The 112579-nt window shown below is 70.9% G+C and carries 100 protein-coding genes and 8 pseudogenes (2 of these 108 only partly in view); 68 read left to right on the top strand and 40 right to left on the bottom strand.

What is annotated here, in order from left to right; all coding sequences use genetic code 11:
• The 3 genes from ACIQ7Q_RS21260 to ACIQ7Q_RS21250 all read left to right on the top strand — a co-directional run.
• Positions 1-14, top strand: partial view of a hemerythrin domain-containing protein gene (locus ACIQ7Q_RS21260; RefSeq protein WP_403864139.1) — the 3' end only. 490 nt of this gene lie to the left of the window's left edge; only the last 14 of its 504 coding nucleotides appear in the window; its start codon lies off the left edge, out of view; the stop codon is at positions 12-14.
• An 85-nt stretch (positions 15-99) separates the two neighbouring features.
• Positions 100-720, top strand: a complete 621-nt coding sequence (locus ACIQ7Q_RS21255; RefSeq protein WP_403864136.1) for an L-threonylcarbamoyladenylate synthase — start codon at positions 100-102, stop codon at positions 718-720.
• Between the two features lie 212 nt (positions 721-932).
• Entirely contained in the window at positions 933-2576 is a 1644-nt protein-coding gene (locus ACIQ7Q_RS21250) for a GMC oxidoreductase (protein WP_403864132.1), read from the top strand.
• Positions 2577-2617: 41 nt separating this feature from the next.
• Here the strand turns inward: ACIQ7Q_RS21250 and ACIQ7Q_RS21245 are convergent, their stop codons facing one another.
• Entirely contained in the window at positions 2618-3097 is a 480-nt protein-coding gene (locus tag ACIQ7Q_RS21245; protein WP_403864129.1) for a carboxymuconolactone decarboxylase family protein, read from the bottom strand.
• Positions 3094-4173 (bottom strand): dihydrodipicolinate reductase, encoded by a 1080-nt coding sequence (locus ACIQ7Q_RS21240; RefSeq protein WP_403864126.1) that lies wholly within the window; start codon positions 4171-4173, stop codon positions 3094-3096. Before ACIQ7Q_RS21240 ends, ACIQ7Q_RS21245 begins: the two co-directional genes overlap by 4 nt.
• A 125-nt stretch (positions 4174-4298) precedes the next feature.
• On the opposite strand from ACIQ7Q_RS21240, the pseudogene ACIQ7Q_RS21235 reads away from it, so the two are divergent.
• Both ACIQ7Q_RS21235 and ACIQ7Q_RS21230 read left to right on the top strand, forming a co-directional pair.
• A pseudogene (locus ACIQ7Q_RS21235) lies at positions 4299-4593 on the top strand (3-oxoacyl-ACP reductase); the annotation flags it as partial.
• A gap of 175 nt (positions 4594-4768) precedes the next feature.
• Positions 4769-6343, top strand: a complete 1575-nt coding sequence (locus ACIQ7Q_RS21230; protein WP_403864123.1) for an alkaline phosphatase D family protein — start codon at positions 4769-4771, stop codon at positions 6341-6343.
• Between the two features lie 124 nt (positions 6344-6467).
• On the opposite strand, the gene ACIQ7Q_RS21225 is transcribed toward ACIQ7Q_RS21230, so the two are convergent.
• From ACIQ7Q_RS21225 to ACIQ7Q_RS21215, 3 genes are all read right to left on the bottom strand, one after another.
• Positions 6468-7028: a hemerythrin domain-containing protein gene (locus ACIQ7Q_RS21225; protein WP_403864120.1), complete on the bottom strand. Its 561-nt coding sequence runs from the start codon at positions 7026-7028 to the stop codon at positions 6468-6470.
• A gap of 184 nt (positions 7029-7212) precedes the next feature.
• Positions 7213-7725: a hypothetical protein gene (locus ACIQ7Q_RS21220; protein WP_403864117.1), complete on the bottom strand. Its 513-nt coding sequence runs from the start codon at positions 7723-7725 to the stop codon at positions 7213-7215.
• 505 nt (positions 7726-8230) lie between these two features.
• Positions 8231-9136 (bottom strand): carbohydrate kinase, encoded by a 906-nt coding sequence (locus ACIQ7Q_RS21215; RefSeq protein WP_403864114.1) that lies wholly within the window; start codon positions 9134-9136, stop codon positions 8231-8233.
• Positions 9137-9324: 188 nt separating this feature from the next.
• Here ACIQ7Q_RS21215 and ACIQ7Q_RS21210 point away from each other — a divergent pair.
• Positions 9325-9474: pseudogene (locus ACIQ7Q_RS21210) on the top strand (GH32 C-terminal domain-containing protein); the annotation flags it as partial.
• Between the two features lie 289 nt (positions 9475-9763).
• A complete protein-coding gene (locus ACIQ7Q_RS21205) occupies positions 9764-11041 on the top strand; it encodes an amidohydrolase (protein WP_403864111.1) in 1278 nt (425 codons plus the stop codon).
• Positions 11042-11164: 123 nt separating this feature from the next.
• Here the strand turns inward: ACIQ7Q_RS21205 and ACIQ7Q_RS21200 are convergent, their stop codons facing one another.
• A complete protein-coding gene (locus ACIQ7Q_RS21200) occupies positions 11165-12328 on the bottom strand; it encodes an NADH:flavin oxidoreductase (protein ID WP_403864108.1) in 1164 nt (387 codons plus the stop codon).
• Between the two features lie 444 nt (positions 12329-12772).
• On the opposite strand from ACIQ7Q_RS21200, the gene ACIQ7Q_RS21195 reads away from it, so the two are divergent.
• The 3 genes and pseudogenes from ACIQ7Q_RS21195 to ACIQ7Q_RS21185 all read left to right on the top strand — a co-directional run.
• Positions 12773-13156 (top strand): hypothetical protein, encoded by a 384-nt coding sequence (locus ACIQ7Q_RS21195; RefSeq protein ID WP_403864105.1) that lies wholly within the window; start codon positions 12773-12775, stop codon positions 13154-13156.
• 7 nt (positions 13157-13163) lie between these two features.
• Positions 13164-17507, top strand: a complete 4344-nt coding sequence (locus tag ACIQ7Q_RS21190; RefSeq protein WP_403864102.1) for a caspase family protein — start codon at positions 13164-13166, stop codon at positions 17505-17507.
• Between the two features lie 181 nt (positions 17508-17688).
• Positions 17689-17995: pseudogene (locus tag ACIQ7Q_RS21185) on the top strand (transposase); the annotation flags it as partial.
• A gap of 164 nt (positions 17996-18159) precedes the next feature.
• Here the strand turns inward: ACIQ7Q_RS21185 and ACIQ7Q_RS21180 are convergent.
• Positions 18160-18444, bottom strand: coding sequence for a hypothetical protein (locus ACIQ7Q_RS21180; RefSeq protein WP_403864099.1), 285 nt, complete (start codon positions 18442-18444; stop codon positions 18160-18162).
• Between the two features lie 214 nt (positions 18445-18658).
• Between ACIQ7Q_RS21180 and ACIQ7Q_RS21175 the strand changes: the two are divergent.
• A pseudogene (locus tag ACIQ7Q_RS21175) lies at positions 18659-18763 on the top strand (DUF3043 domain-containing protein); the annotation flags it as partial.
• A 102-nt stretch (positions 18764-18865) separates the two neighbouring features.
• Here ACIQ7Q_RS21175 and ACIQ7Q_RS21170 read toward each other — a convergent pair.
• Positions 18866-20596 (bottom strand): ABC transporter ATP-binding protein, encoded by a 1731-nt coding sequence (locus tag ACIQ7Q_RS21170; RefSeq protein ID WP_403864096.1) that lies wholly within the window; start codon positions 20594-20596, stop codon positions 18866-18868.
• 137 nt (positions 20597-20733) lie between these two features.
• Complete coding sequence (locus ACIQ7Q_RS21165) at positions 20734-21099, bottom strand: hypothetical protein (RefSeq protein ID WP_403864831.1); 366 nt, start codon at positions 21097-21099, stop codon at positions 20734-20736.
• 326 nt (positions 21100-21425) lie between these two features.
• Here ACIQ7Q_RS21165 and ACIQ7Q_RS21160 point away from each other — a divergent pair, with 326 nt between their 5' ends.
• Complete coding sequence (locus ACIQ7Q_RS21160; RefSeq protein ID WP_403864093.1) at positions 21426-22865, top strand: Gfo/Idh/MocA family protein; 1440 nt, start codon at positions 21426-21428, stop codon at positions 22863-22865.
• A 31-nt stretch (positions 22866-22896) separates the two neighbouring features.
• Positions 22897-23892 carry an NEW3 domain-containing protein gene (locus ACIQ7Q_RS21155; protein ID WP_403864090.1) on the top strand — a complete coding sequence of 332 codons (996 nt, stop codon included), beginning with the start codon at positions 22897-22899 and terminating at the stop codon, positions 23890-23892.
• 107 nt (positions 23893-23999) lie between these two features.
• Here ACIQ7Q_RS21155 and ACIQ7Q_RS21150 read toward each other — a convergent pair whose 3' ends face one another.
• Complete coding sequence (locus tag ACIQ7Q_RS21150; RefSeq protein ID WP_403864087.1) at positions 24000-24797, bottom strand: DeoR/GlpR family DNA-binding transcription regulator; 798 nt, start codon at positions 24795-24797, stop codon at positions 24000-24002.
• A 421-nt stretch (positions 24798-25218) separates the two neighbouring features.
• Between ACIQ7Q_RS21150 and ACIQ7Q_RS21145 the strand changes: the two genes are divergently transcribed.
• The 3 genes from ACIQ7Q_RS21145 to ACIQ7Q_RS21135 all read left to right on the top strand — a co-directional run bounded on the left by ACIQ7Q_RS21145 (position 25219) and on the right by ACIQ7Q_RS21135 (position 27234).
• Positions 25219-26169 carry an SIS domain-containing protein gene (locus ACIQ7Q_RS21145; protein WP_403864084.1) on the top strand — a complete coding sequence of 317 codons (951 nt, stop codon included), beginning with the start codon at positions 25219-25221 and terminating at the stop codon, positions 26167-26169.
• Entirely contained in the window at positions 26162-26314 is a 153-nt protein-coding gene (locus ACIQ7Q_RS21140) for a hypothetical protein (protein ID WP_403864081.1), read from the top strand. The genes ACIQ7Q_RS21145 and ACIQ7Q_RS21140 overlap by 8 nt, the downstream gene beginning before the upstream one ends.
• A gap of 89 nt (positions 26315-26403) precedes the next feature.
• The gene (locus ACIQ7Q_RS21135; RefSeq protein ID WP_403864078.1) at positions 26404-27234 is read left to right on the top strand and encodes a ketose-bisphosphate aldolase; all 831 of its coding nucleotides are present in this window, start codon (positions 26404-26406) and stop codon (positions 27232-27234) included.
• A 41-nt stretch (positions 27235-27275) separates the two neighbouring features.
• Here ACIQ7Q_RS21135 and ACIQ7Q_RS21130 read toward each other — a convergent pair whose 3' ends face one another.
• The gene (locus ACIQ7Q_RS21130; protein ID WP_403864798.1) at positions 27276-29684 is read right to left on the bottom strand and encodes a polysaccharide lyase 8 family protein; all 2409 of its coding nucleotides are present in this window, start codon (positions 29682-29684) and stop codon (positions 27276-27278) included.
• A gap of 320 nt (positions 29685-30004) precedes the next feature.
• On the opposite strand from ACIQ7Q_RS21130, the gene ACIQ7Q_RS21125 reads away from it, so the two are divergent.
• From ACIQ7Q_RS21125 to ACIQ7Q_RS21115, 3 genes are all read left to right on the top strand, one after another.
• Positions 30005-31228 carry an MFS transporter gene (locus ACIQ7Q_RS21125; protein ID WP_403864075.1) on the top strand — a complete coding sequence of 408 codons (1224 nt, stop codon included), beginning with the start codon at positions 30005-30007 and terminating at the stop codon, positions 31226-31228.
• A gap of 269 nt (positions 31229-31497) precedes the next feature.
• Positions 31498-32025, top strand: coding sequence for a hypothetical protein (locus tag ACIQ7Q_RS21120; protein WP_403864072.1), 528 nt, complete (start codon positions 31498-31500; stop codon positions 32023-32025).
• A 264-nt stretch (positions 32026-32289) separates the two neighbouring features.
• Positions 32290-33384 carry a glutamate--cysteine ligase gene (locus ACIQ7Q_RS21115; protein WP_403864796.1) on the top strand — a complete coding sequence of 365 codons (1095 nt, stop codon included), beginning with the start codon at positions 32290-32292 and terminating at the stop codon, positions 33382-33384.
• A gap of 236 nt (positions 33385-33620) precedes the next feature.
• Here the strand turns inward: ACIQ7Q_RS21115 and ACIQ7Q_RS21110 are convergent, their stop codons facing one another.
• Complete coding sequence (locus tag ACIQ7Q_RS21110; RefSeq protein ID WP_403864069.1) at positions 33621-34460, bottom strand: class I SAM-dependent methyltransferase; 840 nt, start codon at positions 34458-34460, stop codon at positions 33621-33623.
• A 113-nt stretch (positions 34461-34573) separates the two neighbouring features.
• On the bottom strand, positions 34574-35494 hold the full coding sequence (locus ACIQ7Q_RS21105) for an NADP-dependent oxidoreductase (protein ID WP_403864066.1): 921 nt from the start codon (positions 35492-35494) through the stop codon (positions 34574-34576).
• Between the two features lie 141 nt (positions 35495-35635).
• Between ACIQ7Q_RS21105 and ACIQ7Q_RS21100 the strand changes: the two genes are divergently transcribed.
• Entirely contained in the window at positions 35636-35890 is a 255-nt protein-coding gene (locus ACIQ7Q_RS21100) for a hypothetical protein (protein WP_403864063.1), read from the top strand.
• Positions 35891-35954: 64 nt separating this feature from the next.
• Here ACIQ7Q_RS21100 and ACIQ7Q_RS21095 read toward each other — a convergent pair whose 3' ends face one another.
• Positions 35955-36500 (bottom strand): tellurite resistance TerB family protein, encoded by a 546-nt coding sequence (locus ACIQ7Q_RS21095; protein ID WP_403864793.1) that lies wholly within the window; start codon positions 36498-36500, stop codon positions 35955-35957.
• Between the two features lie 706 nt (positions 36501-37206).
• On the opposite strand from ACIQ7Q_RS21095, the gene ACIQ7Q_RS21090 reads away from it, so the two are divergent.
• Both ACIQ7Q_RS21090 and ACIQ7Q_RS21085 read left to right on the top strand, forming a co-directional pair.
• Positions 37207-37464, top strand: coding sequence for a hypothetical protein (locus ACIQ7Q_RS21090; protein ID WP_403864060.1), 258 nt, complete (start codon positions 37207-37209; stop codon positions 37462-37464).
• Positions 37465-37643: 179 nt separating this feature from the next.
• Positions 37644-38438, top strand: a complete 795-nt coding sequence (locus ACIQ7Q_RS21085; protein ID WP_403864790.1) for an SDR family NAD(P)-dependent oxidoreductase — start codon at positions 37644-37646, stop codon at positions 38436-38438.
• A gap of 6 nt (positions 38439-38444) precedes the next feature.
• On the opposite strand, the gene ACIQ7Q_RS21080 is transcribed toward ACIQ7Q_RS21085, so the two are convergent.
• Together ACIQ7Q_RS21080 and ACIQ7Q_RS21075 are read right to left on the bottom strand one after the other, a co-directional pair.
• Complete coding sequence (locus ACIQ7Q_RS21080; RefSeq protein WP_403864057.1) at positions 38445-38744, bottom strand: hypothetical protein; 300 nt, start codon at positions 38742-38744, stop codon at positions 38445-38447.
• A 161-nt stretch (positions 38745-38905) separates the two neighbouring features.
• Positions 38906-39859 carry an aldo/keto reductase family oxidoreductase gene (locus tag ACIQ7Q_RS21075; protein WP_403864054.1) on the bottom strand — a complete coding sequence of 318 codons (954 nt, stop codon included), beginning with the start codon at positions 39857-39859 and terminating at the stop codon, positions 38906-38908.
• A gap of 155 nt (positions 39860-40014) precedes the next feature.
• Between ACIQ7Q_RS21075 and ACIQ7Q_RS21070 the strand changes: the two genes are divergently transcribed.
• The 4 genes from ACIQ7Q_RS21070 (at position 40015) to ACIQ7Q_RS21055 (ending at position 42822) form a co-directional block, all read left to right on the top strand.
• Positions 40015-40269 carry a DUF6296 family protein gene (locus tag ACIQ7Q_RS21070; RefSeq protein WP_403864051.1) on the top strand — a complete coding sequence of 85 codons (255 nt, stop codon included), beginning with the start codon at positions 40015-40017 and terminating at the stop codon, positions 40267-40269.
• 251 nt (positions 40270-40520) lie between these two features.
• Complete coding sequence (locus ACIQ7Q_RS21065) at positions 40521-41201, top strand: ABC transporter permease (protein WP_403864048.1); 681 nt, start codon at positions 40521-40523, stop codon at positions 41199-41201.
• Complete coding sequence (locus ACIQ7Q_RS21060) at positions 41198-41872, top strand: ABC transporter permease (protein ID WP_403864045.1); 675 nt, start codon at positions 41198-41200, stop codon at positions 41870-41872. The genes ACIQ7Q_RS21065 and ACIQ7Q_RS21060 overlap by 4 nt, the downstream gene beginning before the upstream one ends.
• On the top strand, positions 41869-42822 hold the full coding sequence (locus ACIQ7Q_RS21055; RefSeq protein WP_403864042.1) for an ABC transporter substrate-binding protein: 954 nt from the start codon (positions 41869-41871) through the stop codon (positions 42820-42822). The genes ACIQ7Q_RS21060 and ACIQ7Q_RS21055 overlap by 4 nt, the downstream gene beginning before the upstream one ends.
• A gap of 31 nt (positions 42823-42853) precedes the next feature.
• Here ACIQ7Q_RS21055 and ACIQ7Q_RS21050 read toward each other — a convergent pair whose 3' ends face one another.
• The gene (locus ACIQ7Q_RS21050; protein WP_403864039.1) at positions 42854-43597 is read right to left on the bottom strand and encodes a cupin domain-containing protein; all 744 of its coding nucleotides are present in this window, start codon (positions 43595-43597) and stop codon (positions 42854-42856) included.
• 144 nt (positions 43598-43741) lie between these two features.
• Entirely contained in the window at positions 43742-44905 is a 1164-nt protein-coding gene (locus ACIQ7Q_RS21045; RefSeq protein WP_403864036.1) for a betaine/proline/choline family ABC transporter ATP-binding protein, read from the bottom strand.
• 430 nt (positions 44906-45335) lie between these two features.
• Between ACIQ7Q_RS21045 and ACIQ7Q_RS21040 the strand changes: the two genes are divergently transcribed.
• The 13 genes from ACIQ7Q_RS21040 (at position 45336) to ACIQ7Q_RS20980 (ending at position 61088) form a co-directional block, all read left to right on the top strand.
• Positions 45336-46820 (top strand): cellulase family glycosylhydrolase, encoded by a 1485-nt coding sequence (locus ACIQ7Q_RS21040; RefSeq protein ID WP_403864033.1) that lies wholly within the window; start codon positions 45336-45338, stop codon positions 46818-46820.
• 77 nt (positions 46821-46897) lie between these two features.
• Positions 46898-48196: an alpha/beta fold hydrolase gene (locus ACIQ7Q_RS21035; RefSeq protein ID WP_403864030.1), complete on the top strand. Its 1299-nt coding sequence runs from the start codon at positions 46898-46900 to the stop codon at positions 48194-48196.
• A 32-nt stretch (positions 48197-48228) separates the two neighbouring features.
• Positions 48229-48975: a PIG-L deacetylase family protein gene (locus ACIQ7Q_RS21030; RefSeq protein ID WP_403864027.1), complete on the top strand. Its 747-nt coding sequence runs from the start codon at positions 48229-48231 to the stop codon at positions 48973-48975.
• Positions 48976-49250: 275 nt separating this feature from the next.
• On the top strand, positions 49251-51884 hold the full coding sequence (locus ACIQ7Q_RS21025; protein ID WP_403864024.1) for a beta-N-acetylglucosaminidase domain-containing protein: 2634 nt from the start codon (positions 49251-49253) through the stop codon (positions 51882-51884).
• Positions 51885-51939: 55 nt separating this feature from the next.
• Positions 51940-52524 carry a helix-turn-helix domain-containing protein gene (locus ACIQ7Q_RS21020; protein WP_403864021.1) on the top strand — a complete coding sequence of 195 codons (585 nt, stop codon included), beginning with the start codon at positions 51940-51942 and terminating at the stop codon, positions 52522-52524.
• 95 nt (positions 52525-52619) lie between these two features.
• Positions 52620-53588, top strand: a complete 969-nt coding sequence (locus ACIQ7Q_RS21015) for an NADPH:quinone oxidoreductase family protein (RefSeq protein ID WP_403864018.1) — start codon at positions 52620-52622, stop codon at positions 53586-53588.
• Complete coding sequence (locus ACIQ7Q_RS21010; protein ID WP_403864015.1) at positions 53585-54766, top strand: acyl-CoA dehydrogenase family protein; 1182 nt, start codon at positions 53585-53587, stop codon at positions 54764-54766. The genes ACIQ7Q_RS21015 and ACIQ7Q_RS21010 overlap by 4 nt, the downstream gene beginning before the upstream one ends.
• Positions 54763-55836: an acyl-CoA dehydrogenase family protein gene (locus ACIQ7Q_RS21005; protein WP_403864012.1), complete on the top strand. Its 1074-nt coding sequence runs from the start codon at positions 54763-54765 to the stop codon at positions 55834-55836. The genes ACIQ7Q_RS21010 and ACIQ7Q_RS21005 overlap by 4 nt, the downstream gene beginning before the upstream one ends.
• Before the next feature lie 116 nt (positions 55837-55952).
• A complete protein-coding gene (locus ACIQ7Q_RS21000; protein WP_403864009.1) occupies positions 55953-57548 on the top strand; it encodes an ABC transporter substrate-binding protein in 1596 nt (531 codons plus the stop codon).
• A gap of 32 nt (positions 57549-57580) precedes the next feature.
• Complete coding sequence (locus tag ACIQ7Q_RS20995) at positions 57581-58537, top strand: ABC transporter permease (protein ID WP_403864787.1); 957 nt, start codon at positions 57581-57583, stop codon at positions 58535-58537.
• Complete coding sequence (locus ACIQ7Q_RS20990) at positions 58530-59396, top strand: ABC transporter permease (RefSeq protein WP_403864006.1); 867 nt, start codon at positions 58530-58532, stop codon at positions 59394-59396. Before ACIQ7Q_RS20995 ends, ACIQ7Q_RS20990 begins: the two co-directional genes overlap by 8 nt.
• A gap of 137 nt (positions 59397-59533) precedes the next feature.
• Positions 59534-60442, top strand: coding sequence for an ABC transporter ATP-binding protein (locus ACIQ7Q_RS20985; protein WP_403864783.1), 909 nt, complete (start codon positions 59534-59536; stop codon positions 60440-60442).
• Entirely contained in the window at positions 60426-61088 is a 663-nt protein-coding gene (locus ACIQ7Q_RS20980; RefSeq protein WP_403864003.1) for an ABC transporter ATP-binding protein, read from the top strand. Before ACIQ7Q_RS20985 ends, ACIQ7Q_RS20980 begins: the two co-directional genes overlap by 17 nt.
• Positions 61089-61169: 81 nt before the next feature.
• Here ACIQ7Q_RS20980 and ACIQ7Q_RS20975 read toward each other — a convergent pair whose 3' ends face one another.
• A complete protein-coding gene (locus tag ACIQ7Q_RS20975; RefSeq protein WP_403864000.1) occupies positions 61170-62018 on the bottom strand; it encodes a hypothetical protein in 849 nt (282 codons plus the stop codon).
• Positions 62019-62306: 288 nt separating this feature from the next.
• Between ACIQ7Q_RS20975 and ACIQ7Q_RS20970 the strand changes: the two genes are divergently transcribed.
• The 3 genes from ACIQ7Q_RS20970 to ACIQ7Q_RS20960 all read left to right on the top strand — a co-directional run bounded on the left by ACIQ7Q_RS20970 (position 62307) and on the right by ACIQ7Q_RS20960 (position 64031).
• A complete protein-coding gene (locus tag ACIQ7Q_RS20970) occupies positions 62307-63170 on the top strand; it encodes a phosphatidylinositol-specific phospholipase C/glycerophosphodiester phosphodiesterase family protein (RefSeq protein ID WP_403863997.1) in 864 nt (287 codons plus the stop codon).
• 143 nt (positions 63171-63313) lie between these two features.
• Entirely contained in the window at positions 63314-63508 is a 195-nt protein-coding gene (locus ACIQ7Q_RS20965) for a hypothetical protein (RefSeq protein ID WP_403863994.1), read from the top strand.
• Between the two features lie 76 nt (positions 63509-63584).
• Positions 63585-64031, top strand: a complete 447-nt coding sequence (locus tag ACIQ7Q_RS20960; RefSeq protein ID WP_403863991.1) for a nitroreductase family deazaflavin-dependent oxidoreductase — start codon at positions 63585-63587, stop codon at positions 64029-64031.
• A 138-nt stretch (positions 64032-64169) separates the two neighbouring features.
• Here the strand turns inward: ACIQ7Q_RS20960 and ACIQ7Q_RS20955 are convergent, their stop codons facing one another.
• The gene (locus tag ACIQ7Q_RS20955; RefSeq protein ID WP_403863988.1) at positions 64170-65444 is read right to left on the bottom strand and encodes an SWF or SNF family helicase; all 1275 of its coding nucleotides are present in this window, start codon (positions 65442-65444) and stop codon (positions 64170-64172) included.
• Positions 65441-68395 carry an SNF2-related protein gene (locus ACIQ7Q_RS20950; protein WP_403863985.1) on the bottom strand — a complete coding sequence of 985 codons (2955 nt, stop codon included), beginning with the start codon at positions 68393-68395 and terminating at the stop codon, positions 65441-65443. The genes ACIQ7Q_RS20955 and ACIQ7Q_RS20950 overlap by 4 nt, the downstream gene beginning before the upstream one ends.
• Before the next feature lie 322 nt (positions 68396-68717).
• Between ACIQ7Q_RS20950 and ACIQ7Q_RS20945 the strand changes: the two genes are divergently transcribed.
• On the top strand, positions 68718-69797 hold the full coding sequence (locus ACIQ7Q_RS20945; RefSeq protein WP_403863982.1) for a fatty acid desaturase family protein: 1080 nt from the start codon (positions 68718-68720) through the stop codon (positions 69795-69797).
• An 85-nt stretch (positions 69798-69882) separates the two neighbouring features.
• On the top strand, positions 69883-70065 hold the full coding sequence (locus tag ACIQ7Q_RS20940; protein ID WP_356640385.1) for a hypothetical protein: 183 nt from the start codon (positions 69883-69885) through the stop codon (positions 70063-70065).
• 171 nt (positions 70066-70236) lie between these two features.
• Here the strand turns inward: ACIQ7Q_RS20940 and ACIQ7Q_RS20935 are convergent, their stop codons facing one another.
• From ACIQ7Q_RS20935 to ACIQ7Q_RS20925, 3 genes are all read right to left on the bottom strand, one after another.
• The gene (locus tag ACIQ7Q_RS20935; RefSeq protein WP_403863979.1) at positions 70237-71040 is read right to left on the bottom strand and encodes a hypothetical protein; all 804 of its coding nucleotides are present in this window, start codon (positions 71038-71040) and stop codon (positions 70237-70239) included.
• Between the two features lie 74 nt (positions 71041-71114).
• Entirely contained in the window at positions 71115-71426 is a 312-nt protein-coding gene (locus ACIQ7Q_RS20930; protein ID WP_403863976.1) for a hypothetical protein, read from the bottom strand.
• Between the two features lie 185 nt (positions 71427-71611).
• Positions 71612-72241 carry a class I SAM-dependent methyltransferase gene (locus ACIQ7Q_RS20925; RefSeq protein WP_403863973.1) on the bottom strand — a complete coding sequence of 210 codons (630 nt, stop codon included), beginning with the start codon at positions 72239-72241 and terminating at the stop codon, positions 71612-71614.
• 184 nt (positions 72242-72425) lie between these two features.
• On the opposite strand from ACIQ7Q_RS20925, the gene ACIQ7Q_RS20920 reads away from it, so the two are divergent.
• The 4 genes from ACIQ7Q_RS20920 (at position 72426) to ACIQ7Q_RS20905 (ending at position 76641) form a co-directional block, all read left to right on the top strand.
• Entirely contained in the window at positions 72426-73235 is an 810-nt protein-coding gene (locus tag ACIQ7Q_RS20920; RefSeq protein WP_403863970.1) for an MHYT domain-containing protein, read from the top strand.
• Between the two features lie 81 nt (positions 73236-73316).
• On the top strand, positions 73317-75821 hold the full coding sequence (locus ACIQ7Q_RS20915) for a nitrate- and nitrite sensing domain-containing protein (protein WP_403863967.1): 2505 nt from the start codon (positions 73317-73319) through the stop codon (positions 75819-75821).
• Entirely contained in the window at positions 75818-76240 is a 423-nt protein-coding gene (locus ACIQ7Q_RS20910) for a roadblock/LC7 domain-containing protein (protein WP_403863964.1), read from the top strand. The genes ACIQ7Q_RS20915 and ACIQ7Q_RS20910 overlap by 4 nt, the downstream gene beginning before the upstream one ends.
• Positions 76237-76641, top strand: a complete 405-nt coding sequence (locus tag ACIQ7Q_RS20905; RefSeq protein ID WP_403863961.1) for a DUF742 domain-containing protein — start codon at positions 76237-76239, stop codon at positions 76639-76641. The genes ACIQ7Q_RS20910 and ACIQ7Q_RS20905 overlap by 4 nt, the downstream gene beginning before the upstream one ends.
• 107 nt (positions 76642-76748) lie before the next feature.
• Here ACIQ7Q_RS20905 and ACIQ7Q_RS20900 read toward each other — a convergent pair whose 3' ends face one another.
• Positions 76749-77318 (bottom strand): GNAT family N-acetyltransferase, encoded by a 570-nt coding sequence (locus ACIQ7Q_RS20900; protein ID WP_403863958.1) that lies wholly within the window; start codon positions 77316-77318, stop codon positions 76749-76751.
• A gap of 131 nt (positions 77319-77449) precedes the next feature.
• Here ACIQ7Q_RS20900 and ACIQ7Q_RS20895 point away from each other — a divergent pair, with 131 nt between their 5' ends.
• From ACIQ7Q_RS20895 to ACIQ7Q_RS20870, 6 genes are all read left to right on the top strand, one after another.
• On the top strand, positions 77450-78064 hold the full coding sequence (locus ACIQ7Q_RS20895) for a GTP-binding protein (RefSeq protein WP_403863955.1): 615 nt from the start codon (positions 77450-77452) through the stop codon (positions 78062-78064).
• A gap of 105 nt (positions 78065-78169) precedes the next feature.
• Positions 78170-78574, top strand: a complete 405-nt coding sequence (locus ACIQ7Q_RS20890) for a roadblock/LC7 domain-containing protein (protein WP_356637835.1) — start codon at positions 78170-78172, stop codon at positions 78572-78574.
• A 120-nt stretch (positions 78575-78694) separates the two neighbouring features.
• A complete protein-coding gene (locus ACIQ7Q_RS20885) occupies positions 78695-79624 on the top strand; it encodes a DUF6397 family protein (protein ID WP_403863951.1) in 930 nt (309 codons plus the stop codon).
• A gap of 148 nt (positions 79625-79772) precedes the next feature.
• The gene (gene tdh, locus ACIQ7Q_RS20880) at positions 79773-80801 is read left to right on the top strand and encodes an L-threonine 3-dehydrogenase (protein WP_403863948.1); all 1029 of its coding nucleotides are present in this window, start codon (positions 79773-79775) and stop codon (positions 80799-80801) included.
• A gap of 40 nt (positions 80802-80841) precedes the next feature.
• Positions 80842-82035: a glycine C-acetyltransferase gene (locus ACIQ7Q_RS20875; protein ID WP_403863945.1), complete on the top strand. Its 1194-nt coding sequence runs from the start codon at positions 80842-80844 to the stop codon at positions 82033-82035.
• On the top strand, positions 82032-82946 hold the full coding sequence (locus tag ACIQ7Q_RS20870) for a LysR family transcriptional regulator (protein ID WP_403863942.1): 915 nt from the start codon (positions 82032-82034) through the stop codon (positions 82944-82946). The genes ACIQ7Q_RS20875 and ACIQ7Q_RS20870 overlap by 4 nt, the downstream gene beginning before the upstream one ends.
• Positions 82947-83065: 119 nt before the next feature.
• On the opposite strand, the gene ACIQ7Q_RS20865 is transcribed toward ACIQ7Q_RS20870, so the two are convergent.
• The 4 genes and pseudogenes from ACIQ7Q_RS20865 to ACIQ7Q_RS20850 form a co-directional block, all read right to left on the bottom strand.
• A complete protein-coding gene (locus ACIQ7Q_RS20865; protein WP_403863938.1) occupies positions 83066-83575 on the bottom strand; it encodes an SRPBCC family protein in 510 nt (169 codons plus the stop codon).
• Between the two features lie 167 nt (positions 83576-83742).
• Positions 83743-84540: pseudogene (locus tag ACIQ7Q_RS20860) on the bottom strand (ThuA domain-containing protein); the annotation flags it as partial.
• A 23-nt stretch (positions 84541-84563) separates the two neighbouring features.
• Positions 84564-86879: an RICIN domain-containing protein gene (locus ACIQ7Q_RS20855; protein WP_403863935.1), complete on the bottom strand. Its 2316-nt coding sequence runs from the start codon at positions 86877-86879 to the stop codon at positions 84564-84566.
• The gene (locus ACIQ7Q_RS20850; protein WP_403863932.1) at positions 86876-88147 is read right to left on the bottom strand and encodes a ricin-type beta-trefoil lectin domain protein; all 1272 of its coding nucleotides are present in this window, start codon (positions 88145-88147) and stop codon (positions 86876-86878) included. Before ACIQ7Q_RS20850 ends, ACIQ7Q_RS20855 begins: the two co-directional genes overlap by 4 nt.
• 251 nt (positions 88148-88398) lie before the next feature.
• On the opposite strand from ACIQ7Q_RS20850, the gene ACIQ7Q_RS20845 reads away from it, so the two are divergent.
• The 5 genes from ACIQ7Q_RS20845 (at position 88399) to ACIQ7Q_RS20825 (ending at position 93199) form a co-directional block, all read left to right on the top strand.
• Positions 88399-89622: an MFS transporter gene (locus tag ACIQ7Q_RS20845; RefSeq protein ID WP_403863929.1), complete on the top strand. Its 1224-nt coding sequence runs from the start codon at positions 88399-88401 to the stop codon at positions 89620-89622.
• Positions 89623-89663: 41 nt separating this feature from the next.
• Entirely contained in the window at positions 89664-90497 is an 834-nt protein-coding gene (locus ACIQ7Q_RS20840; protein WP_403863926.1) for an aldo/keto reductase, read from the top strand.
• A 188-nt stretch (positions 90498-90685) separates the two neighbouring features.
• On the top strand, positions 90686-91546 hold the full coding sequence (locus tag ACIQ7Q_RS20835; RefSeq protein ID WP_403863923.1) for an ABC transporter substrate-binding protein: 861 nt from the start codon (positions 90686-90688) through the stop codon (positions 91544-91546).
• Complete coding sequence (locus ACIQ7Q_RS20830; protein WP_403863920.1) at positions 91513-92343, top strand: amino acid ABC transporter permease; 831 nt, start codon at positions 91513-91515, stop codon at positions 92341-92343. Before ACIQ7Q_RS20835 ends, ACIQ7Q_RS20830 begins: the two co-directional genes overlap by 34 nt.
• 52 nt (positions 92344-92395) lie before the next feature.
• Entirely contained in the window at positions 92396-93199 is an 804-nt protein-coding gene (locus ACIQ7Q_RS20825; protein ID WP_403863917.1) for an amino acid ABC transporter ATP-binding protein, read from the top strand.
• Positions 93200-93240: 41 nt separating this feature from the next.
• Here the strand turns inward: ACIQ7Q_RS20825 and ACIQ7Q_RS20820 are convergent, their stop codons facing one another.
• The 3 genes from ACIQ7Q_RS20820 to ACIQ7Q_RS20810 form a co-directional block, all read right to left on the bottom strand.
• Positions 93241-93891 carry a DUF4360 domain-containing protein gene (locus ACIQ7Q_RS20820; protein WP_403863914.1) on the bottom strand — a complete coding sequence of 217 codons (651 nt, stop codon included), beginning with the start codon at positions 93889-93891 and terminating at the stop codon, positions 93241-93243.
• Positions 93892-94240: 349 nt separating this feature from the next.
• The gene (locus ACIQ7Q_RS20815) at positions 94241-95140 is read right to left on the bottom strand and encodes a hypothetical protein (RefSeq protein ID WP_403863911.1); all 900 of its coding nucleotides are present in this window, start codon (positions 95138-95140) and stop codon (positions 94241-94243) included.
• The gene (locus tag ACIQ7Q_RS20810) at positions 95137-96234 is read right to left on the bottom strand and encodes an SPFH domain-containing protein (RefSeq protein ID WP_403863909.1); all 1098 of its coding nucleotides are present in this window, start codon (positions 96232-96234) and stop codon (positions 95137-95139) included. The genes ACIQ7Q_RS20815 and ACIQ7Q_RS20810 overlap by 4 nt, the downstream gene beginning before the upstream one ends.
• Before the next feature lie 139 nt (positions 96235-96373).
• Here ACIQ7Q_RS20810 and ACIQ7Q_RS20805 point away from each other — a divergent pair, with 139 nt between their 5' ends.
• Positions 96374-97111, top strand: coding sequence for a class I SAM-dependent methyltransferase (locus ACIQ7Q_RS20805; protein ID WP_403863906.1), 738 nt, complete (start codon positions 96374-96376; stop codon positions 97109-97111).
• A 78-nt stretch (positions 97112-97189) separates the two neighbouring features.
• Here ACIQ7Q_RS20805 and ACIQ7Q_RS20800 read toward each other — a convergent pair whose 3' ends face one another.
• Both ACIQ7Q_RS20800 and dnaN read right to left on the bottom strand, forming a co-directional pair.
• Positions 97190-97948 (bottom strand): carbonic anhydrase, encoded by a 759-nt coding sequence (locus ACIQ7Q_RS20800; protein WP_403863903.1) that lies wholly within the window; start codon positions 97946-97948, stop codon positions 97190-97192.
• 144 nt (positions 97949-98092) lie between these two features.
• Positions 98093-99208, bottom strand: a complete 1116-nt coding sequence (gene dnaN, locus ACIQ7Q_RS20795; protein ID WP_403863900.1) for a DNA polymerase III subunit beta — start codon at positions 99206-99208, stop codon at positions 98093-98095.
• A 199-nt stretch (positions 99209-99407) separates the two neighbouring features.
• On the opposite strand from dnaN, the gene ACIQ7Q_RS20790 reads away from it, so the two are divergent.
• On the top strand, positions 99408-100349 hold the full coding sequence (locus ACIQ7Q_RS20790) for an endonuclease/exonuclease/phosphatase family protein (protein ID WP_403863897.1): 942 nt from the start codon (positions 99408-99410) through the stop codon (positions 100347-100349).
• Here ACIQ7Q_RS20790 and ACIQ7Q_RS20785 read toward each other — a convergent pair.
• The gene (locus ACIQ7Q_RS20785; protein WP_403863894.1) at positions 100253-101101 is read right to left on the bottom strand and encodes an aquaporin; all 849 of its coding nucleotides are present in this window, start codon (positions 101099-101101) and stop codon (positions 100253-100255) included. The genes ACIQ7Q_RS20790 and ACIQ7Q_RS20785 overlap by 97 nt on opposite strands.
• Before the next feature lie 157 nt (positions 101102-101258).
• On the opposite strand from ACIQ7Q_RS20785, the gene ACIQ7Q_RS20780 reads away from it, so the two are divergent.
• Together ACIQ7Q_RS20780 and ACIQ7Q_RS20775 are read left to right on the top strand one after the other, a co-directional pair.
• Positions 101259-102224, top strand: a complete 966-nt coding sequence (locus ACIQ7Q_RS20780; RefSeq protein ID WP_403863891.1) for a lytic polysaccharide monooxygenase — start codon at positions 101259-101261, stop codon at positions 102222-102224.
• Between the two features lie 216 nt (positions 102225-102440).
• Positions 102441-103418, top strand: coding sequence for a glycosyltransferase family 2 protein (locus ACIQ7Q_RS20775; protein WP_403863888.1), 978 nt, complete (start codon positions 102441-102443; stop codon positions 103416-103418).
• Here ACIQ7Q_RS20775 and ACIQ7Q_RS20770 read toward each other — a convergent pair.
• Positions 103393-104898 carry a DUF6056 family protein gene (locus ACIQ7Q_RS20770; RefSeq protein WP_403863885.1) on the bottom strand — a complete coding sequence of 502 codons (1506 nt, stop codon included), beginning with the start codon at positions 104896-104898 and terminating at the stop codon, positions 103393-103395. The two genes, ACIQ7Q_RS20775 and ACIQ7Q_RS20770, sit on opposite strands and share 26 nt — an antisense overlap.
• Positions 104899-105498: 600 nt before the next feature.
• Between ACIQ7Q_RS20770 and ACIQ7Q_RS20765 the strand changes: the two genes are divergently transcribed.
• A complete protein-coding gene (locus ACIQ7Q_RS20765) occupies positions 105499-106239 on the top strand; it encodes a PP2C family protein-serine/threonine phosphatase (protein ID WP_403863882.1) in 741 nt (246 codons plus the stop codon).
• Between the two features lie 19 nt (positions 106240-106258).
• Here ACIQ7Q_RS20765 and ACIQ7Q_RS20760 read toward each other — a convergent pair.
• From ACIQ7Q_RS20760 to ACIQ7Q_RS20745, 4 genes and pseudogenes are all read right to left on the bottom strand, one after another.
• A pseudogene (locus ACIQ7Q_RS20760) lies at positions 106259-106475 on the bottom strand (GMC oxidoreductase); the annotation flags it as partial.
• 1 nt (position 106476) lies between these two features.
• Positions 106477-106624: pseudogene (locus ACIQ7Q_RS20755) on the bottom strand (aldehyde dehydrogenase family protein); the annotation flags it as partial.
• A 14-nt stretch (positions 106625-106638) separates the two neighbouring features.
• Positions 106639-107286 carry a hypothetical protein gene (locus ACIQ7Q_RS20750; RefSeq protein ID WP_403863879.1) on the bottom strand — a complete coding sequence of 216 codons (648 nt, stop codon included), beginning with the start codon at positions 107284-107286 and terminating at the stop codon, positions 106639-106641.
• A complete protein-coding gene (locus tag ACIQ7Q_RS20745; protein ID WP_403863876.1) occupies positions 107283-108911 on the bottom strand; it encodes a protein kinase in 1629 nt (542 codons plus the stop codon). Before ACIQ7Q_RS20745 ends, ACIQ7Q_RS20750 begins: the two co-directional genes overlap by 4 nt.
• 300 nt (positions 108912-109211) lie before the next feature.
• Between ACIQ7Q_RS20745 and ACIQ7Q_RS20740 the strand changes: the two genes are divergently transcribed.
• The 4 genes and pseudogenes from ACIQ7Q_RS20740 to ACIQ7Q_RS20725 all read left to right on the top strand — a co-directional run.
• Positions 109212-110354: a S1 family peptidase gene (locus ACIQ7Q_RS20740; RefSeq protein ID WP_403863873.1), complete on the top strand. Its 1143-nt coding sequence runs from the start codon at positions 109212-109214 to the stop codon at positions 110352-110354.
• Positions 110355-110825: 471 nt separating this feature from the next.
• A pseudogene (locus ACIQ7Q_RS20735) lies at positions 110826-111172 on the top strand (substrate-binding domain-containing protein); the annotation flags it as partial.
• Positions 111173-111218: 46 nt separating this feature from the next.
• Positions 111219-112550 carry a hypothetical protein gene (locus tag ACIQ7Q_RS20730; protein WP_403863870.1) on the top strand — a complete coding sequence of 444 codons (1332 nt, stop codon included), beginning with the start codon at positions 111219-111221 and terminating at the stop codon, positions 112548-112550.
• Positions 112541-112579, top strand: the 5' portion of a protein-coding gene (locus ACIQ7Q_RS20725; protein WP_403863867.1) for a VOC family protein. 348 nt of this gene lie beyond the right edge of the window; only the first 39 of its 387 coding nucleotides appear in the window; the start codon lies at positions 112541-112543; the stop codon falls past the right edge of the window. The genes ACIQ7Q_RS20730 and ACIQ7Q_RS20725 overlap by 10 nt, the downstream gene beginning before the upstream one ends.

Genomic DNA, 112579 nt, shown 5'->3' with positions numbered 1-112579 from the left:
CCCGCAAGGACTGACCGTCGGGCTCGCGCAGTTGACGGCAGCAGGGGCGGCGGGCGCGCGAGTCCGGCAAGACCCAAACGAGAGCCCTAGACTCGGCGGATGGCGAAGTACTTCGACGTGCACCCCGAGAATCCTCAGCGGCGCACCATCAGCACTGTGGCTGACAGCATCAGGTCCGGCGCGCTCGTCGCGTACCCCACCGACTCGTGTTACGCGTTGGGATGCCAGCTCGGCAGTCGTGACGGCATCAGCCGGATCCGGTCGATCCGCAATCTCGACGACCGGCACCACTTCACCCTCGTGTGCCAGAACTTCGCGCAGCTGGGCCAGTTCGTACACGTCGACAACGACGTCTTCCGCGCGATCAAGGCTGCCACGCCCGGCAGTTACACCTTCATCCTTCCGGCGACGAAGGAAGTGCCGCGGCAATTGCTGCACCCGAAGAAGAAGACGGTCGGCGTCCGCATCCCCGACCACGCCGTCGTGCAGGCCCTCCTCGCCGACCTCGGCGAGCCGCTTCTCTCCAGCACCCTGCTTCTGCCCGACGAGGAGGAGCCGCTGACGCAGGGCTGGGAGATCAAGGAACGACTCGATCATGTCGTCGATGCCGTGATCGACTCCGGCGACTGCGGGACGGAACCGACGACGGTCATCGACTTCTCCGGTGGCGAACTCGAGATCGTGCGCCGAGGAGCGGGGGACACCGCGCGGTTCGAGTAGCCGCGTCGACGCCTGCAACGCGGGGCGCAGGAGCGCACCGAGCCGAACCGCCGGGCCGCCCTTCCGTGGGAGAGGGCGACCCGGCGGTCGTAAGTCGTGCAGAACCGTCAAAGGTGCATGATCGGACAGAAGTTACTTATCGGTATGTCGTGACTTCATGCACGCGCAGCAGTAGAACGTGTTGCCGTTCACTCGAAAGTGAGGGACATCACATGACGCCTCCCACCGCGCACGATCCGTGTTCCAGAGGGTTGTCGCGCCGCGCATTCATCGCTGGAACCGGTTCTCTTTGCGGGGCCGTGATCCTCGCCGGTAGCGCCTCCGCGGCCCAGAGGAAGTCCTCTGCCTCCACGGCCCCGATCGCCGACGGGGCGCATGTACCGGTCCTGGTCATCGGCACCGGATACGGCGGCTCCGTCGCCGCTTTACGCCTGGCCGGGGCAGGCGTCGACGTGCACATGGTCGAGATGGGGATGGCCTGGGACACCCCTGGTCCGGACGGCAAGGTCTTCGCCAACACCACCCGGCCGGACCTCCGGTCCTTCTGGCTTCGCACCAGGACCAAGCAGCCCCTCAGCCACTTCCTCGGCTTCCCGCTCGACAAGGACGTACCCCGATACACCGGAATCCTGGACGCCGAGGAGTTCGGCGGCATCACGGTCTACCAGGGCCGCGGTGTCGGCGGCGGCTCCCTCGTCAACGGCGGCATGGCCGTGACCCCGAGACGGGAGAACTTCGGCGCCATCCTCCCGTCGGTGAACGCCGACGAGATGTACGGCGTCCACTACCCGCGCGCCAACGCCGGGCTCGGGGTCCGCCACGTCGACCAGGGCTGGTGGGAGGCAGCGGACTGCTACCAGTACGCCCGGGTCGGCCGGAAGCACGCCGAGCGCTCGGGCTTTCCCTTCGTCTTCGTGCCCAACGTGTACGACTGGGACTACATGGCACAGGAAGCGGCCGGAGCCGTCCCGAAGTCGGCGCTGGTCGGCGAAGTGCTGTTCGGCAACAACCACGGCAAGAAGTCGCTGCCCAAGACCTATCTCGCCCAGGCCGCCGCGACGGGCAAGGTTTCCGTCTCGCCGCTGCACAAGGTCACCTCGGTCACCCCTGCGGCCGGTGGCCGCTACACGGTCGTCATCGAACAGATCGACACCAGCGGAGACGTCACCGCCACCAAGGCCGTGACCGCGGACAAGGTGTTCTTCGCGGCAGGCAGCGTCGGCACGTCCAAACTGCTGACCAAGCTCAAGGCCACGGGCGCACTGCCCCGCCTCAACGGCGAGATCGGCAGCGGCTGGGGCGACAACGGCAACGTCATGTGCGGCCGTGCCAACCACATGTGGGACGCGACCGGCAAGCTCCAGGCGTCCATGCCCACCGCCGGCATCGACAACTGGCAGGCCGGCGGTGCGTTCGCCGAGGTCGCACCACTGCCCACAGGCATCGAGACGTACGCCTCGTTCTACCTGTCCATCACCAAGAACCCGCACCGCGCCGCATTCACCTGGAACGCCGCCGCCGGCAAAGTCGACCTGGACTGGCAGACCGCCTGGAAGCAGCCGTCCATCGACGCCGCACGGACCATTTTCGACAGGATCAACGCGAAGGAAGGGACCATCTACCGGACCGACCTCTTCGGCACGTACAAGATCTGGGGCGACCATCTCACCTACCACCCGCTCGGCGGCGCGGTACTGAACAAGGCCACCGACAACTACGGCCGGCTCCACGGCCACCCGAACCTGTACGTCATCGACGGCTCGCTGATCCCCGGCAACGCGAGCGTCAACCCGTTCGTCACCATCACGGCACTCGCCGAACGGAACATCGAGCAGATCATCGCCACCGACCTGTGACGGTGGCGGCCGGCCGGCACGACCGAGCCGTCCCGATCACCTCAGTGACCGGGCAGCGTGCACACGGTGTCGAGGCCCAGCACATGGTTGAGCCGGCCGAACGCCAGCCACGATCCGATGCTCATGCTCAGCTCCACGATCTCGACCTGGCTGTAGTGCGCCGTCATCCGGCCCCAGAATTCGTCGTCGAGACCGTGGTGATCCAGGGCGTACCGCTCCGCGTACTCGGCGGCCAACCGGGTGCGGTCGTCGAAGGCGGGGGTGGTGCGCCACCGGGTCACCGCGTCCGCGAAGTCGTCCTCGACCTTCTCGCCGTCGCGTTCGGTCCGCCAGTCGAGGCAGAAGGCGCAGCCGTTGATCTGGGCGATCCGCAGCCGCCCGGCCTCGAACTCCCGGAGCCCGAGGGTGGTGTGGGCGTACACCGCCAGAGAGAAGTCCGCGGCGGCGGTACCGATGCCGGGGACCATCTCACCCCACACGTACTCGATCGCGTTCCTGCCCTCGGGGATGTCGATGTTCATCGTCGTCTCCTTCCCAGCTTGCCGACTGCGGGGCGCAGCGGGACGTCGAGCGCGTCATAGAGGCCCGGTGCCGCATCCACGAGCCAGTCGATCGCGCTCACAAGCCGGCCCACCGCGGTTGCGTTTCCGCCCGCGGAGCGGTTCTCGCCCTCGTCCGTGGCCTCGACCGTGACCTCGATACGCGGGCGGCCCTCGATGATCACCCGGTGCGCCCCGCTGCCGTCGGGCGGCGCGGGCCATTCGGGTGCGCAGGAGGGGTGGATGCGGGTGATGTGCTCGACGACGATGCGAGGTTCGCCCTCGATGATCCCCTGCACCTCGAAGCGCACCGCGCCCTGGGTGCCCGCCTCGAACTGGCCCATCGTCCTGGTCCGCACCGTGGCGTCCAGCGGGCGACGTTCCATGGTCTCGCGGAGCTCATCGAGTTCGGCGCCGAGCGCCCTCGCCATCAGCCGGACCTGCCCGCCCCACACCATGGTCGGCACAGACGGCGCGAGCATCAACGGCTCGTAGTCCATCGGCTGGCCCATTCCCACCAGATACCGGACCGAGTCGGGCTGGTCGTAGGTGGAGTAGTCGAATATCTCCTGGCAGCGGATCGCGTCGACGGTCGTCCCGAGCCCGCTGATCAGCAGCGGCAGCACGTCGTTGCCCCAGCCGGGGTCGACACCGGAGACGAACATCGAGCCGCGGCCCTCGGCGACGGCGGCCAGCACCGGGTCCCGCAGCTCCGGAGGTGCGCTCGGGGGATCGTAGAGGGCATACATGGACGGCGTGACGACGACGGCTCCGGCCCTGACCGCCCGGACCACGTCGGCAAGAGCCTCGTCGGGCCGGATGTCGCCCGAGGCCGCGTACACCACCGCCCGCGGCCCGGCGGCCAGCACCGCCTCGACGTCGTCGGTCGCGGCGACCCCCAGTTCGCGGCCGAGGCCGGCGAGATCTCCCGCGTCGCGGCCGACCTTGTCGGGGTTGTGGACGACGACTGCCGCGAGCGTCAGGGAGGGATGGGCCTCCACGGCACGGATGGCCGCGCGGCCGACGTTGCCGGTACCCCAGACCACCGTGGAAATCATGCGCCGGAGGGTAACGCCGGTGCCTACAGGTTCCTAGAGCCATGACCGCAGGCATTGAACCGGTACGGCGAGCCCTTGGCCACCAGCAATGAAGGCCGACGCTGGTGGGGGTGACACCAGGCACCCGGATTCTGGACACCGAGCCCCGGCTCGACGGGCTCGTGAACAACGCCGTCGCCGGTGGCGGTGTCGACCCGTCGCGACGTGAACTGGGCCCGCAGGGACAGGAGTTGTTTCGTCGTCAACCACCTCGCGCCGTACGTCCTCAACCGTGCACTGCTCCCGCTGCTCGAGGCGCTGCGCGCCTACTGCCGCAGTGAGCTTGCGATGATCACGGCGACATTCGAGCCGGTCCACGAGCTCTCGAGCACCGGCGTCACCATGAACGCCCTCCACCCGGCCCCTCTGATGGACACGGACAGCACGGCCCGGAAGAGCTGACGCCGGGCGGGCGTCGCGGCCCGCGCCCCCGTCCCCGCGGGACGGCTGTCGTGTTCACGTACTTCTCGGGAACCGGCCACATCGCGGGCCATCGCGGGACACCAACCCACCAAAGACTTCTGGCGGTTCACACCGAACAGCCAAGGAGGACCCTGTGGGCGCTCGTCCCGTATCCCGGCGGCAGCTGCTCGGCTTCGGCGGTGCAGGTGCCGCCGCACTGATGCTCGGCACCGGTGAGTGGGGCTCCGGCTCCGCCTTCGCCGCCCCGGCCATGAAGGGCAACCCGTTCTCGCTCGGCGTCGCCTCCGGCGAGCCGCAGCCCGACGGCGTGGTGCTGTGGACGCGCCTGGCCCCCGACCCGTTCGCCGAGGACGGCATGGGCGGCATGCCCGCCAAACCGGTCCGCGTGCACTACGAGTTGGCCGACGACGAGCGGTTCCGGCGCGTGGTGCGCAGCGGCAGCGTGGTGGCCTCGCCCGAACTGGCCCACTCCGTGCACCCCGAGATCCGCGGGCTCCGGCCGAACCGGGTGTACTACTACCGGTTCCGCGTGGGCACCGACATCTCGGCCGTGGGCCGCACGAGGACCACCCCGCTGCCGTGGACGACCCCGAAGGACCTGACCTTCGCCTTCGCCTCCTGTCAGGCCTGGCAGGACGGCTACTTCACCGCCTACGAGCACATGGCGGACGAGGACCTCGACCTGGTGGTGCACCTGGGCGACTACCTCTACGAGTACGGGGTGAAGACGAACAAGCGCGGGGTGGCCACCGACGCCAAGTTCCACACGGAGACCGTCGACCTCGCCCGCTACCGGCTCCAGTACGGCCTCTACAAGTCGGAGGCCCCGCTGCAGCAGGCACATGCGCGCTTCCCGTGGATCATGACCTTCGACGACCACGAGGTGGAGAACAACTGGGCCGACGGCATACCCGAGAAGGACCAGGACCCGACGGCGTTCGTGCAGCGCAGGGCAGCCGCGTTCCAGGCCCTGTACGAGCACGCGCCACTGCGGCACACGCAGTTGCCCAAGGGCCCCGACGTCCAGATGTACCGCAGGCTCTCCTACGGCCGGCTTGCCGACTTCACCATGCTGGACACCCGCCAGTACCGGGACGACCAGCCGTGCGGCGACGGCATCTCCGCCGACTGCGCCGACCGCTTCGCCCCCGACCGGAGCCTGCTGGGCGCCGAGCAGCGCACCTGGGTGCTGAACGGCTTCAGCCGGTCCGCCGCCCGCTGGCACGTGCTGGGCAACCAGGCCCCCATGGGCCAGACCGACCATGACGCCGGCCCCGGCACCACCGTCTGGATGGACCCCTGGGACGGCTATGTCGCCGAACGCAACCGGCTGCTGGCCGAGGCGGACGACCGCGGGGTGCGCAACCTCGTCGTCATCACCGGCGACCGCCACCAGAACTACGCCTGGGACCTCAAGCGCGACTACGCCGACCCCGAATCGCCCACGGTCGGCAGCGAGTTCGTCGGTACGTCGATCACCAGCGGCGGCGACGGTGCCGACATGACGGCGGAGGGCACGCGCTTCCTCGCCGCCAACCCGCACATGAAGTTCTTCAACGGACAGCGCGGCTATGTGCGTGTACGCGTCGACCGCAAGCGATGGACGAGCGACTTCCGCGTCCTGCCGTACGTCACCCGTCCCGGCGCGCCGATCACCACCCGCGCGACGGCCGTCGTCGAGGACGGCGTCCCCGGCGTCCAGGTCTGACGTCGGCGGGCGACCGCCGCCGAGCACACCACCGGGCCAGGCACGGAGACCCGCGCCGCGCACACCACCGGGCCGGGCCGAATCGTTCGGCCCGGCCCGGTGGTCGAAGGCGCTTCCTCGCCGGTCAGCCCTGGGCGCGGCCCGTGAGGAGGTCACGGACCCGGTCCACCATCCCCATGCCGGGAGCCAGGAGCTTGTTGGCCGGCGGCGTGGACGGAGCGGAGGGGTGCGGGCGCGTCGGGGCGGACTCCTTGGCGCGGCGGACCTTCTCGCCGAGTTCCATCAGGAGGTCCGCGTTGCACGACTCGGCGAGGAGTGGGAAGAGCCGCTTCTCCTCGTCGGCGACGTGCGAGGTGACCGCCGACTTCAGCTGTGTGATCAGGGTGTCGAACCGGGGGTCGTCGGACTGGCAGTCCTCGAGCTCCTTCAGCATGCGCTCGACCTCTGCATGGTCGGCGACCTCCTCGTCCGCCAGGTCGTCTCCGTCGTCGACGTAGCGCCGCACCGCGGGGTAGAGGTACTCCTCCTCCGCGACGGAGTGCCGCACGAGTTCCTTGGTCAGCTCGTCCGCCAGCTCCCGTCGGCGCGGGTCTCCGACGCGCTGGGCTTCGATCTCTGCGAACATCTGGTCGACCTCGCGGTGGTCGGCCGTCAGCTCCTGGATGACATTCCCGCCGTGTCCCATTGTCCTGGCGTCCTCTCTCGCTGCTGCGAAGAATCCCCCCACGGGCGTTGCTGCCTCGCCTCATCGGCGACATTAACGCGGGTGTCCCGCTCCGGCGCGCGCACGCGGCGGGGGACAGCACACAAGATCCACCCACGCAGGCTCACCGGCGGTGCGGTGAGGCGGGATGCGCTGGAACGAGAGGTCAGGCCAAGTCCGGCACGGGCAGCCCGAGCCGAGCGCGCAGCAGGCCGTGGTGCAGGGCGGCGACGGGAGCCAGCAGGTCGGGATGGCGCAGGAGTGCGGCCGCCTGCCGGTCGCGTTCGTCGGGCGACACCAGACGCCGGTAGGCGCCGGTCGCGCCGTCGGCGAGGCCGGCCACCGCCGCCGAGGCGAGCTCTGCGCTGCTGAGCAGGCAGGCGGCCCAGCTGGCGACGACCTCGTCCACCCACGTGCGCCAGGCGCGCTGCTCCGACGGAACCGGCGTACGGCGGTCCGAATTGCTCAGGAAGTCGAGCCGGGCGGAGCCGCCGGGGCCGGCCATGGCCACGAGTGAGGCGTCCATGGGCGTCGGGTAGCGCAGCAGGGCGGCGGCCGTGACGGCCTGACGAGCCTGCGCCTCGCAGAGCGCCGACGACATCGCGCCACCGGTGGGCGGATAGGCGCGGGTGAGCCAGGTGGCGGTCGCCGCTATGAGTGGGGACAGATCGGCATGCACAGCGGGGCCGCCCGGTCGGGAGGAAACGGGGTGACGTACATAGTGGGGCGAAGATACAGCCGGTGCGTCCGAGGAGAAATGACGCACGTCACCCGGGGTCAGGGGGACGGTCGGCGGGGGGACCGTCGGGGCACCCAGGAACGGCCGGGGTGGCCGGGACGGTCGGGGCCCTGGGGGCCGCCGGGGGCGGTCGCGGGCGCCCGGACCGCCGCGACCTCGGGGTCGCCGGGGCGGCCGTCGGTCAAGTCGGCCAAGACTGCCGGACGACCGGGACCACCGCGGTGCCAAGATCGTTCGCACCGACGGGACGCTGATGAGGCGGCGCTGCCGGGCGCCCGGCGGCCGTCCGCCCGGGCCGGGCGAGACGGTGGCGAGCACCAGTACCACAGAGGACGCGGGAGCGGCCGGGACCACTGGGGCCGTCGGCCAGGACTGGCGAAACCACCGAGCGCGGCCCGCCAGGCCGGGCCCGCAGGCCGGGCCCGCCAGGCCGGGCCGGCAAGCCCTACAGGTCATCCCCGTACGGCGGCTCCGCGCCCGGCTTCGAGCAGGTCAGTGCTGCCGCCCGGGCGGCGAAGCGCAGGACCTCGTCCCACTCCTGCCCCGGCAGATCGGCGAGGGCGTCTCGCGTCAGCAGGTCCCGTTCGGCCAGCGCGTGCAGCAGCGCCGCGTTCACTGTGTCGCCAGCACCGATGGTGTCCACGACGTGGACGCTCTCGCCCGGCACGGAGCGTTCGTCCCCGTTCCGGGGGAAGACCGTCAAACCGTCCCCGCCATGGGTGATCACCACCGCACCCGGTCCGGCGTTCAGCCAGCCCCGGACGTCGGGCCCGAGCCACTGTGCGTCCTCCTCGCTGAGCTTCAGCAGACAGACATGAGGGAGCCAGTTGAGGAACCGCTCCCGGTAGGCGTCCGGGTCGGGGATCAGACCGGCCCGGATGTTCGGGTCGAGCGCGACGAACACCCCGCGACCGGCTTCCCGGCGCATCAGCTCCTCGTAGGCGCTCGCTCCCGGTTCGAGGACCAGCGAGCACGTGCCGAACGACAGCGCCCGGGTCGCCGCCGGCAGCGCGTCGGGCACCTGGAACAGCCGGTCCGCGGTGCCCTCGACGTAGAAGCTGTACGCCGCGGAGCCGCCCGTGCCGATCGACGCGACGGCGAGGGTGGTTGGCTCGGGGCCGCGCTGGACCAGCCCGACGTCGACGTTCTCCTCGCTCAGCCGCTCGACCAGCGACTCGCCGAAGGCGTCCGTGGAGATCCGGGAGCAGAAGGAGACCTTCGCCCCCAGGCGCCCGAGCGCGATGGCGGTGTTGTACGGGCCGCCGCCGCGGGCGGGCAGAAGCGGCGTCGGCGTACCACCGCCGGCCTGGGGCACCAGGTCGATCAGGGCCTCACCGGCGACGACGATCACGGAATGTTCCTCTCGTACCGTTCACACGGTTCATGCGGTTCATACGGCTTGCGCGGTGGACACGGTTCGCGCGGTGGTGGCGGAGGCCGGTGGTAAGGGACCGGCCGCGGCTGATCGGACACGGCCAGTATCTCCGCGCGCCGACGCACCTCGAGGCCGGCGGGATCCCTCGAGCCGCCTGAAGGCACCGCACCACGGTCGAGGTCTTCTTCGACGACGGCCGGTACACGCACTCGATGGAGGCCTTCCCCTACCTGGTCGACACCGGCCTCGCGCTGTTCACCGTCGACGGCAGCGCCGTCTTCAGGAACACCGTGATCAGGGAGTTCACCGTCTGACCGGCGGGGCGTCCGCGGCGGCCCTGACGATGGCGGCCGCGGCGGGTGCGGCAACGAGGACCGGGGTCGTGGAGCGCGATGCGCGGGCGAGCATGAAGGCGCCTTCCAGGAGGGCGATCACCGAGGTCGCCGTCGGGCGGGCCCACGGAGGTCCGCCGCGGCTCGGAGTCCCCCGGTACGCGTAGGCCGGTTGAGAACGACACTCGATGGGCAGACGGTCGGCGTCGCCCCCCCCGCCGGCCCACCGGCCGCGGCTCGGTCTGCGCAACCGCCATGGAAGGACCCACCCGTGACCGCACCCTCACCCCTCCTCGCCGGACTCGACGCACAACTCCCCGCGTTGCGGGAGCTCTATCAGGACCTGCATGCCCACCCGGAGCTGTCGTTCCAGGAGGTGCGGACGGCGGCCGTCGTGGCCGCACGGCTGCGGAGCCAGGGCTGGGAGGTCACCGAGGGCGTGGGCGGCACAGGTGTGGTGGGGGTGCTCGGATCGGCGGACGGACCGGTGGTCCTGCTGCGCGCCGACATGGACGGCCTGCCAGTGCTGGAATCGACAGGCCTGCCGTATGCCTCCACATGCACCGGGATCGACGCCGACGGCCACGAGGTCCCGGTGATGCACGCCTGCGGACACGACATGCACGTCACCTGTCTGCTCGGCGCGACGGCCCTGCTCGCTGCCCACCGGGGCGCCTGGCGGGGCACCGTCGTCGCCGTGTTCCAGCCCGCCGAGGAGGTCAGCGGAGCGCAGGCGATGATCGACGACGGGTTCGCCCGGCGCTTCCCTCGCCCCGACGTGTGCCTGGCGCAGCATGTCGGACCCATTCCGGCGGGCATCGCGGCCACCCGTCCGGGCACCGTCATGAGCGCTTCCGACAGTTTCCGCGTCCTGCTCTTCGGCCGGGGCGGCCACGGGTCGGCGCCGGAGAACGCCGTCGACCCGGTGGTGATGGCAGCAGCGGTCGTCATGCGTCTGCAGACCGTTGTGTCCCGCGAGGTGGGCGCCAACCAGGCCGCCGTCGTCACGGTGGGCTCACTGCACAGCGGCACCAAGGAGAACGTCATCCCGGACACTGCCGCGATGACGATCAACATCCGCAGCTCCGATCCCACCGTCCGCACCCGGGTGATCGCCGCCGTCGAGCGGATCGTGCGGGCGGAGGCCCTGGCGTCCGGTGCGCCGAAGGAACCGGACATCACCTTGCTGAGCAGCTTCCCGCTGACCGTCAACGACGCGGACGCGACGGCGACGGCCATGGCGGGACTCGAGTCGGAGCTGGGCGAGGGCAAGGTGTGGACGCTTCCGCAACCCATCACCGGCACCGAGGACTTCGGCGCCTTCGGCACGTCCATGGGTGTGCCGTCGGTGTTCTGGCACTTCGGCGGAGCGGACCCGAAGCTGTTCCCAAACCCCGACCCGGTGGTACTCGTCGACGGCGGGCTGCCGCCAGGAGTCCCGTACAACCACTCGCCCGACTACGCCCCGCTCCAGGATCCGACCATCGAACTCGGCGTCCGGGCGCTGCTGGCGGCGGCCGGGCGGTGGCTGAGCAGGGGAGCGGACTAGCCAGGGCCTTTCGTTTGGACCTTGACCGGGCTCGCGTGCCCTGGCACCGCGCCTCTCCCCCTCCGCCCTTGGGGCGTGGGGAAAGAGGCGCTCACTGACCCGGTCTGATCCAAACGAAGGACCCTAGCTCAGCGTCTTCAGCGCCGCCGCGTCGTACTGCTTCAGATCCTCGAACCGGTTCCCCAGGACCTTCGCCGCCCACTCCGGGTCCTGGAGCAGGGCGCGGCCGACCGCGACCAGGTCGAACTCGTCGCGCTCCAGGCGGTCGAGGAGCTCGTCGATGCCCCGGACCGGGGCGCCCTCGCCCCTGAAGCTGTGGATGAAGTCGCCGTCGAGGCCGACCGAGCCGACCGTGATGGTGGGCCTGCCGGTGAGCTTCTTGGTCCAGCCCGCCAGGTTCAGGTCCGAGTCCTCGAACTCGGGGAGCCAGTAGCGGCGGGTGGAGGCGTGGAAGGCGTCGACGCCGGCCGCGGCGAGCGGGGCGAGGATCGCCTCCAGCTCCTCCGGGGTCTCGGCGAGCCTTGCGTCGTAGGCCTCCTGCTTCCACTGGGAGTAGCGGAAGATCACCGGGAAATCGGGGGAGACGGCCTCGCGGACCGCTGCCACGATCTCGGCCGCGAACTTCGTACGTGCCACGGCGTCACCGCCGTAGGCGTCGGTGCGGCGGTTCGTGTCCGCCCACAGGAACTGGTCGACAAGGTAGCCGTGGGCGCCGTGCAGTTCGACGCCGTCGAAGCCGATGCGCTCGGCGGCCGCGGCGGCCTCGGCGAATGCGCCGATGACGTCGTCCAGATCGCGCCGGGTCATCGCCTGGCCCATGCCCTCGGTGCCGTCGACGCGGATGCCGGAGGGGCCGACGGCGGGGGCGTCGGCGTACGGCGGCTCGCCCTGCTTGCGCACCATGCCGATGTGCCACAGCTGCGGCACGATCGTGCCGCCCGCCGCGTGAACGGCCTCGGCGACCTTCGCCCACCCGGCCAGCTGCTCCTCGCCGTGGAACCTCGGCACGCGGTCGCTCTGGCCGGCCGACTCGTGGCCGACGTAGGTGCCCTCGGTGACGATCAGGCCCACACCCGCGGCGGCGCGGCGGGCGTAGTACGACGCCACGTCCTCGCCGGGAACGCCGCCCGGGGAGAACATCCGTGTCATCGGCGCCATCACGATGCGGTTCGGGACGGCCAGGCCGTTCAGCGTGACGGGCCGGGACAGGATCTCGGCCGCGCGGGAGGCGGAGGAAACGATGACGGTCACGGGGGCTCCTCGAGGTACCGGACAGTATGTGCACATGCATTTAATGCATACCGCCGGTCAACCGCTCCGGCGGTCACGGCATTCCGTCCGTCCGGCGGGACGCGCTGTGATCCCTGCCACGCGCCCGGAGTCACGGCGGCCAGGGTTCCGTGCCGAGGTGCACGGCACCGACCTGTGCCGAGAGTGCGGTGATCACCCATGGGTTGTCACTGCGGCCCCGCGCTCGCGGCCGCTGGGGACGGCCCGGTCGAGACACCGTCCCGCGAGGGCCGGCGAGGGTCTCCACGTCGACCTTGGGGCCGCCGTGAGGGCGGCCCGGTACAGCGGCAGCGGGAGCGCCGGCAGTCGGTGGAACGCCGAGGGCGTGGGGATGTTACAAGGCCAGGGAAGCCGCAGGCCCAAGTTCTTCAAGTTCCCAGCACCACATGCGAGTAGGGAGTCAGAATGCTTGCACAGGTACCACTCTCCGGGAGCCGCCGCATGATTGTGCTCGTGTCGACGCTCGACAGCAAAGCGACCGAGGAACTGCGTTCCCTGCGATCTGAGTTGCAGGGAGAGGAGGCATGGAGGGGAAGGGTCGAGCTGGTGGAGCGCCCTCCGGCTCAAGGAACGCTCGGCCCGGTGCTCGAGGCATTGCAACTGGTTCTCGAGCCAGGAACCGCTGCTCCCTTCCTCGCGGCTCTTGTGGCCTGGCTTCGCTGGCGCACGAGCGACATTGAGTTGACGGTACGACGCACCGACGATTCGACGACGGTGACGCTCTCGGGCAAGCGCCTCAAGGGGCAGGACGCTGCGGCGTTGACCGCAGATGTGGATCGGCTCAGCAAACACCTGTCCCGGCCCAGCAACAGCAGCGCGGACTGAGGCCTAGGTGCTCGTACTGTCGTCGCCGGGCGCCCGGGTCGTGCTGGTGGGCACGGCCAATCACCAGGCCGGGTCCCCGCTCCCCGACGTGCCCGCGGTCGCGACCTCCGTGGCCGACCTCAAGCTGTGTCTCACACAGCGATGCGGCCTGTCTTCGGAAGCATTGCGGACGATCGACGATCCGACGGATCCGGACGTAGTGGAGCAAGCGATCCGCGAGTCGGCCGGACAGGCCGAGGACATCTTTCTCCTCTACTACGTGGGACACGGGGTTCGATCGCCCAGCGGAGACCTTTATCTGGCCACTCAGGCAACGATGGACCTCTCCAAAGAGCGTGCGGTCAAGCAGGCTCTCCCCTTCTCCGAGATCAACGACGTCCTCTCCAGCACCTGCCGGGCGCGGACTATCGTCGTCGTCCTGGATTGCTGCTTCTCCGGCCTGGCCGAACTCCGCCCACCCGGTGACACGCTGCTTCTGACCTCCGCCACAGGGGAATCTGTCGCACTGGCCCCGGACGGGGACCGGCACACGTTGTTCACCGGCGAGCTCATCCGCCTGCTCGAGGAGGGCGATCCCCAAGGACCGCCGCGTCTGACTCTGAGCCGGGTGGCGGATGTCCTGCATCGTCGGCTTTCGATCGTGGGAAAGCCGCCGCTGCGGCGGTTCCAAGGGCTCACGGGACAACGCGTACTTGCTCCCAACCGTGCCTATGTACCGCCTCCAGCCCCCGTCGGGCCGGAACCGTCGCCCGGAGTGGACCACATAAGCCCGTACCTCGGGCTGCCGGCATACACAACGGCCGACGCGGAGCGGTTCTTCGGTCGTGAGGAGCTGGTCAACGAACTGCTGCGGGCTGCCAAGGCCCGTATGTCCCCTCCAGGACCTGGGGGACCGCTGCCGGGGCCACTGGTGGTCACCGGGGCGTCCGGGGTGGGCAAGTCCTCCCTCCTCCAGGCTGGGCTACTGTCACAGATATCGCGCGGAGGCCTCGGTCTACAGCACGCAGCGAACTGGGCACAGATCTTCGTCACCCCCGGCAGTGACCCGATGGGCGCACTGGCCGCTGGCTTGGCCTCGCACGCCGGAGTGGACCCGGAAACCCTGCGGGCCCTCCTCCAAGGGTCCAACCCCTGCCAAGCCCTCGCCCGGCTGCCCCACCAACGAGCCGTCGTCGTCGTGGACCAGTTCGAGGAGCTCTTCGCGCTCCATCCCGACCCAGACTTACACCTCCGCTACGCGCGCACCCTGGCCGCTCTTGCGGCTCCTGGCCAGGCCCTCGTCGCCATCGGCGTACGTTCGGACTTCTACGGCGCTTGCTTCGACCTGCCCCCGCTGAAAGACGCCGTCCGCGGCGGACTGTTCGTCCATCCGATGACACAGGAACAACTGCGCCTGGTCATCACCAAACCCGCCGAGGAAGCCGGGCTCGCCGTCGACCCCGCACTCGTCGACGTGATCTTGCACGATCTGGACAGCCACCCCGCAGCCCGTCGCCGTAGCTCCGCTCTGCCCTTGCTGTCCCACGCGTTGCTGTCGACCTGGCAACGGCGCGTGGGGGGGCAGTTGAGCGTTGCGCACTACCTGGCCATCGGGCGGGTGGAGGGAGCCATCGCGACCACAGCGGATGAGCTCTACGCCGCTCTGGACGAGGCTGGACAGCTCGAAGCCCGTCGCATCCTTCTCGACCTCGTCAACGTCACCGAGGACATGACGGAAGACACCCGGCGCGTGGCCCATAGGGCAGATCTCTCGCTCGACGGACGCGCGGCCGGGGTCCTCGACAAACTCATCCAGAGCCGGCTGGTCACCGCCGGCCGGGAATCCGCCACCGGCAGAGACATCGTCCAGCTCTCCCACGAGGCGCTGCTGGAAGCGTGGCCCCAGCTCGTCGACTGGATCGCGGAGGACCGCGAGCGCCTGCTGCACCGGCAGCGCCTGCGCCGCGACACGGCCGAATGGATCGAGGCTCGCCGCCGTGACAACTCCCGGCTCTACGGAGGCCCCCGACTGGAGATCGCGAAAGCCTCCGCGGAGGACGCCCGGCTCAGCGCCGACGAGCAGGCATTCCTGGCCGCGAGCCGACGGCGGAACTCACGTACGACGTGGTTGCGCCGCGCCATCGTCGTGGTCCTGTCGGTGCTGATGCTGGCTGCCTCCGGAGCCGCCGTCGTCGCGTTCCAGCAGCGAGCCGCCGCACGCGCAGAGCGTGATACAGCCATCTTCAACCGACTTGAGGCCCAAGCGGACAACGTGCGCGGTGTGAACGCCTCGCTGGCCGCCCAACTCGATGTCACCGCCTATCGCATGCGGCAGACCCCGGAACTCCGCTCACGACTGGTCAACATCGCAAACGGCATCCTGTCCAAGCCCTTATGGGGACATGCGGGAACTGTCTACTCGGTCGCCTACAGCCCTGATGGGCGCACCCTCGCCACTGCGGGCGACGACAAGACGGTCCGGCTATGGAATCTCAGCGATCGTCGTCGCCCCAGCCCGCTGGGGCAGCCGCTTACCGGACACGGTAGTTGGATCCAGTCACTGGCGTTCAGTCCAGACGGTCGTACGCTGGCCAGCGCCGGCCTCGACAAGACGGTGCGCCTCTGGAACGTCGGCGATCCAGCCCGTCCCACCTCACGGGGGCGACCCCTGACCGACCGCACTGGGCCCGCGCTGGCAGTGGCGTTCAGTCCTGACGGGCGCACGCTGGCCAGCGCCGGCCTCGACAAGACAGTGCGCCTGTGGAACATCGCCGATCCCGACCACGCGACACCGCTGGGGCAGCCGCTCACCGGACACACCAACGGCGTCTTCGCAGTGGCGTTCAGTCCTGACGGGCGGACGCTGGCCAGCGCCGGCCGCGACTCGACGGTGCGCCTGTGGCGCATCACCCCCGGGACCCAGGCACATGCGCTCGGGCAACCGTTGAGAGGCCACAAGATGTCCGTGTACACGGTGGCGTTCAGCCCCGACGGACGCACCCTGGCCAGCGCCGGAACCGATCAGGCCATCCATCTGTGGGACGTTCAAGATCCCGCCCACCCCGCTCCGGTGGGACAGGGCCTCGGCGGCCACACCGGCACGGTGCATGCGGTGGCGTTCAGCCGCGACGGGCACCTGCTGGCCAGCGCAGGGATGGACAACACGGTCCGCCTGTGGAACATCACCGACCGCGCCAATGCCTCCGCCCTCGGGTATCCCCTGAGCGGCCACAACGGCCAGGTCCAAGCCGTGGCCTTCAGCCCCGACGGACGCACTCTGGCCAGCGGCGGACGAGATGGCAGTGCACGGCTGTGGCATCGCCCGGGCACACTCCTGACTGGCCACCGCGGAATCGCCTTCTCCGCGGTGTTCAGCCCTGATGGACGCACGCTGGCCAGTGCAGGAGGCGACAAGACCATTCGCCTGTGGAACGTCAGCGATCCGGGCCGGCCTCATCCACTTGGGTCGCCGCTGACCGCACACAGCAACTTGGTCTCCTCCGCGGTGTTCAGCCCTGATGGACGCACGCTGGCCAGTGCAGGAGCCGACAAGACCATTCGCCTGTGGAACGTCACCGATCCGGGCCGGCCTCGCCCACTTGGGTCGCCGCTGACCGGCCATACAGGCACGGTGGGCGATCTGGCGTTCACGCCGGATGGCCGGATCCTGGCCAGCGGAGGAGCCGACCATACGGTGCGGTTGTGGGACCTCACCGACCCCTTGCACCCCACTGCACTGGGCGGCCCTCTGCAGCCCGACGCCTCTGAAAACACCCATGTGGCGTTCAGTCCGGACGGGCGCATCCTGGCCACTACCAGCGTAGCCACGACTATTCGCCTGTGGAACATCACGGATCCGGCTCGTCCGACACCTTTGGGGTCCCCACTGACCGGCCACTCCCAGACGGTCTCCACAGCACTGTTCAGCCCGGACGGGCGCACCTTGGCCAGCACCGGGGCCGACCAGACGGTGCGCTTGTGGGACCTCACGGATCCTGGGCGGGTCACACCGTTGGGGCAGCCGCTGGTCGGTCATGTCGGGCCGATCCACGCCATGGCATTCAGCCCGGACGGGCGCACCTTGGCCAGTGCAGGAGCGGACACCTGGGTGAGATTGTGGGATATCAGTGACCGGGCCCACCCAGAGCCCTGGGGTCGCCCCTTGGCCGGCCACACCGGCACCGTTAAGTCGATTGAGTTCAGCCCCGACGGCATGACGCTGATCAGCGCGAGTGTTGACAGGACGATCAAGGCATGGCTACTCAGCACCGATAAGGCCGTGGAGCACATCTGCGCGACCACCGAGACGCTCACTCCATTTCAATGGAAGTTCTACCTCCCCGAACTCCCATACCGTGCCCCTTGTCCCTGACCGGCTGATACGGGTTCGAGCGCGGTCGCGGGGCGGCGTGCGGCCGCGTCCAGCGATCCGGTCAGGGCGACGGCACGCCGCCCGGCGGGGGCTGCGATCCGCTTGTGAAACGGACCGTGTCCACAATGTCGCGCTGCTTGCTCCCGATCGTCTCGCCGAGGAAGTCCTCGACGTAGCCGGGGGATCCAAGACGGGACGAAGTCCTGTCGACCGGGGCAGGACGGGCAGCAAGCATCACCTGATCACCGACGCCACCGGCATCCCGCTCGCCGTCATCTTGACCAGCGGCAACCGCAATGACGTCACTCAGCTGACCCCGCTCCTCGATGCGGTGCCACCGGTGCCGGGCAAGCGAGGTCGGCCCCGGCGCCGCCCCGACGTGGTGCTGGCCCGACCGCGGCCACCACCACGACAAGTACCGCCGCCTGGTCTGGGGCCTCGGCGTGAAACCGCTCATCGCCCGTCGGGGCGCCGAGCACGGCTCCGGCTCTGTACTGAGATCGCCCAGTCCAAACAAGGACCTTCCGGCATCCTTCGCCGCCTGATGGACCCAGTCAGTACGCAATCCCGAAGTCCTCGGTGAGCGGACGCCTTGAGTCCGGGGTCCCGTTTCACTGCGACGCGTGCGGCCGGAGCAGGTACAGGCTTGAGGTTATGCGGTAGCCACAACCTTCCCGGCCATGACCTGGGGAGGGTTCGGGAGCAGTGATGCGAGGTTCTCCCGCACGAAGCCCGCCGCCCTCAAGACTGATTCCTCGGCACCTGCCTGGTCCTGGAAGACGCTCGTGGAAACCATCACTCCGTTCCCCGCATCGACCCAGTAGTAGGCCACGAAGCCGGGGACCTGGCGCATGAGCGGCACGAACCCCTCGTTCACGAGACGTCCCGCCTCGGCCGGATCGGTCACCCCTTCGTACATCCGGACTGCTGCATACATCGCCGATCTCCTCACGCGAGGTTCCGGATTCGTCGTCCGAGACTCCGTACCCGCAGCGCAGGCACCTTGCTCGCGAGGCTCCGGCAATCACCGGAAGAGCCGCCTCCGGTGATCCGAACGGCGGCTTCCGGTCCGAACACACGGCAGGGTGATTTGCCATGTACGTGCCCCTGGCGAATTGCAGGTCATGCGCACCGGCAATCGCATTCCTTACAGGCAGCCGGAGGCTCTCGCCAGTGGCGCCGAGCGCTATCTGCCTGCCCGTGACAAGGGACCGGTCCGCCGGTTCGTGCGCGACTTCGCCGACTTGCGGTTTTCGAAGGGGGTAGCGGGGCACGCACCGGGTCCGCCCGGGCCGGCTCCCGGGCGTCCCCGCACTCAAGCCGTCGTCCCCAGGGCCTGGCCTGCGTTGCGCATCCGATCAGGGGGCCGACGCCAGGAACTGAGTCGCCGCCAGCTCCCCATACAGCGGATCCGCCGCCACCAGCTCGCCGTGCGTGCCCACCGCCCGTACCTTCCCCGAGTCCATCACCACGATCTGGTCCGCCAGCGTCACCGTCGACAGCCGGTGGGCCACCACGAGCACCGTCACATCCCGGGCCACCTCCGCGACCACGTCGCGCAGCGCCATCTCATTGACCGCGTCCAGTTGCGAGGTCGCCTCGTCCAGGAGGAGCAGCCGTGGCCGCCGCAGCAGCGCACGGGCGATCGCGACCCGCTGCCGCTCGCCGCCCGAGAGTTTGGAGCCACGGTGCCCGACCACCGTCTCCAGGCCGTCCGGCAAACGCTCCACGACCGCGTCGAGCCTGGCGCGTACGAGCACGTCCCGGATCTGTTCCTCGCTCGCCTCCGGCGCGGCAAAGACCAGGTTCTCCCGCACTGTCCCTGCCAGCACCGGAGCGTCCTGCTCGACATAGCCGATCGCGGCGCGCAGATCGGCCAGCGGCCAGTTCCGTACGTCCTTGCCGTCGACGAGGATCCGTCCGCCACTCGCCTCGTAGAACCGCTCGATCAGCCCGAAGACGGTCGTTTTGCCGGCCCCGGACGGGCCGACGAAAGCCGTCATCCCGGCGCCGAGAACCTCGAAGGAGACTCCGTGATGGACGTACGGAAGATCGTCGCGGTAGCGGAAGGTGACGTCCTCGAAAACCACCGACGCCGGACCTGTGCCCGCCTCCCCCCGCGGCGTCGTCAGCGTCTCCGTTTCCAGCCGCTCCGCTTCCACGATTCGCGCGATCGCCGCCGAGCCCACCTGGTACTGCGAGGCCGCCTCCACGAGCCTCGACACCGGGTCGATCAGATAGAAGAGGAAGAGCAGAAAGGCCACCAGCGTGGATACGGAGATCGCGCCGGAGGCGACCCGCGCCCCGCCGATCCCCAGCACCGCCAGGAACGACACCTGTACGGCCAGGCCCACCGACGACCAGGCCGCCGACTGCCACTTCGCGGACCGTATGCCGTGCCGCCACGCCTCCCGCGCCGCCCTCGACACGACCGCCGTCTCGCGCTCCTCGGCCCCCGATGCCTTGACCGTACGGAAGGCCCCGAAGGCCCTCTCCAGCACGGTGGAGATCTCGCCGACCGCCTCCTGCGAGCGCTGTGTCGCCTGCGCGATCTTCGGCATCAGCAGCCCGACACAGCCGCCGACCAACACGATCACGCCCAGCGTCACACCGAGCAGCACCGGGTCCATCAGGCCCATCATCACGATCGTGGCGACGAAGGCGAGCCCGCCGGTCGCCGCCGAGACGATCGACTGGGTGGTCACCGCACGCAGCAGAGTGGTGTCGGAGGTAACCCGGGACATCAGATCGCCGGGCTGGGTCCGCTCCACCTCCGGCAGCCGCAGCCGCAGTAGTCGTCCGATCAGGCTGCGGCGAGCGGCCAGCACCACGGACTCGGCGGTGCGCTCCAGGATGTACGCGCCGACGGCCTCGATTGCGGTGCCGAACACCACCAGCGCGGTGAGCAGCGCCAGGATCCCGGTGATGGACTGATCGTCGCCGAGCCGGTCGACCAGGGTCTTGGCGGCGAGCGGCTGGGCAAGACCGGTGACCGTGCCGACAAGGGTCAGGGCGGCGCCGAGAGCGACGACCCAGCGGTGCGGGCGGAAATGCGCGTACAACGCCCGCCAGGTCTCACGGAAGGGCATTCTGACGGGCGGCTTCTCGAGGCCAGTGGCGTCTACGGTGTCTGTGGTCTCTGCGGTTTTCGCGGAGGTTTCTGCGGTGGTCACCTCAGCGAAGACGCGATATCCCCCTGAACACCTGAGCGGTTGCCCGAATCGGCTCAGCCGCGTACGCCGCACAGATGCAGCAGGGCCGCGCGTCCGCAAGGAACGACCCGATCGCCGCCGGGTCCCCACCCGATGCCGTCGGGGGTGCGCAGGCCGCCCGCGACGTAGGAGACCTTGCCGGTCTTCCTGTTCACCTGGATGGTGGTGCCGCGGTTCTTAGCGGGCTGCGGGTCGGTCGTCGCGCCGCCGTAGTTGATCGCGACGGAGGGGTTGACCAGGCCGTCGCCGGGAGCGTCGGTGCCGCTCTCGCACTCCTTGCGGCCGGGTGCGATCACACGTACGACGTCGGCGGCGGTGCTGAGGACGGAGTCGGTACGCGGTTTGCGGAAACCTGAGGCTCGGACGAGTGCGTCGCACACCCTAGGAGGCTCTTGTTCACGGTGTCCATACTTCGTCATCACTGAGTACAAACTTCGTCCGGAGGGTGGGGGAGTGATGGCGCCTCGGGGCGACTTCGTCTGTTGTTGAACAAAGTTGAGGGGGCGTCATGGCGGTCGGTCCTGCCCGTGCCAGTCGTCCCTGGGGCCGCGGCTCCACGGCGCGCCGGGCGCTCGGCCCTCGGGCGAGTGATGCTTGTTCTTGTTCGTAACGCGGGCCTAATGAACATCTATTGACATGTCAGCGCCCACCCCGCCAGAGTCTTGACCGCCAGTGATGCCGATCACGGACCGAGGAGCGTTCCCTCATGCCCGAAATCCCCGCAGTATCACGCCGTCTGCTTCTGGGAGGAGCTCTGGCCACCGGGGCGACGCTCGCAGCCGGCGCCGGCGCAGCCCAGGCCGGCACGGTGGCCCAGAGCGGTGCCGCGCCGGCCTCCGCGCCGCGGCGCAGGCCCGGCCAGAAGTCCATGATCAACGTGCCGTACGACGCGTACCGGACCGTCCGCGTCGGCGTCATCGGTCTCGGCAACCGGGGTTCGGGCATGTCCGAGGGCTGGTCCGCCGTCCCCGGCTGTACGGTCACCGCGGTCTGCGACATCAGGGCCGACCGCGCCAAGCGCACCGCGGACCGGCTCGTCGCCAAGGGCAAGCCGCGCCCCGCGGAGTACGGCGGCTCCGACGAGTCGTTCGCGCAGATGCTGAAGCGGGACGACATCGACCTCGTCTACATCGCCACGCCCTGGGAGTTCCACTACCAGCAGGGCCGGGCCGCGATGCTGGCGGGCAAGCACGTCATCGTCGAACTGCCCGTCGCCACCGAGCTCGACGAGCTGTGGGACCTCGTCGACACCTCCGAGCGCACACGCCGTCATCTCATGCTTGCCGAGAACTGCAGCTACGGCCGCAACGAGCTCGCGATGCTCAAGATGGCGCACGAGGGCCTGTTCGGCGATGTCACCAACGGCCACGGCGGCTATCTGCACGACCTGCGCGCGCTGCTGTTCTCGGACACGTACTACACCGACGCCTGGCGCCGGCTCTGGCACACCCGCAGCACCGCGTCCTTCTACCCCATGCACGGGCTGGCGCCGATCGCCGCCGCGATGGACATCAACCGAGGCGACCGGATGACGGTGCTGCGGGCCACCGCCACTGAGCCGAAGGGTCTCGCCGACTACCGCGAGCGCTTCGTGCCGAAGTCGCACCCGTCGTGGAAGGAGACCTACATCAACGGCGACCTCGTCACCTGCATGATCGACACCGCCAAGGGCCGGGTCATCCGTGCCGAGCACGACGTCAGCTCGCCGCGCCCGTACAGCCGTATCAACAGCCTCGCCGGAAGCCGCGGCATCTTCGAGGACTACGCGGGCACCTCCACGACCGGCGGCCGCGTCTACGTCGAGCCGGACCACAGCGGTCACGCCTGGCGCGACTTCGACACCTACCGCAAGGAGTTCGACCACTGGCTGTGGGAGAAGATCGGTGACGACGCGGCCAACAACGGCGGCCACGGCGGCATGGACTACGTCCTGCAGTGGCGCACCGTCCAGCTGATGCGCTCCGGCCAGGTCCCGGACATCGACGTCTACGACTCGGCCGCGTGGTGCTCTCCTGTGCCGCTCAGCGTCAAGTCCCTCGCCGCCGGCGGCCGTCCGGTCGGGATCCCCGACTTCACCCGGGGCTCTTGGGTCAACCTGCGGATGGGCCTGGACTCGCGTACGTCCGAGATGCCCCCGGTCACCTGACGACCCAGCCCTTTCGCGAAGGAGACGGACAGTGGGACCAGCCCGACTGATCAGGACGCTCAGAGCCACGGCCGCGGCAGGGGCGGTACTTCTCGTCCCCGCGCAGGCGGTCGCGGCCGAACCGGAACCGGCGCCCGTCGCCGCCAGGACGGAGGTGACCATATCGCCGGTCGACCTCGAGGGGCCGGCCATCTCGGCGGTGAAGGTGACCGTCAGGAATGCCGGTCCCGACAGGTTGCGGTCGGTGAAGGTGTCGTTCGCCGGACCGGTGGGCTGGGCCGTGCAGCCGGCCGAGCGCAGCGTGGACGGTGCCCTGGCCAAGGGCCAGGCCGTCGACACCGAGTTCAGGATCCAGGTGCCGGAACAGCGCCCGGGGTTCACCGTCCGGACGTTCACCGCCACCGCGACGTACAAGGGTGGTGACGGCGCAGGGTCGGCCACCGGCACCCGGTCCCAGCGCACGGGCGAGCCCGTGGCGAACCTCGCGGCCGCCTACAACAGCGTCGCGATCACCGACGAGAGCAACACCGCGTTGGGCGACTACGACGGGGAGGGCAACAGCTTCTCCGCACAGAAGCTCGCGGCGGTCGGACTGACCCGCGGTGCTTCCGTGAGTGCCCTGGGCGCGAAGCTGACCTGGCCGGACGTGCCGAGCGGCACCAAGGACAACGTGTCGAGCGCCGGACAGGCCGTCGCTCTGAGAGGCCAGGGCAGCAAGCTCGTCTTCCTGGGCTCTGGCGTCGGAAGCGGCGCGACGGGAAGCGCCACCGTCTACTACGAGGACGGCACGTCGACCAAGGGTTCGTTCGGCTTCCCCAACTGGTCGTTCGACCCCGCCGACGCCCACGGTGCGACGCTGGTCGCGTCGTCCGACGGCCGCAACCGTCCCAGCGGATACGGAAACGCGGGGATCGCCTACCGCGTGTTCGCCCACTCGATCCCGCTCGACGCGACCAAGCAGGTCGACTTCGTGGTACTGCCGGGCAACGGCAACATCCATGTCTTCGACATGGCCATCGCCTCCTGATGCCGTTCGCGCGAGCGTGATCCGCGACAACCGCCCCCGGACTGCTCCTCGGTCCGGGGGCGCCGGTCGTCGCCGCCTCGCCGCTCCCGCGTGCCTCGCAGGGCGACTCAGACCGCCATGACCTTGATGCCCGCTTCCGTCAGGCGCGCCGCCATGTCGGAGGGGAGCGCGGAGTCGGTCACCAGGACGTCGATGCGATCCAGCCCGCAGATCCGGGCGAAGGCGCGCTTGCCCATCTTGGACGAGTCGGTGACGACCACGACCCGACGCGCACGCTCGGCGAACAGCCGGCTGATGCCGGCCTCGTCCTCCTGGTGGGTCATCAGGCCCAGTTGAGGGTCGACGCCGTCGACACCGAGCACGGCGACGTCCAGCACGACCTCGTTCAGCACGCCCACGGTCAGCGGTCCGACCAGCTCGTACGTCTGCGGGCGTGCCACACCGCCGGTGACGACGATCTTGATCTGGGGGCGCACGGCGAGCTCGCCGGCGATGTTGAGCGCGTTGGTGACGACGGTGAGCGCGGGCCCCGACGTCTCCGGGGAATCACGTCGACCGCCGCCCGTGCGCAGCGCCAGCGCCCTCGCCACCTCGGTCGTGGTGGTGCCTCCGTTGAGACCCACGACCTCTCCTTCGCCGATCAGCTCGGCGACGGCCGCGGCGATGCGCTGCTTCTCGGAGGCGTGCCGTGAGGACTTGTAGCGCAGGGGCAGTTCGTAGGAGACACCATGGGCGATGGCGCCGCCCCGGGTGCGTACGAGCATCTGCTGCTCGGCGAGTTCGTCGAGATCCCGCCGGATGGTCGCCGGCGAGACCTCGAGTGTCGTCGCGGTCTCCTCGACGTCCAGCCTGCCCTCGGCGGCCAGCAATTCCAGCAGCTTGCTCCACCGCTCGTGCTTGGACATGTGTCGGACTCCTTCGGGCATCGTCCTGCGCTCTCGTCACGCTATGGGACGTGGGGGCGGGCGCCTCAGCGAGGTCAGGTGCATGCGTGGAAGTGATCGTAGTCCCGCACCAGAAGGCAGATCCACGCATGCCTGCTGCATGCCGGCCTCGGCAACGTTCGCGTAACGACCCCTGGACCGGGGCCTTGTCGCTGCTGAATACTGCGCGACATGAGTGATGCTCGCAACTGCTTGAAAAGGTCGCAGTTTGCGCAGCTTCATGCAGCGAACGGGGGGCAGTCGTGATCGACGGACCGGGCCCGACGGGCGTGCTGTTCGCCTTCGTCGAACGCCAAGTGGTGTCCGGACCGACCGCCGGCTCCGTGAAGTAGACCGGTTCCTGCGCCGCAACGTCAGAGCCATCCCCAAGGAGTTCAACACTTTGTCCAGCACCAGCTCCTCCCGCACCTCGGCCGAGATCGCCTCGCAGCCCGCCGTCTGGCGGCAGGCGGCCCGCTCGCTGCCCCGGCACACCGCAGCCCTGCCCCGCCGGGGCGAACGCGTCGCCGTGATCGGCTGCGGAACCTCCTGGTTCATGGCCCAGTCCTACGCCGTCCTGCGCGAGACCGGTGGGCACGGCGAAACCGACGCCTTCGCCGCCTCCGAGTTCCCGCACGGCCGCGGCTACGACCGGATCGTCGCCATCACCCGGTCCGGCACCACCACCGAAGTCCTCGACCTGCTCCGGCGGGTGAAGGGCACCGTCTCCACCGGAGCCATCACCGCAGACCCGGCGACCCCGGTCATGCAGACGGCCGACGCCGTGGCCGTACTGGATTTCGCGGACGAGGAGTCCGTGGTCCAGACGCGTTTCGCCACCGCGAACCTCGCACTGCTGCGCGCCCACCTCGAGGCCGAGGGCGCTCTGCCGGGCGGGGTGCGGCCCCTCGACCAGGCGATCCAGGACGCCGAGCGGGCCGTCGACGAGCCCCTCGACGCCGCAGTGTGCGGCGCCGAGCAGTTCACCTTCCTGGGGACCGGCTGGACCTACGGCCTGGCGCTGGAGGCCGGACTGAAGATGCGCGAGGCCGCCGGCGCCTGGACCGAGGCCTATCCGGCCATGGAGTACCGCCACGGGCCCATCAGCATCACCGGCCCCGGTCGTGTGGCCTGGGCGTTCGGCACGCTTCCGCAGGGACTCGCGGATGATGTCGCACGCGTCGGCGGCACGCTCGTCGCCGAGTCGCAGAACGCCGCAGGCGACCTGGATCCGCTCGCCGACCTTGTCCGCGCCCAGCGCCTCGCGGTCGTGCTCGCGGAGTCCCGCGGACACAACCCCGACCGGCCGCGCAACCTCACCCGGTCCGTCGTCCTCGAGAACAGCCATGCCTGAGGACCATGACGACGACCCCAGGGGCGTGATCGCGCCGGACGTCGCCGGCACCGGGACGACGGGCGCGCTCCTGGACCGCGGCGCGGTCGGGCCGGTGCCTCTGCGCCGTCCGGCGCCGAGTGCCCTGCGAGGCCCGTGGCGCTGACGCGGCCGCCGTCCCCAGTGCCGCGGCCGGAGACATCGACCCCGGCACCCACCACCCCTTCCGTACGACCGAATCCGTGGAGGTACCCCATGCCCCTCTCGCCGACTGACGACATCGTCCGTTCCGCAGCCGAAGGGGGTGGGGGCGTGGGGGCGTTCAACGTCGTGCAGCTCGAGCACGCCGAGGCCATCGTCGCCGGGGCGGAGACCGCGGCCCGGCCCGTGATCCTGCAGATCAGCCAGAACACCGCCCGCTACCACCGGTCACTCGAACCGATCGCACTGGCGACGCTCGCCGTCGCCCGCGCGTCGAGCGCTCCCGTCGCGGTCCACCTCGACCACGCCGAGTCCGCCGACCTGGTGCGGCAGGCCGTCGAACTCGGCTTCACCTCGGTCATGTTCGACGCCTCCAAGCTCCGTTACGACGAGAACGTGGCGGCCACGCGCGAGATCACCGCCTACTGCCACGCGAGGAACGTCTACGTGGAGGCCGAGCTGGGCGAGGTCGGCGGCAAGGACGGCGCCCATGCCCCCGGCGTGCGCACCGACCCCGACGAGGCGCAGGCGTTCGTCGCCGCCACGGGCGTCGACGCGCTTGCCGTGGCCGTGGGCAGCTCCCACGCCATGCTCACCCGGGACGCGGTACTCGACTTCGCGCTCATCTCGCGCCTGCGGGACGCCGTGAGCGTCCCGCTCGTGCTGCACGGCTCGTCGGGCGTCGGTGACGCCGGGCTCATCAAGGCGATCGAGGCCGGCATGACGAAGGTCAACATCTCCACTCACCTCAACAAGGCGTTCACCCACGCCGCGCGCACCTACCTCGACGCCCACCCCGAGACCGCCGACCCCCGCAAGTACCTCGGCCCCGCCCGTGACGCCGTCGCCGCGGAGGTGGCACGCCTGCTGGAGGTCCTCAGCTGACGTGAACGGGCGGGAGCCGGGCATGGCGGGTTCCCCCGGGATCAGGCCAGTTCGGCGTGGTGGGTGCGCCCGCGGGAGCCACCGACGGCGACGGTGAGTTCGGGGCGGCGCCCCGGAGCCACCGTCACCGTGTCGTCGGCACGGATCACGGAGAACACGGGATAGGGCAGCCGTACGGTGACCGTGTCGCCGGTACGGCCGGGATCGGCCACCGCGACCGAGACGCCTTCGTCCCTGCGGGTCACGAGCACCGAGGCCGGTCCGTCGGCGGTGATGCCCGCGGCGGTGCCCGCCTGCCAGAAGTGCGCCGCTGTCAACCCGTCCCGGCGGACCTCGACGGCCTGCGCCCCGACCGAGTTGAACACGATCCGAACCGGCCGCGACCTCCGCCAGGCGGCGGTGGAGGCGGGGGAGGCGCCGGGCAGCAGGACGTAGGCGTAGGTGGCGTCGGCGGGTGTGGTCCCGTGGTCCAACCAGAGGGTCAGGTACCGGCGGGTGACGGGATTGGCACTGCCCCCTGTGTCGGCCCCGACATTGATGATCCGCCAGGCGCCCGTGCGCTCCTCGCGCAGAGCGCGCAGCGCTGTGCCGTCGGGGAAGACATAGCCGCCGACTCCTTCGAGATGCGCCCAGCCGGCTCGGCCGAACGCCTGCGACCAGCCCTGGGTGCCCGGCTGCGGACGGCCGTCGATCAGCAGCCGCTGTTCGCCGGCCTCATGCAGATTGCGGTTCTCGACGACAGTCTCGATGGTGCGGCCGTCGTCGGCGGAGATGCCTGCACCGAGGGCGATCACAGCGTTGTCCAGGAAGAACCACGCCTTCCTCGCCCGCAGGGTGCTGCCGGCCGCGATCAGTTCCATGGCGGACACCCCGAAGCGGCCGCCCAGCGCGGCACCGCCCGCCACCACGTTCGTGGGCCGGTAGAGGCTGGTACCGGCACCGGTGCCGGCGTCGGCGCGCGGCCGGGTGTCCACGGTCGTCCCCGGCAGGCGGTACGGGTCGACGGTCGGCCAGAACGCGTCCCCGAACTGGCTGAGGTCGTCCGCGTCGTAGAGATACGTCATGCCGTCACCGGTGTACCAGCCGTGCAGGTTCTCGCCGTTGCCCGCCTCGTACCCCGCGATCCGCCGGGAGGACAGAGACAGCGCGAACGCCCAGCCCGGCCGCCGGTGCACCACACGGTCCATGTCGGCGAAGACGGTGTGACCCGTAGCCCGGCCCGCAGGACGTACGCTGTCGTCGGCCAGCAGCGTTTTGGAGCGGGCGACTTGGGCGATCCCCACCCGGGCGAGATACCGGTCCGTCCGGTTCCGTGCGATCCAGCCCTTCACCGTCGCGCGCCACTTCTCGGCGTAGGCGGCGGGTGCACCCTCGGCCAGGAGCAGGATGCTGGAGATGACATCCGCACCGCCGTCGTGGTCGACGGAGCGTTCGCGGGAGATCGCCCGTCCGCGCAGCGCGTCCATCATCAGGCCGTCGAAGATCACCGGCGCGAAACAGCGGTCCACCGCTTCGTAGACCACGGAGACCTTCGGATCGGTGACCGCCCAGGCGGACCCGGCGAGCAGCGCGATCATCTGCGCGGCGCCGCCGAGCAGCACCGCTCCGTACGATCCCGTGTACGCCACTGCGCCGTGCTGGACGAAGGAGCCGTCCTCGTAGAAGCCGTCCCCCGACGTCACGTACCGGAACAGGCTGTTGCGCCCCGAGTCCCTGGTGTCGGACAGTCCGTCGCGGGCCAGCGAAATCTTCCCGCCGTCCCGCCCGAGCAGCCCGCGCAGCGCGACGATCACGCACTTGTCGGACCGGTTCGCACCGGTCTCGGAGAGCGCAGGGGAGTTGGTCCGGCGATCGGGCGTAGGGACGAACGTGTCGACCGTCCGCAGGTACAGGGCAAGGTCGGCGGCCGGGACGACGGTGCGCAACAGCACACAGCAGTCCATCAGGGCGCGGGGGGAGCCGATCTCCCAGAACCACCAGTTCCCGCTTTCCCGAGCCGTCGCGTTGTAGGCGCGGTCGTGGAGGAAACGCAGAGCGGCGACCAGGGCGGAGGACAGTTCCGCCGAGCCGGTGAAGGAGGTGCCGGGGGTGGTCCAGGCCGTGGCGAGAGTACGCAACCGGGTATAGCTCTGGCCGAAGTTCCCCGGATCGGTCACGGGGGAGAGGTCCGACCACAGCGCGCTACGGGACGCGGAGCGGTCGAGCCGCGTCCACAGATCTCCGGCGGTGGAGTCCAGGGCGGCCAGCGCGGTGGCGAAGTCGGGGTCGCCCGGGTCGAAGTCGCCGCCGGCCAACTGCCGCGCGGTGCGGTCGAGCAGCGCGTCGTACGGATCGCCGGGCTCTGCCGCGGTGGCCGTATACGCCGCGCCGACCCCGGCCGCTGTGGGGAGGAGCGCGGCGGCCGCGCCTGCCGCGCCCGCCGCGAGAAGGAAGCGTCTGCCCGGACGCATGTGGGTGGGATTCACTGCTGGTTCCCTTCGGATGCGGTCGGCGGTGCTGTCGATCGGTACGCGTGAGGCAGCATGTAAGCGCTTGCTATGTGACGCAAGAGGCCCGGCGATGTCTCTGCTTCGACTTCCGGGCCGGCCGGCCGTGCGACCTCAGCCGGTCGACCTGGACACCAAGACCTGGTTGGTGAATATCCGGCTCACCCGCACGGTCGGCGTCTCTCCCACCTGCTCCTCCACGCGTAGATCGTGTCCGCGGGGTCGCGGCACGGCCCCCGCGCGGTGCCGACCGCGGCGCAGGGCCGTGCTCGTAGGCTGCCTGCATGATCGTTCGCAGTGGCGCAGGCCGACGTCCCGGCTACGTGGCGGCCGCCCTGGTCTTCGCCATCGGCATGGCCGGGACGACGCTGCCCACCCCGCTCTACGGGCTCTACCAGCAGGAGATCGGCTTCACGGAGCTGATGGTGACTGTGGTCTTCGCCGTGTATGCCGTCGCCGTCATCACCGTGCTGCTGGTGGCGGGCAACTACTCCGACGAAGTGGGGCGCCGCCCCGTGCTGCTGTGTGCGATGGGGTTCTCGGCAGCGAGCGCCGCATGTTTCCTTCTGGAGGACGGCCTGCCCCTGCTCTTCGCCGGCCGGTTGTTCTCCGGTTTCGCGGCCGGACTGCTGAGCGGTGCGGCCACGGCGGCCGTCATCGAGCTGGCCGGGCCGGGGCAGAAGGCGCGAGCCGGGTTCGCGGCCACCGCGGCGAACATGGGCGGCCTCGGTTGTGGGCCGCTGCTGGCCGGATTCCTCGCACAGTACGCCGCGTGGCCCCTCGCGCTGACCTTCCTGGTCCACCTCGCCCTGCTCTCCGTGGCGACCCTGCTCGTCCTCGTCCTGCCGGAGACCGTGGAGCAGCCGAAGCGGTGGCCGCGGCTGAAGCCGCAGGGCGTCACCGTGCCGGACGAGGTGAAGGGGGTGTTCGTGCCCGCGTCCGTGGCGGCCTTCGCCGGTTTCGCGCTACTGGGCCTGTTCACGGCCGTCGCCCCCAGCTTCGTCGCCAGGACGCTGGACGTGCACAACCTCGCCGTCTCGGGGCTGGTGGTGTTCTCCGTGTTCCTCGCCTCCATCGCAGGACAGACCCTGAGCGGACGTGTCGGCGCCCGGCGTGCGCTCCCGGCAGGCTGCGGCGTGCTCGTCGTCGGCCTTCTGGTGGTCGCCGCGTCCTTGCTGACGGAGTCGCTGCCCCTCCTCGTGGCGGGCGCGATCTGCGGGGGAACGGGCCAGGGCCTGGCGTTCCGCGCGGCACTCTCGCTCGTCGGCAACGCGGCACCGGCGGAGCACCGCGGCGGCACGATCTCGGCGTTCTTCGTCGTCGCCTACACCGGCATCTCGCTTCCCGTGGTCGGCGTGGGCGCCCTGGCACAGGAGTGGGGGCTGCGGACAGCGGGGCTGGTCTTCGCCGGATGCGTGACGGCGCTCGCGGCATGCGCCGGGCTCTACGCGGCCCTCAGACCACCGACCGCCGCCCCGAACGAAGGAAGCCCCGGCACGGCGACGTGAGTACCCATCAGGTCTGGGGCTCGGGGACGGGCCATTCAGGTCCAACCGGGCAGGTGTGAGCCGCCCCTGCCCATGAGGGTATGCAGCTGTTTGTCCAGCCGACCGGAGCCCTGCGCGGTGCCCCGGCGGCAGCGCTCTGACCTCCCGTTGAGGCATGTCCGCCCGATATGGGGGAGGACGATTGCGACGTGGCCGAAATCGGGATTGCCGGGCCGGAATCCCGGCGATCACTCGACCCGCGGCGGGCATCCCTGGGCAGACTCCGCAGCATGACCGACTCTGCTCTCTGGATCTCGTCGCTCACCGCCGGTACGGCTGTGCTCGCCAGTTGGGTCACCAGTCGCGGAACCGCCCGGGCCGCGCGAATCCAGGCCGAGGCGGTCGAACGGACGCAGCGCACGGTGCGGGTGAGCGAAGCGCGACGTGCCGCCTATGTGAGCCTCATCGAACAGGCCCACAAGATGGCCGAGTTGTACTGGAAGGTCTCCGACGTCTTCGCAGTGGGCGGTACACGCAGCGAACAGATACCCGCGCTGAAGGAGGTGCAGGTCAGCCTCAGGGAGGAATACGGCAAGCTCCGCCACTTCATCTGGGTCATCAACCTGGAAGGCCCGGACGATGTCGCCGAGGCCGCGGAGAACCTTCGACTCTCCACCAGGCCGCCGTACCGGGCGCTCACGGCATCGATCGCCGGCGACGCATGCGCCCCTGCGGACTTCGACCAGTGCTATGCCCCCTTCTGGCAGTCCGTGCTGGCCTTCGTCTCCGCCGCCCGAGCCGCAGTCCACGACCTGTAGCTCACGGGGCCGCACAGGCCGAGGAAGGCGCCGGCTCAACGGAGCGTTGTCGGAGTTGTACGGACACCCTCGCATCGCCCACGATGCGGGCGGGACATCCGGAGACAACTCCTACCTCCCAGCACCGGGCTGCTTCGATCTTCGTCATGGCGTCACGATAGGAGGGACGCCGCCACATCATGCAGGCATTGGCACCTTCTGGCGGGGCACAAGAGATCCAGCGTAGGCAGTTCGCGGCTCGACAGTCGCAGGGAGAGTGGTGTGATGCGCACGGTGGGCGTCGAGGAGGAGCTTCTCCTCGTGGATGCGGAGTCGGGTGAGCCGCGTGCTCTGTCGTCGGCGGTACTCGCCGCCGCCGGTCGGGAGGGCGGGGGCTGCCGGGAGGTGTTCGAGTCGGAGCTGCAGCGCGAACAGCTCGAGTTCGCCACGCGACCGCAGAGCTCGATGGAAGATCTCGCGGAGGAGATCGTCCGCTGGCGCGCAGAGGCCGCCCGCCACGCCGAACGCCTGGGTGCCGCGGTCGCGGCCCTCGCGACGTCCCCTCTCCCGGTGAGTCCGTCCCTGGCGGCGGGCGAGCGGTATGGCTGGATGGCAGAGCAGTTCGGGCTGACCACGCAGGAACAGCTCACCTGCGGCTGCCATGTCCATGTGTCGGTCGAGTCGGACGAGGAAGGCGTCGCGGTCCTCGACCGGATCCGCCCCTGGCTCTCGGTCCTGGTGGCCCTCAGCGCGAACTCCCCTTTCTGGCAGGGCCGGGACAGCGGCTACTGCAGCTACCGCAGCCGAGTCTGGGGCCGCTGGCCCTCTGCCGGGCCGGTCGAACTCTTCGGTTCCGCCGACCGGTACCACGAGCAGGTGCGCGCGATGGTGGGCACCGGCGCCCTGCGGGACGAAGGCATGATCTACTTCGACGCCCGGCTCTCGCACACGTATCCGACCGTGGAGGTCCGCGTGGCGGACGTCGGGCTCGACCCGTCGACGCCGGTACTCGTGGCCACGCTCGTCCGGGGCCTGGTCGAGACCGCGGCCGGCGAGTGGCGGGCCGGTATCCCACCCGTTCCGCACGGTGTGGGCCTGCTGCGGCTGGCGGCATGGCGGGCCGGGCGATCAGGCCTGGACGAGCAGCTGATCCACCCGCTCACGATGTGCCCACGACCCGCCGGTGAAGTCGTCCGCGCGCTGCTCGACCACGTCCGGGACTCCCTCGACGCGTCCGGCGACGTGGCCCGGGCGGAGGAGGGCGTCGCCTCGCTGCTGGCAGCCGGTAACGGAGCCGCCTTCCAGCGCGACGTGATGAAGCAGAAGGGCAGTCTCCGGGACGTCGTCGCGGCCTGTATCCGCAAGACCTCCGGCAGCTGACAGCGCCGCGGCGGCGCCCGACGGCTGGTCGCAGTCTGATGCGCCGGGTACGGCGGTTCGGCTCTCGGCGCATGGCACACATATGGGACCCGGCGATGTATGGACCTGCGCAGTTGGGGCATACGCCAGTCAGGCCCCGCCGCGCATCCCCCGTCGCGGCGGGGTCGCCCGCGTTCAGCGCCGGGACATGTCGGCAAGGTGTTGTGTACCGGCGCCTTGTACCGCCTCTCGAGAGGTCAGCCACTCCGCCGGGCGGTCACCAGGAGGTACTCCCATTCCATGGCGAGACTGCCTGCCTCGTCGCCCTGCTGCCGGGCGAGGTCGGCGAGAGCCACGTCCAGCTCCGCCGTCCGGTCCGGGGAGTCCGCGATGTTCCGGTAGACGGCGATCGTCGGACCGTAGGCGGCCTTGAAGTAGTCCCGGAAGTCCTCCGGTGTCTCGAAGTGGTCCACCTTCACCGTCTGCCGACGCATGTGGACATCGCTCACCCGGTCGCCGAGGAGTGTGCGGACATGCTCCTCGTTCCCCCACAGCGGTGGTGGCTGCGCGCCCGTCGGTGGCGGGGGCGCGTACGGCTTCATCACGGCGAACATGCGGCCGATGAAACCCTCGGGCGTCCAGCTGAGCAGGCCGATCATCCCGCCCGGTCGGCAGACGCGCACCAGTTCGTCGGCGGCGGCCTGGTGGTGCGGGGCGAACATGACCCCGACGCAGGACATGACGGTGTCGAACTCGCCGTCGCCGAACGGCAGCGCCTCCGCATCCGCCTCGCGCCACTGGAGATCGGTGCCCTGCTTCTCGGCCAGTCTCCGGCCGGCCTCCAGCAGCTCGGGCGTGAGGTCGGATGCCACCACGTCGGCGCCCGCCCGAGCGGCCGGTATCGCGGCATTGCCCGTACCGGCCGCGACGTCCAGCACCCGTTCGCCGCTCTTCACCCCGCATGCCCGGACCAGCGCTGTCCCCAGGTCCGCGATGAGGTCGTCGGCCACGGCAGGGTAGTCGCCGAGCGCCCACATCGTCCGGTGCTTGGCCTTGAGGGCCCGGTCGGCCTCGGTTGCATCGATCGCTTCGGTCATGGCAGATCTCCTCGGGCTCTTGCCGGCAGCCGCCCGGGTGACGGCCGTACCGACCGACATCACCACTCTTGCCAATGAACCAAGGATAGAAGCGGGGGCCCTTCCGGCCCCGCTCAGACCTCCAGAACCAACTTGCCCCGGGTGCGGCCGTTCTGGCTGACACGGAACGCCTCTGCCGCCTCCGCCAGGGGCAGCACCCGGTCGATGTTCACAGTCAGCGCACCCGAGTCGGCCAGCCGCCCCAGCTCGGCGAGACCGTCGCTGCTGGGTCGGACCCACACATGGTGGCCGCCGCGCCGGGTCACGGAGGCTTCGACGATGGACGCGACACGGGAAGGATCGGTGAGCAGCTGCTGGGAGATCTCGACGGCATCGCCGCCGATGTAGTCGACGGCCGCGGTGATGCCGTCGGGGGCCAGCTCGCGGACGCGCTCGCCCAGCCCGTCTCCGTAGGTGACGGGCTCCGCGCCCAGGGACCGGAGGAAGTCGTGGTTGCGCTCGCTCGCCGTGCCGATGACACGCGCACCCTGAGCCTTGGCGATCTGCACGGCGAACGACCCCACGCCGCCGGCCGCGGCGTGCACCAGGACGGTGTCTCCCCGTGTGACGCCGATGCGGGCGAGTGACTGCAGGGCGGTGAGTCCCGCGAGCGGCACCCCTGCCGCCTGCCGCCAGTCCAGAGCGGACGGCTTGTGCGCCAGGGTGCGGACAGGAGCGGCGACCAGCTCGGCGTAGGTGCCGTGCTGCACCTCGTCCTTCCGGACGTAGCCGTAGACCTCGTCCCCCACCGAGAACTCGGTCGCGTCGAGACCGACCGCCTCGACGACGCCCGACACGTCCCAGCCCGGAATCAGCGGGAAGTGGACGTACATGACCGGGTCGAGATACCCCGCGACGATCTTCCAGTCGACAGGATTCACCCCCGCGGCCTTGACGCGAACAAGTACGGCATCGGGGGCGATCTTCGGATCGGCGGCGTCCGTGAACTCCAGGACCTCAGAGCCGCCGTAGTGGTTGACCGTGATGGCTCGCATGATTCCTTTCTCTCACAACGACGGGGGGTCCTGCCCGTCGTGCCCGCCGCGCCGTCGTGCTCGCGTACCCGCCGTTCCGTGTCGGCGCCGCGAGCCTGGGTACCCGCGAAGCGTTCCGGAGCCGCACCACGAGGAGACGCGATGAGTGACGAATACCGTCCGGAGGGCTTCGAGGACAGCGACGAACCGCTGCCGCGCGACATGCCCGACCAGCAGGCCGGGACGGAGGACCCGTGGGACCCGGAGGACCGGGCGCCGGGAGAGTCCGGCCGAACGGCGGACGAGAACGCGGATGACGTCCCCGACGTCGACGAAGCCGGAGCCGGCCCCCAAGACGCGCCCCCCGACGAGCAGGCCAACCCCGAGATGCCGACCCCGGACGAAGCGACCGACTGAGCGCTGCGGGGCACGTCCCTCGCGGTCGCCGCCGGTTCCCTCCCGGCGGCGGCCAGACGCATGGTCAGATGCCGAACTCCGCGGGGGAGACGCCCAGTACGGCGCAGGCCTCCCGGATGACGTCCTGCTCCGCCGGTTCGACGTAGCCGTCGGCGCCGGCGATGACGATGCCGATCTGGATCACGGCCCGGGCTTCCGTCGGCTTCTTCGCGGCTTTTCCGACCTCCTGCATCACCGCCGCCTTGCCGAGCTGGAAATTGGCCGACAGCTGGTCGGCGTGCTTGTTGAACCGCTCGCGCAACTGCTCCGCCGGGAAGTTCTGCAGGACGTCGTTGGTGAGGATCAGCGACTCCACGTGCTGCCGCTCGCTCGCGTCCACGTGCCCGTCCGCGGCGGCCACGAGCGCACACATGGCCATCGACGCGTCCCTGAAGGCGCCGCTCTTCAACTCCGTCTTCAGAGAGGTGAGCTGTGACTTCAATGTATTCACCAGCTGGGCGCGCGAGCCGCCCGCGGACCGCGCCCCGGGGGCGTGGCCGCCCGTGCTCCGGGCGCCCTGGGGCTGCTGCAGGCTCTTGGCCTGGTCCTTGATCCGGTCCCACATTGCCACTGGTGCCACCTCGGCTTCTGCTCAGGTCGTTCGGTCGTCGTGACGCGCGCCGCGGCGCGTCATCCTGCCAACGCTCGGGCTCCGTCACGCGTTCCATTTCCCGGCGGATTCGATCTTTTGCACGCGTTCGGCCCAATGCCTGTACCTCGTTGGAGGGACTTCTCGTCGTGGCGCAACGTCGACAGGCCCGTGGCGGGCAAGGGAGGCACATCCAGGAGGTTGTGCCCCATGAGACCGCCCGTGTACGGCCGAGCCGTGCGTCCCGGCGACCGTTCGACGGTCCCGGTCGCACGAGCAGCCGTCACAGCTGTGCTGGTCGTGGTGACGGTCCTGGTCTCGCTGATCGCCGCCGATCCGGCCGCTGCGCAGCAGTACGCGCCTCGTGTTCCCGCACAGGCCCCGGCCGATTCCGCGGGGGAGAGGTGTGCGGAGTCGCCCGACGTGGGGCAGCAGGCATCGGCCCGGACCGGCGGGCCGCGTACCCGTCGGCACACCGGTCCCGGTGCCTGCCCCGGACCGCGCTCCCTGCCCTCCTGCCCCTGGTCGCGGCCGGCCCACGGCCCGGCTGCCCCTGGGAAGCCGCCTCGGCTGTCGGCCGTGAGGTGTGTGGTTCTGAGGTGCTGACAGCGCCGCTCCGTCCGGTGTCCACCGGCGCCGGAGCAGTCCGCAGACAGCAGCCGACCACTGCCCGAGAGGTGCAACAGCCATGCCCAACGATCCCTTCGCTGTTCTCAACGCCCTGATCCGCGCAGAAGCCGCCCGAGGTGCGGCATCGCGGGACGCCCGACATCTGTCCGAGTCCCCTCAGGGCGGGCGTACGGATGTGGTGGGCGCAGATGCCCGCGCCGCGTCCGACGTCAGCCGTCTGTCCGACGTCAGCCCCCTGTCCGACGTCAGCCCCCTGTCCGACGTCAGCCCCCTGCCCGACGTCAGCCGTCTGTCCGACGGCAAGGGCGCAGCCTGATGCACGGGCGGAGCCGGCAGGGGTGATGTGGCCGACTCCGCCCAGCTCGTTGCATCCACCGGTATGGCGCGTTTGAAATATTAAGCGTACGCACATAGCTTGCGGAGAAGGGTTTTCCCGACCAAGACAGCGCCGCCCCGCATCCCGAGGGTGCCCTCAGGGCGGCCGAGACAGGCGTCATTCGCATCGAACTGACCGGCCGCACCGTCGTCGTCACGGGCTCCACCGCCGGCATCGGGAGGGCCATCGCCGTAGCGGCAGCGCGTGCCGGTGCAACGGTCGTCGTCAACGGTCGCGACGAGACCAGGACGCAAGCGGCAGCCGACGAGATCGCCGAGGAAGCCGGTGCCGGGGAGGTGCGGCCGGTCGCCGCTGATGTGTCCACCGCCGAGGGTGCGCAGCAGCTCCTCGACGCCGTGCCCGACTGCGACGTCCTGATCAACAACACCGGCATCTTCTCCGCGACCCCCGTCTTCGAGATCCCCGACAGCGAGTGGCAGCGGTTCTTCGAGGTCAACGTCCTCAGCGGCGTGCGGCTCGCGCGGCACTACGCGCCGCGCATGGCCGAACGCGGCTGGTGCCGCGTCCTGTTCATCAGCAGCGAGTCCGCCGTGATGACCCCCACGGAGATGGTGCACTACGGCGTGACGAAGACCGCCCAGCTCGCGGTCTCGCGCGGTATGGCCCAGGAACTGGCCGGTTCGGGCGTGACGGTCAACTCGATCCTGCCCGGTCCCACACTGACGCCGGGGGTGGAGGAGTTCATCGCCGACCGCGTGGAGCCCGGCGCCGGCTTCGACGAGGCGGAGGCGGCGTTCATCAGGCAGGAACGACCGACCTCGCTGCTCGGTCGGCTGATCCGGCCCGCCGAGGTCGCGGCCCTGGTCCTGTACGCCGCTTCCGAACACGCTTCGGCGACCACCGGTGCCGCACTGCGCGTGGACGGCGGCGTAGCTCCCACACTCATCCCTTGATCGCCGTCACTGCCCCTGTCCCTCGTGGGCCGTCGCAGGGGGGACGATTGCACCGGCGCCCTTCCGGACCGCCTGCACCACCGCTTCGTGCAGTGCCCGGCTCGCTTCCTCCGAAGGGCACCGTGTGGGGCTGCCCGTCATCGTGAACCAGTCGGTCGCGCCGGTGAACTGCAGAGCGACGTTTGCCATGCCATCGGCCCATGTGGTGTGCACGGTGAGGTTCCCGGTCATCACGCCGGCCTCCTCGGACAGCGCACCGCCACGCCCTGTGTACACATTGCGAGTTGTCCAAGACGCCCAGGTCATTACTCCAGCGTCACACCACGCCCCCGGATACGCGACCGACGGCGCGGCCCTTCCGTGGCTCATGCGTCGGACGACGGTGCGCCTCCCCAGCGCGGGGGGCGCGCCCGCTCCCCAGGGCAGGGCCGCGCCCAGCCTCCTGGGGCAGGGGCAGCCCCCGCTTCCTAGGGAAGAGCCGCGCCCCGCGCCGTGACCCAGAGCTCGTACCACTCCTCGTGACTGAGACGGGGCTCCCCCTGCGCGGCGTCCCGGCACGCACGGATGCGTTCCGGACGGGCGCTGCCGACGACCGGTGCGATCGCGGCAGGGTGCCGCTGGAGCCACCACAGCAGGATCGTCTCCGGGGTGGTGCCCTTCGCTTCAGCCAGCGCCGCCACCAGGCGGGCGGTCGCCTGCTCGGTCGGCGTTGCCTGATTGCCGCTGAAACGGCCCTGAGCGAGGGCACCCCAGGCCTGCAGCCGGATGTTGTTCGCCCGGGCGTGCTCGACGGTGCCGAGGGGGAAGCCGATCGACGCCGCCTCGGGGGTGTTCACCAGCACACCGGCTTCCAGCCAGTCGCGTCGATGGAGGCTCATCTCGAGCTGGTTGGCGACCAGCGGGAGATCGAGCCGCGACTGCAGGAGCGAGATTTGCGCGGCGCTCATGTTCGACACACCGAAGCTGCGCACCAGGCCCTGGTCGTGCAGCGACATCAGGGCCCCGGCGAGCTCGTCCGGGTCGGCCAGCGGGTCCGGCCGGTGCAGGAGCAGGATGTCGACGAAGTCGGTGCGCAGACGGCCGAGGCTCTCCTCGACACGCCGGATCACGGTCTGTCCCCGCAGGTCGTACATGCCGGGGCGGTCGCCGTCGGCGAGCCGGATGCCGCACTTGGTCTGCAGGACTATGCGCTCGCGCAGCTCCGGCGCGCGGGCGAGGATTTCGCCGAATACCGCCTCGGCCTTTCCGTGGCGGTAGATGTCCGCATGGTCGAACGTCGTGATTCCGCTGTCGAGGGCGGCCTCGACCGCCGCTTCGGCGGCGGCGACGTCCGCCGCGGAATGGGGTGTGGTGTCCCAGCTGCCCCCGAGGCCCATGCATCCGTACAGCAGCCGCTCGCCGCCCATGTCCGTCTCCGTCACGGGCCTCACCCTTCCATGCGCCGACCACTGGACCCAAACGAGTATCGGGCCCTGCCAGGACAGGCGCGGTGTCCGCCATAGGAGGAGGATGGGAGGAGGTCGCGGCGTGGTCGGCCTGCGATTTCCCGGCCCCGCGGAGCGGCCGGGAGGATCTCATGGACAGTCCGGAAATCTACGAACTCGTATTCCAGGAACCTGCCGTGGAGGACGACGTGGTCGTGGTGCGGCGCACCGAGAGAGTCGGTGCGGGCGGCTACCCGATCTACGAGGACGACACGGGGATCGTGCGCGCAGAGATCAGCGAACGGGGAGAAGTGCGCATGATGGCGAGCGGAGGGCACCAGGTCCACCCGTTCCCCGTGGTCGCCCGGCCGCCTACCCCCCACTCGACGGGGCACGGGGCACGCTGAACCGCGCCGAAAGAACGTCCGGAATTTCGTGCATACCCCGTGCCGGACGGGGCATGCGATGCTCGAGAGAGCTCGACCGGCCCACCCCCCTGGCCGGTACCGAGCCGTCGCGGCCTCGTCACCCATCCCCCCCGGGCGGCGGGGCCGCTCCTCATTCCGCAACGGGTACATGGGCGGTCGGTCCCTGCCGTCCGCCCCCGAACAGATGAGCTCTACGCGCGGCCGCACGCCGCCGCAGCTGCAATGGACGGGTGACCGCGCCCCCCGACGACTGCCTCGCGCGCAACGAATGGATCTGCGGCGACTACATCTCCACCCGTAGCGAGATCCTGCTCGACGCAGTGCTCCAGCACCTCGGGCTCACCTTCACCGCCGTCCTCGTCGCTCTGGTGCTAGCCGTCCCCCTCGCCGTGGCCGCCCGTCGCTGGAAGTGGGCCACCGGACCCGTGGTCGGCGTGACGACGATCCTCTACACCATCCCCTCGCTCGCGATGTTCTCCCTGCTCCTGCCGGTGTACGGACTGTCCGCGACCCTCGTCGTCGCCGGTCTCACTCTCTACTCGCTCACTTTGCTCGTGCGGAACATCCTCGCCGGGCTGCGCGCCGTGCCCGAGGAGACCCGGCAGGCCGCGCGCGGCATGGGCTACGGCCCGGTCCGTTTGCTGCTCGCCGTGGAACTCCCGCTCGCGCTGCCCGCGGCCATGGCGGGACTGCGGATCGCCACCGTCTCCGCGATCTCCCTCGTGACGATCGGCGCGATCGTCGGCCACGGCGGTCTCGGCAACCTCATCTACTCGGGCATGAATACCTTCTTCAAGGCAGAGGTGCTCACCGCCTCCGTCCTCTGCGTGGTCATCGCGATCGCGGCCGACCTGCTGCTCCTGATGACGCAATGGCTGCTCACCCCCTGGACGCGGAGGCAGGCAGCATGAACACGCTTGCCTCCGCCTGGGACTGGCTCACCACGTCCGCCCACTGGACCGGCGACGGGGGCATCGGGCAGCGGCTCCTCGAGCACCTGTATCTGACAGGTGTCTGTCTCGCGCTCAGCTGCCTGGTCGCCCTGCCGGTCGCGCTGATCCTCGGCCATCTCGGCAAGGGCGGGGCACTCGCCGTGAACATCTCGAACGTGGGACGGGCCGTGCCGACCTTCGCCGTCCTCGTGCTGTTGCTGCTCAGCCCGCTCGGGACGCACGGATCCTGGCCCACGGTGATCGCCCTCGTTCTCTTCGCCGTCCCGCCGCTGCTCACCAACGCCTACGTCGGAATGCGCGGGGTGGACCGTGATGTCGTGCAGGCGGCCAGAGGCATGGGCATGACCGGATCGCAGCTGCTGCTCCGCGTCGAACTGCCCTTGGCGCTCCCGTTGATCCTGACCGGCGTACGCATCGCCGCCGTGCAGCTCGTGGCCACCGCGACCATCGCTGCGCTCGCCGGAGGCGGCGGCCTCGGCCGGATCATCACGGCGGGTTTCAACCTCGCATCCACTGCCCAGGTCGTGGCCGGCGCCGTTCTTGTCGCCGCCTTCGCGCTGGTCGTCGAAGGCGTCTTCGAGGCCGTGCAGCGGCTCGCCCCCGCGTGGGCCGCCGGGGATGCCCCATGAGTGCGCGCCCCGTCGTCGTCGCCGTCGTGCTCCTCGCCGCCACCGCCTGCTCCACCGGCCCATCGCTCGAGAACCAGGGCAAAGTCACCGCACCGCCGGGCGACAGCCGCCACCTGACCATCGGCTCCGCCGGCTTCACGGAGAGCGACCTGCTGGCCCGGATGTACGCGCTCCTGCTCGACGACGCCGGTTACGAGACCACCATCCTGTCCGTCACCAACCGCGAGCTCTACGAACCCGCGCTGGAAAGCGGACAGATCGACGTGGTGCCCGAGTACGCCGCGACCTTCGCCGACTGGCTCAACGCGAAGGCCAATGGTCCCGACGCGCCGACCGTCGGCTCGCCCGACCTTCGCGCGACGATGGCCGCGCTGCGCAGACTCGCCGCCCCACGGGGTCTGACGGTCCTCGCCCCCGGGAAAGCCGTCGACCAGAACGCCTTCGCGGTCACCACCGCCTTCGCGCGCAAGTACCGGCTGAAGACGCTGAGCGACCTGGGCAGGTCCGGGCAGCCGGTGCGCCTCGCCGCCGGCGACGAATGCGTCCAGCGTCCCTACTGCGCTCCTGGTCTGAAGAAGACCTACGGAATCGACATCACCGCCGTCGACCCCAAGGGCGTCGGCACCACGCAGGCCAAACAGGCGGTCCAGAGCGGGCAGGACCAGATGGTCCTCACCACGACCACCGACGCCACGCTCGACGACTTCGGCCTGGTGCTGCTCGCCGACGACAAGCATCTGCAGAACGCCGACTACATCGTGCCGGTCGTCAACCGGGCCAGGGCGGGCGGACGCGGCGCCACCCATGCGCTGGCCGCGCTCAACAAGGTCCTCACCACCGCCGACCTGGCACGGCTCAACGAGCAGGTCGACAGCTGGCGGCGGCTGCCGGAAGACGTGGCGCGCACCTACCTCGAATCCAAGAAGCTCCTGCCGCCCTCAGGGGAGTGAGGTGGCCGGGCGGGGCCGGGGAGCCGCCCGCTCAGCCGATGTCGTACACGTCGAGCCGGCCGCACATGCCGAACCGCCCCCGGGCGGCGGGCCGTTGGGACCGCAGCCGTGCCTGCGCGAGATGGTCGGCGTCGCCGCGTTCGAGGCGGTCGAGCTGCGCGCCGGTCGCCGCGGACGCGGCGGCTGCTCCGTCCCGCCAGCGTCCGCGCCACCGGCCGACCAGCGGCCGCACCAGCGCCGCGGCGGCTCGGTGGAAGGCCGCCAAAGGCTCCGGATCGCCGGCCTCGCCCGCCTTGCGCAGCGCCGCGAACCCTTCGAGGGCGAGATCACGACGTCGGCGGGCCGCGGCTTCCAATACCTCCTCGGGGCCCGCCTCCGGCAGGGTGACGGCCGCGCGATAGGCGTCGGGGTCGGCGAGCAGAGGCGGCGGCAGGGTCAGCACCGCGTCGCCCGCTTCCGGCAGGCCGCAGTTCTGCATCAGCACGATGATGGTCAGCCCGCCCTCGTTGACCAGCCGGTGGATCGTCCCCGGCGTGAACCAGACCAGCGCGCCGGGCGTCAGCTCGGTCTGCTCGAGCCCGGATGCCGTCAGGGTCTGCACCGCCCCCCGGCCGCCGGTCACGGCGTACCCCTCCGAACAGCTCAGATGGACATGGGGCGTGCCGCCGCGCAGGCCGTCGGCGGCCTCCCAGTCGTACACCTCCAGCCGAGAGACGCCGATCCCGCCGGGCAGGCCGTCGTACCCGACGGCGGACATGTCGGCCGTGCTCGCCATGGAAGCTCCTTCGGACGGGGACGGCGGGCCTGAGCCCCACCGGACGGCAAGCGCTTTCCATCCGGAAGTTAGGACTTCCCGGCGAGGCGGTCAAGGGCGGGCGGCGGGCGTCGCGGTAGGTCGGGCTCGGCCCGGCCGCCCGTCTCAGGCGTCCGAGACCGAGTCGAAATCGACTGCGTCGCGTGCCACGCCCTGTGCGTCGGCATCCACCGAGCGGCGCAGTGCCTCGTGGAGTTTTGCCGGGGTCAGTACGCCGAGGAAGCGGTCGTGGTCGATGACGGCCACCCAGCCCGCGTCGTGTTGCAGCATCTCGCTGAACGCCTGCTTCAACGGGGCACCGACCGGAACCCACGCCTCCATGCGCCGGGCGAGATCACCGACGGTGCCCGTTCCCCCGGCGTTCGACAGGGTGTCCGCGGAGACCCAGCCGTGCAGCTCGCCGCCGGTGCCCAGCACCACGGCCCACCGCGCACCCTCCCTACGCAGCCGCGCTGCGGCCGATGCCGTCGGCTCGTCGACGCGGGCGACCGGCGGCTCCTCGAGGTCGTCCCGTTCGATGCGCGTCACCGACAGGCGCTTGAGGCCGCGGTCGGCGCCGACGAACCGCGCCACGTACGGGGTGGCGGGCGTGCCCAGGACGGCGCCGGGAGTGTCGAACTGCTCGATTCGCCCCTGTCCGTAGACCGCGATCCTGTCGCCCATCCGCACCGCCTCCTCGATGTCGTGGGTGACCAGGAGGACCGTCTTGCAAACCGCCGACTGCAGGTTCAGGAACTCGTTCTGGAGCCGTTCGCGTACCACCGGGTCCACGGCGCCGAACGGTTCGTCCATCAGCAGCACCGGCGGGTCGGCGGCCAGCGCGCGTGCGACCCCGACCCGTTGGCGCTGCCCGCCGGACAGCTGCGCCGGGTAGCGCGAGCCGTACGTCTTCGGGTCGAGGCCCACCAGGTCCAGCAGTTCGGCCGCCCGGGCGCGGGCCTTCGCGCGCTTCCAGCCGACCAGTGAGGGAACCGTCGCCGTGTTGTCGAGAACCGTGCGGTGCGGGAAGAGGCCGACCTGCTGGATGACGTAGCCGATGCGCCGGCGCAGTTCGACCGGGTCCACAGCGGCGATGTCGGAGCCGTCGACGAGGATGCGGCCCGAGGTGGGTTCGATGAGGCGGTTGACCATCATCATGGTGGTGGTCTTTCCGCAGCCGGAGGGGCCGACGAGGGTGACCAGCTCGCCTTCCGAGACCTCGAACGACAGGTCGTCCACGGCCGTGGTGCCGTCCGCGTAGACCTTGCTGACCTGCTCGAACCGGATCATGCATCCACGCTAGAAGCGGGGGTGCGGCCGCGCACACGGGCCGGACTGTCCGTGTGCGCGCACGGACGGGCGCCTCGCGCGGGCCTCGCCCCCGTCGTGCCGGTCGTGGGCCTCGCCCCCGTCGCGGGGAGGCACGCCTGTGTCCTGTATGCCCCTGCGCATCGCCGAAGTTCATCGGAGCTTCCGCCTTCGGGGCGATGCGGCCCGAGCGCCGCGCGGCAGTCGGCGGTGCGGTCGGCAAGACTCTCGATGTCCGTGCGCGGCCACCGGCCACCTGGCCACTCGTCCGCACGGGGCTCCTGTGTTTGTCATGACCCTTGCCGCCGCCCGAACGCGCTGCTATTCCTCTTGGTTAGGAAAGTTTCCTTCCAATCAGTCGGCCGTCCCCCTGGCCGAGCCCGGCCCTTCCGCCCAGCCAACGGAGCCCCCCATGAGACCGGCACGGTTCTGGCTACGCCCCCTCGGCAGCGTCGGCGTCCTCGGCGCCGCCCTGCTCCTCGCGCTCACCACCGCAACCCCCGCCACCGCAACCCCCGCCCCCGCGGCCCCCGCCCCCACACCGCCGACGACCGCCGCAGGCGTCACCCACGAGGCGGAGCACGCGACCGTCTCGCGGGGTCTGATCGAGTCCAACCACACCGGATTCACCGGCAGCGGGTTCGTCAACTACGACAACTCCACCGCCAGTTACGTCCAGTGGACGGTCAACGCCGCGCAGGCCGGCCGCGCCACGCTGGTTCTGCGCTTCGCCAACGGCACCGCCGCCGACCGGCCGATGGACATCACCGTCAACGGCACGCTCGCCGCCGACGACCGCTCCTTCCCCGGCACCGGTTCCTGGACCTCCTGGTCGACGGTCACCGTCACCGCCGACCTCAAGGCGGGAGCCAACACCATCAGGGCCACCGCGACCACCGTGAGCGGCGGCCCCAACGTGGACCACCTCGTCGTCGACGCGGTGCCCACGACCGACGGCACACCGGCGGCGGTCAACGGACAGCTCGAGGTCTGCGGCACCAAGCTCTGCAACCAGTACGGCAACCCCGTCCAACTGCGCGGCATGAGCACCCACGGCCTCCAGTGGTACAGCCAGTGCATCACCAACGGCTCCCTCGACGCCCTGGCCACCGACTGGCGGGCCGACGTGCTGCGGATCTCGATGTACGTGCAGGAGGGCGGGTACGAGACCGACCCGCGCGGCTTCACCGACAAGGTCCACTCGATCATCGAACAGGCCACGGCCCGCGGTATGTACGCGATCGTCGACTGGCACATGCTCAGCCCCGGCGACCCGCACCACAACCTCTCCCGGGCGAAGACCTTCTTCACCGAGATCGCCCAGCGCCACGGAAACAAGAAGAACCTGCTGTACGAGATCGCCAACGAGCCCAGCGGCGTGAGCTGGTCGAGCATCAAGAGCTACGCGGAGGAGCTCATCCCGGTCATCCGCCGCATCGACCCCGACGCCCCGGTACTCGTCGGCACGCGGGCCTGGTCCTCCCTCGGTGTCTCCGAGGGCGCGAACGAGTCCGAGGTGGTGAACAATCCCGTCAACGCCTCCAACATCATGTACACGTTCCACTTCTACGCGGCTTCGCACCGGGACGAGTACCTGAGCACGCTCTCCCGCGCCGCTGACAGAATCCCGATGTTCGTCACCGAGTTCGGCACCCAGGACTACGCCGGCGAGGGGGCCAACGACTTCTCCATGGCCCAGCGCTACCTGGATCTGATGGCGAGCAAGAAGATCAGCTGGGTCAACTGGAACTTCTCCGACGACAACAGGTCCGGCGCCGTCTTCCACAGCGGCACCTGCAACAACAACGGCCCGTGGGCCGGGACCGCGTCGCTGAAGCCCGCCGGTGTCTGGGTCCGTGACCGGATCAGGACACCGGACAACTTCCCGACCGACTGATCCGGCACCTGTCCGCGTCCCCGCCCCTCCGCTGTGATCCACTGGACGGGCGGGGGCGCACAGGAACAGGAGCAGCAGTGGCCAGCTACCGGCAGCCGGGCGTCGTTCTCACCGACCATCACTTCACCGCCCCGCTCGACCACGGCGACCCCGCCGGTGAGCAGATCGAGCTCTACGGCCGGGAAGTCACCTCCGCCGCGCACGCGGACGCGGACCTCCCGTGGCTCGTGTACCTGGAGGGCGGGCCCGGCAACGCCGCCCGCCGCTTCGTGGGCAAGCAGGCCTGGCTGGGGCGGGCGACCCAGGACTTCCGCGTACTGTTGCTGGACCAGCGCGGCACCGGACGCTCCGCACCGCAGAACCGCCAGACGCTTCCGCAGCGGGGAGGGCCGCAGTCACAGGCGGACCACCTGGCCCTCTTCCGCGCCGACAGCATCGTCCGCGACTGCGAGGCGATCCGGCAGCGGCTCACCGGCGGAGCGCCGTGGACCGTGCTCGGCCAGAGCTTCGGCGGCTTCTGCGCCACCCACTACCTCTCCACCGCCCCCGAAAGCCTGCACACGGTCCTGATCACCGGCGGACTGCCCTCCCTCGACGCCCACGCCGACGACGTGTACCGGGCCGCCTATCCCCGTATCCGGCGCAAGGTCGAGGCCCACTACGCCCGCTATCCGCAGGACGTGGAGCGTGCCCGGCGCATCGCCGAACGTCTCGCCGAGCAGCCGGCGCAGCTGCCCGGCGGCTACACCCTCACCGTCGAGGCGTTCCAGTCCCTGGGCATCGTGCTCGGCGGTGGCGAGGGCAGCCACCAGCTGCATTACCTTCTGGAGAACGCCTTCGTGCGCACCGCCGCCGGCCATGAACTCTCCGACGCCTTCCAGGAAGCCGTACGCCCGATTCTCTCGTTCGCCGCGAACCCGCTGTACGCCGTGCTGCACGAGGCCATCTATGCCCAGGGCGGGAGGCCGACGGCCTGGGCCGCCGAGCGGGTGCGCGCGGAGTTCCCGGAGTTCGATGCCGCCAAGGCCCTCGCGGACGACCAGCCGTTGATGTTCACCGGAGAGACCATCCACCCCTGGCACTTCGAGGTGGACCCCGCCCTGCGGCCGCTGCGCGAGACGGCGGAACTGCTCGCCGGCCGCACCGACTGGGCGCCGCTGTACGACCCGGCCCTCCTCGCCGCCAACGAGGTGCCGGTCGCCGCGGCCGTCTACCACGACGACATGTACGTCGACACCGACGACTCGCTGCGCACCGCCCGCGGCGTCCGCGGGCTGCGCACCTGGGTCACCGACGAGTACGAGCACGACGGTGTGCGGGCGAGCGGGCCGCGGGTGGTGGACCGGCTGCTGGCGCTGGCCCGCCAAGAGCTCTGAGTGGTGATCAATGGATCCGTATCCTGCGGAACATGACCGATCAGAAGAGCGAACAACTCGAGCCGATGCCGTCCGACTGGCAGCGCGCGCTCGCCGTCGTCGCACACCCCGATGACCTGGAGTACGGCTGTGCGGCCGCCGTCGCGGGGTGGACCGACGAAGGCCGCGACGTCGCGTATCTGCTGGCCACCCGGGGCGAGGCCGGGATCGACGGCATCGCGCCCGCGGAGTGCGCACCGCTCCGCGAGCGTGAGCAGCGGGCGAGTGCCGCCGTCGTGGGTGTCTCCACGGTGGACTTCCTGGACCACAGGGACGGTGTGATCGAGTACGGCACGGCGCTGCGGCGGGACATCGCCGCGGCGATCCGCCGCCACCGGCCCGAACTGGTCATCACTCTCAACCACCGCGACACCTGGGGCGGCACGGCCTGGAACACCCCCGACCACCGTGCCGTCGGGCGGGCGACCCTCGACGCGGCCGGTGATGCGGGGAACCGCTGGATCTTCCCCGAGCTCATCTCCGAACAGGGCCTCGAGCCGTGGGACGGGGTGCGCTGGGTGGCGGTCGCCGGCTCGACGAGCCCTACGCACGCCGTCGACGCGGGCCCCGGCCTCGAGCGGTCGGTGGCGTCGCTGCTGGAGCACCGGCTGTACATCGAGGGCCTGACGGAGCAGGACCCGGAGGCGTACTGCCGCACGTTCCTCACCGGCATGGCCGAGATGGCGGCACCGCGCTTCGGAGGCCGTCCCGCAGTGGCGTTCGAGCTCTTCCCGCGATGACGCCGGCGCGCTCGCGGCGGGCAGCGGTGTCGGCCGCGCAGCCCGGCCGCCGGAGCCGTCCGTGACGTGAGCGGTCACGTCACGGGCGGTGACCGGCCAAGGCCGGGCCCCCGGCCGCACATCTGGCCGGATCCGCACGTGTGGGCCGTCGCACGGCCCGCACCGGTGAAGACGGCCCGTCCCCAACGATTGACACAACCTCATACGCCTGGTCAATTGCGAATGTTGTGATGCGCGAACTTCCTTGTGCGACCCCAGCGGCCCATGGAGGAAAAGTGACGCTTCGCCCGACCCGTCTCGCCGTGCTCGCCGCGGCCCTCACCCTCTTGCTGACGCCGGCCGTCGCCCGTGCGGCCGACCAGCCCAAGGCTGCCGGCGCCGAAACCCCGGCCATCACCCCGACCCCGCAGTCGGTCCGATCCCTCGATGACCGGGTGACCATCACCTCGACCGTCACACTGATCCCCGGAGAGAGCGCCGACCCGCAGGCCGTCCAGGTCACCGAGCAGGCGCTCCGCGACGCGGGCGCCCAGCGGATCGTGCACGGCGACCGGCCCGTGCGCGACCGGCTCACCGTTCATGTCGGCTCCGCGGCGGCACTCGGCGCGCTGAACCTCGAGGAGCCCGACGGGCTGCCCGCCGACGGTTATGTGCTGGGTATCGGCGAGGAACGTGTCGTCCTGGCGGGAAAGGACACCGCCGGCACCTACTACGCCGCCCAGACGCTGCGGCAGCTCCTCCCGCACCGCGACCGGCCCGGCGCGAAGGTCGGCGGACTGGCTGTCCGGGACTGGCCGGCCACCGGACTGCGCGGTGTCATCGAGGGCTTCTACGGCACGCCGTGGTCGCATGAGGCGCGCCTCGATCAGCTCGACTTCTACGGCGAGCACAAGATGAACATCTACGTCTACTCGCCCAAGGACGACCCGTATCTGCGGGACAAGTGGCGCGAGCCCCACCCGGCGCGGGAGCTGGCACAGATCCAGGAGCTGGTCGACCGGGCCGCCGAGCGCCATGTCGACTTCACGTACGCCCTGTCGCCGGGCCTGTCGATCTGCTACAGCTCCGACGCGGACACCGCGGCGCTCATCGACAAGTTCCGGTCGATCTGGGAGATCGGCGTCCGTACCTTCGCCGTGCCGCTCGACGACATCAGCTACACCTCGTGGAACTGTCCGGACGACCAGGCCAAGTGGGGCACGGGCGGTGCCGCGGCGGGTGCCGCGCAGGCCCACCTGCTGAACCGGGTGAACAGGGAGTTCATCGCCGAACACCCCGGTGCGCAGCCGCTGCAGATGGTCCCGACGGAGTACTACAACGTCACCGCCACCCCCTACAAGAAGGCGCTGGCCGAGCAGCTCGACCCGGACGTCCTCGTGGAGTGGACCGGCGTCGGGGTCATCGCGCCGACGATGACCGTCGCCCAGGCGAAGGCCGCCCGTGCCGTGTTCAACCACCCGATCCTGACCTGGGACAACTACCCGGTCAACGACTACGTCACCAACCGGCTGCTCCTCGGACCTTTCAACGGCCGTGAGAAGGGCCTGCCCGCCGAACTCGCGGGCATCACCGCCAATCCCATGATCCAGCCCCACGCCTCCAAGATCGCCCTGTTCACCGTCGCCGACTACGCCTGGAACGACGCCGCCTACGATCCCAGAGCCTCCTGGGAGGCCGCGGTGCGCTGGTACGCGGGAGGCGACACACGCGCGGAACGCGCCCTGCGGATCTTCTCCGACGTCAACTACAGCTCCCGGCTGAATCTCCAGCAGGCCCCCGAACTCGCGGCCGCGTTCGAGCGGTTCTGGCGTGACGGCGACGAGCGCCGGCTCGACCGGGTGCTCGGTGATCTGCGCGCCGCGCCGTCGGTGCTCCGTGACCGTCTGCCCGAGCAGAGCTTCGTCGACGACGCCGGTCCCTGGCTCGACGCGACCGAGGCGTGGGCGTTCGCGGCCCGTACCGCCCTGCGGCTGGTGGGGGAGGCGCGTGACAGCGACGGCCGCGAGGCCTGGGAACTGCGCCAGCGGCTCCCCGGACTCCTCGCCACGGCCCGTTCGTTCGTCTACGTCGGGCTCGACGGCCGTCCGGTGCCCGTGACCGTCGGCGAGGGGGTGCTCGACGTCTTCGTCGACGACGCGATGGCCGAGCACGACCGCATCCTGGGGGTGCCGGGCGCCGTCAGGGCGGCGAGCAGCATCGGTCCGTACCGCGACAACGTCGTCTCGCGCATGATCGACGGCGACGACGCCACGTTCTACTGGAGCAGCCGCGCGCCTGCCGTGGGCGACACCGTCGGCGTCGACCTGCGCCAGGAACGCGAGTTGCGTTCGGTCAAGCTCGCCATGGGCAAACCCACGAGCCCCAACGACTATCTGCGCCAGGGGGTGCTCGAATACTCCTCGGACGGTGCGAGCTGGCAGCAGCTCGCCGCCTTCACCGGGCAGCCCGACGTCACGGCCACCGCTCCGGCGGGCACCAAGGCCCGTTTCGTGCGCGCACGAGCGACCGCCAAGCAGACCAACTGGCTTGTCGTCAGGGAGTTCGGCGTCGTGACGGACAGTGCGTCCGTCACCGGCGACCCGCCCGCGGTGGCCGGTTCCTCACTGAGCGCGGCCGCCGACGGCGACCTCGGCACGGTCTACCGTGCGGCGCGGACGCCACGGGAGGGCGAGGCCCTGACGGTCGAGCTGGGCAAGCAGCGAACCACACGATCGGTGACGGTCCTGCAGCCGTCGGACACTGCCGTGCGCGCCACGGTGGAGCTGCGGGGGCCCGACGGCACCTGGCGCAGGGCGGGTGAGCTGCGCGGACCGTACACGCAGCTCAGGTTCGGGCCCCGCGAGATCGACGCGGCGCGTCTGGTGTGGCGCAGCGGAGTGCCGCGGATCGCGGAGGTGATCGTCAGCTGAGGACCGAGACCCTGCGTGTTTGACAAAACCCCTTGCTGTTTCTGCAATGGGGTCCATGGAAGACGACGCACGGCTCGACGCCGTACTGAACGAGGTCGGCCCCCGGCTGCGCAGGATCCGGCGCGAGCGGGGGGCCACCCTCGGCGCGCTCTCGGAGGCGACGGGGATCTCCGTGAGCACGCTGTCCCGGCTCGAGTCCGGCGGACGCCGGCCCAGCCTCGAGCTGCTGCTGCCCATCGCCCGTGCCCACCAGGTGCCGCTGGACGAACTGGTCGGCGCGCCATCGGTCGGCGACCCCCGGGTGCGCTCGAAGCCGATCGTCCGTGGCGGGCGCACGATGTATCCGCTGACCAGCCGGCCCGGTGGGCTGCAGGCGTACAAGGTGACCCATAAGCCCTCCGCCGAGCAGCCGGAGCCGCGCACGCACGAGGGGTACGAGTGGCTCTACGTCCTGTCCGGCCGGCTGCGTCTGGTGCTCGGCGAGCACGACGTGGTGCTGAGTGCGGGGGAGGCCGCGGAATTCGACACCCGGGTGCCGCACTGGTTCGGCTGCGCCGACGACCGGCCGGTCGAGTTCCTGAGTCTCTTCGGCCCCCAGGGCGAGCGCATGCATGTGCGGGCCAAGCCGAAGCGGGCCTGAGGCGGGTCATGGCGTGCCCGCTCTTCCCGGACGGGCAAGCGACCGCTTAGTATGTGGCGCAGCACAGTACTGCCCTACGTGTGGGAGGCCCCGAAATGCAGGCATGGCGAGTGCACCGCAACGGCGAGCCGAGCGAGGTGATGCGGCTCGAAGAGGCGGACCGGCCCACGCCCGGGGAGGGGCAGGTCCTCCTGAAGGTCCGCGCGGCCAACATCAACTTCCCCGACGCCCTGCTCTGCCGGGGCCAGTACCAGGTGCGGCCCCCGCTGCCCTTCACCCCCGGAGTGGAGATCTGCGGCGAAACCGAGGACGGCCGCCGCGTGATCGCCAACCCCGTCCTCCCGGGCGGCGGGCTCGCCGAGTACGTGGTCGCCGACGCGGCCGCCCTGCTCCCCGCGCCCGAGGCGCTCGACGACGCGGAGAGCGCCGCGCTGCACATCGGCTACCAGACCGGCTGGTTCGGCCTGCACCGGCGGGCCGCTCTCGAGGAGGGCGAGACCCTGCTCGTGCACGCGGCCGCGGGCGGCGTCGGCAGCGCTGCCGTACAGCTCGGCAAGGCGGCCGGAGCCCGGGTGATCGGCGTCGTCGGCGGCGCGGACAAGGCGGCCGTCGCCCGTGAGCTCGGCTGCGATGTTGTCGTCGACCGTCACGCGGACGACATCGTCGCCGCCGTGAAGGAGGCGACCGGCGGACGCGGCGCGGATGTGATCTACGACCCGGTCGGCGGCGACGCGTACGCCAAGTCCGCCAAGTGCGTGGCGTTCGAAGGCCGGATCGTCGTCGTCGGCTTCGCCAGCGGCGACATCCCCGCCCCCGCCCTCAACCACGCGCTGGTCAAGAACTACTCGATCATGGGCCTGCACTGGGGCCTGTACGCCACCAAGGACCCGCGCTCCATCGCCCGCTGCCACAAGACGCTCACCGAGTACGCGGCCAAGGGCCTGATCAAGCCCCTGATCAGCGAGCGCGTCGCCTTCAAGGACGCCGCGGATGCCGTGCAACGCGTCGCCGACGGCACCACCACGGGCCGCCTGGTCGTCATCCCGGACGGAGTGGGCCGATGACACAAGCAGCCGAACTCGTCGCTCTCACACGGGATCTGCTCGCCGCCCACCCGCCGGCCGAGACCGACCGCGCCGACTTCCTCAAGGCGCGCTTCGACGCCGGACTCGCCTGGGTCCACTTCCCGAAGGGCCTCGGCGGACTCGACGCCCCCCGCGCCCTCCAGGCCGTCGTCGATGCCGAGCTCGCCGCCGCGGGGGCTCCCGACAACGATCCCCGACGCCTCGGCATCGGCCTCGGCATGGCGGCGCCGACGATCCTCAAGTACGGCTCCCAGGAGGTCAAGGAGCGCTTTCTGCGGCCCTTGTGGGTCGGCGAGGAAGTGTGGTGCCAGCTGTTCAGTGAGCCCGGCGCCGGCTCCGACCTGGCGGCACTCGGCACCCGCGCCGTGCGGGACGGGGACGACTGGATTGTCACCGGCCAGAAGGTGTGGACCTCCAGTGCGCACGTCGCGCGGTGGGCGATCCTCATTGCCCGTACCGATCCGGACCTTCCCAAGCACCGGGGCATCACCTACTTCATCTGCGACATGACCGACCCCGGGGTCGAGGTGCGGCCACTGCGCCAGATCACCGGCGAGGCGGAGTTCAACGAGGTCTTCCTCACCGGGGTGCGCATCCCCGACGCCCACCGGCTCGGCGAGGTGGGCGAGGGCTGGAAGGTCGCGCAGACCACGCTGATGAACGAGCGCGTCTCGATCGGCGGCATGCGCCTGCCGCGTGAGGGCGGCATGATCGGCCCCGTGGCGCGGACCTGGCGGGAGCGGCCCGAACTGCGCACCCACGACCTGCACCAGCGGCTGCTGACCCTGTGGGTCGAGGCGGAGGTGTCCAGGCTCGCCGGAGAGCGGTTGCGCCAGCAGCTCGTCGCGGGCCAGCCCGGCCCCGAGGGCAGCGGCATGAAGCTCGCCTTCGCCCGCCTCAATCAGGAGATCAGCGGTCTCGAGGTCGAACTGCGCGCCGAGGAAGGGCTGTTGTACGACGACTGGACCATGCGCCGGCCCGAGCTCGTCGACTTCACGGGACGCGACGCCGGCTATCGCTATCTGCGTTCCAAGGGCAACTCGATCGAGGGCGGCACCAGCGAGGTGCTGCTGAACATCGTCGCGGAACGCGTTCTCGGGCTGCCCTCCGAGCCGCGCAACGACAAGGACATCGCCTGGAAGGACCTCGCGCGATGACGGACCTGCTGTATTCAGAGACCGAGAACGACCTGCGCGCCGCGGTACGGTCGCTCGTCGCCGCCCGCGGCGACACCACCGCACTCGCCGCCCGCGCCGAAGCCGGTTCGCCCGGCGACCCGCGGCTGTGGACGTCCCTCGCCACCGAGATGGGCGCCGCGGGCCTCCTCGTGCCGGAGAAGCTCGGCGGCCAGGGCGCGAGCCATCGGGAGGCAGCGGTCGTGCTGGAGGAGCTGGGGCGCGGCGTCGTCGCAGCGCCGTATCTCACCAGCTCCGTCGCGGCCACCCAGACGCTGCTGGCGCTGGACACCGAGACGGAGGCCGTCGCCGCACTCCTCGGCGCGCTGGCGGAAGGGCGACGTACCGCCGTGCTCGCCGTGCCGCTGTCCACGGCGCCGGACGGTCCGCTGCCCGACGGCCGGGCGCGCGTCACCGGCGTCGCGGACGCCGCGACGGCCGATGTGCTGCTCGTGCTCAGGGCCGACGGTCTGTACGCGGTGGAAGCGGCGGAGGCTGTCGTCGAGCCGCTGACCCCGCTCGACCTCACCCGCCCGCTCGCTGCGGTGGCGGCCACGGACGGCGGGACGCGGCTCGCGGACGCGGCGGGCGGCGAGGCCGCTGTGCGCCGAGGACTCCTCGCCGGCGCCGGTCTGCTCGCCTCCGAGCAGCTCGGCCTCGCCGAGTGGTGCCTGGAGGAGACGGTCCGGCACACCGCGGAACGGCACCAGTTCAACCGGCCCGTCGGCTCCTTCCAGGCGCTCAAGCACCGCATGGCTCAGCTGTGGCTGGAGGTCGTCTCGGCGCGGGCGGCTGCCCGGGCCGCCGCGGACGCGCTGGCGACGGACAGCGCGGACGCCGCGGTGTCGGTGGCGGTCGCCCAGGCGTACTGTTCACGGGTCGCGGTCCACGCGGCGGAGGAGTGCGTGCAGTTGCACGGCGGCATCGGTATGACGTGGGAGCACCCGGCCCATCTGTACCTCAAGCGCGCCAAGGCGGACGAGATCGCCTTCGGCGCACCGGGGCGGCACAAGGAGACTTTGGCCGCTTTGGTCGACCTGCGGGCGCCGTAGCACCCCGGCCCGTAGCCCCGCTCCCGTAAGACCCCCAACTACGTCACGCCCTTTACGTGCTGTTTAATTGCGAGTGCTTTGCAATAACAGCTGATCTTCAACAGGGGTGTACGCGCATGACGGGCCGATCAATACGGGCTGCGGCCGCCACGGCCATGGCCGCCGCGCTGACCTTCGGCGCGGCGGCCTGCTCCAACCCGGACGGCGAGCAAGCGGGCTCCACGGCGAAGGACTCGGCGGTCGTCGGCATCGCCTACGAGCCCGACAGCCTCAGCCCGCTCCTCGGCTACGGGAAGGACGGCAACTCCAAGATCTTCGACGGCCTGCTCGCCTTCGACGAGGACATGAAGCTGCGGCCCGCGCTCGCCGCGAAGCTGCCCGAGGTCACCGCCGACGGCCGCACCTACACCTACAAGCTCCGCCGAGGCGTGAAGTTCAGCGACGGCAAGCCCTTCGGCGCCAAGGACGTCGTCTTCACCTACCGGACCATCCTCGACAAGAAGACGAACAACGCGTCCAGGACCGAACTCGACGCCGTCGAGGACGTCAAGGCCGTCGGCGACGACACCGTCGTCTTCACGCTCAAGTACCCCTACGCGCCCTTCGCGCAGCGCACCGTCCTGCCCATTGCCCCCGAGCACGTCGCGGGCCGGCAGGACGTCAACACCGGCCCGTTCACCACGAAACCGATCGGCACCGGCCCCTACATCCTCACCGGCTGGTCCAAGGGCGAGAAGCTCAGCTTCAGGGCGAACCCGAACTACTGGGGCGGCGTACCCGCGGTGAAGAGATTCACCATGGCGATCATCAAGGACGACGACGTCCGCGCCACCCGGCTGCGCGCCGGCGACCTCGACGGCGCGATCCTGCCGCCCAACCTCGCCAAGGGCTTCAAGACCGAGCCGGGCAGGAAGACATACGAGGCCACCACGTACGACTACCGCACCGTCACCCTGCCCACCCACAACAAGGTCGCGGGCGACACCGCCGTCCGCCGGGCGCTCGACATCGCCGTCGACCGTCAGGCCATGGTGGACAGCATCCTCGAAGGTGCGGGCAAACCCGCCTACGGCCCCGTCCCCACCGGCAGCCCCTGGTTCACCCAGGGCACGGAGCGCCGGCACGATCTCGCCGGGGCGAAGAAACTCCTCGACGAGGCCGGCTGGAAGGCCGGCAAGGACGGCATCCGCGTCAAGAACGGCGTCCGCGCCGCGTTCCCGCTCTGGTACCTCACCGGCGACAAACTCCGGCAGGACCACGCCCTCGCCTACGCCTCCGACGCCAAGAAGGCCGGCATCGACATCACCATCAAGGCCGGCACCTGGGAGGTCATCGAGCCGAGGATGGAGCACGACGCGGTCCTCGCCGGCGGCGGCGCACCCGGCGACCCCGACTTCGACCAGTACCTGCTGCTCACGTCGTCCCTCGCCGGCGACGGCTTCAACAACATGGCCTGGTACGACAACCCGGCCGTCGACAAGGCCCTCGAAGCGGGCCGTCGCAGCGGCAAGACCGCCGAACGCAAGGCCGCCTACGACACCGTCCAGCGTGAACTGGCCAAGAACCCCGGCTACACCTTCCTCACCCACATCGACCACGTCTACGTCGTGAACGACAAGTGGAACGGGCTCACCACCCAGACCGAGCCCCACGACCACGGCCTGGCCTCCGGCCCCTGGTGGAACATCGAGGACTGGACGCCGAAGAAGTGAAACCCGCCTTCCCCACAGCGGCGATGGCGCGCATGGTGGGACGGCGGGCGCTGTTCGCCGTCCCCGTCCTGCTCACGGTGACCTTCGGGGTCTTCGCCGTCGCCGCAGCCTCGCCCTTCGACCCCGTGAAGGCCTACACCGGCACCGCCGGGCTCACCGCCTCGCAGGAGAACCTCGACCAGATCCGCGCCAACCTGGGCGTCGACGAGCCCCTCGTCACCCGCTGGTGGAACTGGCTGACCTCGGCGCTCCAAGGCGACCTCGGCGACTCCAGCGTGATGCGCAGGCCGGTGGCCGATGTCGTCGCCGAGCGGATGGGCTGGTCGCTGCTGCTCGCCGCTGCCGCGTTCGCGCTCGCCATCGTGCTCGGCACCGCCCTCGGCGTACTCGCCGCCCGCCGCCGCGGCGGACTCCTCGACCGGGCCGTCAGCTCCCTCGCCTACACCCTGGAAGCCGCCCCCGCCTTCTGGCTGGGGCTGCTCGCCATCTGGTTCTTCGCGCTCGAACTCGGCGTGCTGCCGGCCGGCGGCCTCACCGACACCGCCAGCGACACCGTGACCTTCGGCCAGGTCGCAACCCATCTGGTGCTGCCCGCCGCGGTCCTCGGCATCAGCCAACTGCCGTGGTTCTTCCTGTACGTGCGCCAGGGCGTCGGCGACGCCCTCGACGAGGACCCGGTGCGCGGCGCCCGCGCACGAGGGCTGAGCGAGGGCACCGTGCTCGTCGGCCACGCCCTGCGCTCGGGGATGCTGCCCATGCTCACCCTGATCGGCTCCCGGGTGCCCGAACTCATCACCGGAGCTCTGCTGGTGGAGACCGTCTTCAGCTGGCCCGGCATCGCCGCCGCCACCGTCCAGGCCGCGACCTCCGTCGACTTCCCGCTGCTCGCCGCGCTCACCGTGCTCGCGACCGCGGCCGTCCTGCTCGGCAACCTCCTGTCGGACCTGCTGTACGGTTTGGCGGACCCGAGGGTGGGCTTCGATGGCTGAGCTCGTATGGAAGTCCCATGGCCGCACACGCCGCTCCACCCGCACGGTGCGTGTCACGGTGTCCGCCGTGATCGTCGCGGCCGTCGCGATCGCCGTGCTGCTCGTACCGCCGCTCGCGCAGCTCGACCAGCAGGCCGTCGACTTGTCGATGAAGCTGCAACCGCCCTCGCCCGCGCACCCGTTCGGCACCGACGACGTCGGTCGTGACCTCCTGTTGCGCTGCGTCTACGGGCTGCGCGTCTCGCTGCTCGTCGGGCTGGTCGCGGCGCTCGTCGCCAGCGTCATCGGCACCGTGGTGGGCGCCGCCGCGGCGGTGGGAGGCGGCTGGGTGGACCGGGTGCTGATGCGGCTGGTCGACACCTTCTCCTCCGTGCCGCATCTGCTGCTCGGCATCTTCGTCGTCGCCATGTTCCGCCCCGGAGTATGGCCGGTGATCGTGTCCGTCGCCCTGACGCACTGGCTGTCCACCGCCCGCATCGTCCGCTCCGAGGTGCTGTCGCTGCGCTCCCGCCCGTACGTCGACGCGGCGATCAGCGGCGGCGCGTCGCGGTGGCGGGTGACCGCGCGGCATCTGCTGCCCGGTGTGCTGCCGCAGGCGGGCCTCGCGGCCGTACTGATGGTGCCGCACGCGATGTGGCACGAATCGGCCCTGTCGTTCCTGGGCCTCGGGCTGCCCACCCACCAGGCGAGCCTGGGCAACCTGGTGCAGACCGCACGTGGTTCGCTGCTCGCCGGTGACTGGTGGCCGACGCTGTTCCCTGGACTGTTCCTGATCATCCCGACGCTCGCCGTGGCGGGCCTCGCCGGCGCCTGGCGCGAACGGATCAACCCCCGCCGCCGATCGGAGCTGATGCTGTGAACGTGCGACCCTCCGGCTCCACACCCGCCGACGCCGGGCCCGCCCGCCCGTCGGCGCAGGCGTCTCAGGCCGCGTCCTTCCCTGCGCCGCACGCGGCACCCGTGCTGGCCGTCCGCGGCCTTTCCGTACGGTTCCGCATGCGCGGTGGACGGCATGTGGCAGCCGTCAGCGACGTCTCGTTCGACCTTGCCGCGGGGGAGTGCCTCGCCCTCATCGGCGAGAGCGGCTGCGGCAAGTCCGTCCTCGCCTCCGCCCTTCTCGGGCTGCTGCCCGCCAACGCGCAGGCCGCCGGATCGGCCGTCGTCGACGGCATCGAACTGCTCGGCGCCGACGAACGGACGCTCGCCCGCACCGTACGAGGTCGTCGCGTCGGGCTGGTGCCACAGAGCCCGGCGGCCCACCTCACCCCGGTACGGACTGTGGGCTCGCAGCTCGCCGAGACGGTGCGGCAGCTGACCGGCGTCCGTGGCCGCCACGCGCGCGACGCGGCAGAAGCGGCGGCCGAACGGGCGGCGTTCCCCGCCGACCACCTCGACCGCCACCCGCACGAGCTCTCCGGCGGACTCGCGCAGCGCGCCGCCACCGCGCTCGCCCTCATCGGCGACGCGCCCCTGCTGCTCGCCGACGAACCGACCACAGGCCTGGACCGGGAACTCGTCGACCGCACAGCCGACGAACTGCGCCGCCACGCGGACGACGGACGTGCACTCCTGCTGATCACGCACGACCTCGCGGCGGCCGAGCGCACCGCCGACCGGGTCGCCGTGATGTACGCGGGACGCATCGTCGAAATCGCCGACGCGGACGACTTCTTCCGCGGCCCGGGGCCACGGCACCCCTACGCCCGTGGCCTGCTGAACGCGCTTCCTGAAAGGGAGTTCACCCCCATCCCGGGGCTGCCGCCGGAACTCGGCGATCTCCCCGACGGCTGCGCCTTCGCCCCGCGCTGCGACCGCGCGGACGACGCCTGCGCCACGCTCCCGCGCCTCGCCGACAGCGTCGCCTGCCACCATGCACAGGAGGCGCAGCGTGTTCGAACTGCGTGACATCACCGCGGGCTACGACCACCGCAAGCCGGTCGTACGCGGTGCCACGCTCGCCATCGCCCCCGGCGAGTCCGTCGGCCTGCTCGGACCCAGCGGCTGCGGCAAGTCCACGCTCGCCAAGGTCGCCGCACTGCTCCACCGCCCGGACGCCGGCCGCGTCGTCCTGGACGGCGAACCGGTCGAGGGCTGGCGCCACGCCGCACCCCGGGCGCAGCGCACCGCCGTCGGTGTCGTCTTCCAGCAGCCACGGCTGTCCGCCGACCCGCGGCTCAGCCTGCGGGACCTGATCGCGGAGCCCCTGAGGGCCACCGGCCACAAGCGGGCCGAGATCTCGGCCCGCCCGGACGAACTGGCGCTGTCCGTGGGCCTCACCGCCGAACTGCTCGGCCGCCGGCCCCACGAGGTCAGCGACGGCCAGCTGCAACGCGCCTGCCTGGCAAGAGCGCTGGTGCTTCGCCCGCGCTGGCTGGTCTGCGACGAGATGACGGCCATGCTCGACGCGTCGACGACCGCGGCGCTGGTGGCCGTGGTCGAAACCTACCGCCGCACACACGGCGCGGGCCTGCTCGCGGTGGGCCACGACCACATCCTGCTGAACCGCTGGTGCGACCGGACCGTGAACTGGCCCGAGATCACGCAGGGGTGAGGCAGCAGCCGGGGCCCTGTCCTCGAGCGATCCCTGTCGGCACGGGTGCCATGGTGTCGTCGCAGCGGCGGCGAGCAGCCGTCATCGCGTGCGCAGGGCCGTGACGGCGAAGCGTTCGACCTCGGCGACGTGGCCGCCCGTGCTCGCGACGAGGGTCAGAACCGGGTCGCGGGCGCCGGTGAAGGAGACGGACGCCGACCACGGATGGTCCTTGCCGCCCGCCGAGACGCAGCACGAACTGCCCAGCGGCGACGTGGACGAGGGCTGGTGCACCTGGACGTGGATGGTTTCGTCCACGCCCGTGATCCGGCCGCCCGCACGCACCGGGGAGCGCACGACCGAGCCGTAGGCGGGCTTGGTCACGGTGAACGTCGTGTCGTCGGTGCCCACCACTTCCCAGGGGGCGTTCGGGCCGGAGCCGTAGCGCACCAGGTGGATCACGGCCGCTGTGGCCCCTGCCTCCGGGCCGCTGCCGCCGACGCCGATCCGTGCCTCGGACTTACTGACGGAACGCGTGGTGACCCGGTCGATGTCCTTGAACCCGAGGAAACCCTGGGTGAAGGAGAGAGCGGTCTGCGCCGGGTCGAGATGCCAGGGCTGGTGGCCGCCGGAACGGTATTCGCGTTCCCATGCCCGAGCCTGGTCGAGCGTGGCGAACGGCCACAGCGGCTGCAGGCCCTCAAAGCCGCCCAGTCGGCCGTCACCGCTGGGCGCGGGTGGGGAGGGCGGTTGCGTGCCCGGAGGTGTGCCGGTGGCCGTGGCGGACGGGGCGGGAGCAGTGGCCGACGCCGAGGGCGTGGGCGCCGTCCCCGACGCGGAGGACGGCGATCTCGTCGCCTGCGACGCGCCGCCGGAGCCACCGCACGCGGTGAGGATCAGGCCGGTCGCGGCGGTCACGGCCACGAGGCGGAAGGGGATCCGGATGTTCATTGATGCCCCCAGGCACGAGTACCGACTCTCGGTACTCTTCGTACCAGCCATCGTGCCACCGGCGGGATCGCCGCTCCAGTTCCTCATCAGTCGTTTCGGCGGCAGCCACGGAACCGGACGACAGGGTGGCGTACGCCCGCGTGCTCGGCCGTCAACGGCCAGCCCTCCGCGCCCCCTTGGCAGTCGATATGACGAATGGCCGAACTCTTGGTGGCCCTCTGCCCATGGGCTCGTGCCCGGCGGATACTCACCGGAGTCCCTCCCGACCCGCCGAGCCCGGAGGCCCTCGTGCCCACCACCCGCCGCAGAGTCGTCACCACCCTCGCCGCAGCACTCGCCGGAGCCGTGGCGGTGCCCGCCCACGCCCGGGCCGCCACGAACGCCGGCGCGACCGACCGGCCGCTGCGCCGGGCGCACGCTCACAACGACTACCTCCACGAGCGGCCCCTGCACGACGCGTTGTCGCACGGCTTCACCAGCCTCGAAGCCGACATCTTCCTCGTCGACGGCGAGCTGCTCGTCGCCCATGAACCCGCCGAACTCGATCCCGCCCGCACCCTGCGCTCCCTCTACCTCGACCCGCTGCTCGCCCGGGTGCGCGCCAACCACGGCAGCGTGTACCGCGGTTACCGACGACCGGTGCAGCTGCTGATCGACATCAAGGCGGACGGTGCCGCCGCCTATCTCGAACTCGACCGCCAACTGAGGCGCTACCGACACATGCTGAGCAGCAGCGTCCACGGAAAGGTAGACCTCGATGCCGTCACCCCGGTCATATCCGGAGACCGCGCGGCCCGCGTCCCGATGGAGGCACAGCCGGTGCGGTACGCCTTCTACGACGGCCGCCTCGAGGACCTCGCCGCCAATGCCCCGGCTCCCGCGTCGTTCATCCCGCTGATCTCCAGCAACTGGACCCACAGCTTCAGCTGGCTCGGCGCCGGGGAATTCCCGGCCGGGGAGCGCGAGAAGCTGCGCACCCTCGTCGCCACGGCCCACCGCCGCTCCCAGCGGGTCCGCTTCTGGGCGACACCCGACGCGGCAGGCCCGGAACGGGACGCCGTCTGGCGCGAGCTGCTGGCAGCAGGCGTCGACCACATCAACACCGATGATCTGGCGAGCCTGGAGCGCTTTCTGCGCCTCAACGGCCGCTAGGTTCTTACGTCGAGAGACCCTGCTGTCCCGCCTCGGCCCAGATGCACCCGTACGGCGGACACGCCAGTCGGCCGTACGGGACCCCGGCTACGCCAGACTGGCCGCCGAATGCCGCAATTCCGGCGCGGCGGAGGAGGTTGGCGATGGCCATTTCGATCTCGGTGGTGCTGCTCCTGCTGGTGCTCGCAGTGATCTTTCTGCGCAGCGGAGGGCTGAAAATGTCCCATGCGCTGGTCTGCGGCCTGCTCGGGTTCTTCCTGGCCGGCACCAGCATGGCGCCGACCATCCAGGAAGGCATCGCCGCCACGGCCAACGTCGTCGGCAGCCTCAGGCCCTGATGACGCCCGCCGGGAAGCCGTGCCGCGGCAACGGTGTTGAACGTATGGCAGTGCCATCGACGACGGGACGAGAAAAATGCCTCTTGAGGGTGAGTACGAGCCCAGCCCCGAAGCATGGGTGCGTCAGCAGGTCGAGGAGTACGAGAGCTCCGGCGGTACGAGGGGAACGACGATGCGTGACATGCCCGTCGTCATCCTCACCACCCGCGGTGCGAAGAGCGGCAGGATCCGCAAGACCCCGCTGATGCGCGTCGAGCATGCCGGAGCGTATGCGCTCGTCGCCTCGCTGGGTGGCGCGCCCAAGCACCCGGTCTGGTACCACAACGTCAAGGCCGACCCCCACGTCGAGCTCCAGGACGGGCCCGTCCGCAGGGACATGATCGCGCGTGAGGTGACTGGCGAGGAGAAGGCCGTGTGGTGGGGGCGTGCCGTGGAGGCGTACCCCGACTACGAGGACTATCAGAAGCAGACCGACCGCGAGATCCCGGTCTTCGTCGTCCAGCCGCCGGACCGGGACCGCTGAGCGGACCGCCGCACGGCGGACGGGTGCCGGGCGAGTAGAGGGGCGCGAGGTCGACGAGGCGGAGCGTGGGCGCCCTCCGGTGCGCGTCCGTCGGGCAGGTGGGCGTGGGCGCTGCCCACACCCACGCTCCACTTCTTGTCAGACCGTCTCGCCCAGCGCGCCCGCGAGGGCTTCGGCCGGGTCCGGCGACGCGGGCCCGGCCGGCGCCCACGCGCCCCGTTCCTTGCGGAACGGCCACCACTGCCCGTCGCCCCCCAGACGCAGCTGTGTCAGGGCGCCGACGACCGTCCACCGGTCTGGGCCCGCAGGGCGCAGCCGAGGCCGGTCCGCCTCGTCCGCCCACGCAGCCGCAAGGCAGTTCACCGCTCTGGCGTGCTGTGCGGCGTCCGGCGTGAAGTCCTCCTCGAGCACCGCCAGCCCGGCGGCGGCACCGTAGCGCCATGCACGGACAGCCAGTTCGAGCTCGGCGCGGCTCCGTCCCGTACCGGCGGCCAGCCTTCCCGCGATCACCGGGCCTGGAACCGACGCGGCCATCCGCACCGCGTCCTGGTCCCGTGACGGCGCGGGTTCGGCATCCTGCTCGGCGTGGCCGGGCGCGAGGGCCTGCCGCAGCATGAGGTGGGCGCGCGTCGCCGCATCCGCCGCGAGGAACTCCAGTGCGCCGGCATCGAGTCCGTCGGCCGGCGTAGTCCGCGTGTCGAGCGCGGGGGCGGGCCCGGGGCCGTCCGGCAGCACAGGCGGACCGGGAAGTGGCGGCAGGTCGCCGGCCGCCGCGAACGCCTCGTCGGCGCGCACCCCCGCCCGCACGGGTGTCTCGTCCGCCTCCGGTGGGTGCGCCCGTGCGACGCTGCGCAGCTGGAGCTCGTCCAGCAGTCGGCGCTCGCCGCGTCCCCGCATCAGCAGCAGCACGAACGGGTCCTGGTCCAGCAGGCGCGCGACCTGGTAGCAGAGCGCCGCCGTGTGCGGACAGTGGTCCCAGGCGTCGCAGGTGCACTCGGGCTCCAGGTCGCCGATGCCGGGGAGCAGTTCCACCCCGGCCGCCGCGGCGTCCTCCACCAGATGCGGCGGCATGTCCCGGTCGAGCAGCGCCGCGATGTGTCCGGCGCGGTCCGTGGCCGTGTCGAGGAAACGGTCCCAGTCCTGATCGTCGAGCTGCTGGAGCAGCACGTCACTGCGGCAGGCCGTGCCGTCGCGGTCCCTGACCACCGCCGTGATCCTTCCCGGCCGTACGGTGACCGCCCCGACCGCACCCTCCCGGGCGTGCCGGCGGCCCCGCCTCAGCTGCTCGCTGTCGAGGGCGGTGTCCTCCAGGGCCTTCAGCCAGGCCTGACCCCACCAGCTCTGTGCGAAGCCCCTGCCGCGAGCGGGGGGCAGCGCGGCGAAGGTACGCTCGTGTTCGTCCGGTCCGTTCATCGCCCAGCTCCTCGCAGTTCCACCAGATCGGCCAGTTCGGCGTCGGTCAGTTCGGTCAGGGCCGCCTCGCCGGAACCGAGCACCGAGTCGGCGAGGTCCTTCTTCCGTTCCAGCATCCGCGCGATCCGGTCCTCGATCGTCCCCTCCGCGATCAGCCGGTGGACCTGCACCGGCCGGTCCTGCCCGATTCGGTAGGCGCGGTCGGTGGCCTGCGCTTCGACCGCCGGGTTCCACCACCGGTCGAAGTGCACGACATGCTCGGCCCGTGTGAGGTTCAGGCCGGTGCCCGCGGCCTTCAAGGACAGCAGGAACACGGGCACTTCGCCGTTCTGGAAGCGGTTCACCATCGCCTCCCGCTCCGGGACCGGCGTGCCGCCGTGCAGGAACTGCGTGGGCACGCCGCGCGCGGCCAGGTGCTCCCCGAGGAGCCGTGCCATCCGGACGTACTGGGTGAAGACGAGCACGCTCGCGTCCTCGGCCAGAATGGTGTCGAGCAGCTCGTCGAGCAGTTCGAGCTTGCCCGAGCGGCCCGCGATGCGGGGGCGTTCCTCCTTGAGGTACTGCGCCGGGTGGTTGCAGATCTGCTTGAGCGCCGTCAGCAGCTTCACCACCAGACCGCGCCGCTCCATCCCGTCGGCCCCGGAGATGGCGGCGAGGGTCTCGCGGACCACCGCCTCGTAGAGCCCTGTCTGCTCGGGCGTCAGCGACACCGCGCGGTCGGTCTCCGTCTTGGGCGGCAGCTCGGGTGCGATGCCCGGGTCGGACTTGCGCCTGCGGAGCAGGAACGGGCGTACCAGCGCCGCCAGCCGGCGGGCCGCCACCGGGTCGGTACCGCCCTCGACAGCCTGGGCGTAACGGCTGCGGAAGGTGCCGAGCCGCCCGAGCAGCCCCGGTGTGGTCCAGTCGAGGATGGCCCACAGCTCGGACAGGTTGTTCTCCACCGGGGTTCCGGTGAGCGCCACGCGGGCTTTCGCGCCGATGGTGCGCAGCTGCCGGGCGGTCGCCGAGTACGGGTTCTTGACGTGCTGCGCCTCGTCGGTGACCACCATGCCCCAGGAGACCTCGGCGAGCCGGGCCGCGTCGAGGCGCATCGTGCCGTACGTCGTGAGCACGAACTCTCCGGCGCGAAGCTCCCCGAGGGAGCGTGCCGCCCCGTGGAAGCGCCGCACGGGGGTGCCGGGCGCGAACTTCTCGATCTCGCGCTGCCAGTTGCCCATCAGCGAGGTCGGACAGATCACGAGCGTCGGGCCGGCGCCCGAAGTCTCGGTCTGCCGGTGCAGATGGAGGGCGATGAGCGTGATCGTCTTACCGAGCCCCATGTCGTCGGCGAGGCAGCCGCCGAGGCCGAGGGACGTCATGGTGTGGAGCCAGTTGAGGCCGCGCAGTTGGTAGTCGCGCAGGTTCGCCGCGAGCGCCGCCGGCTGCCCGATGTCCTGCGGCGCGTTCTCGGATGCGGCGAGCCGTTCGCGGAGCCGTTCGAGCGGGCCGGAGGCCTCGACCTCGACCGTGCGTCCGTCCACCTCCACCGTTCCGGTCAGCACGGCACCGAGCGCGTCGACGGGGGACAGCTTCCGGTCCTGGCTCTCGCGGGCGCGCCGTGCCTCCGCCGGGTCGATGAGCACCCACTCGTCGCGCAGGCGCACCACAGGGCGGCCCGCCTCGGCGAGCTGGTCCAGTTCGGCACGCGTGAGCCGGCTCTCCCCGAGCGCGAAACGCCAGTCGAAGGAGAGCAGGGCGTCCGCGGAGAGGAACGACGGCAGCCCCGACGACTCGTCGCTCCGCGCCCGCTGCTCGTCGTCGGGAGAACCGATCACGGCACGCGCCGTGAGCCTGCGGGCCAACTGCCTGGGCCAGTGCACCTGGACCCCGGTGGCCGCGAGAGCCCGCGAGGCTTCGCCCAGCAATTCGGTGACGTCCTCGTCCGCGAGCTCGATCGCGTCGGGCACGGCGGCCTGCAGCAGCGGGGCCAGCGGTGGCCAGGCGTGCGCCGCACGGCGCAGCGCGAGCAGAGCGTCCAGCCGGGCTCGCGCCCCGAAGCCGGCGCCCGGTGCCCCGGTCTGAGCCCACACCTCGGCCGCGTCGGCCACGAGCGTGGGGTCGCTGACGCTGTGGATCTGTAGCACGGCGCGGAACGCGGGCGCCTCGCCCGCCGTCTCCGCCTGCTCCAGGCCCGGGAGTTCGACGCGCAAGGAAAGCCGCACTCCCGCGTCGTGCCCCGCGGCGACGTCGGCGGCCCACTCGCGCCGATCGGGCAGGTGCTGGGGCTCGGGCGCGGCGAAGGCGGGGCCGCCCGCGGCGAGCGGGGCGGCGGGGGAGCGGGGCATGATGTCCGCGATGGCGTCGAGGAACTGCCGCAGCAGCCGCTCCGGTTCGGGCAGGAGCAGCGTCCCGTCCGTTTCATCCAGCGGCACGGCATGCGCCGTGGGCGGCATCGACGCCGAGAGCGCACGCAACCGCTCGAGATCTTCGGGCGCGAGCGGGCCCATGCGCCACGCGTCCATGTCGGTGGGGCTCAGACCGGGCAGGAGAAGCCCGCGTGCCGCCATGTGGAGCGCGAGCAGCGCAGCCGCGCCCCAGAACGCCGCCGATTCCGAGGCGTTGGCAGAGCCGCGGGCCCGGGTCAGGACCGGCATCGCCTCCTCGACGGGCAGCAGCAGCGCGCTTACGGCGGTGGCGTGGACGCCGGGCGTGACGGCGGTGGCGTGGACGCCGGGCGTGACGACGGTGGCGCGGGCCTCGGGCGTGACGACGGTGGCGCGGGCGTCGGGCGTGACGACGGTGAGCGAGCGGAGCGCGTCGTCGGCGACGGGAAGCGGGCCGGCGTCCGGTCGCCAGAAGGCGATCACGCCCGAGCGGGCGGGATCGCCCGGTACGAACACGGCCGAGCAGGCGGCGAGCGCGGAAAGGAAGTGAGGGGCCGGAGAGGGGATTGCCGAGGGAGTCGCGTGCACAGCGATGGCGCATTCCTCAAACTTGACTACTGCGGGACCGAGTCGCCGAGGGTACCCCACCCGGTCACCGTTCGGCGGCTTCCCTTCGGTGACGTGGCTCACTCCACGCCCTCTCCCGCACTGACGTACCGTCGACGGTGTAGCCAGCGCCATCCCGGGGAGCGGGATTCCCCCCGCCCGGCCCGGGTGGTGGCGCCATGGCCTCGAAGGGCCCCCGGTCCATACGTTTATCAGGCCGGAGAGCCGGACAGTTCGCGGATCCGGCCTGACCTCGTCTTTCGCGCGTCCGGCGCACCCGTCGTCCACAGACCGGAGACCCACCATGCCCCAGGGCACTGCCACCCTCGCCCCGCCCATCGCTCCTACGAGAACCAAGCCGGTCAACGGCAGCGAGTTCGCACCGCTGCTGCGGACCGTCAAGGAGCAGGGACTGCTGCAGCGCCGTGCCGGCTGGTACACGCGTGGCATCACCGTGAACCTCCTCGCCCTCGCTGCCGTGATCACGGGCGTGGCACTCACCGGAGGGTCCTGGTGGGTGCTGCTGTTCGCGCCGCTGCTGGCCCTGTTCTCGACCCGCGCCGCCTTCTTCGGTCACGACGCCGGACACGCGCAGATCAGCGGCGACCGCCACACGAGCCGGATCATCCAGCTCGTCCACGCCAACCTGCTCCTCGGCATGAGCCAGGAGTGGTGGAACGACAAGCACAACCGGCACCACGCCAACCCGAACCACATCGACAAGGACCCCGATGTCGCGGCCGACGTCCTGGTCTTCACGGAGAAGCACACCGCGGGCCGCGCCGGACTGCTGGGGTGGCTCACCCGCCACCAGGCCTGGCTGTTCTTCCCGCTGACCACCCTCGAGGGCATCGCGCTCAAGGTCTACGGATTCCAGGCCGTCTTCTCCCCGCGGCCCGCAGGCCGCCAGTCGCGCAAGGACCGTGCCGTCGAAGGCGCGCTGCTGATCGCCCACCTCGCCGCCTACGGCACGCTGCTGCTGACCACGATGCCCGTCGGGCAGGCGGTGCTGTTCGCGCTCGTGCACCAGATGGTGCTCGGCCTCCACCTGGGCATGGCCTTCGCGCCCAACCACAAGGGCATGGAGATGCCCGACGAGGAGACCGGCAAGGACTGGGGCCATCTGCGCCGCCAGGTCCTCACCTCGCGCAACATCCGTGGCGGTCTTGTCACCGACTGGTTCCTCGGTGGCCTCAACTACCAGATCGAGCATCACCTCTTCCCGAGCATGCCTCGCCCCCACCTGAGGCTCGTACAGCCGCTGGTGCGTGCACACTGCCGCTCGCTGGGCATCCCGTACACGGAGACCGGACTGGTCGAGTCGTACCGCCAGGCACTGACTCATCTGCACGAGGTCGGCGAGCCGCTGCGCAAGGCCGCATAGTGGAAACGCCGCACCGTGGAACTGCGGGACGGGCACGCACGTTCTGACAGCAGAAGCGGCCACAGCCGCGGAGGAGGCGTCGGAAATGACGACACGCACGAAGATCGTGATCGGGGGAGTGGCCGTAGGCCTGCTCCTGATGCCGTTGCTGGGATTCTGGCTGTCGCTGCTGGTGGTGCTCGGCGTGCCGGCGGTGGCGTATCTGATGCTGGACCCGAGCCAGCGCCGCCGGCTGCGGCGCGTCTCGCGCAAGGAGATCGGCCGCTGACGGTCGCGGTTCGCGCGCCGTCGCCGCTCCGGCACGGCCGCGTCTGCGGCTGACGCGCCCCTGCTGCCGCGACAGCGATGGCGTGACACCGATGAGGAGAGCCGCGGGCGGGACCACTGATGCGTGGTCCCGCCCGCGGCTCACGTCGTGCTCGTGCTGGGCCGCCGCGCTTCAGGACGGGTGGACGGCCACCTTCTCCAGCGCCTCCAGCAGGGCCGGCAGCTCCGGTCCGCGGCCCACCGGCACCACCTGACCCGGCTCCTCGTCCAGCAGGACGAAGGCGATGTCGTCGGTCCTGGCCACCAGCGACCAGCCGGGGCCGTCGGCACGCAGCGTCCGTGCCCCGCCCGGCGCGAACGACGACCGCACCCGGCCGGGCGGCGGCGCCGACTCGACGTAGGCGCGCGCCTCCTCGAGGGCGCGACGCACGCCGCCACGGGGCTGCCTGCGCTCCTGCTCGGACGTGTTGTCGGAGACCAGCGCCTCCGCGTCGTCGATTCCGGAACGCCACTGCGCCCACTGCAACGCCACCTCGTCGGCGCCCAGCCTGCGCTGGGCGGGCCCCCAGCCTTCCGTGTCCGGCGGGGCGAGCGGAGGCCGGTCGCCTTCCTCCTGGTCAGGGTCGTGCGGCTCGGGCACCCCCGGCGCGGCGACTGCGAGCGCCAGAGGCCAGCCCGGCAGCGCCGCGACGACGCTGCTCTCGTCGGGGGACAGGTCGTAGTCCATCCCGCAGTCCCAGGAGGCGATGGCGACCGCGACCAGCGACACGTCGTCGACCACGACCGTCCAGCGCGCGCCGTCGGAGTCCTGCCCGAGCACCAGGCCGTAGCCCTCGGCGTACGGCTCGAGGTGCAGCGCCTGGCACGCGGCCGGGTAGTCGTCGCCGAGCACGCTCGGGAACTGCGCCGGTGTGAGCAGCGCCGCGGTCAGCACATACAGCGAGTCGTCGTCGACGGTTCCTTCCGCCCCGGCCACGGCAACCTCCCCATCCCATCGTCGTCGGCGCACCTTAACCAGTGAGTAACCCGCACGTCGAGGGCCCCCGGGCGCTAATTCGATCCGGTCCTGTCCGCCCGCGGGAGGCCGAGGAGCTCACGCGCCACCGCCTCGACGGGCTCGTTCCGCTCCCGGGCGAGGGCGGTCACGGCGCGGCAGGCGAGCTGATTGATGCCGAAGACGAGCGCGTCGGGGTCGACCCAGCCCGCCGCTTCGTCCAGGCGGTCGTCGTCGTCCTCGATGCTTGCCGTCACATAGGTCGCGGCGGCTTCGAACAGGTTGTGCTGCCGTGAGTTCTCACGGGCCCTCGAACGGGCGGGGCGCGACGCGAGGAAGTTGCGAAGCCGAGCAAGCACGCGGATCACCTCCTCAGGGGCGGCAGGCGCCGCCGACAGTTGAAGTCTTCCATTGTCGCACCGCGTTCGAACAGAGACGAGAGCGCCTGTGCGATCCCGTTCCAGGGGGAGCCGCTTGTGCGCCGGCGTCGGGCGGAGCTCGACCATGGCGCCGCCGGAGGCTTGGCCCTCGCCCCGACCGCGTCCGATGCGAATCAGCCGTCCAGCGCGCCTTCCTGACGCGTCGCCAGGGCGAGGAACCGGTCGTCCTCGTCGACGTACGAAGTCATCAACCATCCCGAACCGGCCAGAAGAGGGCGCAGGTTGATCTCCGCACGCAGATCGTCCGGAGTGATCTCACGGCCCTGCCGTGCCGCGAGCGCCGCGCGACCCACCGCGTGGAAGAGGGCCAGCCGGCCGCCCGGCCGTACGACGCGGGCGAGTTCCCGCAGATCGTCCGCCGGCTGCGGCAGGTGGGAGATCAGGCCGGCGCCGAACACCGCGTCGAGAGAGCGGGTGCGCAGCGGCAGTCGGGCCACATCGGCGAGCAGCAGACGGCCGTGGGCATCACGCCCCGCGCGGCGGGCCTCGGCGAGCATCGCGGGTGTCAGATCGACGCCGAGGACCACGCCGGCTCGACCCACCGCGGTCCGCAGGGCTTCGAGGGCGCGCCCGGTGCCGCAGCCCGCGTCGAGCACCGCGTCCCCGGGGCGGAGTCCGAGTGCGGTGACGGCGGCGGCGTACGCGGGGCCGTCGTCGGGGAAGCGGCTGTCCCAGTCCGCGGCCCGGGCACCGAAGAACTCCTGCACCCGGGTGTGGTCATGGGCTGCGCGGTCGTCTGCCATGCGCACCATGATCCGCCATGGAGAGCGGGGCGTCACCGCCGGTTGCAGGGGAGCGGCATATGACCGAGCTGCGCACACGTTCGAGCGCGGCACGATCGTTCAGAAACATCTCTCTGTCATATTTCAGCAGCTTTCGAACTGCGCCCCCGTTGTGCGCCCCCCTCGGGGCTAGCGTCCCTGAGCCATGGGACACCTGGACCACGCCGCCTTCGGCCTACTGACACCCGTGCTGTCGTACGCGATGGCCGTCATCGGCGCCGCCCTCGGGCTGCGCTGCACCGTGCGCGCTCTCTCCGCCACAGGCCGATCCCGGCGGAACTGGCTGATCACCGCAGCCTCCGCCATCGGCACCGGCATCTGGACGATGCACTTCGTCGCCATGCTCGGCTTCGCCGTTCGCGGCACCGACATCCGTTACAACGTGCCGCTGACGATCCTCAGCCTTGTCGTCGCCGTGCTCGTCGTCGGCGCCGGCGTCTTCTGCGTCGGCTACGGCCGCAACCGGCCCGTGGCCCTGCTGATCGGCGGCCTCTCCACCGGTCTCGGCGTCGCCAGCATGCACTACCTCGGCATGGCCGTCCTGCGGCTGCACGGCACCGTCCGCTACGACCCGCTCCTCGTCGCCCTGTCCGTCGCCATCGCGGTGGTCGCCGCGACCGCGGCGCTCTGGGCGGCGCTCAACATCAAGTCGCCCGTCGCGGTGGCCGTCGCCTCACTCGTCATGGGGGCTGCCGTCAGCAGCATGCACTACACCGGAATGCTCGCGGTCGGCGTCGATGTCGCATCCGCCGAAGGGCACCTGCCCGGCGCCACCGCGATGCAGTTCATCTTCCCGCTCGCGGTCGGCCTCGGCTCCTACCTCTTCGTCACCGCCGCGTTCGTCGCGCTCTCCCCGACCGCCGGCGAAAGCGCCGCCTACTTCACCGCCGAACAGGCCACGGACCTCGGCCCGGAGACCACCGGCAAGCCCCACCAGAACATCGCCCACGCCTAGGCAGGTCCGCCTGTACAAGTCCGCCGAGACCGATCCGGGCGACGCTGCCGCGCCCAGCCTGTATCCGAGAACGAGGAGCCCATGCGCACACCCCGTACGACCCAGGGCGGCGAGAGCCGGCCCCCGCACCCGCCGCCGACCGGGCCGGCCGTCCGCGGGCGACGGGCACACGCAGGGCCGCCGGCCCTCGAGCACACCGGCCACGAACCGTATGCGGCGCCGCCGCGCCCGGACGCCGGACGTCGACGCCTGACGCCCCGCCCCAGGACCGTACGGGCCAAGATCATCTCCCTCCTGATGGTCCCCGTCCTGTCCCTGCTGGCCCTCTGGGGGTTCGCCACCGTCACCACCGCCCAGGACGTGACGCGGCTCCGCCTGACACAACGGGTCGAGGCAGAGGTGGGCACACCCGTCGCCCTGGCCGTCGCCGCCCTGCAGGCCGAACGGCGTGCGGCCCTGCGTCGGCTGACGGACCCCACCGACGAACGGGCCTCCGCACTGCAACTCGAGGCGAGTCGTACCGACGAGGCTGTGCGGCGCCTTCGACTCGACGACGCGCACACAGTCGCCGACGGCGGCGAGACACCCCGGGTCGTGGCCGAGCGCCTCGGCCGGTTCGTCTCTCTCGCCGGCGGACTCGGCCCGACGCGGACCGCCGTCCTGGACGGCAAGATCTCCTGGGACAGGACGTACGAGAACTACACCGACGCCGTCACCGCCGCGTTCGAGGTGTCCGGCGCGGTCGCCGGAGTCCAGGCCGGCGGTTCGGGCTCCGACGCGCGCGTCCTGCTCGAGTTCGCCAGGGCCGGCGAGATGCTGGCACGCCAGGACGCCCTGCTGTCCTCCGCACAGGCCGGCGGGACGTTCGAAGCGAACCGGCTTCGCCTGTTCACGGGGGCAGCCGCCGCCCGTACGACCCTCGCCGAGAGCGCCGCCGCCGACCTGCGCGGCCCCGAACGCGCGGCGTGGCGTGAACTCTCCGCACAGCCGGCCTACCGCCAACTGCGCGCTGCGGAGGACCGCGTGGCCGCATCCCCCGCCGGCCGCAAGGCGGCCACCGCCGTCGCCGCGGACGGCTGGGACCGGACGCACAGCGCCGTGAGCGACGGCATGCGGGACATCGCCGCGCAGGCGCGCCGCAGCGCCGTCGACCGGTCCGACCCCACCAGCGGAGGCATCCTGACCGTCGCGGGCGCCGCCGTGCTCCTCGGGCTGGTCGCCGTCGTCGCGTCGCTCGTCATCTCCGTACGCATCGGACGCGCCCTCGTCGTCGAACTCATCACCCTGCGCAACAGCGCCCTGGCGATCGCCCGGCGCAAACTGCCGCATGCCATGCGCCGCCTGCGGGCCGGCGAGCAGATCGACATCCACGAGGAGGCCCCGCCGGGCACCCCGGCCGTCGACGAGATCGGACAGGTCTCGGAAGCTCTGGGCACCGTCCACCAGGCGGCCCTGAGCGCGGCCATCGAGCGCGCCGAACTGGCCGGTGGCATCTCCGGCGTCTTCGTCAACCTCGCCCGGCGCAGCCAGACGCTCGTCCACCGTCAGCTCACGCTGCTCGACGCCATGGAACGGCGCGCCGACGATCCGGGTGAACTGGGCGACCTCTTCCGGCTCGACCATCTCACGACCCGTATGCGCCGCCACGCGGAAAGTCTGATCATCCTGTCCGGTGCCGCCCCCGGCCGGGCCTGGAGCACCCCCGTCCCGCTGACCAGCGTCGTCCGGGCCGCCGTCTCCGAGATCGAGGACTACGCGCGCATCGAGGTGCGAACCCTGCCCGAGACGGCCGTCGTGGGCGCCGCCGTCGCCGACGTCACACATCTGCTGGCCGAACTGGTCGAGAACGCCGCCCAGTTCTCCCCGCCCCACACGAAAGTGCGCGTCAGCGGCGAACCCGTCGGCAACGGCTACGCGCTGGAGGTCGAGGACCGCGGCCTCGGCATGGGCAAGGAAGCCCTGGTGGAGGCGAACCGCAGACTCGAGGAGTCCGAGGCCCTCGACCTCTTCGACAGTGACCGGCTCGGTCTGTTCGTCGTCAGCCGCCTCGCCTCCCGCCACGGCATCAAGGTCCATCTCCGCACCTCGCCCTACGGCGGCAGCACCGCCGTGATCCTGCTGCCCACGGACCTGCTCCAAAGCGCGCTGCCCGCCCCTGACAGCGCGAGCAAGCCCGCAGCCCGGCCGCAGGAGCAGCCGCCGCGGAGCGCCCCGCGGACCCCGGCGCCTCCCGCCGCCGCTCCCGCCCCCACCCCCATGGCCGCCCGCACCGCCCGTCCGGCGATCGGCGCACCTCCCGAACCCCCCGTGCCGCAGACTCTGCGGGCCCTGCGCCTGCGTGAGACCTCTTCGCAGACCGGGGAGGGCGAACTCCCCCGGCGCGTACGGCAGTCACATCTTGTACCGCAGCTGCGCCAAGCACCCCCGACGGAACAGCCGCGCAGCGCCCGCACGGACGACGGCCCGGCGCACCGTACCCCCGAACTGGTCCGCGACCGGATGACCGCGTACCGCAAGGGCTGGACCAGAGGCGGCGGCACCGAGCCGGGCACGACCGCCCCAGGCACCGAAGGAGCACAGGCATGACCGAATACGAGACAGCCGCGGCCCACTACCGGTTCGGCGACCTCGACTGGCTGCTGGACGATCTCGTACAGCGCGCCGGACAGGTCCGGCACGCAGTGGTGCTGTCCAACGACGGCCTGCCGGTAGGTGCTTCCCAGGCGCTCAGCCGTGAGGACGCGGAGCACCTGGCCGCCGTCGCGTCCGGTTTCCACAGCTTGGCGAAGGGCGCGGGACGCCACTTCCGCGCCGGGGGCGTACGCCAGACGATGGTGGAGATGGACGACGGCTTCCTCTTCGTGGCCGCCGCGGGAGACGGCTCCTGTCTGGCCGTGCTCACCTCCGCGGCCGCCGACATCGGGCTGATCGCCTACGAGATGGCCCGCCTCGTCAAACGCGTCGGCGAACACCTGCGCACGCCGCCGCGCGTCGACGCGACATGAGCGGCACCGGCGCCGGGTCCGCCGGCAGCCAGTGGTACGACGCCGCGGCGGGCCCGCTGGTCAGGCCCTACGCGATGACCGGCGGGCGGACCAAGCCGGGGCCCAGCAACGTGCGCTTCGACCTCATCGCGCTCGTCGTCGTGGACCCGGCCGGCGCCGACGTCGGCGACGAGGCCCTCCTCGGCCCCGAGCACCGCGTGCTGTTGACCTTGTGCCGGTCCGAGACACAGTCGGTCGCGGAACTCGCCGCCGACGCCGACCTGCCCGTCGGCGTCGTGCGGGTGCTGCTCGGAGACCTGCTCGAAGCCGGATACGTCAAGGTCAGCCGGCCCGTACCGCCGGCGCAGCTGCCGGACGAGCGGATTCTCAGGGAGGTGATCGAGGGACTGAGGGCGCTGTGAGACCGGACCGGGGCACTGCGCACGGGAGGGCGGGGGAGCGGCAGCCGGGTCGGCTCGGGCGCAACGGCAGCCGGGTCCGGGTCGGCTCCAGGACGTGCGGCGGTCGGTCAGCTCCGGGACGTGCGGTGCTCCCACTCCGCCCGGGTCAGCGCGTACTCAACGTCCCCCCGTTCGGAGCCCTCGATCACATCGGGCCACTCCTCGAAGAAGGTGCGCACAAAGCTCAGGCCGGACTTCTCCATCACCCGACGCGAACGGGTGTTGACCGTCATCGTGTTGGCGGTCACCCGCTCCACACCCAGCTCGGAGAAACCCTTGTCGATCAGTGCCCGCGACCCCTCCGTCGCCAGTCCTCGCCCCCAAGCGGCGCGGACCAGACGGTACCCCAGCTCGATCTCCCGACAGCTGTCGTCGGCCTCGGGGCGGAAGACGAACCAGCCGAGGAACGCCCCGGAGCCGCGGTCCTCGGCCGCCCAGAAGCCCGGCCGGCCGAGGCAGGGCCAGCGGTGGAGGAAACGCGGCAACATCTCGCCCTCGACCTCCCCCTCCGAGGACGGGCGGCCGCCGTTGATGCAGCGCATGACCTCGGGGTCGTCGACGACGCAGCGCACATGACCGGCATCGGCGTTCGTGAAGGCACGCAGCGTCAGACGGTCGGTCTCCAGGAAGACATGCATGCCCCGATCATCGCCGACCCGTTGCCGGTCGGACATCGAATTTCCAGGCGCCGACCCAGGCGCCGGTCCCGGTGCCTTCCTGCCGCCCCGGGCATTCAGACCCGCACAACCACACCGGAGAGAAGCGACCGATGGACTCCCAGACCCTGGACAGCACCGATGAGGACACCACCGCCCTGGCGTTGAAGATCCTCGTCGCCGGCGGCTTCGGCGTCGGCAAGACCACCCTGGTCGGCGCGGTCAGCGAGATCCGGCCACTGCGCACCGAGGAACAGCTCAGCCGGGCAGGCCGCACCGTCGACGACACCGAGGGCGTCGACCGCAAGACCACGACGACCGTCGCCATGGACTTCGGGCGCATCACCATCCGCTCCGGGCTGTCGCTGTACCTCTTCGGCACACCGGGCCAGGACCGTTTCTGGTTCCTGTGGGACGAGCTCTCGCAGGGGGCCCTCGGCGCCGTCGTCCTCGCCGACACCCGCCGGCTGTGCGACTGCTTTCCCGCAGTCGACTACTTCGAACACCGCCGGATCCCGTTCGTCGTCGCCGTGAACTGCTTCCCCGGTGCCCGGACCTTCGCCGCCCAGGACGTCTCCCGCGCCCTCGATCTCGATGAGGGAACGCCCGTTGTCCTGTGCGACGCGAGGAAACGCGACTCGGGCAAGGAGGTGCTCGTGCGCCTCGTCGAATACGCCGGGCGCGTGCACACGGCACGGATGCTCGACACGGTCGCACCGCCGCAGTGACGGCTTCCGGGAGCCGGCGCACCTTGCCCTGCGCCGCCCCGTGCGAAAGGCTTACGGGCAAACGCGAGGCCACGGGGAACGCAATAGCGGGGAGGACGACGGACCATGGCGTTGGACAAGGGACTCGACTGGCTGCTGGACGACCTGACGCAACGGGTCGAACACATCAGGCACGCACTCGTGCTGTCCAACGACGGTCTGGTGACAGGCGCCAGCACCGGACTCGCCCGCGAGGACGCGGAACACCTCGCCGCCGTCTCCTCAGGTCTGCACTCCCTCGCGAGAGGGTCCGGCCGGCACTTCCGTGCGGGCCGGGCGCGCCAGACGATGGTCGAGTTCGACGAAGCCCTGCTTTTCGTGACGGCGGCGGGCGAAGGCAGCTGTCTGTGCGTGCTCAGCGCCGCGGAGGCGGACGTCGGGCAGGTGGCGTACGAGATGACGCTGATGGTCAACCGGGTGGGCGAGCACCTCGGCGTCGCGGCGCGGCAGCCCGGTGGCAGCCCCTTCTGACATCCTTCGGACTGCCTTTCACCTGCGGCTCGAGGAGTTGTCCACAGGCCAGGGCGGGATGTCGCAGCTTCGGGCTACGGTCGTCACCGAGAGTATTCACAGCTCCCGGGGGAGATCGTCATGGCAGTACGGAATGCAGCCCGCCGCGGCCTCGCGCTCGGCCGGGCAGCCCAGGAACTGGGCCTCAGGCGCGGCGAATTGGACCTGGCGCTCCAGCTGGGTGAAGTGGGCTCGCCACCGGAGGCGAGCGGGGGACCACCCCGGATCGACCGGCAGGAGATCGACCGTCTCCACGGCGAGCCGGGCTTCCCCGCCACCCTCCGGAAGCGGCTGCGGACGGTGGGCACGGCTGAAGGGGCCGAGCTCGCCGCGATCAGCCAGGGCCGGTTCCTCAGACTCGCCCGCACCGGCCACTTCGCTCCGGTCCGGTTCTACGTCAATCGCTATCACGCGGTCGTGTGGCTCTATCTCGCCGAAGAGGTGGCCGACTTCGCCCGGGAGCATGCCGAGTTGCTGACCGGCGTGACACCGCCGCGGATCCGAGCCGCGCTCGAGGCGGGCGAGGACCGGCGACCGCGCAACTGGCGGGGACGCCGGCTCGGCCGGCTGCTGCACGTCACCTCCGATCCCTGGCACAGGGCTGCTGCGATCGCGGCCGTGCTCGACCCGGTGACGACGGCCGACGTGGTGCCCGACCCCTACGAGCGTTCCCATCTGCGTGTACTGCGACCGGACCTCGCGCCCGTGCTGCCGAAGTCCCCCGCCGGCCGGGAGATCGTGGAGCGACTGCTGCTGGCCGACCACCCCGACGAGATCCTGTGGCACGGGGTGAGCCTCGTCGACGCGTTGCGGGAGGCGCGCGAGCACTCCCCGGCCCCGCGCCCGGAGCCGAAGCCCCGGCCGCGGATCACGAGACCGCCGTCACCGACAGTCTCGAGTGGCCCCGACCCGGTTCGGCGGGCACCCGGGCCGGCGGCGCCGGGCCGGTCGCGCGGTGTGCCACGGGGCCTGCTCGGCAGGCTGTGGCGCAGAAAGGCGGGGCGGGCATGAAGCTGCGCTGTTGGCCCGCTTAAGAAAACCTCGATGGACGTGACGCTCCGAGCTGGGCAGATTGGAGCCCGTCCATTGATCGGGGCCGTATTTTCGGTAACGGATCAGTTGGACCGTCCCTCCCGTCACCTCGCCTGGAGCCGCACCGATGAAGGCACTTGTCAAGCAGCATGCCGAGCCCGGCCTCTGGCTCATGGACGTGCCGGAGCCGGAGACCGGGCCCTCGGATGTGCTGATCAAGGTGCTGCGCACCGGCATCTGCGGCACCGACCTGCACATCAGGTCGTGGGACGGCTGGGCCCAGCAGGCCGTCACGACGCCGCGGGTCCTCGGTCACGAGTTCGTGGGCGAGGTCGCCGCCGTCGGTGCGGACGTCCAGGACATCGCGGTCGGTGACATCGTCAGCGGCGAGGGGCACCTGGTGTGCGGCAAGTGCCGCAACTGCCTGGCCGGCCGCCGCCACCTGTGCCGCAGCACCATCGGTCTCGGCGTCGGCCGCGACGGAGCGTTCGCGGAGTACGTCGCACTCCCCGCGTCCAACGTGTGGGTGCACCGCACCGAGGTGGACCTCGATGTCGCCGCGATCTTCGACCCGTTCGGCAATGCCGTGCACACCGCCCTCTCCTTCCCGCTCGTCGGTGAGGACGTGCTGATCACCGGCGCCGGCCCCATCGGCATCATGGCCGCGGCCGTCGCCCGGCACGCCGGTGCGCGCAACGTCGTCATCACCGACGTCAGCGAATCCCGTCTCGCGCTCGCCCGCAAGGTCGGAGCGACACTCGCGGTCAATGTCGCGGAGACCGACATCGCCGCGGCGCAGCGGCAACTGGGGCTCAAGGAAGGCTTCGACATCGGCCTCGAGATGTCAGGACGCCCTGAGGCCATGCGCGACATGGTCGACAACATGACGCACGGCGGCCGCATCGCGATGCTCGGCCTCCCGGCGCAGGAGTTCGCCGTCGACTGGTCCCGGATCGTCACGTCGATGATCACCATCAAGGGCATCTACGGACGCGAGATGTTCGAGACCTGGTACGCGATGACGGTCCTCCTCGAGGGCGGCCTCGACCTCAGCCCAGTGATCACCGGCAGCTACGGCTACCAGGACTTCGACGCCGCCTTCGACGAGGCCGCGACCGCCCGCAGCGGCAAGATCATCCTCGACTGGACCGTCTGAGTCCCGCACCCCTGCGTCCGCAGACCTAGGAGAACCCCTCATGTACGTGTCCGTCCGCGACGAACTCCGCGCCACCCTCGACGAGATCCGCGACGCGGGCCTTTACAAGCCCGAGCGTGTCATCGGCACCCCCCAGAGCGCCTCGGTGGGCGTCACCGCCGGCGGCGCGCCCGGCGACGTCCTCAACTTCTGCGCCAACAACTACCTCGGCCTCGCCGACCACCCCGACGTCGTTGCCGCAGCCAAGGACGCGCTCGACCGGTGGGGCTACGGCATGGCGTCCGTCCGCTTCATCTGCGGCACCCAGGAGATCCACAAGGAGCTCGAGCAGCGCCTCGCCGCGTTCCTCGGCCAGGAGGACACGATCCTCTACTCCTCCTGCTTCGACGCCAACGGCGGAGTCTTCGAGACCCTCCTCGGCCCCGAGGACGCCGTCATCTCCGACGCCCTCAACCACGCCTCCATCATCGACGGCATCCGCCTGTCCAAGGCCCGCCGCCACCGCTACGCCAACCGCGACCTCGCGGATCTCGAGCAGCAGCTCAAGGAGACCCAGGACGCCCGCCGCCGCCTGGTCGTCACCGACGGTGTCTTCTCCATGGACGGCTACGTCGCCCCGCTCGCAGAGATCTGCGACCTGGCCGACCGCTACGACGCCATGGTCATGGTCGACGACTCGCACGCCGTCGGCTTCGTCGGCCCGGGCGGCCGGGGCACGCCGGAACTGCACGGCGTGATGGACCGTGTCGACATCATCACCGGCACCCTCGGCAAGGCACTGGGCGGCGCCTCGGGCGGCTATGTCGCCGCACGAGCGGAGATCGTCGAGCTGCTGCGTCAGCGGTCCCGCCCCTACCTCTTCTCCAACTCCCTCGCCCCCGTGATCGCCGCCGCCTCCCTCAAGGTCCTCGACCTGCTGGAGTCGGCCGGGGACCTGCGGGAGAAACTCGCCGCCAACACCGAGCTGTTCCGTACCAGGATGACCGAGGCGGGCTTCGAGATCCTGCCCGGCGACCACGCCATCGCCCCCGTCATGATCGGCGACGCCGCCGAGGCCGGCCGGATGGCAGAACTGCTGCTCGAGCGCGGCGTGTACGTCATCGGTTTCTCGTACCCGGTCGTCCCCATGGGGCAGGCACGCATCCGCGTCCAGCTGTCCGCCGCGCACTCCACCAAGGACGTGGAGCGGGCGGTGGCGGCCTTCGTCGACGCACGCGCGACAATGGCCGGGTGATCGACCCCCGCCGGCTGCGTATTCTGCGGGCCGTGGCGGACCACCGTACGGTGACCGCTGCGGCCTCCGCGCTGTATCTGACCCCCTCCGCCGTTTCCCAGCAGCTCAACGCCCTCGAGCAGGAGACCGGCCACGCCCTGCTGATCCGCAGCGGCAAGGGGGTGCGGCTGACGGCGGCGGGCGAGATCCTGCTGACCCACACGCACGCGGTCCTTGCCCAGCTGGAACGGGCCGAGGCCGAGCTCGCCGCGTACGCGGGCGGCGCGGCCGGAGAGGTGACCGTCGCCGCGTTCGCCACGGGCATCGCCGAGGTCGTCGCGCCGGCCATGGACCAGCTGTCGCAGGCCCGCCCCCGCATTCGCGTGCGGGTACGGGACGCGGAGGGCGACGAGAGCCTGCCGCTCGTACTCGACGGAGAGGCGGACCTCGCCGTCGCGGTGGAGTACCGGGGAGCGCCCGGCGCGGACGACCGGCGGCTCGCACGGGTCCCGCTCTACGCGGAGCCCTTCGACGCGGTCCTGCGCGCCGATCATCCGCTGGCCGCGCAGGAGCGCGTGGAGTTGGCTGCGTTCGGCGACAGCGACTGGATCGGCCCCTACCCGGGCAACCCCTGCCACGACATGGTCCTGCTGGCGTGCGAGCTGGCCGGTTTCGAGCCGCGGCTCGTGCACTCCTCCGACGACTTCCGCGCCGTCGTCGCTCTCGCCGGAGCGGGCGCCGGAGTCGCGCTGGTGCCGCGTTCCGCGCTGCGCGGCATGGAGCTGCGTGACACGGTCGTCCGCCCCGTCGCGGGCCCGGCGCCCACGCGGCGCGTCTTCGCCGCGGTACGCCGCGGGGCGGAGACGCACCCGCTCATCAGCCCGGTCCTCGACGCCCTCGCACACACCGCCCAGGGGATCACCACCGACTGACCCGGCCCCGGGCCCGGCCGACCCCTCCCGGTGCTGTCCGACGCTCGGCACGGTCCCGCGCACCGCGCCCGGCTCCTGGTCCCTCCGGCACGGCCCCCTTCCGCCGCCCTGCCCCGGCCCTACGCGGCATCCGACTCCAACGCCGTCTTCAGGTTCTCCAGCGTCGTGCGGATGTTGCGGCGCTGGAACTCGGCGAATGTATGCCCCCGTGTCGCCGCCTTGTCGAACGCGTTGGCCAGGAAGTCTGGCCAGGCGCGGCGGTCGTCGATCCAGGTCTCCGTCACCCGCGTGCCGCCGGCCGCGGCGGGCTCGAAGCGGTACTCCCACGTGGCGATGCGGCCGGGGAGCACGGGCCGGCGCCGGCCGATGGCGCGGACCCGGAAGGCGAACCGCGCGCCCGGGTCGGCTGCCGTGACCGTGCAGCGGGTGGTCCAGCTCAGCGGGCCGCGGGTGTTGCGGCCGTCGAAGACCATCCCCACATAGGCCCGCTCGCTGCCGTCACGCACCGTCGCGCCGCGGTTCTCGGGGCTCCAGCGCCCCATCAGGGCAGGGTTGCTCACCTGCGCGTAGATCACCGAGGGCGCGGCGTCGATCACGACGCTGTCCGAGACGCTGAGTATGCGGGCCATCCGTACGACTCCGATCATCGATGCCGCCTGACGCTATCGCGCCGTGTCCGGCTGCCGGGCGGCGGGGCGGTCGCCCGGGGACGCCGCAGGCCCGGGCACCCGTGGGACGGGTGCCCGGGCCTGCGGCGGAAGCGGGCTCAGCGCTGAACGTTCCGCTGGAAGCTCTGCCCTGCCGGTCTGTCGCCGAGCCACTTGAGCCCGTCGATCAGGAAGCGGTTCTGTGTCTCGCTCGCGAACGTCGAGGACAGCGGCGTGTTCGAGCTGTAGTCCATGGCGTTGTGCCCGAAGTTCGCGTACAGCATCTTGTACTGGGTGTTGGTCCACAGGAGCGGGTAGTAGCCGCTGTACCAGGACTGGTTCGGGTCCGTACCCAGCGGGAAGCTCACCGGGTCGACCGAGGCGAGGATCTTGATGTCCGGGTTCTTGCGCAGATCGTTCGACCAGCTGTACCACTCGCTGACCGACGAGGCCCACGACGCCGGCAGTCGCCCGGTCGTGGGGTGGCTGCGGTCCTCCGTACGCATGACCGTGGTCGTCGGGCCCCAGGTGTTGGACCTGAAGTTCCCGCTCCCGAGGAACTGGTTGTAGTACCAGGGCCAGCTCCCGGCGTTCGTGGTGAACGCCGAGACGTGGAAGCCGAGCCACGCCCCGCCGGACCGCATGTAGCGCTCGAACCCGGCCCGCTGCGACGCCGACGGAGGTGCGTCGTCGAGGAACAGCACCACGTCGTACGCGTTCACCCCTCCGTTCGTCAGCAGATCCCAGTCAGTGCTCGCCGTGTAGCTGAAGTTGTGGTCGGCGGCCGTGCGTGGGAACCACTCGTTGGACTCCTTGACGAAGTTGATGTGCGCCGCGTCCCACGTCCCGTTGTAGAAGGCGACCACTTTGAAGTCGGGAGCGGCAGCGCCGGCGAATGCCGCCGGGGCCGGTGCCAACAACGTGCCCAGGAGCATCGCCAGCAGCATCAGCAGCCGTGCTGCGAGGCGCGTCACGGGTAGCTCACCAGGTTGGCCACATGGGTGGACGAGTTGGAGGGCCCGCCCCTGTCGTTGATCACATGGCGGATGGTGCCTGTGCCGCCGAGGGACACGGTCACCATGTTCCTGAAGCGCACGTTCGGTTTGTTCGGGACCTCGAAGGCACGCTCGGCCGTCACGCTGTTGTTGACGTTGAAGAAGCAGTAACTGCCGAGCCCGTATGCCTCGTGGGAGGTCACCGAGTCCGCCACCTTGTATGCCGCGTAGCCCTGCGTCGAACCGTTCATCCAGGATGCCTGGTTGGGTGGGTCGTAGGGCATCTCGTTCTGGTAGAAGTACGTGCGTCCGCCGCTGCCGTTCCAGATGGTCTGGTGCTTCTGGTAGTGCTCGACGAACAGGCCGTACATGGTCACGTCGTCGCCGTTGACGACCAGTCCGGTGTCCGCGGTGTTGGTGTTCCAGCCGATGCCGGTGCCGTGGTCGCCGCGCCAGATCCACATGTGGTCGCCGATGACGTTGTCGCTGTTGACGACAAGGCTCGTGGTCGCCTTGCCGACCGCCGCGCCGCCGACGCGGAAGTACACGTCGTGCAGCGAGGTCGGGTTGGCGGCGTGCGAGGCGGAGGATCCCGTCGGGCCGACTTCCACGAGTGTCCGGGAGTTGGTCGTGCCGGCGTCGAACAGGACACCGGCGATCTTCACACCGTCGACATCGGCGACCGTCATGGCGGTGATGCCGTTGTCCGGGATGAACGTGGCCAGGCCGAGGCCGAGGACCACGGTGTCCGGTCGGGTCACCTTCAGCGTCTGATTCAGATGGTAGACACCCGGGGTGACCAGCAGGTTCTTGCCCTCGGCGAGCGCCGCGTTGATCTGTGCGGCGCTCGCGCCGGGCTTCACGACGTAGAACTGGTCGATGGGAAGCGAGGTGCCGGCGGCATTCCCGTTCGCCCAGGTGGTCGCGGAGGAGTCCGACCGCAGCGCCGGAACGAACACCTGGTACGCGCCGGTGTTGTCCACGTACAGGAACGGCTTCTCCCGCACGGTCGGGGTCCGGTCCACCGTCGTGTACGGCGGGTTGGGGAAGGTGTTGCCCGGCACGCCCTGACTGCCGACGAAGACCATGTTCCAGTTGGATCCGGTCCAGGAGCCGAGCTGGGAATTGCGGGTCAGCCACTGCTGCTGGGTGCCGGAGCGCACCTGACCGACTATCTTGCTGTCGGCCATGAAGCCGCCGCTGGCCCAGCCGCCGTCGTCCAGTGCCAGATTGCCCCGCACATGCATGCGCCGGTAGGCGGAGGCCTGGGAGACGGCCCACCGGTCCGTGCCGCCGGACGGGTTCACCGACATGTTCTCCGCGCCGCGCCAGAAGTTGTGCGTGGCGTTCTGCGGCGGGAACCAGTCGGCCTCCACGTGCACCGCACCGTTGATCGTCACGGAGTCGGGCGAGTGGCCGAGCCCGAGAACCTGGGTGTAGAAGCCGACGTTGACATCGTTGTTGTACGTGCCGGGCTTGAACAGCACCGCATGGCGCTGGGGGCCGAACTGGTTCGTCTCCTGCTGCTGGAAGATGGAGTTAAGTCGGCTCTGGATGGTCGACGACGGCATCGAGGGATCGAAGACGGCCACGTTCGGGCCGAGGTCCACGTCTCCGGGCGACGTGCTCACCGGTGCCACCTGGAATCGCTGGGCCGCCGTCCCGTTGCAGGTGTACTGCACGAGCTGGACGCTGTCGGCTGTGGAGGCGGACGGCACGTCCAGGCACTTGCCGCTGTGCCGGTTGACGAAGCGGTAAGCGCCGCCGCCCTCGTCCACGGCCTGCCACTGCTGGTTGTTGCCGCCGCCGTACGTCCACAGGTGAACGGCGGCGTTGTCGGTCGTCGACACGTCGGAGACGTCCACGACCTGGTCGGCGTCGTTGCGGTTGTTGATCCGGACGTAGCCGTCGCCGGCCGCGGTGAAGCTCCACTGCTGGGCGGTCGAGTTGTTGCAGGCGTACTGCTGCACCACCGTGCCGTTGGCGGTGGCGGCGGCTCGGGCGTCCAGGCATTTGCCGCTGCCGGTGCCCACGACGGTGGACCAGCCGGTCGGCAGTGCCGCCGCGCCCGCTTCGGCCCGTGAAGGCTGCGCCGCCTGCGACGACGGCAGGGCGACGACGACCGTGCAGACGGCCGCGGCGGCGGTGACGGCCGCGGCCAGCGGCCGTATGCGCCGTCCGGGTGCCTGGGCATGCCGCCCGGACGCCTGGTGTCGCTTCGATCGTGCGGCTGTGGCCACGGCGTCGAGCGCTCGGCGCAGCATCGGCCGGCGGGTGCCGGGGCCGTTCATCGGGTGACCGTCCACTTCTGGTTGGCGGCGCCGGAGCAGGTCCAGATCTGCACGCGGGTTCCGTTGGCGGAGCTGTTGCCGGTCGCGTCCAGGCACTTCGTCGCCTGCGGGTTGACGATGTCACGCGCGGCGTTGGCGTCCCAGCGCTGGGCTGCGGAGCCGTTGCATTCCCAGAGCTGGACCGGGGTGCCGTCGGCGGCACCGCCGGAGGCGACGTCGAGGCATTTGCCGAGTGCCTTGATGGTTCCGTCGGTGCCCCCGCTCCAGCGTTGCGCGGCTGTGCCGTTGCAGTCGTAGAGCTGGACCGGGGTGCCATTGGCGGTGTCGGCGCCGGCCACGTCCAGGCACTTGCCGCCGATCCCGGTGATCGGACCGCCGGTCATGGGGCTGTCACCGGTGGTGACCCGGACATGGTCGACGAGGAGCTGCTGCGGGAAGACCGTGCTGCCGTCGGGGTCGCCGGGCCAGTAGCCGCCGACCGCGAGGTTGAGGACCAGGAAGAACGGCTTGTCGAACACCCACTGCCGGCCGCCGAGATCGGCCGGCGTACGCGTCTGGTAGACGTTGCCGTCGACCGACCAGGTCACCTTGTTCGGTGACCAGTCGACGGCGAAGGTGTGGAACGCGTCGGCGAACGCCTGACCGCCGGGCAGGGTGTAGCCGGCGCCGATGCCGCCGGAACCCGAGTAGCCGGGACCGTGCAGGGTGCCGTGGACCGTGGACGGCTCGAAGCCCACGTTCTCCATCACGTCTATCTCGCCCGAGTTCGGCCAGCCGACCTGACCGATGTCGTTGCCGAGCATCCAGAAGGCGGGCCACATGCCCTGCCCGCGCGGGATCTTCATCCGTGCCTCGACATGACCATAGGTGGTGGTGAACTTGCCCGCCGTGTTCAGCCGGGCGGAGGTGTACTCGCAACGGCCGTACCAGCACTGGTAGTTGCCGGGGTTCTCGCGGCGGGCCGTGATGACCAGGTGCCCTTGGCCGTCGAGCGCGGCGTTGCGATTGCCGGCCGTGTAGTACTGCCGTTCATGGTTGTTGACGTTGTCGCCGGTCTCGATCTGCCACTTGCCGCTGTCGACCGCGGAGCCGGCGGGGCCGTCGAAGTCGTCGGAGAAGGTTACGGCGGCGGCCTGGGCCGCGGGCTGGGCGGCGGGGATCGTCTGCGGTGCGGGGGTGCCGCTCGCCAGGCCGGTACCGACCGTGACGAGAGCGAGGACCGACACGACGGCTGCGAGTCGGCGCCGGGGGAAGCGCGGGGAGTCCATGACTCTCCCTTCCGGAGGTGTGGGGAGGAAGGGTGCCTGTCATGAATATGACAGGAGAGGCTTAGTTCACTGTGTGATTTAAGAGGTGAAGTAAAGGGCCGTCAAGGGCTTGGCCTGGACCAAGCCATGTTCAACTCCTGAAGCCCGCCGTTAGAAGCGAAACGAGAAATAGCGCGCTTGCAATCAAAAGCGTCTGCAACTATTGTGGACGCTCGTAAGGCGCACTAACAATCTCTGGAAGGGTCCTTCCCATGCCACTCGCGCTTCTGGCTCTGGCCGTCGGTGCCTTCGGTATCGGCACAACCGAGTTCGTGATCATGGGGTTGCTGCCCGAGGTCGCGACGGACTACGGCGTATCGATACCGACGGCCGGCCTCCTGGTCACCGGATACGCCCTGGGCGTCGTGCTGGGTGCCCCGCTCATGACGGCGCTGGGCACCAGGGTGACGCGCAAGCGGATGCTGATGCTGCTGATGGGCCTCTTCATCGCGGGCAATCTGCTCTCCGCCCTCGCCCCCGACTTCGGCATGATGCTGACCGGCCGCGTGGTCGCCTCGCTGGCCCACGGCGCGTTCTTCGGGATCGGCTCGGTCGTCGCCGCCGATCTCGTCGCCCCCCACAAGAGGGCGGGCGCGATCGCGATGATGTTCACCGGCCTGACTGTCGCCAACGTCGTCGGCGTCCCCCTCGGCACCTCCATCGGCCAGAGCGCCGGCTGGCGGGTCACCTTCTCCATCGTCGCCGCCCTCGGCGTGCTGGGCCTCGCCGGCGTGGCGAAGCTCGTCCCCGACACCCCGCGCCCCGAAGGAGTCCGGCTGCGTGACGAGGTGGCCGCGTTCAAGAACGTCCAGGTCCTTCTCGCGATGGCGATGACCGTCCTCGGCTTCGGCGGTGTGTTCGCCGCCATCACCTACATCACGCCGATGATGACCGAGGTCGCCGGCTTCGCCGACTCCTCCGTGACCTGGCTGCTCGTGCTCTTCGGCGCAGGCATGGTCGCCGGCAACCTGATCGGCGGCCGGTACGCCGACAAGCACCTCATGCCGCTGCTCTACGTCACCCTGTCCGCGCTCGCGATCGTGCTCGGCCTGTTCACGGTGACCGCCCACAACAAGGTCCTGGCCGCCATCTCCATCGCGCTGATCGGCGCGCTCGGCTTCGCCACCGTGCCCCCGCTGCAGAAGCGGGTCCTCGACCACGCCCACGGCGCCCCGACCCTCGCCTCCGCCGTCAACATCGGCGCATTCAACCTGGGCAACGCGCTCTCCGCCTGGCTCGGTGGCATCGTCATCGCCGGCGGGATGGGGCTGACCGCGCCCAACTGGGTCGGCGCCCTCCTCGCCGCGGCCGCCCTCGTCCTGGCCGTCCTGTCCGCCACCCTCGAACGCCGCGAGACCAAGGCCGCGAGCCGTGTCGTCACCGGCTCCCCGACCGCGGCCGGGACACCGGCCCACGCCACCGCGGCACACCACTGAACCCTCACCACCCGCACCACCGCACCAACCCGAAGGGCACCATGACTTCCCTGCCGAACATCCCGACCGTCACCCTCAACAACGGCCTCGAGATCCCCCAGCTGGGCTTCGGCGTCTTCCAGGTCGACGACGAGCAGACCACCGACGCCGTTCTCTCCGCCCTCGAAGCCGGCTACCGCAGCATCGACACCGCGGCGATCTACGGCAACGAGGCAGGCGTCGGACGCGCACTCGCCGCCTCCGGCGTCGACCGCGAGGACCTGTTCGTCACCACCAAACTGTGGAACGCCGACCAGGGCCACGACTCCACCCTCGCCGCCTTCGACGACAGCCTCACCAAGCTCGGCCTGGACCACGTGGACATGTATCTCATCCACTGGCCCACCCCGGCCCGCGACCTCTACCTTGACACCTGGCGCGCCCTCGAGAAGCTGCTCGCCGACGGCCGCACCCGCGCCATCGGTGTCTCCAACTTCCAGCCCGCGCACCTGGAGCGGCTGCTCGACCACAGCGGCATCGTCCCTGTCGTCAATCAGATCGAGCTGCACCCCTACCTCCAGCAGGCACCGCTGCGTGCCTTCCACGCCGAGCACGGCATCGCCACCGAGGCATGGAGTCCGCTCGCGCAGGGCGCGCTGCTCCAGGACCCGGTGCTCGCCGGCATCGCACAGCGCCACGGCCGTACGCCTGCCCAGGTGGTACTGCGCTGGCACGTGCAGCTCGGCAACGTGGTGATCCCGAAGTCCGTGACGCCGTCGCGTATCCGGGAGAACGTCGACGTCTTCGGCTTCACCCTCACCGCCGACGACATGGACGCCCTCGCCGGGCTGGACCGCGGGACGCGTACGGGCCCCGACCCCGACACCCTCAACTGACCGCACTGCCGTCGTCGCCGCCGTTCCCGCCGAACGGCGGCGGCGCACATGCCTGCCCCCCCGCGACCCGACCGAAGACCTACCTGTCCACGGAGTGGAACACCTGGTGGACCGGTCCGGCGCACCACCCGCCCCGTGGCTTACGATCTCGGCGGGCGGTCGCGGTCTGCGGCCACCTCCCCCCACTTATGGAGGTCACCGTGTTCGGGACGGCCAGCGGCCACCGCACCCACCGCAGCAGTTTCCGCGTCCGCGCCACCGCCGGTGCGGTGGCTGCCGGGATGTTCCTCGCCGTCGGGTGTGCCTCCTCCGACGAGGGCCCGGGGGAGGCGGCGGGAGGCGTCCCGGTGGTGGAGAAGGGCAAGCTCACCACCTGCACCCATCTTCCCTACCCGCCCTTCCAGTTCGAGCAGGGCGGCAAGGTCGTGGGCTTCGACGTCGCCCTGGTGGACCTGGTCGCGAAGAACCTCAAGGTGGAGCAGAAGATCCTCGACACGCCGTTCGAGAACTTCAAGACGGGCGCCTTCCTCAACTCCGGCGAGTGCGACCTGGCCGCGGCCGGCATGACCATCACCGACGAGCGCAAGAAGAACGTGGACTTCTCCGTCCCCTACTTCGACGCGACCCAGGCGCTGCTCGCCACCAAGAAGAGCGGCGTGACGACGCTCGCCGACGTCAAGTCCAAGAAGAAGAAGCTCGGCGCGCAGGCCGAGACGACCGGCGAGAGCTACGCCAAGGCACAGGGCTTCGACCCGGTCGCCTTCGAGAGCTCGGACGCCGTGCTGAACGGACTGCGCACCGGCCAGGTCGACGCGGTCGTCATCGACTACCCCGTCGTCCAGGGCTGGCTCAAGGACAAGGCGAACGCCGCCGAGTTCGCCCTCGGCCAGAACATCGAGACCGGTGAGCAGTATGGCTTCTCGGTGAAGAAGGGCAACGACAAGCTGCGCGCCGCGATCGACAAGGCCATCGAGGACGCCCGCGCCGACGGCACGTACGACAAGCTCTACAAGCAGTGGATCGGACCGCTGCCCAAGGGCCAGTCGTGACCTCACGTCTCACCCGTCGCCAGCGGCGCCGGATCTCGCAGGGCATCCAGTACGCGGTGTTCGTGGCGGTCCTGGTCTGGATCGGCTTGCTGGCCGACTGGGACCGCCTGCAGAACCAGTTCGCGCAGAAGGACCTCGCCTCCGAACTCTTCCCCGTCATCATCACCACGGCACTGCGCAATACGGTGATCTACACCGTGTCCGGGTTCGCCTTCGGTCTGGTGCTCGGCCTGGTCGTCGCGCTGATGCGGCTCTCGTCGGTCGCTCCCTACCGGTGGGTGGCGGGCATCTACATCGAGATCTTCCGCGGGCTGCCTGCGCTGCTGATCTTCATCTTCGTCGGAGTGGCCGTCCCGCTGGCGTTCCCCGGCACGGAGATTCCCGGCGGCACGTACGGCAAGGTCGCCCTCGGTCTCGGCCTGGTCGCCGCCGCCTACATGGCGGAGACGATCAGGGCGGGCATCCAGGCGGTGCCCAAGGGGCAGATGGAGGCGGCGCGTTCACTGGGCTTCTCACACGCCAGAGCCATGGTGTCGGTGATCATCCCGCAGGCGTTCCGTATCGTCATCCCGCCGCTCACCAACGAACTGGTCCTGCTCTTCAAGGATTCATCGCTGGTGCTGTTCCTCGGAGTCACCCTCCAGGAGCGGGAACTGACCAAATTCGGCAGGGATCTTGCGAGCCAGACCGCCAATTCCACCCCGATCCTCGTCGCCGGCCTGTGCTATCTGCTGGTGACCGTGCCGCTCAGCTTCGTGGTGCGCCGCCTCGAGGCGCGCGCCGACAAGGCCAGGTGAGCAGCGGATGCCGGTCGTACCACAGTCGTCGGGAAGCGGGAGCAGCGAGAGCATGAGCAGCACGGACCGCCCCGAGATCGAGATCCGGGGCCTGCACAAGTCGTTCGGGGACAACCAGGTCCTGCGCGGCATCGACCTCGACATCGCCCGTGGCGAGGTGGTGTGCGTCATCGGCCCTTCCGGCTCGGGCAAGTCGACGCTGCTGCGATGCGTGAATTTGCTGGAGGAGCCGTCCGCGGGCCAGGTGTTCGTCGGCGGCACCGAGGTCACCGACCTCGATGTCGACATCGACGCCGTGCGGCGGCGGATCGGCATGGTCTTCCAGCAGTTCAATCTCTTCCCGCACGTCAGCGTCACGGAGAACCTCACCCTGCCCCAGCGGCGGGTCCTGCGCAGGGACAAGGCCAAAGCCTTGGAGGTGGCCCGCCGGAACCTGGAGCGCGTCGGCCTCTCGGACAAGGCGGACGCCTATCCGTCGCAGCTCTCGGGCGGCCAGCAGCAGCGGGTGGCGATCGCCCGCGCGTTGAGCATGGGCCCGGAGGTGATGCTCTTCGACGAGCCGACCTCCGCCCTCGACCCCGAACTGGTGGGTGATGTCCTCGCGGTCATGCGGCAGCTGGCGGCGGAGGGCATGACCATGATGGTCGTCACCCACGAGATGAGCTTCGCGCGCGAGGTCGCCGACCGCGTCGTCTTCATGGACGGCGGAGTGATCGTGGAGGAGGGGTCGGCCGCGCAGGTGGTGGGCGATCCGCAGCACGAACGCACCCGGAACTTCCTGATGCGCATCCTCGACCCGGCCGCCGCCGAACCACCGGGCGAGGGCCCCTCGCAGGCGCCGCGCAAGGAGCTGTGACACCCCGGCCGGACCTCACGGGTCCGGCCGGAGCGCCCAGGTCAGCGGCGCGGGCACTCCTTCCAGGCCATGTGGTAGATCGTGCTGATGTCCCCGTCGGTGGAGTCCATGGTCATGAAGCTGGTCTGTGCCGGGTCCGAGGTGCCCGCGTTGACGCGCAGTTCCGTGTTGATGTTGAAGTTCCGCTGCACACCGCAGGGCGCCCAGACCAGCTGCGCCCAGTCGGTCTGGTCCGTGGCCTGCCAGTTGTCCTCGTACGGACCCTCGAACGAATGGCTGCGGAACGCGGTGCTCGGCGATCCCTGGAAGTAGTACGACGCCTTCTCCGTGCTGCTCGCACCCGGCTGCAGGGAGGCATAGCCTCTGTAGTCCGCGCTCGCGATCGCGTAGGTGAAGCCCTGCGGGACATGGACGATCAGGTTCAGCTGGCAGTTCTTGCGGAAGGCCGTGGACGGGGAGTCGCCGCCGACCTGCGCGAGGTAGTCGCTGTAGGTCACAGTGAAGGCCGTGTTGTCCGAGGAGACCGCGACGGCGGCCGTGCCCGCGGGACACCCCGAGCCGTTGACCGTAGCGACCTCGATCACGATCTTGTCCGGCGGCGGGTCGGTGATGACGGCCGGGCTCTGCTGGGCTGGGAGCGCGGAGGCGAACAGCGCTGCCACCGCGCCGCTCACGAGCAGTCCACCGGTCATGGGTTCTCCTATCCATTGCTGTCAGTGCCGGGCGGTTCGGGCACACGGGTGCCCGCCACCAGGTGGGGGGTGCGGTCTGTCGCCATCGGGGCGAAGGCCGTCACGGACCAAAGGCGCTGGACCGAGCTCTGGTTCGACGGCGCGGCTGTCGTGTGGTTGAGGCGTCGTGTGGTCGGAGCGCCATGCAGGTGAAGCGCTGCGTAGTTGAAGCATCATGCACATGACATTTTGTGCGCCGAGGTCTCCCGGGCCGCTGAGCCCGGGAGTTGGTCGAAATGGTAAGAACCAATGACCAGAGCGACTAGAGCGATGTCCGGCCATTCGGAGTGGCCGATGCGCGGCGCGCGGCTCAATCCAGCAACCGGAGCGCCGTGTCCGCGATGCCGAAGGACACCGACTGGCCCCACGTGAGGCTCAGCGCATCGCCCTCCATGCCGTCGCCGAAGACCACCAGCCGGTCCGACTCCACCGTCAGCCGCAGTCGCTGCCCCTGTGTCAGCACGCCCGAGACCTGCGCCGTCCCGGTCGAGGGTGACGGCCAGGCCTCCCGGACGAACCACACGAGCCGCGGATCGGTGGGCGCGGGCAGGCGGAGCGTGCTGCTCCGCTCCTGCCACAGCGAGCGCAGCCAGCCCGTCGCGCCGGTGCCCGTGCCGATCAGCACCCCCGAGGACGCCTGGGTCTCGGCTTCGGCCCCGTTCGAGTCCGTGCTCAGCCGGTAGCGGGCCGTCTGGTGGCCGGGCCTCCCCAGATAGATCTCGTTGAGCGCGGGCAGCCGCTGGGTGTCGTCGGCGACGGCCTCCACCATCGTGAGCTCGTCCGCCGTGCGGCCCGGCAGGACGGCCGAGCGCAGCAGCCGTCCCGCGTGCTCGACCCGGTGGCGCACCAGGACGCCCGGATTGCGGCCAGGTTCGGTGTCGATGCCCACCACCGGCTGGCCCGAGAGGTACTTGGCGGTGTTGGCGACCAGCCCGTCCTGGCCCACCACGATCACCACGTCCTCGGGGGCGAAGAGGAACCGGTCCAGATCCTTGCGCTCGACCCGGGCCTGCCGCCACTGCAGCGGAACGGCGGCCGACACCTCGGCCAGGGCGCGCTGCGTCCTGTGGTGGCGCCGTGCCACCTCCGCGATGCTCCGGCCCCGCGACGACAGGAAGAAGTCGGCCTGCCCATGGGTCCCGTGCCGGGCGAGCAACTCCGCGTACTCGGTGACCCGGTGGACCAGAACGGCACGCGGGGCCAGGCTCACGGGCGCGCTCCGCCGCCGGTCCTGCCCTGCCGGCCCTCAACGGCTTGTCGGCCCTGCGCGCCCTGCACGCCCTGCCGGCCCTGAGCGCTCTGCTCGCCTCCCGCCCCGCCGAGCCTGGCCAGCAGGCCGGTCAGGACGTCGGGGGAGAGGGTGACGCTGTCGATGCGCGGCAGGTTCTCGGCGAGCCTGGTGACGGCGAGCGCGTGCAGGGTCGCGGGGTCCACGTCGCCGTGCACCCGCAGCCAGGAGGACTGCGCTTCTGCCCGGGCCTCGCCGACCGCCTTGGCGGCCTCTGCCTCGGCCCGCGCCAGACGCACCGTGCGCTTCGCCTCCGCTTCGGCGCGTACGGCGTCGGCCGCCGCGCTCTCCTCTGCCTGACGCCGCGCGTTGGTACCGTTCTGCTCGACCAACCGCTCCTCGCGCCTGGCCAGTTCGATCTTGCTGGCGAGTTCGTTCTCGGCGATGGCGCGCTCCCGCTCCACGGCGACGGCCCTGCGCTCGTACGTCGCACGGTCCGCCTCCTGCTGGATCTGCTCGCGTGCCGGTGTCCGCAGGGCGCGCTCGACCTCCGGCTCGGGGCGGATGGCGACGACCCGGACCGCGACCACCTCGATGCCCGTGGCAGGCAGCCGGGGCTCGGCGGCCAGCCCGTCAGTGATCCGCGCGCGGACGGCCGCGACACCGTCCACGAGGGCGGCCGACAGTGAGGTGCGGGCGAGGACGTCGAGCGCGTGCTGCTGTGCGGTCTCCGTGAGAAGGGTGGCGATCTGCTCGAGCGGCGCCGCGCGCCACGCTCCCGTGTGGGGGTCGATGGAGAAGTCCAGCCGTGCGGCGGCCGTCGCCGGCTCGCTGATCCGGTAGGTCACCGTCGCCTGGGCCGCGACGTCCTGGAAGTCGGACGTACGGGCATGAAAGGAGATCGCCAACTCGCGGTCGTCGATCGGGACTTCGGCCAGCGCGGCGGTGAGCGCGCGGAACCAGAAGCTCAGGCCGGGACCGTCGTGGGCGAGCCGCCCGCGCCTGTGGTGGCGTACATGAGCGGTGGGCGCGGCGCGCAGGTGGCGCCAACCGAACCGTGCGGTGATGTCTGCCATGGCAGGAACCCCCTCTTTTCGTCTCATCGACGATATGTGAGGTCAGGTTTTATCGTCAATACGACGAAAGCTGCTTGCGGTGAGGTGCACGGCCGGCTACCCGCTCCTGTCGGCACCTCAGCCGCTACGCTGAGCCGCGATGTTCACCGCCAAGGGCCCCACCCTCCGCGAACTCGCCGTACAGGCGCTCTCATCGATCGAGCGCGGCTACGACCTGCTCGCCCCCAAGTTCGACCGGACGCCGTTCCGTACTCCGGACCGGGTGCTGGACGCAGTGACGCAGGCCCTGCGACCGATCGGTCCCTTCACGGCCGGCCTCGACATCTGCTGCGGCACCGGCGCGGGCGTCGGTGTCCTGCGACAGCTGTGCGAGGAGCGCGTCACCGGCGTCGACTTCAGCGCCGGCATGCTCGCCACCGCGGCTGCAGCGACACCCGCCGACGCGACCGGGCCGGCCGTCTCCTGGGTGCGGGCGGACGCGCGAGCGCTGCCCTTCGCGCCGGCCTTCGACCTGGCCGTCAGCTTCGGCGCGTTCGGCCACTTCCTGCCACGCGAGCGCCCGCTGCTGTTCGCCGAGGCCTACAGGGCCCTCCGGCCCGGAGGCGTGTTCTCGTTCCCGGTGCTCGCGCCGCCGGGGCCGCGTTCCTGGCTCTACTGGGCGCTGCTGGGATTCGACGTGACGATGCGGGTGCGCAATGCGGTGTGGCGACCGCAGTTCGTGATGTACTACCGCACCTTTCCGCTCTCCGGCGTGCTCGTCGACCTGGACCGGGCCGGATTCACCGTCGAGTTGCGGCCGTTGCCCGAGCTGGGGTGCCTCGCGGACGGCAGCCCGCGCGCCCGCCTGCTGGTCGCACGCAAACCTGAGGAGGCGTGACGCGCGCCGGGCGCCTGCCTGAGGGACGGCAGACGTCCGGCGGATTCGGAATGGACGTCGGTCGGGTCGCGGCGGGGTTCAGGCGACGAGGTGGACGCGCTGCGAGGTCAGCTCGTAGCGCGCGCCGACAACGGTCAGCTTGCCGGCCGTGATCCTCGCCGCAAGGTCCGGCTCCCGTCTGAGGTGGTCGGTCACCATGCCCACATTGCGGGTGATCGTGGAGTCGATGCGGGCCGGTCCCTGCTGCGAGTGGTCGATGGCGGGCCGGATCCGGTCCGCGATGTACTGGATGTGCGCGGGGAGTTCCTCGCCGGTCTCCTCCGCGTGCACCGCCGCGGTGACCGCGCCGCAGGACTGGTGCCCGAGCACCATGACCAGCGGGATGTCCAGGTCCAGAACGCCGTACGCGACGCTGCCGAGGACGGCTTCGTCGAGCACCTCGCCGGCGGACCGCACGGTCATCAGGTCTCCGAGGCCCTGGTCGAGGACCAGCTCCGGGGGTACCCGTGAGTCGATGCATCCCAATATGACGGCGAAGGGATGCTGCCCGGATATCAGGATCTCGCGCACGGCGGCCGTCTCGTGCGGATGCTGCTGGCGCAGGCTCCGCCAGCGGCGGTTGCCGGCTGCCAGCTCCCGCAGCGCCTGCGCGGGCGTACCCGGGCGGTGGCGGGGAGCCGCTGGGCGTGGCGCCGCAGGGCGGGGCGACGCCGATGCCGGTACCGCTGCGGAGCCGAGCGCCAGGGTGCCGGCCAGGGCGCCGCTCGCCACCGCGGCGCGCAGCAGGGTACGGCGGCTGCCGCCGGCGGGCGTGTTCGTTCGGGGTGTCTGCTTCACGAATCGAACGTAGATCGTGCCGCCTTCGGTATGTCCATGTCACCGAGTCCTTTACGCATACTTGAACAGGCTTTACCTTGCCGCTGGTTGGGGTCGCGTACATGAACACCGGTAGGCGGGCGCCCGCCCAGGAGAGCTGGTGACTCAGACGAGGGGCTTCACCGACATCAGCAGATGCCGATGGGAGTGCTCCGCACTCTCCCCTGCGGCGGATGCACCGCTGAGCAGGGCCCGCTGGCCGGGCCCGAGCAGCTGGAACCGTACGACCGCCGTATCGAAGGAGGACAGGGCGTCCACGAGGTACGACGGGTTGAACGCCACCGTCATCTCGGGCACGCCGGCCAGGTCGGCGGGCAACTGCTGTGAGGCGACATCGTCCTCGTAGCCCGCCTGGAGGCGGACCGAGCCCGCCGAGAACGTCAGCTGGAGAGGGCTGTCGCCGTCGGCCACGACCGCCACCCGCTTGACCGCGTCGAGCAGCGGCAACCGCTCGGTGAGAGCCACGGCACCTTCCGGGAGGGTGAACAACTTGTCATGACGCGGCAGTTGGCCGTCGAGAAGACGCGTGGTGATACGCATACCCGCGTTCTCGAAGCCGATCGTGCCGCGGTCCAGCCCGATGCGGACCATGCCGGACCGGTCCAGCGAACGCGCGATGTCGGTCAGCCGCCGGGCGGACACCACAACATCGGCGGCCTCCTGCGGTGAGCGGGGCTTCCATCCCAGCGTGCGCACCGCATACCGGTACCGGTCCGTCGCGGCCAGTGTCATCGTCCTGCCGTCGAGGCCGAGACGGATGCCGGTCAGCACGGGCAGCGAGTCGTCGCGCCCGGCGGCCACCGCCACATGGCCGACGGCCGCGGCGAACACCTGGGCGTCCACCTCCCCGCGGAGTTCCGGCAGCGCGGGCAGGGCCGGACAGTCGTCACGCGGCAGCACCGACAGACCGAACCGGGCGCCGTTACTGCTCATCGAGAAACGCGAGCCGTCGACCGTGCACAGCACCGGCCCGCCCGGCAGCACCCGGCAGATGTCGAGCAGCCTGCGGCCCATCACGAGCACCCGCCCGGGCAGCGCGACGTCCGCCTCGACCTCGATGCGGGCGGACGCCTCGTAGTCCAGCCCCGAGATCCGCAGCAGACCGGCATCGGCCTCGAGCAGCAACCCGCCCAGCACCGGCACAGGGGACCGCGCGGGCAGTACGCGAGCCGCCCAGGCGACAGCGTCGGCCAGCTCGCCGCGCTCGATCCGGAACTCCATGCGAACCTCTTTCATCGACGGTTCGGCGACGCTATCGGCCTCCACTGACAACGGCCGGTGCGGCGGGTGGCAAGATCTCGGTTCAAGGGGAAGCGGGCAACGGTGTGAGCAGGGTGTTCGGCGTGAACGGGCGGGCAGGGTGAACGGCAGCGACGGGAGCAGCAGTGGCATCCGGCTCGGGAAGTCGGACCGTTGGGGCGTGGACACCAGCGGCCGTTCACGCTTCGAGCGTGGTCGTGTCGTCGCCGCGCTCGCAGCCCTCGTCGCTTTCCAGCTCGCCCTCCACTCCGCCGTGCCCAACACCGTCGGCCGGCTCGGCAGTCTCCTGGAGACCTTTCTGCCATGGCTCGGTCTCGCCGTGCCCGTGTTGCTGGTCGCCGCGCTGCGGCGCCGCTCCGTCACCGCGCTGATCGCTGTCCTGCTGCCCGCGGCCGCGTGGCTCGGTCTCTTCGGCGCTCTGCTGCTTCCTCCCTCCGACGGGCCGGGCGACCTTGTGGTGGTGCAGCACAACGTCAACGACGTGAACACCGACCCCGTCGGCACGGCGGGGGCCTTGGCACGTGTGAGCCCGGATCTCGTCGCGCTGGAGGAGCTGACGCCCTCCGCCCTGCCCGCCTACCGGAAGGCGCTGGAGGCCGATCTTCCGCACCATGCGGTCGTGGGCACGGTGGGGCTGTGGTCGCGTCATCCGCTGAAGGACGTCCGGCCCCTGGACATCAGGCCGCGCGGCATCGGCCCCGGTTGGAACCGCGGGCTGCGCGCAACCGTGGTGACCCCTGGAGCGACGGTCGCCGTCCATGTCGCCCACCTGCCGTCGGTGCGCCTCGGTCTCCGGCACGGCTTCAGCTCGGACCGGCGCGACGAGAGCGCCCGACTCCTGGCTGCCGCGCTCGCTGCGGAGAAGCAGGACCGGGTGATCCTTCTGGGTGACCTCAACAGCACCGTCGACGACCGGGGCCTCGACCCGCTCCGCGCCCAAGTGGACGTTGCGGCGCCGGGGTTCGCCTTCAGCTGGCCCGCCTCGTTCCCCGTCGCCCGCATCGATCAGATCATGACCCGGTCGGCGTCGGTGACCCATCTCCGGTCGCTGCCTCCGACGGGCAGCGACCATCTGCCGATCGTCGCCCGTATCGCTTTGTGAGACCACGCGCGCGAGCCGGGCGGCGTCAAGTCTCTACGCGGGGGCCGGCGGACTCTCTTCGCGGGGTGCCGCCGCCGGCCCGTACACCGCTGCAGCAAGGGCGCCCCCAGAGCGCCGCCGACAAGCTGTGCGGTGACGAAGCCGGGCAGTGAGTCCGGTGCGATCCCGGTGAGGGAGTCGGTGAACGACCTTCCCACCGTCGCCGCCGGATTGGCGAAGGAACCGGACGAGGTGAACCAGATGGCGGCCGCGATGTATCCGGAGACCGCCAGCGGGGCCAGCTGTGCCCTGCCGATGCGTTCCAGTCCGAAAATCAGCAGCACCAGCCCCGCCGTGGCCACCATCTCTCCCAGCAGCAGATGGTCGTCGGAACGAAGCTGCGTCGACCGGACGCCCGCAGGCCTGCCGAACATCGCCTCCGCCAGCAGGGCGCCCGCGATCGCTCCCGCGAGCTGGGCGGCGATGCAGAGAAAGACCCCCCGGCCGTCCGCTCTGTCCCGGCTGCGGCGCCCGGCCCACCACAGGCAGAGGGTGACCACCGGGTTGAGATGGGCGCCCGAGACCGGGCCGAGCAGTGCGATCAGCAGGCCGATGCCGATCGCGGACGCCAGGGAGTTCGCGAGCAGCTGTACGCCGCTGTCCTGACTGAGCGCGCCGGCCTGGATGCCGGAACCGACCACGACGGCCACCAGAGCGGCGGTCCCGACCAGTTCGGCCAGCGCACGGCGTGGCAGTGCCGGTGGTGTACCCATCAACGTTCCTCCCCTGTTCCCCATGGAGCGGAATACATATTCCGACAAGCGGAAATATGGCGCGGGTTCCCCCGTACACGCCCGTGGTCGGTGAACGACCGCCCCGGCGCGCCCGTACTCCCTGGCAGCGATCGAGCCCGAAGGAGGTCCGCAGCCGATGACCGGACGCCGCCGCGCCCCCGTTGCCGTCACCGCCGCCGCACTGGCCTGTGCCGTACCGCTGGCTCTCTTGGCCGGCGCCGGCACCGCGCGGGCCCATGGGGCGCCCACCGATCCGGTCAGCCGCGCCGCCGTCTGCGGGCTCGACGGCGCGCAGCGCGCCTCGTCGGCGTGCAGGGCCGCCGCCGCCGCGAACGGGGGAGCGGCGATGGGTGCCTGGGACAACTTGCGGTTGCCCGGTGTCGGCGGCAGGGATCGCGAGGCCGTACCGGACGGACAGTTGTGCAGCGCGGGTCTCGACGCGTACCGAGGGCTGGACGTCGCACGGGCCGACTGGCCGGCCACCCCGCTGCGTGCAGGGGGCGAATTCACGCTCACCTACCGCTCCACCATCCCGCACAAAGGGACGTTCAGCCTGTACCTGACGGAGCAGGGGTACGATCCGGCCGCGCCGCTGCGGTGGGCCGATCTTGCCGACCGCCCGTTCGCCACCGCCACCGACCCGGCGCTCGAGGACGGGGCGTACCGGATCAGCGGGCGCCTGCCGGAAGGGCTGACGGGTCGTCATGTCCTCTACACGGTATGGCGGAACACGGACACACCCGATACGTACTACGCGTGCTCCGACGTCGTTCTGACCCCCGAGGAAGACCGACAGCAGGCCGGCGAACCTGCCGGTCCACCTCCGGGAGAGGAACCCGGTCCGCAGCCCGGCGGCCTGGAGGAGCCGGGCGAGATCACCCGGCCTGCCGAACCCGGCACTGCCGAACCCACCTCTGCGGAAAGCGCCGCCGCACCCGCCGGCACCCCAACTGCCGATCCCTCCGCGGGGCAGGCGGTTCCGGCATCCTCCGACCGCACCATCGGCGAGCGCCCCGCCGTCCTGATCGGCGCCGGCGCCGCCGCACTTGCCCTCGTGTCCGTCTGCGGATCCGTGGCGCTCAGGCGCCGGGCGCGCCTCTGACCGTTCCGGAGCCGGCCGCGCCGAAGGGCCGTGCCGAAGGGGGCCCGCTCCGACGGGCACTCGGATCCCGGGCGCGCCCGCGAACAGCCCAATTCACGGTAACGAACCGGTGTCCGTACCACGATGGGAGCAACCTCCGCGGCCCGTCGGCCATCTCCTCTCCATGCAACGGGCTGCGGGGAAGCAGCCCGCCCGCACCACAGCGCATGGAGTGAGATGACAACGGTCCATACTTCGGTCGTCGTACCGTGCTTCAACGAGAGCGAGGTGATCGAGGCCTTCCACAAGGAACTCGTCGGCGCTCTCGAACCGACCGGCACGGTCTTCGAGATCTGCTACGTCGACGACGGCAGCAGCGACCGGACCAGGGCACACCTCAAGCAACTCGCGGCAGCCGACCCCCGCGTCCGCTACACGTCCTTCAGCCGGAACTTCGGCAAGGAATCCGCGATGCTGGCAGGTCTGCGTATGTCGGGCGGGGACGTCGTCGTCCTCATGGACGCCGACCTGCAGCACCCGCCGCACCTGGTCCCCCGCATGCTGGAACTGCACCGCCACGGCTACGACCAGGTCGTCGCGCAGCGGGACCGCACCGGGGAAGGCGCCGTACGCACCGCGCTCAGCCAGGCCTACTACCGCCTCGTGCGCCGCTTCATGGACGTCGAAGTCATCGACGGCGCGGGGGACTTCCGGCTCCTGTCCCGCCGGGCCGTCGACGCCCTGCTCGCCCTGCCGGAGTCCAACCGCTTCTCCAAGGGACTCTTCTCCTGGATCGGTTTCGACACCGTCACCTTCACCTACACCAACGTGCAGCGAGCCGCCGGCAGCTCCAAGTGGGGCGGTCGTCGACTGCTCAACTACGGGATCGACGGGCTGCTCTCCTTCAACAGCCGCCCGCTGCGCATGGCGATCCACACAGGGCTGTGGCTCTTCCTGTCCGCGCTCGCCTACGCCCTGTGGATCATTGCCAACGTCGTCCTCGACGGTGTCGAAACCCCCGGCTACGCGACGCTGATCACCGCCATCGTCGGCCTCGGCGGCATCCAGCTCGCCACGCTCGGAGTCATCGGCGAGTACGTGGGCCGGATCTACCACGAGGCCAAGCGCCGGCCCCACTACGTGATCCGTGAGACCGACGATACGGCTCCCGCCACGCCGCAGGAGATCGTCAGGGAAGCCGTGTGGAGTAAGTGACCTTGTCCAGGCGGTAGTAGTCGGCGACGCACTGCGCCGGCCACACCCTGCGGCCCTGCTGGCTGAACGGCTCGAGCATCCTCGCCACCGGGAGCGGCGTGTACGGGAGCTCCTTCGCTCCCAGCGCCGCCCCCTCGTGCAGAGCGCGGTCCTGGCGGTCCCACCGCTCGGCCCGTACCTGCATGTCGTGTCCCAGGCCGACGAGTGGAGCCACCAGGCTCAGGACGGTCACGGCGCACACCGCGGCCGCCGCTGCCGTCGCCACTCCCGTACGCCGCCCGCGCACGCGCAGAGCCCGTCCGACGAAAGCCCCGCCGACCATCAGCAACAGGACGTACAGCAGCAGATAGTCGTTCCACGTCCGCTCGGTGGTCACCACCTTCGCGCCGAAGACCGGGTAGGTGATGACGGTGCACAGGTAGCCCGAGACGAGGAACGCCCCGGCGCCGAGAGCACTCAGCAACACCGGCCTCGGGGGCAGCAGGGCCACCGTGCGTCCCGCAGGGCCGCGCGCCACCAGTCCCAGCAGCACTCCCGCCGCGACCGCGCCCAGGTACTGCCACGTCGAGAACACCGTCTGGAGGATGTGCGCGTAACCGCGCAGGGAGCCCACCAGTGACTCCGGGGCGAACATGGAGGTGCTCTGGGCCCCGTACCGCTCGCGCCGGTTGAGCGAGCCGGGGGACGTCATCAGAACGAGCGTGCCGATGGCGACGCCCGCCATGCCCGCCAGCGACCAGACGCGCACGAAGCCCCGTACGTGGGCGGCGAAGACGCGGTGTGCGAAGAGCACCACACCGGCCAGCACCACGAGGGCGACGACGGAGGCCTCTTCGGAGAGCGTGCCCATGAAGGCGCCGGCGGCCGCCACGGCCACCACCGCAGCGATCCGGCCGCGACGGCCGTGCGCGCGCAGCAGGGGCAGCGTCGCAGCGCAGGCGAGCACCGGTGCGACCGTGTGGGAGACGGAGGCGGCGGGCCAGTAGAACGTCTTGTACGTGTTGGGCGTGGCGAACAGGAAAACGGCGGTGACCATGGAGGCCACCAGCAGTGGCACGCCCGTGGGCACCCGGGTGCCGGTGCGGCGCAGCACCGTGACGGTCAGAGCCCACAGCAGTCCCAGCATGAGCACGCCGCTGACCAGTCCGAACCACTGGTGCCCGGCCACGGGGAACTTCGCGTAGAGCCCGACGAGCAGGCCGTTGCCCACGCGGCCGTTGTCGGTGAAGTAGAACTTGCCGACCAAACCGGAGATGCCGTCCTCCCGGACGACGGGCAGGAAGCACCACTCGTCCGCGCTGGGCCGCACATGGCGGCCGAACCACGACGCCAGACCGAGCAGCCCCAACGGCAGCAGTGCCAGAGCCGTGGGCCAGAGGGTCCGCCTCCGCACGACGGGGCCGGCGCCGCCCCCTTGCTCCGGTGCGGGTCTGTCGCCCGGCTCTCGTGCGACGTAGACGCTCGATGCGTCGACGGACATACCACCACTGCCTTTCGGGAAAACATGGAATCGACACCGAAGAGGTGAATCCCCGGTGCCGCGTTCCATCTTCCGCCCGGCAAGATCGCCGGGACGGCATCGGCAAGCCGTGTCCACTCGCCGAACAGATGAGGCAGGGCGACCCCCGGCCGGGTGGCACGTCACCGGTCTGCCTGGACGGCCCCGATCGGGGACGAGGCGACGGGGTCGCGGTGGGTGAAGTCGCCGGGGGCGGGATGGTGGCCGTCGCGGCGGGCGGGACCGTGGTGGGGGCCGGGCCCGGGCTCAGCCGGGAGACGACGCGGACCAGGTCCTCAGCCCGGCCCAGGTCCAGGCGCACATCGCCGGCTACCGGTCGGCGGGCACGGCCTTCGAGGACACCGTGCCCGCGTCGGCGGCGCAGGCGGGGGAGCCGGTTTCCGGCAACCACTGATCCGGAAAGTCGGTGACGGCGACGGGGCGGACCCCAGCCGGCCGGGATCCGCCCCGTTTCGGCTCAGCGCCCGCCTCTTGGCGGGGTGGCGGCCGAGCCCCGGGCGGCTCACGGCGCGACAATGGTCGGGTACGGACGCGCCTGCCGTTGTCGAGAGGCGGACTGTGATGCGTTACGTGACGGTGACTGCCCTGAGCCATCCCGGGCTGGTCCGCGAGCACAACGAGGACAGCCTGGTGGTCGGCCCGTGGACGCTGTGCGCCACCGTGACCGAGAATCCGCAGACCCTTGTCTTCCCGCTCGGCACTCCGCTCGTCGTCGCGGTCGCCGACGGTATCGGTGGGCAGCCGGGCGGAGAGGTGGCCAGTGCGCTGGTCGCCCGGCAGCTGGCGTCGTTCGGTCCTTCCCTGGACAGCGAGGACGCCGTCCGTGACGTGCTGAGCGCCTGCAACCACGCCGTGTACGCGGCGGCCGACCATGATCCCGCGCTGACCACGATGGGTACCACGGTGGCGGGTGCCGTCGTGCTCGAGGAGTCGCTGCTGGTGTTCAACGTGGGCGACAGCAGAGTGCTCGACGCGTCCGGGGACGTACTGCGCCGGTTGAGCGTGGACGACAGCCCTCCGCTGCTGCCGGGGCAGCGCACCACGTCACTGGTCACCCAGGCGCTCGGCGGCGGTCTGCGGTTCAGTGCCGTCACACCTCACGTCGCGGTGTCGCCGCTCTCCGCAGTCGATCGCGCTCTGGTGTGCACGGACGGCCTGACCGACCCCGTGCCCGAGGACACGCTCGGCGGCCTGCTGCGGGCCCACGACGGCGGCAGGGCCGCCTTCGAAATGTGGAAGGCCGCCATCGAGGCAGGCGGGCCCGACAACATCACCCTCGCGTTGATCGGCATCGACGCGTAGCGGTGTCCGGCGGGAGCCGTCAGGTGTCCTCCCGCAGCAGGTCGGCGCACTTCTCGCCGATCACCATCGTGGTGATGCACGGATTGACGGTGACGAGGTCCGGCATGACCGACCCGTCCGCCACCCGCAGACCCTGGACACCCTTGACCCGCAGGCGGGTCGAGCGGGGCGAGGGCGTCGTCGTCGGCGCCCATCTTCACCGTGCAGGCCGGGTGGTGGACGGTGTTGTGCGTCTTGGGTCCGCACACCGCCGGTGAAGGAGACCAGATCGACGTCGGGATGCTCGGCGAGCGGCGCGCCGGCCTCGGGGGCCCGGTCCCAGCACCAAGTTGGCCGTCCCGTCCGGCAGCCCGGCCTCCGCCAACAGCCGCATCAGAGGGATCGCCGTGTGCGGGGCGGTCAGCACCGGTACAGGAAGTGGGCGCTCGCCGTGTGCCGGGACGGAGACGTGATCCACAGCTCCGCCCCGGCCCGGTACTCGCCCCGCCCGTGGAAGGTCCACAGCAGATGGAGGCGCGCCTGCTTCTGTCCTCGCGTCACCTTCTCCCGCAGCGGTCCCGAGCCGGTGCCGTCGCTGCGCACCCAGTAGTAGGTGAGCGTGCCGGGCCGCCCGTCGGTCCGCACCACGCCCACGACGTCCGCGGTGCCGTCGCAGCCCGGCCCTGCGGGAGACGTCGTCACCGTCACCTCCCGTACGGCCACCCCTGGGCCGTAGCGCTGCCAGACGAGGAGGCCGAGCACCGCCGCCAGTACCGCGGCGGCAGGCGCGTAGCGGCGCAGGCCGCGCCGGCGACCGCCGTCGGTCTCGGCGGACGGACGGACGGACGCTCCGGTCCACAGGTCGACAGCCGTGGTGCCGCTGCCGCGCTGCCGCACGAAGGCGGTCACGCCGGGGCCGAAGCGCAGCACATCGCCCTCGACACGGTCCGGGGCCGCAGGCGGGACCGACTCCGCGTTCCCACCCGGCCGTTCGAACCAGTGGCTCGCCAACTCCGTTGCGCTGTACTCGTCGACGGCGCCACCGGGAGGAACACGTCGCTCGTTCACTGGACCGGGCACCCCCGTCTCGTGAGGAATTGCTGGGTGGACGAGCCGTTCGCGGCGGCCGGGTCCGTCACTGCCTGCACGCTCCAGTAACAGCCCTTGCCCTGGAAGGTGTGCTCGAGAGGCAGGGTGTACTGCGTCGAGCCGCTCCGCTCGAACGACTGCGTGCTCTCGACTGCACCCCGTTCGCCCTTCGTGTTGCCGGTGAACCACGAGACGACGATGCTCACCGGCCCCGTTCCGTCTGTGGCGACATCGACGGAAGCCGTTGCGGTCGCCGTCCCGGTCTGCCGGAAGGCGGTGACGGAGACGGACCTCACCCGCACCGGAGCGGGCGTCGGGGGCGGGCTGGTGCTCGTATCCGTGGAGGGTTCGACGGAAACGGTCGGGGCGGGCGGGACGGACGGCGTCACAGGCGCGGGAGTAGCCGGCCCGGTGGTCGTGCTCGCGGAGGCGGACGGGGACGCCTCGGTGACCGGACCGGTCGGCGGACCGGCCGACGGCGAAGGCCCGGTGGAGCCGCCCGCGTCCGGCGACGCAGCGCCCGCGTCGTCCGCCAGCGCGCTGGTCGTGGCGACGGCCTGAGCTGTCGTCTTGGGCGTGGCGTCCTCACCGGCCCTCGCCGCGACGGCGACCAGCGCGGCCACGGCCAGTGCTGCGACACCTGCCGGCACCTTGCGCATTGCCGGTCGCAGCCATCCGCCCGTGCCGATGCCGGAGCCGATCGCGGTCGTGGCGTGGTCGGTCCCCGCGGCCGGGCCCGCCGACGGGAACAGCAGAGGCAGCAGCGCGGCGAGCGCCGCAAGCCTGCGCCGGCCGCGCGCCTCCCAGTCGGGGCCGTACGCCGCTCGGGCGATGTCCTCCAGCTCGGCCACGAAGGCCGCCGCGTGCTCGGGACGGTCCGCGGCCGACTTGGCCAGGCCGCGCCGGATGAGCGGCCGTACGGGCTCCGGGGTGTCGCCCTCCGGGATCGGCGCGCCGATGTGCTGCAGCGCGAGTTCGGCGAAGTTCTCGCCGCGGTACGGCTTGTGGCCGGTCAGGCACTCGTAGAACGTGACGGTCGCCGCGTAGACGTCGGCCGCCGGTGAGGCGGGCTCGCCGTTCCACTGCTCCGGGGCCATGTACGCGGGGGTGCCCGCCACTCCGGGCGTGGTGCCGCGGCGCGCGGCGATGCCGAAGTCGACGAGCTTGGACGAGCCGTCCGCCGCGACCAGTATGTTCTCCGGCTTGTAGTCGCGGTGCACCACGCCTTCGCCGTGTGCGGCGGCCAGTCCCAGCAGGGAGCCCTTCAGCACCACGAGCGCCGCCTCCGGGCCGGTTGCGCCCTCTCGCTGCAGCAGGGCGCGCAACGCGACGCCGTCGACGACCTCCATCACGATGGCGGCGCCCTGCGGTGCCTCCACGTACTCGTAGAGCCGCACCACGAAAGGTGAGTCGAGGCCGCCGAGGAGCTGTGCCTCCGCCCGGAATTCGCGTACGAAACCGGCGTCCGCGCGGAGTCTCTCGCTGAGGTACTTCACCGCCACCGGCACGCCGGTGGCGCCATGGACGGCGAGTACGACACGCCCGCAGCCCCCGGACCCGAGCTCCCGGGATTCCGTGTACCCGGGCACGGACCACGCGTTCATAACGTCCCCCACACATGGGAGCCGCAGTGCGGCGGTTCCCGTTGTACGCCGTGCAGTCGCGCCGTCCGGGCGGTCGTGCACGGAAGCCCACGTGCTGTCCCCCTCACAGACACATTTCCCTCACGCCCGGTTCCCGCCCTGGGGGCGCCCGGTTCCCGGCCGGGCAGCAACCCTTGGCATGGACCTGTCGGACGCTTTCGGCTACGATCCGGCCGAGCGCTGCTGAGAGCGCTCTCAGAACGTGCGCTTGTTCCGCCCCCACCTCGCGGGAACAACCGAAAGGTCAACGCCTTGAGACGCATGACAGTCATACGCACGGGCCTGTCCGCACTCCTCCTGCTGGGCGCCTGGGCCGGCGTCGGCACCGGCCCGGCCGCCGCCGCGCCCGAAACGGCTTCCGCAGCGGAGCCGCAGCTCTCCCCGGGCCTGCTCGCCGCCATGCAGCGCGACCTCGGACTCGGCGCGGAGCAGGCCGAAGCCCGCCTCGCTGCGGAGAAGACAGCGACCGCCGTCGAACGAAAGGCCCGGCGTGCCGCCGGACCGGCCTACGGCGGCTCCTGGTTCGACGTGAAGACGGCCGAACTGACCGTGGCCCTCACCGACGCCCGCAAGGCCGATGCCGTACGGTCAACGGGCGCCAGAGTCACGCTGGTGTCGCACAGCGCACGACACCTCGACTCGGTCAAGCGTCAGATCGACGGGCTGAAGGCCCCGGCCGGGGTGAGCAGTTGGCATGTCGACCCGAAGGCCAACCGGATCGTCGTGAACGTGGTCGCCTCCGAGCGGCGCGACAACGATGTCCAGGCGTTCCTGGACCGGGCGCGGGCGGCCGGTCCGATCGCGGTCGAGGAGACCACCGAGGCTCCGACACCCTTCGCGGCCGGAACCGTCGGCGGCGACCCGTACTACACCGGCAACGTCCGCTGCTCCATCGGCTTCTCCGTGCACGGTGGCTTCGTCACCGCCGGGCACTGCGGCAGGGCGGGCGCGGCGGTCCGCGGCTGGGACGGCTCCCACATCGGCACCTTCCAGGGGTCGTCGTTCCCCGGCGACGACTACGCATGGGTGAGTGTCGGCAGCGGCTGGTGGACCGTCCCCGTGGTCCTCGGCTGGGGAACCGTCCCCGACCAGCTGGTCCGTGGCTCGGCCGAAGCCCCGATCGGCGCGTCGGTCTGCCGCTCGGGCTCCACGACGCACTGGCACTGCGGCAGCGTCCTCGCGAAGAACGAGACCGTCAACTACAGCCAGGGCGCGGTCCATCAGATGACCAAGACGAGTGTGTGCGCCGAGCCCGGCGACTCGGGCGGCTCTTTCATCAGCGGCGACCAGGCGCAGGGTGTGACCTCGGGCGGGTGGGGCAACTGCAACGGCGGCGGCCAGACATGGCACCAGCCGGTCAACGAGATCCTCGGCCGCTACGGCCTCCGCCTCCACACTGCCTGACGCAGCACCGCCGCCACCGGTCGGAGGCCGTCCGTGCGGCCGGCCCCCGACCGCGACCGCGGGCAGGGGGCTCAGGTCCGCAGACCCGGCCGAAGTACCCGGTCAGCTCCGGGCCCCCGGCCGGGCTGTACCGCAGCCCCACATAGCCGTCCGGGCGGACCACGAACCCGGCCGGCGCCCTGCACGCGGTACAAGCGCCGGAACTCGCCACGACTGTCCCGCCACGCCTGCACGTCCGTGCCGTCGCCACTCGGGTCGGTCGGCACTTCAGGATGGAGAACCAGATGGCACTCCACTTGTCGGTGCGTCAGATACCGGGGCTGACAGCCAGTTCGCGTACTGCTGCAACGCGGCGTCGTCGTCCGCGTACAGCAGCAGCACGTGACCGTCGCACCCGCGCAGCAGGTCGAACAGCCGCACGGGGAACGTGGCGATCGGTCCGGCGAGTCCGCCGCAGTCGGGCGCCCGGTCGCCGGCGTCCGGTCCGTTGTGCTCCGAGGCACGGGCCCCGACGACCTGATCGCCGTCGGCGCGATGCGCACGCTCACCGAACGTGGCCTGACCGTGCCCGGCGACGTCGCCGTCGTCGGGTTCGACGACATCGAGGAGGGCCGGTACGGGGCCACCACGCTGACCACCATCTCCCCCGACGAGGAGGCCATCGCCCGCCTCGCCGTCGACAGCCTCGTCGAACGTCTCGCCGGTGCCGCGGAGCACGAAAGCGACGCCGGCGTCCCGGCTACCGGCTCGTCGTCCGGGAGTCGACCACCCGTCCCGGTCCGATCACGTCAAGCACCGGTCCCGCACGCGACCGTTGAACACACTCGGTCCTGTCCCGGGCGCGGGACCGGGTACGGTGCTGATGTGGTGATCACAGGGGAGAACCGGGGGAACCGGGAGAATACGGCACCCGGGACCGCGCTGCTCCTCGCAGCCGCTCCCGCGGGCAGGGGCCGTCTCATCGACGCCGCGTCCGCGCTGCCCGCGCTCGCGGCCGTCCCGGCGGACGTCCTCGCCGGTACGGCGGGCGCCACCGCGGCCACGGTGATCGAGCTCGCGGACCCTCTCGACCCCCAGACCGTTCTCACCCGCATACGCGCCGCGGCCGCAGCGCCGGGACCGCTGCACCTGTATCTCGCCGGGCAGTTGCACGTGGACCGCAAGCAGCGGCTGCTGCACCTCGCCCTCGGCCGTACGGCGCAGACGACCCTGCGCTACACCGCCCTGCCCTGGCACTGGCTGGCCGGTGAGATCAAGGCCAGACGCCCGGGCACCACCACGGTGGTCCTCGATCTCGTCGCCGACACGGAAGCCTGGGGGCAGGTGACCGGCGGCCACACGGACCTCGGTCCCGGAACGCAGGTGTACGGAAGGATCGCGCCCGCCCCCGGTCGCCGCACCGTCGCAACCCCCCTCTACCTGAAGGCGCTGGCCGCGATCTGGCGCAGCGGAGCGCGGCCGCCGCTTCCGCAGCTGCACGAACAAGTGGTCATGCAGGCAGGCGCCGACGGTGCACTGATCTTCGCGGCAGGCCCGGGAACCGTCACCGAACCCGTGCACCCGCGACCAGACGCGCCGGTGTCCGTGCCGAGACCGGTGAACGCGTCGCGCACCGCGCCGTTGCCCGCCGCTCCCACCGCGCCGCCGCCTGACGGGAGTGACCCGCACCCGGCGATACTCGCCGCCGCGGCGGCGGGACGCCACGCGGAGGCCGCGACGGCCGCCGCGGCGCGCGAGAACGAGGCGCTGCGCGCCCACGGCCCCGGGTCGCCGCAGGCCTTGCACTGGCTGGAAGTACGCGCGGATCTCGCGCGCCTCGCCCAGGAACCGGCGCGCAGCTGCGAATTGTGGATGACCGCCGCCGACGTCCGCCTCGGCAGGCAGCAGACCGTGGACGATCCGGACGTGGAGGCGGCCGTGGACCGCGCCCACCATCAGTGGGAGCAGATCCGGGACGCAGTCCGGGCCCGTCAACTCGCCCCCGCGCTGGTCGCGTTGCGCCGACGCATACCGGGCCGCCAGCGCGGCGCGCTGCAGCTGCTTCAGCGCCGCCTGGAGCAGCTCCACGACGATCGGCGTCGGGACGGCGCCGTTGACACCGTAAGGGCGGACGCGGCCTTGCGGGCATCGGTGCCGGTCGGTGAGGATCTTGTCCGGATCGAATGTGAACAGGGGAGGACCGAACCATGCGAGTGAAGGACTTCGACCACTTGGTGCTCAATGTC

The organism is Streptomyces sp. NPDC096176 (genome assembly GCF_044763255.1).
In the GTDB taxonomy this organism is placed as follows: domain Bacteria; phylum Actinomycetota; class Actinomycetes; order Streptomycetales; family Streptomycetaceae; genus Streptomyces.
This window is presented reverse-complemented; position numbering and strand designations above follow the sequence as displayed.

Coding starts and splice junctions, on each gene's coding strand:
- ACIQ7Q_RS20955 (WP_403863988.1), bottom strand. CDS start 65,444: ATGAACGGACCGGACGAACACGAGCGTACCTTCGCCGCGCTGCCCCCC.
- ACIQ7Q_RS21000 (WP_403864009.1), top strand. CDS start 55,953: ATGACGGGCCGATCAATACGGGCTGCGGCCGCCACGGCCATGGCCGCC.
- ACIQ7Q_RS20780 (WP_403863891.1), top strand. CDS start 101,259: ATGACCGGACGCCGCCGCGCCCCCGTTGCCGTCACCGCCGCCGCACTG.
- ACIQ7Q_RS21140 (WP_403864081.1), top strand. CDS start 26,162: ATGCCTGAGGACCATGACGACGACCCCAGGGGCGTGATCGCGCCGGAC.
- ACIQ7Q_RS20945 (WP_403863982.1), top strand. CDS start 68,718: ATGCCCCAGGGCACTGCCACCCTCGCCCCGCCCATCGCTCCTACGAGA.
- ACIQ7Q_RS20845 (WP_403863929.1), top strand. CDS start 88,399: ATGCCACTCGCGCTTCTGGCTCTGGCCGTCGGTGCCTTCGGTATCGGC.
- ACIQ7Q_RS20865 (WP_403863938.1), bottom strand. CDS start 83,575: ATGGCCCGCATACTCAGCGTCTCGGACAGCGTCGTGATCGACGCCGCG.
- ACIQ7Q_RS20940 (WP_356640385.1), top strand. CDS start 69,883: ATGACGACACGCACGAAGATCGTGATCGGGGGAGTGGCCGTAGGCCTG.
- ACIQ7Q_RS20995 (WP_403864787.1), top strand. CDS start 57,581: ATGGTGGGACGGCGGGCGCTGTTCGCCGTCCCCGTCCTGCTCACGGTG.
- ACIQ7Q_RS20985 (WP_403864783.1), top strand. CDS start 59,534: ATGCGCGGTGGACGGCATGTGGCAGCCGTCAGCGACGTCTCGTTCGAC.
- ACIQ7Q_RS20875 (WP_403863945.1), top strand. CDS start 80,842: ATGTACGTGTCCGTCCGCGACGAACTCCGCGCCACCCTCGACGAGATC.
- ACIQ7Q_RS21125 (WP_403864075.1), top strand. CDS start 30,005: ATGATCGTTCGCAGTGGCGCAGGCCGACGTCCCGGCTACGTGGCGGCC.
- ACIQ7Q_RS21020 (WP_403864021.1), top strand. CDS start 51,940: ATGGAAGACGACGCACGGCTCGACGCCGTACTGAACGAGGTCGGCCCC.
- ACIQ7Q_RS20965 (WP_403863994.1), top strand. CDS start 63,314: ATGGCCATTTCGATCTCGGTGGTGCTGCTCCTGCTGGTGCTCGCAGTG.
- ACIQ7Q_RS20915 (WP_403863967.1), top strand. CDS start 73,317: ATGCGCACACCCCGTACGACCCAGGGCGGCGAGAGCCGGCCCCCGCAC.
- ACIQ7Q_RS21030 (WP_403864027.1), top strand. CDS start 48,229: ATGACCGATCAGAAGAGCGAACAACTCGAGCCGATGCCGTCCGACTGG.
- ACIQ7Q_RS20850 (WP_403863932.1), bottom strand. CDS start 88,147: ATGGACTCCCCGCGCTTCCCCCGGCGCCGACTCGCAGCCGTCGTGTCG.
- ACIQ7Q_RS21070 (WP_403864051.1), top strand. CDS start 40,015: ATGGACAGTCCGGAAATCTACGAACTCGTATTCCAGGAACCTGCCGTG.
- dnaN (WP_403863900.1), bottom strand. CDS start 99,208: ATGGAGTTCCGGATCGAGCGCGGCGAGCTGGCCGACGCTGTCGCCTGG.
- ACIQ7Q_RS21170 (WP_403864096.1), bottom strand. CDS start 20,596: ATGCCCTTCCGTGAGACCTGGCGGGCGTTGTACGCGCATTTCCGCCCG.
- ACIQ7Q_RS21200 (WP_403864108.1), bottom strand. CDS start 12,328: ATGTGCACATACTGTCCGGTACCTCGAGGAGCCCCCGTGACCGTCATC.
- ACIQ7Q_RS20910 (WP_403863964.1), top strand. CDS start 75,818: ATGACCGAATACGAGACAGCCGCGGCCCACTACCGGTTCGGCGACCTC.
- ACIQ7Q_RS20855 (WP_403863935.1), bottom strand. CDS start 86,879: ATGAACGGCCCCGGCACCCGCCGGCCGATGCTGCGCCGAGCGCTCGAC.
- ACIQ7Q_RS20895 (WP_403863955.1), top strand. CDS start 77,450: ATGGACTCCCAGACCCTGGACAGCACCGATGAGGACACCACCGCCCTG.
- ACIQ7Q_RS21050 (WP_403864039.1), bottom strand. CDS start 43,597: ATGGCGAGCACGGCCGACATGTCCGCCGTCGGGTACGACGGCCTGCCC.
- ACIQ7Q_RS20805 (WP_403863906.1), top strand. CDS start 96,374: ATGTTCACCGCCAAGGGCCCCACCCTCCGCGAACTCGCCGTACAGGCG.
- ACIQ7Q_RS21180 (WP_403864099.1), bottom strand. CDS start 18,444: ATGTATGCAGCAGTCCGGATGTACGAAGGGGTGACCGATCCGGCCGAG.
- ACIQ7Q_RS20900 (WP_403863958.1), bottom strand. CDS start 77,318: ATGCATGTCTTCCTGGAGACCGACCGTCTGACGCTGCGTGCCTTCACG.
- tdh (WP_403863948.1), top strand. CDS start 79,773: ATGAAGGCACTTGTCAAGCAGCATGCCGAGCCCGGCCTCTGGCTCATG.
- ACIQ7Q_RS20765 (WP_403863882.1), top strand. CDS start 105,499: ATGCGTTACGTGACGGTGACTGCCCTGAGCCATCCCGGGCTGGTCCGC.
- ACIQ7Q_RS20770 (WP_403863885.1), bottom strand. CDS start 104,898: ATGTCCGTCGACGCATCGAGCGTCTACGTCGCACGAGAGCCGGGCGAC.
- ACIQ7Q_RS21135 (WP_403864078.1), top strand. CDS start 26,404: ATGCCCCTCTCGCCGACTGACGACATCGTCCGTTCCGCAGCCGAAGGG.
- ACIQ7Q_RS21010 (WP_403864015.1), top strand. CDS start 53,585: ATGACACAAGCAGCCGAACTCGTCGCTCTCACACGGGATCTGCTCGCC.
- ACIQ7Q_RS21225 (WP_403864120.1), bottom strand. CDS start 7,028: ATGGGACACGGCGGGAATGTCATCCAGGAGCTGACGGCCGACCACCGC.
- ACIQ7Q_RS21055 (WP_403864042.1), top strand. CDS start 41,869: ATGAGTGCGCGCCCCGTCGTCGTCGCCGTCGTGCTCCTCGCCGCCACC.
- ACIQ7Q_RS21005 (WP_403864012.1), top strand. CDS start 54,763: ATGACGGACCTGCTGTATTCAGAGACCGAGAACGACCTGCGCGCCGCG.
- ACIQ7Q_RS21160 (WP_403864093.1), top strand. CDS start 21,426: ATGCCCGAAATCCCCGCAGTATCACGCCGTCTGCTTCTGGGAGGAGCT.
- ACIQ7Q_RS20785 (WP_403863894.1), bottom strand. CDS start 101,101: ATGGGTACACCACCGGCACTGCCACGCCGTGCGCTGGCCGAACTGGTC.
- ACIQ7Q_RS21090 (WP_403864060.1), top strand. CDS start 37,207: ATGCCCAACGATCCCTTCGCTGTTCTCAACGCCCTGATCCGCGCAGAA.
- ACIQ7Q_RS21080 (WP_403864057.1), bottom strand. CDS start 38,744: ATGACCTGGGCGTCTTGGACAACTCGCAATGTGTACACAGGGCGTGGC.
- ACIQ7Q_RS20745 (WP_403863876.1), bottom strand. CDS start 108,911: ATGAACGCGTGGTCCGTGCCCGGGTACACGGAATCCCGGGAGCTCGGG.
- ACIQ7Q_RS21195 (WP_403864105.1), top strand. CDS start 12,773: ATGATTGTGCTCGTGTCGACGCTCGACAGCAAAGCGACCGAGGAACTG.
- ACIQ7Q_RS20840 (WP_403863926.1), top strand. CDS start 89,664: ATGACTTCCCTGCCGAACATCCCGACCGTCACCCTCAACAACGGCCTC.
- ACIQ7Q_RS21120 (WP_403864072.1), top strand. CDS start 31,498: ATGACCGACTCTGCTCTCTGGATCTCGTCGCTCACCGCCGGTACGGCT.
- ACIQ7Q_RS20890 (WP_356637835.1), top strand. CDS start 78,170: ATGGCGTTGGACAAGGGACTCGACTGGCTGCTGGACGACCTGACGCAA.
- ACIQ7Q_RS20835 (WP_403863923.1), top strand. CDS start 90,686: ATGGAGGTCACCGTGTTCGGGACGGCCAGCGGCCACCGCACCCACCGC.
- ACIQ7Q_RS21150 (WP_403864087.1), bottom strand. CDS start 24,797: ATGTCCAAGCACGAGCGGTGGAGCAAGCTGCTGGAATTGCTGGCCGCC.
- ACIQ7Q_RS20825 (WP_403863917.1), top strand. CDS start 92,396: ATGAGCAGCACGGACCGCCCCGAGATCGAGATCCGGGGCCTGCACAAG.
- ACIQ7Q_RS21130 (WP_403864798.1), bottom strand. CDS start 29,684: ATGCGTCCGGGCAGACGCTTCCTTCTCGCGGCGGGCGCGGCAGGCGCG.
- ACIQ7Q_RS21045 (WP_403864036.1), bottom strand. CDS start 44,905: ATGATCCGGTTCGAGCAGGTCAGCAAGGTCTACGCGGACGGCACCACG.
- ACIQ7Q_RS21110 (WP_403864069.1), bottom strand. CDS start 34,460: ATGACCGAAGCGATCGATGCAACCGAGGCCGACCGGGCCCTCAAGGCC.
- ACIQ7Q_RS21040 (WP_403864033.1), top strand. CDS start 45,336: ATGAGACCGGCACGGTTCTGGCTACGCCCCCTCGGCAGCGTCGGCGTC.
- ACIQ7Q_RS20925 (WP_403863973.1), bottom strand. CDS start 72,241: ATGGCAGACGACCGCGCAGCCCATGACCACACCCGGGTGCAGGAGTTC.
- ACIQ7Q_RS21250 (WP_403864132.1), top strand. CDS start 933: ATGACGCCTCCCACCGCGCACGATCCGTGTTCCAGAGGGTTGTCGCGC.
- ACIQ7Q_RS20820 (WP_403863914.1), bottom strand. CDS start 93,891: ATGACCGGTGGACTGCTCGTGAGCGGCGCGGTGGCAGCGCTGTTCGCC.
- ACIQ7Q_RS21115 (WP_403864796.1), top strand. CDS start 32,290: ATGCGCACGGTGGGCGTCGAGGAGGAGCTTCTCCTCGTGGATGCGGAG.
- ACIQ7Q_RS20740 (WP_403863873.1), top strand. CDS start 109,212: ATGACAGTCATACGCACGGGCCTGTCCGCACTCCTCCTGCTGGGCGCC.
- ACIQ7Q_RS20775 (WP_403863888.1), top strand. CDS start 102,441: ATGACAACGGTCCATACTTCGGTCGTCGTACCGTGCTTCAACGAGAGC.
- ACIQ7Q_RS20905 (WP_403863961.1), top strand. CDS start 76,237: ATGAGCGGCACCGGCGCCGGGTCCGCCGGCAGCCAGTGGTACGACGCC.
- ACIQ7Q_RS21240 (WP_403864126.1), bottom strand. CDS start 4,173: ATGATTTCCACGGTGGTCTGGGGTACCGGCAACGTCGGCCGCGCGGCC.
- ACIQ7Q_RS20975 (WP_403864000.1), bottom strand. CDS start 62,018: ATGAACATCCGGATCCCCTTCCGCCTCGTGGCCGTGACCGCCGCGACC.
- ACIQ7Q_RS21100 (WP_403864063.1), top strand. CDS start 35,636: ATGAGTGACGAATACCGTCCGGAGGGCTTCGAGGACAGCGACGAACCG.
- ACIQ7Q_RS20960 (WP_403863991.1), top strand. CDS start 63,585: ATGCCTCTTGAGGGTGAGTACGAGCCCAGCCCCGAAGCATGGGTGCGT.
- ACIQ7Q_RS20810 (WP_403863909.1), bottom strand. CDS start 96,234: ATGGCAGACATCACCGCACGGTTCGGTTGGCGCCACCTGCGCGCCGCG.
- ACIQ7Q_RS20885 (WP_403863951.1), top strand. CDS start 78,695: ATGGCAGTACGGAATGCAGCCCGCCGCGGCCTCGCGCTCGGCCGGGCA.
- ACIQ7Q_RS21060 (WP_403864045.1), top strand. CDS start 41,198: ATGAACACGCTTGCCTCCGCCTGGGACTGGCTCACCACGTCCGCCCAC.
- ACIQ7Q_RS21105 (WP_403864066.1), bottom strand. CDS start 35,494: ATGCGAGCCATCACGGTCAACCACTACGGCGGCTCTGAGGTCCTGGAG.
- ACIQ7Q_RS21255 (WP_403864136.1), top strand. CDS start 100: ATGGCGAAGTACTTCGACGTGCACCCCGAGAATCCTCAGCGGCGCACC.
- ACIQ7Q_RS21015 (WP_403864018.1), top strand. CDS start 52,620: ATGCAGGCATGGCGAGTGCACCGCAACGGCGAGCCGAGCGAGGTGATG.
- ACIQ7Q_RS20990 (WP_403864006.1), top strand. CDS start 58,530: ATGGCTGAGCTCGTATGGAAGTCCCATGGCCGCACACGCCGCTCCACC.
- ACIQ7Q_RS21245 (WP_403864129.1), bottom strand. CDS start 3,097: ATGAACATCGACATCCCCGAGGGCAGGAACGCGATCGAGTACGTGTGG.
- ACIQ7Q_RS20920 (WP_403863970.1), top strand. CDS start 72,426: ATGGGACACCTGGACCACGCCGCCTTCGGCCTACTGACACCCGTGCTG.